Source organism: Domibacillus sp. A3M-37, from assembly GCF_024213455.1.
Lineage (GTDB): Bacteria > Bacillota > Bacilli > Bacillales > Domibacillaceae > Domibacillus > Domibacillus tundrae.
Genome location: NZ_JANAVL010000002.1, coordinates 227,217 through 342,559, shown reverse-complemented (window position 1 = coordinate 342,559; position 115,343 = coordinate 227,217). Strand labels below are relative to the sequence as shown.

The following is a 115,343-nucleotide window of genomic DNA, read 5'->3' as shown; positions in this document are numbered from 1 at the left end:
TGCAACGACCAAGTCACAAGCCGCCAGTACGTCCGGCATATTGTGAATAAACGGTTCAACTGCGACATTATTAGGCTTTCCTGCCGTTTTTAACATATTGGCTACATGCTCATAATGAACATCACCTGTTACATACAGCACCTGGTACTGACGGTTTGCTAAATCCTTCAGCGCACCCGTTACCGCATCATTAATTGGACGGGCACCGCGGCTCCCACCGAAAATTAACACGGTTTTTCGATTGGATTGAAATCCATACTTCTCCAGTATTCCGGTTCCGTTCGCTTTCATCACTTCAGATGCACGTGGATTGCCGGTAAGTATGGTTTTTTCAGCAGGAAAATAAGCTTTTGCCTCCTCGAAACAAACCGCGATTTTGTCAACGTACCTGCTTAAAAATTTGTTTGTCAGCCCTGGTACACTGTTTTGTTCGTGAACAATCGCCGGGATACCCATTTTTGCAGCGGCGTATACGACTGGTCCGCACACATAGCCTCCTGTTCCAATCACGACATCCGGCTGAAATTCTTTCAGCATTTTTTTGCATTCATTAACGCCTTTTAAAAAGCGCATGATCGTTTTCACATTTTCAAATGAAACCGCCCGTCGAAACCCAGTAATATCAATTGACTTAAAAGGGATGCCTTCACGTACAACAAGCTTTGATTCAAGCCCCTTCTCTGTTCCGATATATAAGAAAGATGTGTCCGGATGTTTCATTTTAATCATTCGAATAAGTGCGAGTGCCGGATAAATATGTCCGCCCGTTCCCCCGCCGCTGACCACTATTTTCAATTCTGTCACCTCAATACGTCTATTGGCAGCTTTATATTGCTTAAATCAGCAGTCCAATGCATTTTCATCTTAAATCAATGCGTCGCGAGAATCAAATATTATCTTGAAAAAGCAGCAAAATTCCTTCTAAATTACCGCATATGCCGGCTTGCACTTAACACGATACCCGCAAGAGCAAGCGTCATCGTCAACGAAGATCCGCCATAGCTTAAAAATGGCAGTGTAACACCGGTTACCGGAAGAAGGCCTGTTACCACACCTAAATTAATGAAAGATTGTAAACAGATCATGCCTGTCAGGCCGAACACGAGCAGCATGCCAAACGGATCGTCCAGCCGCATGGCGATGTACACCCCCCGCCAAATAAGCAAAAAAAACAAAAGAATAATCCACACTGCACCGATAAAACCTGTTTCTTCTGACCAAATGGCGAAAATAAAATCCGTTTGCGGCTCTGGCAGATAATAATACTTTTGACGGCTTTCCCCGTACCCATGACCGAAAAGACCGCCGGGGCCGACTGCATAAAGGGATTGAATAATTTGGAATCCGCTTCCGAGTGGATCTGACCAAGGATCCAAATAAGCGGTAATTCGTTTCATTCGATATGGAGCCGATAAAATCAGCAAAACCAACCCGGTTATAGCCGAAGCACCGATTGTGACAAAAAAATGAATAGGTGCCCCTGCACTAAATAATAATATGAGCGCCGTTCCACCCATAACAGCTGCTGTACCAAGATCTGGCTGCAGCATGATCAATCCAAAAGCAGCGCCAATAACGACAATCGGAAGAAATAGTCCTTTCCAAAACAAATGAATCGTTTTTTTTCGTTCAGAAAGTGCAGCAGCTAAATAAAAAACGAGTGCCATTTTCATCCATTCAGACGGTTGAAACGATAAAGAACCGACACCAATCCAGCTCTGTGAACCATTTCGAATCATTCCAACTCCTGGAATAAGTACGGCAATTAGCAAGACAAAAGCAAGAATGAGCGCCTGTCTTGAATACTGTTTCCATACCCTGTAATCAAAGCGCGAGCAGATGATCATCACCACCACCCCTGCTCCGGCGAATATGGCTTGTCTTTCTACAAAATAAAATGAATTCCCATAATTAAATTGGCCCCATACTTCCCCGGCACTTGCGACCATAAAGAGACCGCTTCCCGTCAACAACAAGACAAGCAGCAAAAAGAGTTTGTCTGTCCCGTGAGTAATAACGGCAATGCCACTCCTTTCAAGCGCAATTAAAAAACCGGAGCCAAAATGGCCCCGGCTCTTTCTTATAACGTATTCACGCAGTCAATAAATATGTCTCCACGCTCTTCAAACGTTTTATATTGATCCCAGCTTGCACAAGCCGGCGATAAAAGAACGACGTCCCCTTGTTCAGACAGTGCCACTGCTTTTTTAACCGCATCGGTCATGTAATCCGCTTTTTCAACCAATTGAATTCCGGCTTTTCCCGCGGTTTCTTTCCATTTTCCCGCCGTCTCACCAAAGGTGACGACCGCTTTTACTGCCTCTAAATATGGAAGCAAATCATCAAAGCCATTGCCTCGGTCCAGTCCTCCCGCAAGTAAAATCACCGGAGAATCAAATGCCGTCAGCGCACTTTTTGTCGCGAGTGTGTTTGTCGCTTTTGAATCATTGTAAAATTTCCGGCCGTTCCATTCACGAACAAACTGCGTGCGATGTTTAACACCCGAAAACGTTTTAAGAACATGCACAATCGCTTCATTGGAAATGCCGGATAATTTCACCGCTGCAATCGCCGCCAAAATATTTTCAAGGTTATGACTGCCCGGCAAAGCAATATCCGCTACAGGCAAAATGGCTTCTCCTTGGAAATAGGCCATTCCCTCTTCAACATAAGCACCATTTTCCACTTTTTGATGAACAGAAAAAGGAATGACATTTGCCTGGCTTGCACCAGCCATGGACAGCAAAGCCTCTTGATCGGCATTAATAATTAAAAAGTCTTCATCTGTCTGGTTTTTCGTAATGTTCATTTTTGCACCGGCATACTCTTCACGCGAGCCATGGTAGTCTAGATGCGCATCATAAATATTCGTAATGATGGCAATATGCGGACGAAATTCCTGAATGCCCATCAGTTGAAAAGAAGAAAGCTCAATGACAACATGATCTTTCGGCGTGGCATGTTGAACGACCTCAGAAGCTACTTCGCCGATGTTGCCAGCAAGCACGGTCCCTTTGCCGCCTTTTTTCATCATTTCATCAATTAATGTCGTCGTTGTCGTTTTGCCGTTTGTACCGGTAATACCGATAAATGGCGCTTCAGAAATAAGACCGGCCAATTCCACTTCTGTAATCACCGGCAGTCCATCTAACACCGCTTTTGATATAATCGGGTTTGAATAAGGAATGCCTGGGTTTTTCACCACAAGCTCAAAGCCTTCATCAAGCAATGTCACTGGATGGCTTCCGCAGATGACTTTCATTCCTTCCGATAAAAGCGAACGAGCTGCTTTGTTTTCTTCAAGAGGCTTACCGTCATTGACGGTCACATCCGCGCCAAGCTTTTTCAATAATAATGCTGCTGCCAAACCGCTTTTTGCAAGGCCTAGCACAAGCACTTTTTTTCCATTAAATTGATCAATCTGTTTCATGTATTCCATACTCCAATCCATACACCAATCGCTGCAGCAACAACACCGACTGACCAAAATGTCACAACGACGCGCCATTCAGACCAGCCGCCCAGTTCAAAATGGTGATGCAGCGGGCTCATTCTAAAAATTCGTTTTCCTCTCGTTTTAAACGACCAAACTTGTAAAATAACCGACATCGTTTCTGCCACAAACACAATGCCGATCAGCAGCAGCAAAAATTCAAATTTCGTTAAAATGGATAAAACAGCAATTGCCCCTCCAAGCGCCAGCGAACCTGTATCTCCCATAAACACGTGGGCTGGATACGCGTTAAACACGAGGAAGCCAATAATCGCCCCAACAACAGAAAATGCAAAGATAGCTGTTTCATCGAGCCCCTGGCTCCAGGCAATCACCGCGTAAGCACCAAACGCAACGGAGGCTGTCCCGGATACAAGTCCATCGAGACCGTCCGTTAAATTGACGGCATTAGAAAAGCCGACGAGCCAGAACAGGACAAATAAGGCATATAGGATGCCTAAATCAAGCGAAAAAAATCCAAACGACAGCTCTGTTGATAAGCCGTGCTGTGCATAAATAACATAAAAAATAATCGAAATAATAATTTGCCCAATTAATTTTTGCAAAGATGTCAGACCGAGGTTTCGTTTCATCACAACTTTAATAAAATCATCTAAAAAACCAAGGAGCCCAAACCCGATCGTTACTAACAAAAGCAGTGTCGTTTCTGTACCAATCGAACCGAGTAACTGTACAAAAAACAGTGTTGTAACCACAATGGACAGCAAAAAGACGAGCCCCCCCATCGTCGGCGTACCTGATTTTTGCTGATGGGACTGTGGACCTTCCTCTCGAATACTTTGCCCAAATTTCAACCGCCGTAAAAATGGAATAAATAACGGGGCGATGATGAGGGTGATGAAAAAAGAAACAGCAATAACTAATGCGATTTGCCATTCATTCATATCTGTCCACCTTCCTTTTGAAGAAGTGCTTCTTTTGCCATTTCCCGGTCATCAAAATGAAAAACATCTTTACCAATGATTTGATATGTTTCGTGACCTTTTCCTGCAATAACCACAGCATCACCAGGTTCAGCAGCTTCAATCGCCTTAAAAATTGCCTCTTTCCGATCTTCAATCACCGTATACTGCTCGTCTGGCACTCCTGCTCCCATATCAGCTAAAATCACTTTTGGATCTTCGCTGCGCGGATTATCCGACGTGAAAATTGCTTCATCCGCATAACGACATGCAGCTTGCGCCATGAGCGGACGTTTCGTTTTATCCCGATCACCGCCACAGCCGGCAATTGCAATGACACGTCCTTTCGTCAACGGACGAACTGTTTGGAGTACGTTTATGAGACTGTCAGGTGTGTGTGCATAGTCAACAATAACAGAAATATCCTGGTTATTTGGAACAATCTCAAACCGGCCGGCGACGCCTGTCACGCTTTCAAGCGCTTTTTGAATTGTTTCCGGCCGGACCTTTGATACAAACCCGGCCGCAAAAGCAGCCAGCATATTGTAAACATTAAAACGGCCTGCTAATTTTGATTGTACCTCAACTGTACCGCCTGGATAGTCAATTGTAAAAGCAGTCCCTTCAGATGTAAGTCGAATATTCTTCGCTTTAATATCCGCTTTATTATCAATACCGTACGTAACAATATGTGCCGCTGTCATCGACTTGTACACAGTCGATGCCCTATCGTCTGCATTTAAAACAGCAAACGCCAGGCTGTCGGAATGAACGACGTTGCCGAGACGCGCAAATAAAAGTCCTTTTGCTGTTCGATACTCTTCCATCGTTTTATGAAAATCAAGATGATCTTGTGTTAAATTGGTGAAAACCGCCACTTTAAAAGCTGTGCCGTTTGTTCTTCCCTCCTGCAATGCATGAGATGACACTTCCATTACCGCCGACGTGACATTGGCCCGCTTCATTTTTGAAAATGTTTTTTGAAGCGTTAAGCTTTCCGGTGTTGTATTTTTCGTCTCAATTGTTTCATCACCAATTTTCATGTACATCGTTCCGATCAAACCGGTGGTTTCCCCGTTAGCACGCAATATCTGTTCAATTAAGTGGCTCGTTGTTGTTTTTCCGTTCGTTCCTGTAATCCCGATCAAATGAAACGATTCGGTCGGGTAATCATAGAAATGCGCCGCCAAATGTGCCATTGCCCGCTTTGTCTCGGACACATAAATGACCGGCACAGACACGGTAATAGGGCGTTCCGCTACAATAGCTACGGCTCCTTTTCGAACAGCTTCTTCCGCCGCCTCATGACCATCAAACGTAAAGCCTTTTATACAGATAAATATTGATCCCTCTTGAATAAGACGGTGATCGTTTTCAATCGAAGTAATCGCCGGGTTTCCAGCTTTATCTTGCTGATAAAATGGAAGCGCTGCGAGCACAGTTGATAAATCCACGTTTTTCAATCCTTTCTCTTCTTAAAACACTATGTACAATTCCTGCGATTTCTATTGTAACGAAAAAAAGCCGCCGATGCGAATGCTTTTCAGCCTGTTTCGACCATTTTTGGCGGCATTGAGTTATTTTATTTTAAGAAAACACGCACTTTGCTCCCTCTTTCCACTTTAACGCCTTGTTTTGGGGACTGGGAAGCGACGGTATTACCCGTCCCTTCAATGACAATATCGATATTGATCAGCTGCTCCTTTAATTTTTCTTTCGATAATCCGATCAAATTCGGCACACTGACGAGATCCGGATCGTTCCATGTTTTTTCTTTTTCGAGCTGATTCATTTGTTTTGGCACATGAAGCAGCGGCAAAATGTCCTCCATCATCTTCCCAACAATCGGTGCCGCCACGGTGCCGCCAAACTGAACAGTGCCTTTCGGATTATCAATCGCCGTATAAATAACGACTTTGGGATCATTAGCAGGCGCAGTACCAATAAATGAAACGATATGGTTGTTTTCCAAATAGCGCCCATCCTTTGCTTTTTGTGCGGTTCCCGTTTTTCCGCCAACGCGGTATCCGTCCACAAACGCATTTCGTCCTGTTCCTTTTGCCACAACACTTTCAAGCGCACGCCGCACTTCCTTTGATGTTTCTTCAGATATGACTTGGCGCACTTTTTTCGGTTTATGAACGGCTTCTGTTTTCCCTGTTACAGGGTTTGTCCAGCTTTTCGCCACAAATGGCTCATATAAAATGCCGCCATTTACCGCTGCTGAGACAGCTGCTACTTGCTGAATGGGTGTGACGGCAACTCCTTGTCCAAAAGCTGCAGTCGCTGCTTCTACCGGTCCTGCTGATTGTTCAGTAAATAAAATACCACTCCCTTCACCATATAAATCAATGCCTGTTTTCTCTCCAAATCCGAACTTGCGAATGTAAGTAAAGAGTTTTTTTTCACCTAAGCGGGAACCGAGTTCAACAAAGCCCGGGTTGCACGAATTCTCGACTACTTCAAGAAACGTTTGATGGCCATGTCCTTCCCGTTTCCAGCAGCGCAGCCGCGTCCCATTTACTTCCACATGACCCGGATCAAAAAAATGATCCTGATCAAGATCAACCTCTTTTTCTTCCAGCGCAGCTGCCAGTGTAATGATCTTAAAGGTAGATCCTGGTTCAAATGTGCTCCATACCGGCAAATTCCGATTGTATATGTCCGGATCATATTCATTGAATCGGGCCGGGTCATATGACGGGCGGGATGACATCGCGAGAATAGCACCTGTATTTGGATCCATCGCAATGCTCATCGCTGCATCAGGCTTGTACGTTTTTTCCGCTTGATCAAGCTCTCTTTCCATCACCGCTTGAATGTCTGCATCAATGGTCAACTTCAAATCCATTCCATTAACTGGTGCTTTGTAATCATTTGCAAGTCCAGGCATCTGGTTTCCTTTTGCATCGGTATACATTTGAATAGAACCCAGTGTTCCAGATAGTTTCTTATCATAATATGCTTCAATGCCGGCGAGCCCTTGATTATCCGCGCCCGTAAATCCGATAATGTGGGCGAGCCGGTCTTTTAGTACGTAATTTCGGATCGAGTCCTCCCCAACCCAAACTCCTTTCAACTGAAGATCTGTTACAGCTCGTGCTGTTTCAGCCGATAAATGCCTCCCTTTTGAGGAAAGACGTTCGATGGATGAACGTTTTGTCATCCGTTCATATAAAACGGACTCTTTCTCACCAAGAACAGCTGCAAGCTTCTCAGCAGCCTGTTTTGGGTCATCAATTTGAGCAGGAATGACATAAACCGTTGGTGCATTTTTATTGCCAACAAGAATATCTCCCTTGCGATCCAGGATGAGGCCACGCTCCGGTTCTGCAGGAATGCTTCTTCCCCAAAGTTCTTCTGCTTTGTCCGTCAATTCACCTCCATTTACCAATTGGATATAACCCGTGCGGACAATTAAAGCCGAAAAGGCCACAAAAGACAAAACGAGTATCCAAAACATTCGAACCCGCATCATACACACTCCTTTTCTTCATGATCATATGCAGCATGAAAAAAAAGTTGACAAAAAAAAGGCTGTCTCAAATTCAAAGTGCCTGGCACTCTTGAGACAACCCTTTTTATTCTTTACCCGGATTGATCTGACTCTTCATTCGCTTTTTTGTTTGCTTCTTCAGCACTTCCTGGCTTTTCAAGCTTAATGATCAGCTTTTGACCTTCTTTTATTGCGTCGTCTGCTTGAATGTTTTGCGAAATAACATAACCAGAACCTGAATAGCTTACTTTGAGCCCGACACTTTGAGCTACTTTCATTACATCGCGGATCGCCCAGCCGGTCATATTCGGCATCGTCCATTTATCAGATGTCAGCAACACTGCTTTTTCACCTTGAAGCAGCTTTTCACCGGCCGCCGGCACTTGCTTGACAATTTCATTGCCAGTGCCAATAATAACCGGATCCACACCGGATGCCGCATACGCTTCACGCGCTTCAAATGTTTTCTGGCCAGTAAAATCTTTCAGTTTAACCGTTTGAGACGTGATCGTTTCATCCGGCTGTATATTTAAATACTGCAGGCTGTTACGCATCACTGGATTAAAAATTTTTGAGACAGGCGCCGAGCCGGATTCATTGTCTAATTTCGGCTGCGCAACAGCTGCATACACGATCAGTTCTGGATCATCTTTCGGCGCCATGCCAATAAACGAGAATAAATAATTGTTTGTTCCTGTTAAATACCGCCCGTCTTCCCCTACTAACTGTGCAGTTCCTGTTTTCCCGGCTATATCGTACCCTTCAATATGATACGGTTTCCCGGTGCCATGTTCAGCTGTGATGACCGTTTCAAGGATGTCTAGTGTTTCAGCAGCTGTTTCTTTAGAAATCGGCTCACCGACAACCTCTGGTTCTGTGTTCACCATTGTTTTACCGGTCGTATTATCAATAATTTTGTCAATAATATACGGCTTCATCATTTTCCCGCCGTTTGCGATGGCTGTTGCCGCTTGGAGCATTTGCATCGCATTGACGGTCGATCCTTGACCAAATGCAGTCGTTACTTGTTCAAGCGGATAATTGAACAAAATGCTTCCCGACGCTTCACTTGGCAGTTCAATGTCTGTTTTTTGGCCGAAATGGAAATCCTCAAGATATTGCCTGAATACACTAGGGGTCATTTCTTCGAGCATATTGGCGATGGCGACGTTTGAAGACCGCTGAATCCCTTCTTCATACGTAATTTCACCCCAGCCGGCACCTCCATTATGATCTCGAATACGATTTGGTCCAACGCTGTATGTTCCAGATTTATAAGTGGCCTCCGGATTAAACACGCCTTCTTCAATTGCCGCCGCCAACGTAAAAATTTTCATCGTTGAACCCGGCTCATACGAATACTCGACAAGATCATTCATCCAGTTTATGTCAAGCCCTTCACGTGTGCCTGGATGAAACGTCGGCCGCTGGCTCATCGCCAAAATTTTGCCCGTTTTTGCTTCTGCTACAACGGCAAAAGCTTTTGCAGGATTGTATTGGGCTTCTACTTCATTCAAAGCATCCTCCATAAACGTCTGAATTTTAGAATCAATGGTCAAATACATATGATCGCCATCTTCCGGCTCAGCGACCATTTCCTGCTTTTCTGGAAGTAAATAGCCCCACAAATCACTTGTATAGCGAATTTTCCCATCTGTTCCCTGCAAATACTTCTCATATGATTTTTCGATGCCCATTTGACCTTCCGTTTCAAATGTGATATTCGCATTTTTGTCTTCTTTTTCAATTTGCTGTGTAAAGCCAATTAAGTGCGACGCAAATGTCCCATTCGGATAAAACCGTTTCGCCTGACGAATAAATGTAATGCCAGGCAGGTTCTCTTCTTCAATTTGCAGCTTAACACTATTCGACAAACCACGTCCGGCCTTTCCAAATTCCACCTGAAACGGATCTCCATCTTTTTTTAGCCGCGCCAATATATCCGCTTCATCCATATCAATGTATTTCGCTAATACTTTGGCCGTTTTTTCCGGATCTGTTACGTGATTTGGAGACTCCGGATTTGTCGTAACGGAATCATCCAAAATTGCGGCAATTGTAAAGGAAGTTGCATCCTCTGCAATGATTTCACCATTTGTGTCATAAATCGTCCCTCTCCTCGCTTCAAGGACATCGGTGCGCATATATTTTTCGAGCGCTTCGTTTTTTAGTTCATGTCCATCTGCTTTTCCCGTTGCCTGAATATAGAGGACTCGTGAAAATAAGATAAAAAAGAGGAGGGCGAACCCAATGTACAGGATCGCAGCTCCTATTTTTCGATTGTTTCTATTTTCCATCATTTCGGTTCAACAACCTTAATATTTTGATCACTTAAATCCAGTCCCATTGCTTTCGCACGTTCCCAAATTTTTTCGTATGTGCTTTCTTCACTAATTTGAACTTCAAGGTCATGGTTAACTTTTTCCTGTTCCTGGATCTTTACATCCATGTCTTGAATTTGTTTGTTCGTTTCATAAATGGCCGCCTGTGTCGAAATGAGCTTGGCACACATAAAGCAAACGGTTAACACAACAACAAGAAACAAGACTTTTTCTCCCGGTGTAAAAAACTGCCTGCTTACCTTCCGCTGCTTGACGGGAGCCGTTTTTGGCTGGTTAACAACTGGCTGTTTCGCTGTATTGTTCATTTAGATTCCCCCCCCTAAACGGTTCCTTTTCTTTTTTCTGCAATACGCAGCTTGGCAGACCGTGCACGGTTATTTTCTTCTAGTTCTTCTTCTGTCGGCACAATTGGTTTTCTGGTGACTAATTTTAAAACGGGTTCATATTCTTCAGGAATAATCGGCAACCCGGGCGGCAGTTCCGGACCTGTAGATGCTTCTCTAAAAACCGTTTTGCAAATGCGGTCCTCAAGCGAGTGAAATGTAATAACACTGATCCGGCCGTTAATACTTAATAAGTCAATCGCATCATGAAGCGAGCGTTCAAATACGCCAAGCTCGTCGTTTACGGCAATCCGAATGGCTTGAAACACTCGCTTAGACGGATGTCCGCCTTTTCTTCTTGCCGGCGCCGGAATGGCATCTTTTATTAGTTCCGTCAGCTGACCCGTCGTTTCAATTGGCCTAATCTCTCGTGCGGCTTCAATTTTGCGGACAATCTGCTTAGAAAATTTTTCTTCCCCGTACTTAAAAAAAATGCGGACAAGCTGTTCAAATGACCATTCATTCACAACGTGGTACGCCGACAATGGAGCACTTTTATCCATTCGCATATCAAGCGGCGCGTCATGGTGATAGCTGAATCCTCGTTCTGGTGTATCGAGCTGCGGCGATGAAACACCCAAGTCATACAAAATGCCATCAACTTCCGTAACGCCTCGTTCATGAAGCTCTTCTTTCACATGCTCAAAGTTGCTTTTTATAAATTCAACACGATCAGCAAACGGCTCAAGCCGTTTTTTTGCATGTTTGATCGCGGTTTCATCCTGATCAAATGCGAACAATTTCCCGTCAGGTCCGAGTTGCGAAAGCAAATACTCACTATGGCCTGCTCCGCCAAGCGTACAATCTACATAAATTCCATCAGGGCGAATATTCAGCCCGTCGACCGTTTCACGAAGCAATACGGTCGTATGATTAAATTCCATTTTCTTATCAGTCCAATCAACGTTATAAATCAAAATCAGTTAAATTTTCAGCAATGTCTGCGAATGAGTCCGCTGACGCTTCCAAGTACTCGTCCCACTTTGATGCGTTCCAAATTTCCATCCGATTTGAAACACCAACAATGACACATTCTTTCTGAAGCAATGCGTAGTGCAAAAGCGGATCAGGAATATTTATTCTCCCCTGCCGGTCAAGTTTACAGTCATTTGCGCCCGAGAAAAAAAAGCGGGTAAACGCACGCGCATCTTTTTTTGTCAGGGGCAAAGTGGAAAGCTTTTCCTCCAGCACTTCCCATTCATCAAGCGGGTAAACAAATAAACACTCGTCCAGGCCACGCGTCACAATAAATGTTTTGCCGGCATCACCACGAAATTTCGCTGGAATAATCAACCTGCCTTTTTCATCGATTGAATGACGGTATTCTCCCATGAACATGACGCGTCCCCACTTTCTACACTAACTTTACCACATCCCCCCACTTTGCACCACCCATTTCATAATGAGCTCTCTTCCTTTTTTGCGCGTAAAAAAAGCCTGCCCAAAAGGCAGACTTTTCATTTACATGTATAAGATGTAATGACTTCCATCATGCTGATATGACTGATCCATTAATTCGTCGATAAATGAAGGACCGTATTCATTTAAGAAAGGATATAAATTCCACACTCTTTCCTGCAGCCCGTCTGGCCGCAGGAAAGTTTCCACACGATTGAAACGGCGGAGCGCCGCTTCATGTGTCTGCTCTAGAACAGCGTCACTCTTCTGAAGAAGAATGTTAATTTGCCGCTCGTGGTACGATTTGTTTTTTTGAACGATCGGCATAAGCCCATTGTGAAGCGCCGCTGCACGCGCTTCAATTTTTTCATAGTTCGCCAGCAGCTCCTGCTTCATCTGTGCGACAAGTTCATGTAAGTGATGATCACGAACCGATTCGATATACGCAGCTTTCTCTTGTTGAACACCCCGCTGTACAGCCCTTTCAATTGGCATCTCCATCTCTGAAAGGATACCCGCAACGTTTCGATCGACAATGGTTATATTTAAACGAGGGACAACCAACGGCATGTTCATTTTAAAATGCTCGAACGCGCCTTTTAATTCCGCCCAATACGCAATTTCTCCCGGTCCGGCGATAAATGCGAGCGTCGGAAACAGCCACTCCTGCATAAGCGGCCGCGTGACAACATTATTGCTAAATGACTCAGGCGAAACTTCAAGAAGCTGCAATAAGTCTGCTTCGGTATACGTGCACCCGCTTTTACTGACGAACAGCCCGTTTTCTTTTTGGAGTAAATGGCGTTCGCCTTTTTCAATTAAAAATAAATTGGCTGGCTGTTCGCCTGTCTCAATGGCAGGAGCAAAACCCACATCCTTTATTTGCTGCTGCGTTTTTTTTACCGCTTCCGCCAGCTGGTCATTTTCTAAAATCAGCTGCTTGAAAAATGGCGTTTCGAGCTTTCGCAGCACAGGATCTGCCGCATCAATCAACAGCAAGCCGTACTTTGCAAAAAAAGATCCAGTTAAAAACGTAAAAAATTCTGTAAACGTGCCGCTTTCCTCCACCGCTCTTTTTACGTCCCTGAGTAATTGATTTGTATAATGTGTTTCTTTTAGACAGGCAAAAACGGATGTCACCCATTCAGACATCATTTTTTTATCAAAAACAGTATTTGACGCTGCCTGTTTTTTCACAAACCGTTCCGGATAGCCTATTTTCTGCATGCGTTCATTTTTTTCAATAAATACATGATTAACTTCCATTAAATCATGGTCTTCCCCAGCAATCCAAAAAATTGGCACGACTGGAATGCCGAGTTTTCCTTCCTGCTCCTTCGCTAAATGCAAAATAGAAATGATTTTATGTATAGAATATAAAGGCCCTGTTAAAAGTCCCGCCTGCTGGCCGCCGACGACCGCAACAGATGAAGGGTTCATTAACTTTTGCAGTGATTGCTCCACTTCGTTGGTGAGATGATGCGGTGTCATGTAGTTCCGGATAATGCCAGCTACTTCATCTCGTTTAAAACCCCTTGTCCGCACTTCTTCCGCACGTTGCTGAAAAGACTGCTGTGAAAATGGCTTATAATCAAAAAAGCCGCTGGCATGGGATGATCCGCTTATGTACTCTTTTACGAACGGGTTTAAAGCGGGAACAGAAATGCGTTCTTGTTCCATACATTTACTTCCTTTCTTTCGGACAAATTTTCTTGTTAGAGTATACCACCTGAAGGATTGAAAGGGAAAATAATGTGCCTGTACGCAAACTATTATGTTAAAAAAATGTTGATCTGAGAATGATTATCATTATAATTTAGGTGACAGCATTGCTGATCTTACATAAACAAAAGGGGCGTTATCAATGGCAACAATGAAAACGAAATTTTTATCAGGACTGCTCGGCATGTCTCTCCTGATGACTGCATGCGGAAACGAAAGTGAACCTGCAACAACAGCACCGGCAGAAAATGAAGAAGCGCAAGAAGCTGGCGAAGTAAACCTTTATACAAGCCGTCATTATGAAACGGACGATGCACTTTTCGATCAATTCACTGAAGAAACAGGGATTGAAGTCAATGTCGTTAAAGGTGAAGCAGATGAGCTTGGAGAACGTCTTTCACGTGAAGGAGAAGCAACAGAAGCTGACCTTTATTACACAGCGGATGCCGGCCGTCTGCATTGGGCAAAAGAAAAAGGACTCCTGCAACCTGTTGAAAATGACTCTTTAAATGAAAATATACCGGAAAATTACCGTGACGTAGACAATGAATGGTTCGGTTTAACAAAACGGGCACGTGTTATTGTTTATGCAAAAGATCGCGTAACGCCGGAAGATTTATCCACATATGAAGCATTAACAGAAGATAAATGGAATAAAAAAGTGCTGATTCGTTCATCAGACAACGTGTATAACCAGTCACTTGTTGCTTCGTTTATTTCATTAAATGGTGCGGATGCTGCAAAAGAGTGGTCGCAAGGAATTGCGAATAACCTTGCCCGTGACCCTGAAGGCGGCGACCGCGACCAGGCAAAAGCAGTTGTGGCCGGCATCGGTGATGTTGCGGTGATGAACACGTACTACTTCGGCCAGCTTTTAAATTCTGAAGATCCAGAAGAAGTAAAAGTAGCGGAACAATTAGGTGTATTCTTCCCTAATCAGGAAACAAACGGAACACATGTTAATGTAAGTGGCGCTGGCGTGACAAAACATGCGAAAAATAAAGAAAATGCCATTGCACTTTTAGAATTCCTGTCAAGTGAAGATGCACAAGGCCAATTTTCTGAAGCAAACTTTGAATATCCAGTGAATGCAAACGTGGAGCCTGCAGAACTTCTTGCTTCTTGGGGCGAATTCAAAGAGCAGGACTTAAACTTGTCCGAGCTTGGAAAGTATAATGCAGACGCAGTTAAACTAATGAATGAAGTTGGCTGGAAATAAGAAACGAAAAAGCGGCAGGCTTGATTAAAGTCTGCCGTTTTTTTGCAATATGCGACATACTCTTGTTTTTTGCAAGCAGTTTTCATACTATTAAAGGAGCGAGCATTTTACGAGCAAATAACATAACCAAATGAACATTTTGTTCGCTGCGCTCATTCTGTTCAAGCTCGGAGGTCACTATGAACGTTATTCGCTTTATCCGTCTTCATACAAACAGCTGGTCGATAATGAGTATTATTTTCACATTACTCATCCTATCCCCTGCTCTATCTATTTTTCTTCAAATTTTTGAAAAGCCAAATGAAAATTGGGCGCATATACAGGAATTCCTGCTAAAAAATTATATTCAAAATACGCTGATCATCGTTTTTTTCACAGGTCTTTTTTCCATTTTAATCGGGGTGAGTCTTGCATGGTTTGTCACAGCTTACCGGTTTCCGCTCCGCCGCTTTTTTAAATGGGGACTTATTTTGCCGCTGGCCATTCCGCCTTATATCGGCGCTTATACATATCATGGCATCGTGAACTATACGGGAGTGCTGCAGTCCACGCTCCGAAATGAATTTAACATAACCGCGAATCCGGCTTATTTCGATATAATGAACATTCCTGGTGCGATTTTTATTTTCACGATTTTTTTGTATCCGTATGTGTACATTACTACGCGCGCTTACTTGGAACAGCAGTCCGCTTCTCTAATCGAAAATGCACGGCTTCTCGGCAGCGGCCCGCTGGAATTATTTTTTCGCGTCATTATGCCCATTTCAAGGCCAGCTATCATTGGCGGGGCAAGTCTTGTTATTTTAGAAGTTTTAAACGATTACGGTGTTGTATCTTATTTTGGTATTCAAGTATTTACGACCGCTATCTTTCAGGCATGGTTTGGCATGAGTGACGTAGCGTCCGCTATTAAGCTCGCAGCTATGTTAATGGCAATTGTTTTTCTTATTTTATTTTTGGAAAAAGTACTTCGGGGCCGAAAACAATATAGTTATTCGAATGCAAAAGTCCGGCCGCTTGAACCGATTTCATTGTCTCGCGAGAACACAATATTGCTGTTCGTTTATGTCCTGTTTATTTTTACCATCGGATTCCTTATTCCGTTTGTTCAGCTTTTTCAATGGATGATGCTGACATACGAAAAAGTCATTAGTCCGGACTTTTTGCAGCTTATTTTTAATTCCGTGTACGTCTCGCTTATCTCCTCTTTTGTCATTATGATCATCGCCCTTGTAATCGGTAATTTCACCCGGCTGGCGGACAGCCCTTGGAGCAAAGCTGTCTCCCGTGTAACTGTACTTGGCTACTCGATTCCCGGTGCCGTTATTGCTATTGGTGTTTTAACTTTTTTCCTCTGGCTTGACCGGCACTTAAACATGGCATACGCAGCACTCGGCATTGACGCACCTATTATTTTAAGCTTGAGTCTTGTAATGCTTATTTTTGCTTACGTAAGCCGGTTTCTTACGATCGGATTTAATCCAGTTGATGCCGGATTTGATAAAATAGGCCGCAGCTTTACAGAAGCTTCCCGTCTGCTTGGCGCTTCCCTTATGCGAACTTTTTTTAAAGTAGACTTGCCGATGATTCGCGGCGCTGTATTTGGCGGATTTACGTTGGTTTTTATTGAGGTGATGAAAGAGCTGCCGCTTACTCTTTTGCTACAGCCGTTCAATTTTTATACATTATCAACAAAGGCTTTTCAATACGCAAATGATGAAGCTGTTCATGAAGCAGCACTCGCTTCCATGCTTATTATTTTGATCAGTGGCTTGTCCATCTTTGTGTTTCATGCTGTTTTGGAAAAGGAGAAAAAATAAATGGTTATGCAGCTTCAGAACGTAACGTTTTCCTATCGGAATGCAAAAGAAAAAACCATTCAACATGTGTCAATGGAAATGGAAAAAGGCGAAATTTTGACTATCCTCGGTCAAAGTGGCAGCGGAAAAAGCACCGTTCTTCGTCTGATTGCCGGTCTTGAAGTACCTGAAGAGGGGATGATGACAATCAATGGCAGCACCATGTTTGACCAGGAAACATTTGTCCAGCCGGAAAAACGCGGCGTCGGCATGGTGTTTCAAGATTATGCGCTGTTTCCACATATGACCGTAGCCGGCAACATTAAATTTGGTTTAAAAAAAATGAAACGGACGGAGCGTGATGAACGTCTCGCGTCAGTCATCGAACTCGTCGGGCTTAAAGGCTTTGAGAAGCGCTATCCACACGAGCTCAGCGGCGGACAGCAGCAGCGTGTCGCATTGGCTCGGGCAATGGCACCCAATCCATCGATTATTTTATTTGACGAACCCTTCAGCAATTTAGATGCTGATCTGCAAATTAAAATTCGTGATGAGCTGCGCACGATTTTAAAAAAAGCAGGCATCACAGCCATTTTTGTCACACACGATCAAGCCGATGCACGCGCCATCGCCGATCGGGTTATTTTAATGGAAAAAGGACATATTGTGAAAATAGGAACGCCGGACCTTATTTTGTGTTAAAGTCCGGCGTTTTTCCTTTAACAAGATTGTATAAAATCGAAAAAGCCGGGACTTGTATATTGTTCCGTGCAGCTTCATTTAACAGGACACCTACAATGGCGTTCAGTTCAGTCATTCGTCCCGCTTTCATATCGCTTAACATCGAAGATTCATTGAGTGCTGTCTTGCGGCAAACAGCAAAAACCGACTGTGTAACAGCTTCTTTTGTTTTATAAGGAAAAACAGCCGCAAACTCTGCGCAAAGTGTTTCTACTGCCGCACAATACTCACTGTTTTCCACCAGCTCTCCATTTTTCACATTCAGAAGTGCAGTCAGCGGGTTGATAACAGTGTTGGCTGCCATTTTTTCGACTAGCATTTCATAGACATCCGGTTCCCATTGAAAGGAAAAACCAGGTGTCCCCAACACGCAGCTAATCTCTTTATGTCCCCCTTTTACACTGGCCATTTTTGTTGTATCACGCCCATTTACTCTAATTGTCCGCTCGTCTATTTTGGCAATTCCGTGTGTTACTGATGCGGCGTAAATATTCCGATTGGATAGAGGCTGAATCTGCTTAAGGTGACTCAAGCCATTTTGAATAAATAACAGTGACCGGACGTCGGGCAGTTCTTTCAGCATGTCGTTTAAATGATATTGTTTCACAGCTACAACGACTAAGTTCGTTTCGACCGGAGCAGATTTAGCCGTCTTGACGATATGAACCGACTCCTGATTGTTTTCAATGACACGGATGCCATCCGTTTCAAGCCGTTTTGCCTGTTCCTTTGTCCTTGCTTGAACGGTCACTTGATGATAGCTGCTCCATTGCGATGCAAAAAACAAGCCAATTGCCCCGCCTCCTATAATATGAATATTCATTTCTCCCCCTGTTTTGTGAGCAATAACAATGATCGCTGCTTTTTATTTGTTTTATTATATAATAAAAGAGAAGGAAGATTCCCAGAAAATAAGCTGATCTCCGCTTAGGGACCAGCTTATTTTCTTATGTATTTTTCGATAAAAAAGCAGCGACCGCTTGATGGTGCGCTTCTTTCCCCCATAGCACCGAACACGCACGAATTTCTTTTTCTATCCGGCTTTTCAGATCGCCCGCCTGCCATTTCCCAATTATCATTTGTTTATACGCACGAAGAACTTCACTGTCTATCGATTGCTCATTAGCGAAAAACGCCCGTGCTTCTTCAATGTCGACTTTGTCGTGAAGCCGGTCGATAAAGCCAAAATCATCTAGCTGCTCCGCCCGGAAAACGGCCGCTTCTGACAGCATTTTAAAAGCGAGCCTGCTCTCGATTCGTTCAAACAGCATCGTTCCCCCGCCCCAGCCGGTTGTAATGGCAAGACCGCCTTGAATAAATCCTATTTTCGCACCGGTCCTGGCAACCCGATAATCACAAGCCGTCGCCAGTTCACAGCCGCCGCCAACTGCCGTTCCATTGATAAGCGCAGCAGTCGGTTTTGGAAACACTGCCAGCTCATATAAAAGCTCACCCATTTTTGACAACATCGCATACGCTTCCTGCTCCGTTTGCAAAGACTGAAAAGCGGATAAATCACCACCTGAACAAAATGCTTTATCTCCTTTTCCTGTAATAGCCAAGACCCGTACGTCCTCTTTTAAAGCCCGATCCAGTGCTTCACGCAGCCCATCCATCACGTTATAATTAATCGCATTTCTTTGCTTTTCTCGTGTGATTGTAAACAGCAAAATGCCACTTTCTTTGTCCAATTCAATCGTATAATCCATTTTATCCCCTCCCACCCCATTGTAGCGCTTTCAATTTCCAAAAAACAAGCACAAAAAAAGCGGAGAGCCATGGTCTCTCCGCTTTTTTGAAAGATTTAAAAAGTCTTATTTGCTAACGCTAACGACTTCTTTGCCTTTATATGTTCCGCACTCTTTGCACACGCGGTGCGCAAGTTTCATTTCACCACAGTTCGGGCAAGAAACCATACCGGGCACTTGTAATTTGAAATGCGTACGGCGTTTGTTTTTGCGTGTAGTGGATGTTCTTCTAGCAGGTACTGCCATGTGATATACACCTCCTTAAAGAAATAAAAACTATATGAAGCCAGAATAGCTGTACTTCTCAATTACTCATCATCAGACGAAAAGAAGTTTTGAAGTTCTGCCAATCGTGGATCGACAGCCGGCTTCTCTTTTTTGGGAAGCTCTTCTTCATCTTCATAAAACGCCCAATTGTTTCCTGACTGAACAACATACTTGTCAGCTTCTTCACTAAAAATTTGCATCGGCACCTCTAAGATGATGGCTTCTTCTAAAATCGGACGGAGATCAATAACATTTCCTTCCGGCAGATGAACATCTTCTGTTTCGTAAAATTCGCCTTCTTCCGGTTTTAATAAAAACCGTTCAGTAAGCGGAATCTCAAACGGGTAAGGCACATCAACAAGCGTTCGTGAACAAGGGACAATCATTTCGCCCATTGCTTTCACTTGAAAAACAATTTGATCATGACGGATATCGGCACGTCCTGTTACGTGTACAGGAGAAATACGGCGAATATCATTGTCGAGCGTTGTTAGTTCGGTTAAATCAACTTTTTCGTCGATTTCAAGACCGCGGTCGCGGTGTTTTTGCAGTTGAATTATTGACCATTTCATTTAATCACCTCAAGGCAACAAAAGTAATTATAGCCCTCTCCTGATATATTGTCAATATATTTTCTTTACAGTGAAATGCTTGTTTGACTTTTTATTCATCATCTTTGAAAATGAAGATACATTCTGATCAAGAAAGGAATATTCCAATGAACGCAGCGGGTATTATCGTTGAATATAATCCGTTTCATAACGGACATCTCTACCATATAAATGAAACAAAACGTTTGTCAAATGCAGACGCAATCGTCGCTGTCATGAGCGGCTCATTTTTACAGCGCGGCGAACCTGCTATAACCGATAAATGGACCCGGACGAAAATGGCACTGCAGCATGGCGCTGATGTCGTCGTCGAACTTCCATATGCATTTTCGACTCAAAAAGCAGAAATATTTGCTATAGGCGCAATTGAAATTCTGCATCACTTAAAGTGCCAATCATTTTGCTTTGGGAGCGAAAATGGACAAATTGAACCATTTTTCCAAAGCGTGGACCAGCTGAGTAAAAAAAAGGAACAGCTGGCCGCACTTGTCCGCCTATTTATGAAAGAAGGAATAAGCTACCCGTCTGCTCAAACGAAAGCAAGAAATTCCATTTTTCAAAAAGACCCGCTGCCGCTTGATTTGTCAAAGCCAAATAATATTTTGGGTTTTCATTACATGCAAGCAAATGATACACTTGGCTCCCCGTTAAATCCACTCACTGTGCTGAGAAAAGGAGCAGGCTTTCATGATGCAGAAGCGTCTGGATCGATTGCAAGTGCAACAGCGATTCGGCAGCGTTTGCTTGAAACAAGCATCTCAATTGATGATGTGATGCCGCCTTTAAGTGCTGCCGGGCTAAAAAAGCGGCCCTTGCATTCGTGGGAATCGTATTGGCCGCTGCTTCGCTATCGGCTTTTATCCCTTCAGCCTGAACAGCTTGCTTCTATTTATGAAGTGGAAGAAGGGATTGGGCCAAGGTTAATACAAGCAGCGCTGAAATGTGATTCGTTCGCTGCGTTCATGCAGCGTGTAAAAACGAAACGATATACTTGGACCCGCCTGCAGCGAATGATGACACATATTTTAACGGATACTGATAAAGAAAGCATGCGACAGGCTGAACGCGTTTCATTTATTCGCTTACTCGGTATGACAGAAAACGGGCGGGCTTATATTCGATCGATAAAAAAAGAAATGCTCGTGCCGCTGGTTTCACGAACGGCATCGGCCAGCGATCTTCTGGCACTTGATATAAAGGCAGCACGTGTTTTTGCTTCTGCTCCCAATTTGCCGAAAGACTATGCCGATTCCCTCCTTGAACAAGAATATTCAACACCCCCGCTCTTACTTTGATGCGGTAATGTTATTTAAATAATCGACCGCATCTGAAAATACTTTAACAGGCACAATGATCATGTCTGTTCCGATGTTTTCTGCCGCTTTTTTTGCTTCTTCATAATTGGTCTTTAGATTCGAACGGTCCGCTGGCAGCTCGTCGTCCGGCGCAAAAAAGAACTGTGCTCCTGCCCGATCGGCTGCAACAACTTTTTGCGCGATGCCGCCGATCCGGCCGACCGTTCCATCTGACGCGATGGTACCAGTCCCGGCAACCTTTAAACCCGCCGCAATATCTTCTTCTACCAGCTGATCATAAATTTCAAGACTGAACATAAGACCGGCGGAAGGTCCGCCGATTTCATCCGCTTCAAGTTTTACCTTTGGTTCGCTTTTTAGCGTCCTGTCATCAGCCAGACTGATGCCGAGACCGGACTTGCCATCAAGTTCCGCGAAGGCCCTGAGCTGAATCGTTTTTTCATATTTTTTTTTGTTGCGTGTAAACGCGATGGTCACTGCTTCGCCCGGATTTTTTGACTGCACATAGTCAGTCATTTCTTTTGATGATTTTATATCCCGGCCATCGATGGATGTAATCCGATCACCCGCCTCCAGCACTTTCTCAGCGGGCATACCAGGGAATACACCAAGTACGTAAATGCCGTTGTATGTCCAATCATACGGCTTCTCTGCTTCATCAAACGCAACAGTGACCGCATTTTGCTGCGACGTATCCATCAAATGAAACTGTCTTACGTTGTATTCGTCGTCTGATTCGTGCGGATAACGGACATCTTCTTTCGGCAATATTTCTTCGTAATCACGCACAGAAGCCCATGCGTATGAGTAGACATTGGCCGGCCCCATTCGAATAGTCGTCAGCATTAAGGTACTTGTGTCATTCACATCTCCCCCATCCACGTGGACAATCGGGTCAAGCTCGTGTGCCCCTCCCGGTTTTGTTACGTAATACGGAAGCGGAATGAACGCGGCTGCGATTATTGTGAGCAGCACAGCGTACAGGAACACAGTTTGTTTATTATTCACATTTGTTCTTCCTTCCATGCAGATGCCCATTCAGGCTTCCTCCGGTGTCATCTGTTTCGTTAGTCTATTTTTTCAAGCGGAACATATCCTTTTGTACAGGCTCTTTTATTGTACAAAATTTTGAGCAAGTACGCTTTATATTACACTTGGGAGGCTTTTTATGTGGAAAACCTATGCTGCTGCTTGCGCAGTTACGCTTTTTGCCGCTGCCCTTCTTCTTTCACCCCAAACTGGCTTGCGGGCAGCTATATACGGGATGGATATTTGGTGGAAAACAGTTTTCCCATCACTTCTTCCTTTTTTTATCTTAACAGAATTAATGGCTGGTCTTGGTGTCATTGCATTTTTTGGTTCTTTGTTAAGTGGATTTATGCAGTTTTTCTTTCGCATTCCCGGCCCTGCCGGTGTTACGTGGATGCTGTCACTTGCTTCCGGGTTTCCATCAGGGGCAAGGATGGCTGCACGTCTTCGCGCTGAACATTCGATTACACGAATTGAAGCAGAACGACTCGTTGCAATGGCACATTCCTCTAATCCTTTATTTATTTTAAGTGCTGTAGCCAGCGGCTTTTTGAAAAACCCGGAAGCAGGGTTTCTGCTCGCAGCGGCTCATTATAGCGGGGCATTTCTCATTGGGCTCACAATGCGCTTTTATGGAGGAAATAAAGAAGGACAAGCGAAAACGGTGGCTGAAGGACCGTTGACTGCTTTCAAGGAGGCGCGAAAAAAGGATGGACGAGTGTTTGGCACGATGTTTGCGGATGCAGTCTTGTCCTCTGTGCAAACACTTATGCTGATCGGTGGTTTTATTCTCTTTTTTTCGGTATTAACTGCTTTGTTAAATGAATATGGTGCAGTAGCCTTTTTCTTTTCTCTTTTTGCTTCACAAGAAACGAGCATGCCGATCGTCCGCGCTTTATTTGCCGGCTTTTTTGAACTGACGTCCGGTGTTCAGCTGTCGTCTTCCACTTCTATTTCTCCTAACGTAAGCCTCCTCTTAATAAGTGCTATTCTTGGGTTTAGCGGCTTAAGTGTCCATGCCCAGGTAGCGGCCATTATTAGCAGCACAGATATTCGTTATGGACCGTTTTTAGCCGCTCGCGTATTGCACAGCTTTTATGCAGTTATTATTATGCTATGGCTCATGTCCCACCCTTTTTCTTTTCCAGCTGTCGGTCTTTCTTTTATACCGGAGCGCGGAATGCTGATCACTGTTTTATTTCTTGGGACTGCTTCCATCCTGCTTGCTTTTCGCTATTCAAAAAGCCGGGAAAAACGAGTATAGTTTTTCCCGGCTTTTTATTTATGTAGACAAATCAGCAAGCCGCTTTTCTGTTAACGCGGCTTCGACTTCTTTTGGCACAAGTTCCGAAATATCCGCTCCGTATTTTGCTACTTCCTTTACGATGCTTGAGCTGAGAAAAGAGTACTGGCTGTTTGTCATCATAAAAAATGTTTCGAGCTCATCATTCAGCACACGGTTCATAGACGTAATTTGCATTTCATATTCAAAGTCAGAGACAGCACGAAGCCCCCGCAAAATCGCTTTTGCGCCTACCGCCTTCGCATAGTCAACAAGCAGGCCTTGATAATGGTCCACTTCTACATTTGGAATATGCGCAGTAACTTTCCGTATTAATTCCGCCCTCTCTTCCACAGAAAATAGCGGTTTTTTAGACGAATTGCTTAAAATAACGACATATACCTTGTCAAACACTTTAGCCCCACGCTGAATAATATCAAGATGCCCATTTGTAATCGGATCGAAACTGCCCGGACATACTGCAATACTTGCCATTACCTTTCCTCCCCATCGTCTGCCTCTTTGTAAATCGAAACGGAAATCATTCCGTATGTTTCAGCACGTATACAGCGAAACGGTCCAATCTGTTCCGGAAGACGAACATCAGACCCATGTTCACACATAATAAATCCTTCCGGCGCAAGCAGGTTGTGTTTAGCTATATATAAAAGCATGGATTCAAGCTTCTGCTTTTTGTATGGAGGATCAAGAAAAATACCAGCAAACGCCAGCTCTCTTTTGACAATCGCATTTAATGCCCGGTCCGCTTCATTTCGATACACTTCTGACTGCTCTGTAAATTGCGCACTGCGTATATTTTCTTTCACTGTTTGAATCGCTTTCATATCGCGGTCGACAAAAATCATTCGATCAAATCCCCGGCTAAGCGCTTCAATGCCCAGTCCACCAGACCCTGCGAATAAATCCAGTCCGATGCCGCCTTCAAAATAAGGACCGATCATATTAAAAATAGATTCTTTTACTTTATCAGTTGTCGGGCGCGTGTCTTTACCCGACACAGCTTTTAAGGGCAGCCCTTTTTTTTCACCTGAAATAATTCTCATGTTTTCAACCTGCCATTCGTTTTCTTCGTTTATGGTATCACAAACGTACAAATGAAATCTATAGCATAAAAAAAGAAACCTCGCTTCCAAAAAGAGGTTCCTACAATCCGTATGACTTTAAGTGAATGGCTTCATCCGTTTCCTGTACTTCAACGAGGAAGATTTTTTGAAACCAAATCTTATCAATATATATGATGCCATCCATTTTCTGAAGAGCAGTTTCGTATAAAGCATATTGATGTTCATTTAAAAGCACGCGGTTTTCATTTAAATAAAAATGGTACGTTTCAAATTCTTTTTTCATCAGCCACTCTTGAGAAGACACTTCCTGAACAGAAAATCCGAGCGCTGCCGCAGCTTCTTTCAGCGGGACATAAAGCAGGCTGTCTTTTTTCTTCATATGAAAAGGCACACGCGCCTCTTCGACCATAACGGACCGACCGTCAAAAAAGATGAGAGGCACAGTTGGCAACTTGCTGCTTTTATTTTTTTCAAAGAAATCCGTTTGCTCACTTTTTACAGCCGACAGTGCCCTGTCGAGTTTTTCAGCGTTCACTTCTTTTCCTTTAAATTGCATGAGCGCCGTTTCCCATTCTTTTTGTTCTGCTTCAGCTAACACCGCCGCAATTTGCTCATTCATATCTGCCGCTTTCATGTTCATAGGCTGTGTGCTGTAGAGAGATACAGCCAGAAACGATGTCATCCATTGCTCTTCTTCCGGAAAAATAAAGTGTTTTTTTACATAGTCATAAATCATCCTTGAACGAATCGTTCTCAAATCGCTTTCCTGCCTAATAAATGTCAATCCATCAAGCTGTTGTGGTTTTAAATCCTTCGAAATTACGACGGTTTGAGCAATGATTTCTTCTTTAGAAAATGGAGCAGACATCGATTCCTCAGACAGATTGACCGGTTCTTTTGCGAAAACGGTAATGTCCGCAAAATCGCTTTGCTTCAACCCATTTTTTTGCCAAAATAAAGGCGGGCGGTCTGCTTTTCCTTTAAAAGAGTAAAAGTCGATCATTGACAGTTGTTTAGCGGCCGTTTGTTGAATGGAAGAAATCCATTGTCCGCCTCTTTTCGTATGATCCGTCAAAAGAAGATCCGTATGAGAAACATCTATATTTTCAAATGAAGCCTGCCAGTTATTCAATAAAAATGATTGTGAAGAGAGCGTAGCTGGAATCTGATACTGTATAGTTATAATGCCGCCATTGGCGGTAACTGTACCGGATTGGCCACCTGTAACACATTTGTCTCCTTTAGAACAGGATACCTCTTTTGCATCTGCAGGCAGTTTCATATTCAGTTTCGAATTTTCTGGTAATGATTGAAGCGCCTGTTTAATTAAGAATCCGTCACTCTGCACCTCTATTTCGATCGTTTGATCCGCCATAATATTTTCAGAAGCACTAGATAATTTTTCGTAGCCGATCCATTGAATAGTTAATAAAATCCCGGAGATAATGAGTAATAATACAGAAAATAAAAGGACCTTTTTCACATATTCTCCGCCTTTCTTAGGAAATATTACTTATATATATCATATCAAAAAAAAATAAAATTGACGATAAATTTTGTCAAAATTACCTGAACAATTGCGTATAATAGGAATGAAAGAAATGGAGGGTATACATATGATTCAACGATTTATTGAACTGGGAGAAGGATATTCGGACTTATATGAACTCATTGATATTGCCGAACGTTCAAATGAGAGAATTGCGCACTTTATTGCGCTGCACTCAAATGAAGCCACCTCGTGTGCCATCATACTTCATCCGACGTCGACAGGCAGTTTTCAGCCGATTTATGTGTGCCGCGAAGGAATTCCTAATCCACATAAAAAAGAAAATGAGCGGTTCCGATTATTCGAACAGACTGCTGCATCCATTGGCAAACCTGTCATTGAAATGGATGTGAAACCTTCTGTCTTATTTGCAGAAAAGACGCTTTATTACCAATATTTAATCGGTATTTTGCGCATTAATCATTACCTCCCGCCGCTTTCGTAAAAAGCATTAAAAAAGGCCTTGTCATCAGACAGGCCTTTTTCTTATACCCCAATTTTATAATCGTATTCTTTTGCTTTATCCGGACGGGAATTTTCATAATCAACTTTTAAAAATGGCTTTTCGGAAAAATCGATTTTTTTGACGAAAGAAAAAGCCGCCAGTTTTTCTGCCAAGCCAGGTGCTTCCACGTGATTACAATAAAGCACGGCATATTTCATTTTTTTGGATACGTAATGAACGTTTCCATATTTACGCAATGACTTGGCAGGCTTCAATGAATGAAGCCACACAATTAATGCTTGTCGTTCCGTTAGCATAATCCATCCCCCGGTTCTTTCATTTTTATGCGGAACAACCGCATGAACCCCCGCTTCCACAGCTGCCGCAGCCACTTGTAAAAACAGAACCCGCTCCCGGCACTTTTACTTGCACTGATACCGAATGGGCAATAAGCAGGCTAATATCATCTAAAAGCTGCTGCAGTTCCGTTTCTGCCCGTCTAAATGCCGCGACGTGTTCATCCATATCCATTTCACGCTTCGCTGTGCGCGTCTCCATCATGATTCGTTTATAATCCGGATGATAGCGACCAAAACGCTGTACATCTTCATATTGTTCTTTCAGTCGGCTAAAAGCAAAAATTTTATATTTAACGGATTCAACCGTATAAAGCTTATCGTAACAGTCCCGGTATTGCTTTGCTTGTTCTGAGTGAAGAATCATATCTCCAAGTTCATCTACTGCATCCGTGACATTAATGAGTTCTATCGTTGTTGCAATCATTTGAGTCACCTCCATCCGCTTATTCTACCATATATCGTTACATTCCGGTAAAAATTTGTGTGAAATGAGTGCGATAAGCGCCTGTTCCAAATGATGTGAAGGATTCATCTAAAAGAATGGCCCGATCCTCCTGTGAATTCAGCCATGCTTCCATCGCTGCGGGTGCATCCATATAATTGGCGCTGATCATTTCATTCGAGGTGTTAAATGAAAGACCCGCTTCCGTTAAACGCTGCTTTACATTTCCAAATCTCGGTGATTCACGACCAAAATAACCGGCTTCAAACATGTCCTTGCTATGTGATTTGGCTGACGCTTTTATTTCTGGTGTCCATAGAAGCACCGGCATGCCAGCTTGCTGTCGAACAAAATTACTCATATCTGCGAGCTGCGCCTCACTTCCACGCTCAATATGCACCCATGCAGACATACCCGGATATGGGACTTCAGGCAATGTCCCTTCATAAACAAGCTCATATGGCTTTATTTTAAGCAGAACGCCAGCGGTCATAAACCGGATGCCGGACAACGTACCGGTCTGCTGGTCAATATAAAGCTGCGCATAAAAATCACCGATTGGAATAAGTGGTCTTATATTTAACTCTTCTTCCGACAGTTCAAAACGGTAATAGCTATCTTTCGCGTGCACAACAATTTCCATTTCCGGATACCGGGAACTAAAAATTTCATTAGCAGAGCGTCCAATTGAAAAAGGTACCGTATTTATATCGCCTTTTGCAAAAATCGTCACGACTCGGCTATTTTCAACACCTGCGAGCATGTACCGGCCGGCGGATTTATAGACCCACCATTCGTATCCGTATGCTGATGGTTCTTTTCGGACAGGTTCCCCATATTCCTTTACAAGCACATCTACTGACTTTCCTATTAACGCCCCAGCTCCTTCATCCGGAACCGGATCTACCTTCTTCGGCAGCGCAGGGTCAACCTCCCCGCTGTTGACAGGGGGCGGTGCAGGCGGTTCATTGCTTTTTTCATCTATCGCTTTATCGGTATAAATGCCGACCAGTATTAAAATTAAAAAAATGACTAAGATTTTAAAAACAGCTCGCAGACGATCATCTCCTTACATACCCCATCTTTCATCAGTATATCATTCCACATCACCGATTGAAAAAAACTTGTCGTTACACCGTTAAAAATTTGTCACGTTCAATCATTTCAAGCACATTGCATGAAAGCGCAATTTCGACTATTATGGAAGATGAAGCAAAAAAAGACAAACAGGCAGGAAGGAGTACGTTTATGAAATTTGAAAATACGGGTCTTGAAGGCACACAGATTGATTTAAACCAGCTTACACATATTATGGAAGAACACGGCATGGTACTTGCCGGCCAATGGGATTATGAACGTGTTACATACGATCGTAAATTTGAATTAAAAGAAGGTGTTTATTATTTGCGTGTCTTCGGTTTCGCTGTTAAAGGAGACGTGGGTGCTGAAGATGCCCTCATTGAATTAATGACACCGCTTCTTGGCAAACATTATTATCCGCATGGCATCGAATACGGGGTGGATGAATATTTTCCTGAATCACTCGTGAAAACGTGTGAAAAGCTGCTTGCAGATATTAAAGCAGAAACCGTTCATTACGTATAAGAAAAAAGCTTTCCTCCGTCAAAGAGGAAAGCTTTTTTTATTCTCCGCCAAGAATGGCCTTGAAAACCGATGTCGTCGGACCGCCTGAGTAAAATACATATAGGAGCAAATAAACAGCCACACCGGTAATCGCCGTAAAAAACCAGATGATGCTCGTATATGGCCCGATTTTACGGTGAAGTTTTAAATTATTTTTCAATCCGCTTATAATGGATACAATTCCAAACACAGCACCTGTTGTCGCTAAACAAATATGAAAAATCAAAAAGACAGTATAATAAATCTTTATATCATCCGGTCCGCCAAAAGCGGTATTGCCAATAAATAAAGTCCGGCTGACATATATAGTGAAAAAGGTTAAAGCAAAAACGCCTGCCAGCAACATTGTTTTTTTATGTTTTTCAACTTTACGCTGCTTAATCTGTGCCCAGCCGATCGCAACAAATATCGCACTTAAAGCGATGAAAAAGGTGCTGATCGTTGGTAAAATAGGTAACGACATGAAAATTCCTCACTTCCGTTATGTAAACCTAAGGAAACGGACAACCGTTTCCTTTTTTTGTGAATACATTGATTTATTTATTGTGACGTGCCAAAGCCGCTTCTGTTATTTTATCCGCGTCTTCTTCCTCTTTGCGGAACCAATCAAAGAAAACTTGTGCAAGAACAACGCCATATACAATTTCCTGAATGATCTTCATGACAATACCGCCTGTTTTCTGATCTTCAACAACGGCCATATTAGAAAATAATTCAGGTCCACTTAAATTCAAGCCCGACAGTGTAGATGATGGGACACACAGCTCCATCGCCTTCAACCACGCAGTTCCATCCGAGTACGTTGCATAAAGTGGACTTGATGCAAAAATAATTAAGGCACATGCAGGTGTTAATAAAATGCCATTCGCAAAAATATAGCCGATCTTCTTTAAGCCATCAAGTCCTTTGCTTTCCGGCTGCTCATTGACAAGCGGCCACCACATGCAGATCGCCAGGAAAAATAAAATGACCGTGTACAAGCTGTGCAGCGTCTCGCTCATTTTAATAAAATCAAAAATAAGCGGAATGTGATAAAACGAAAACATTCCATTAAATAAAATAAGCGCAATAAGCGGACGCGCTGCAAATGCAAAAACATGTTTTACAACAGGCAGCTGAGTTACCGGCTTCCATACCCACCATGGAATGGCTTTAATGAGAATTGGAGGTATAACAAGATAAAGCACAGCCATTTGAACCATATGGTACGTCATCATAATATGCCCCATTAAATCGAGCGGTGAGCCTTTTACAGCATACAAAATTAACATGGCGCTTAAAAAAAGCAGTGACTGACGTTTTGTGAGCGGTTCACTGTCTTTAAAGTCTCCCCGCCATTTGACCGTAACGAAAAAGTACAATACTGTCATAAACAGCAGCACAACAATAAAATACGGACTCCAAAGAGCTGGAAATCCGAAAATGCTGATCGGCATCCTATTCACCTCATTTTTTTAGCGCTCCCTTTATTATACCGTGGTAAAAACCGGGTGACAACGCCATGTATTGACAAGTTAATGACAGAAAAAAAGTGTTCCCCGTATGCGGGAAACACTTTTACTTCTTACCACCAGATAATTGTCACAAACGTAAGAATGGTCAAAAATCCAACAAGGACACCTGAATACATAAATAACTGCGCTTCCGCATGTCCTTTATGGCTCATATGCATAAAGTAATAAAGCTGGAAAATAACCTGTACAATGGCAAGGAGCAAAACAAATGGAACAATAAACCATTTAGAAAATCCAGCGCCCACCGCTGCAAACGCAATGACCGTAAAGAAAATCATCATCGTAAATGTCACGACTTGCATTCTCATCTCTTCTGCATGCTTCTTACGGCGATATTCGTACGTAACTTTAGGATCACCTGAATTTGGGTGTAAATTCGCCATTCTTTATCCCACCATTCCCATTAAGTATACGACCGTAAAGATGAATACCCATACGACGTCAATGAAATGCCAGTATAAGCTCGCTAAGTAAAATTTCGGTGCGTTGTAAAGATCAAGTCCGCGTTTTGCGTTGCGGACCATTAATGCAATGATCCAGGAAAGACCAAATACAACGTGACCGCCATGGAAGCCGACCAATGTGTAAAAAGCTGATCCAAATGCGCTGCTCGTAAACTTATGCTCATACTCATGGTAATAATGATTGAACTCATAAATTTCACAGCCAAGGAACGCCAAGCCAAGTGCCACGGTGATAAAAAGCCACTGCTGCATTTTCTTGAAATTGTAGTTTTTCATATGATACATCGCAAAAACAGACGTTAATGAACTTGTTAAAAGAAGCATCGTCATTAAGAAAACGAGCGGCAGTTCAAATAAATCCGCTGCTTTTGCATGTGTATCACTCGGCACACTGTCTTTCAGTGCTAGGTACGTTGCAAACAAAGAAGCGAATAAAACCGTCTCGCCTCCCAGGAAAAACCAGAAGCCTAAAAACTTGTTTTTACCTTCAAGCGTTGCCTGCTCAGGTGATTCGGGCCACGTTCGCGGCGTGAATTTTTGTTCAGCTGCCATTAATGTGTCCCTCCTTTTCCTGTATCATCCAAAAGATCTTCTTTATGGATGTGGTAGCCATGATCATCTTTAATAGAACGATAAAGCATCGCCCCAAACGTCACCAGCATCCCTATAATGAGAACCGGAATTGCCCAGCCTTTCCCTTCATCCGCATGATACATAGCACCAAATGCGGCAATGAAAAGACCTAATGAGATAACAAACGGCACGAAAGAATTGTTCGGCATGTGAATATCGCCAATCGGCTCAGCCGGTGTCATTTCTGTTTTGCCTTCCATTTTCTCGATCCAGAAAGGATCAAGTCCGCGAACGAGTGGAAGCTGCTTAAAGTTATAGAAAGGTGTTGGAGATGGAAGTGACCACTCAAGTGTACGACCATCTTTCCAAGGATCTCTTCCTACTTGAATATTCTTTTTCTGTGTAATCACAACGTTCACAAGCATGATAATGATACCTACAGCCATGAAGGCGGCTCCTATTGAACTAATCAGGTTACCGGCTTCAAGCCCTTGTCCAGGCAAGAATGTCCATACACGGCGCGGCATCCCCATTAAACCAAGGAAATGCTGAATAAAGAATGTTAAATGGAAACCAGTCAAGAACAAGACAAAGGTAATTTTACCCAGTTTTTCACTGAGCATTGTTCCAAACATAAGCGGCCAGTAAAAGTGAGCACCGCCGAGAAGTCCGAGCACAATCCCACCAACAATAACGTAATGGAAGTGAGCAACGATAAAGTATGTGTCATGGAACTGATAATCAGCCGGCGCAGCAGCCTGCATAACCCCCGTTACACCACCCATAACGAATGATGGGATGAAGGCAACAGCATACAGCATCGGAACAGTGAACTGAATACTTCCGCCCCAAATGGTCATAATCCAGTTAAAGATTTTAATCCCTGTTGGAACCGCAATGGCCATAGTCGCAACAGCGAAAATAGCATTCGCAATTGGGCCAAGACCTGTTGTAAACATGTGGTGAGCCCATACCATGAAACCAAGGAATCCAATTAAGACGGTTGCGAATACCATGGACGAATATCCAAATAAACGCTTTCTTGCAAACGTCGGGAAAATCTCTGAGAAAATACCGAACGCCGGCAACACAAGAATATACACTTCCGGGTGACCGAAGATCCAGAAGAAGTGCTCCCAGATGATCGTATTTCCGCCCATAGCTACATCGAAGAAACCTGAGCCAAACATACGGTCAAAAATAAGCATGAATAAACCGACCGTAAGTGGAGGAAATGCGAACAAGATAAGTGCTGACGCAACAAAAGTTGTCCATGTAAAAAGCGGCATTCTCATGTAAGTCATACCCGGTGCACGCATATTGATAATGGTAACGAGAAAGTTAATTCCCCCCATCAGTGTACCAAAACCGGATATCTGAAGCCCTAATGCATAAAAATCAATTCCGTGTCCCTCAGATGCGAGTGACAATGACGCGTACGATGTCCAGCCTGCATCTGGAGCACCGCCTAAAAACCATGAAAGGTTTAAGAACAGCCCACCGAAAAAGAACAACCAAAATCCAAGTGCATTAATGAATGGGAATGCAACGTCACGCGCGCCAATTTGAAGTGGCATGACTGCGTTCATAAATGCGAATAATAATGGCATTGCTGCCAGGAAAATCATTGTTGTACCGTGCATTGTAATAATCTCATTAAATAAACCGGCACTGACAAAGTCATTGTTCGGCACAGCCAGCTGAATCCGAATCATCATTGCTTCAATACCGCCGACAATAAAGAAAAAGCCGCCAGCGAGTAAATAAAGGATTGCGATTTTTTTATGGTCAACTGTTGTTAAGTAATCCCAAACTGTACCGGCAAATCCCCGTTTCTGCGTGTGTGCAATGCTACTCAACGGTTTTACCTCCTTTACTATGTTTCTGTAATTATTGTTCTACTTTAAGACTCATTAAGTAAGCAGCGAGCTGATCCAATTCTTGATCAGACAGTTCACCGTATGTACCAGTCATTTTATTACCTGGTTTGTACTGCTCTGGATTTGCAATCCATTTTTTCAACTCTTCTTCGTCATGTTCTAAAATACCAGCAACCATCTCTCGATCCCCAAAGTTCGCAAGGTTGGGTGCTGTACGTGCTGCTTCTGGACGCGCATCAGCTGTTGTAACCGCATGACAGCTCAAGCATTTTTGGTTAAATACTTCCTGTCCTGCTGCTGCAGTAGGATTAGTTGGTGCTGCTTCAGCTGCCTCTGCGTCCACTGCCTGCATAGCTGTTACCCATTGATCAAATTCACCTTGTGGAAGAGCCCGTACTTTAAAATCCATTAATGCGTGAGAAGGACCGCAAAGCTCTGCACATTTTCCGTAAAATAAATTATCAGCCTCTGCCGCTTTTTCATTGTCAAACTCAAGCCAGATTTGGTTGACATTTTCTACGTTTGTATCAATCTTTCCTCCGGCAGCCGGAATCCAGAATGAGTGTTTAACGTCAGTTGCTTTTACATTAAAATACACTTTTTGACCGGTCGGAACGACGAGATCCTGACTTGTGATAATCTTTTGGTTTGGATACTCAAATTCCCACCAGTAAAGGTTAGCACGTACGTTTACAACCATCACGTCTGTTGTTCCGTCTTCGTTTTTCTTATCCATGGCCTTTGTATCAGCCAAGTCGAATGTGGCAATAACTGTTGGAATCGTAAGGATGATAAGTAAAAGAATCGGAATAACGGTCCAAACGATCTCCAAAATGTGACTTCCTTCGACCTGTTTCGGAATGGTTGTATCGCCCTTTTTACGGCGGAACTTAATGACAGCAACAGCAAACAAAATCGATACAACGATGACTACACCGACCATGATCCATGTGCTCAGCATCATGAGATCATACGCAGTCTGACCTGCTTCACCGGCAGGAATCAACGTTGAAAGAAATGGTTCGCCACAGCCAGACAGAACAAGCGCCATCAGACCAAAAACCGTAAAAAGACGCCATTTTGTTAGCTTCTGTTTCATAGCGTATTACTACCCCTCTTTCGTATAAAATGTCTACTAAAACAGTGCATATATATGGATTTCCTCAAAAGAAAGAATTCCCTTTGTTTAAATAACGGTCACGATGACCATCGCAACGAAAATAATGGTTAAATACTGCAATGAATAGATAAACATATATTTAGCCCATTTCAAATCGTCTTTTGCTTTAAAGCCTGTTGCAGCAAGTGCTACCCAGCCTGCATTTAGCAATGTAGCTAAAATGATAAACGCCGTACCCAGTTCAGTCATGAAAAAAGGCAATGGCAAAAGAAAAAGTGTCCAAACAAACATATGTCGTTTTGTGACAGCAAACCCTTTCACGGTCGGCAGCATCGGAATGCCCGCTCTCCCGTATTCATCTGCCCGCTTCATTGCCAGCGCGTAAAAATGCGGCGGCTGCCAAATAAACATGATTAAAAATAACATCCAGGCTAATACATCAAGCGTCGGGTCGACCGCAGCCCAGCCAATAAGAGGCGGAACGGCGCCGGAAATACTGCCGACAATTGTATTGCTTACATGACGCCGCTTTGACCACATCGTATAAATGACGACGTAGCTGATAATACCAATTACGCCGATCACGCCTGCTGTGAACGTTGTCATAAATAAAAGCGCTGAGCCGGCAATGACGAGCGCAAGTCCTATTACTAATACTTTTGAATAGCTGATTTTCCCCGTAACAGTCGGCCTTGTTTTCGTCCGCTCCATTAATGGGTCAATGTCCCGGTCTATGTAATTATTTAAACTTGCAGAACCCGCAATAATAAGTGCGGAACCAATCAGTGTCAAAGCGATCGTATCAAGGTTGGCCAAAAAGCGAATATCATTCAAAATAAAGGCCAGCCACATACCTGTAAATACCGTTATTAAATTGGAATTAACGATGCCGATCTTAATCAGCGCCATAAAATCTTTCATCGCTGTTGTTTCCGGCACGTTTGTTTTATCCATTGTTGTTGCAGCACGCGACACCTTTTTCCCCCCTTTCTTTAAACACACTTTCTTTTCTTACTATAAAGGATACAGCCGCGCTTTTCTACACTATTTGAAAACATTTCAAAACAATGGGCGCTCTCTTCCATATTAAATCATATCCATTCTTTTTTATGTGAACGGATGATGAACTATTTTTGTCAAATTTGTGACTCGTGAAAGCGTTCTGTTTCCAGACGTTCTTTTTTATAAGATAATATAAAAGGTATACAATGGGGTGTTGCGAAATCAATACGACGACTGTATGATCATGTACGAATGATGCGTATATAGATAGAAAGAAAGAAGGTGAACATTTTGCATGGTTGGCTTAAATGGCTTGGTGTTGTAACAACACTTGTAATGCTTGTCGTCTTAATCGGCGGCGCGCTCGTTACAAAAACAGATTCCGGTCTTGGCTGTGGAAATGAATGGCCGCTTTGCCACGGGCAAATCATTCCGGAAGATATTAAAATAGAAACCATTATTGAACTCTCCCATCGAGCTGTTTCAGGTGTAGCTGGATTTCTCGTCCTTGCGCTTTCCATTGCCTCCTGGCGTTTTATCGGCCACAAGCGCGAAACGAAATTTCTGGCGATTCTGGCATTCTTCTTTTTGCTTGCTCAGGCATTAATTGGTGCGGCGGCTGTTCTTTGGGGACAAAATGACTTTGTCTTAGCTCTTCACTTCGGTATCTCTCTTATTTCTTTTGCAGCGGTATTATTACTGACACTGCTTATTTTCGAAGTGGATCAGCGCTTCGATGCATCTGCCATTGTGATTGACAGCCGGATGAAATGGCATACGATCGGGGTTACGCTATACAGTTACATCGTCGTCTATACTGGTGCACTTGTGCGCCATACAAAATCAAGCATGGTATGTAATTCATGGCCGATGTGCGGCAATAATGAATTTTTGCCGTCAAATTTGTATCAATGGATTCAAATGAGCCATCGTGCAGCTGCCGGTCTTATTTTCATTTGGATCGCTTATATTACATATATTACCATAAAGTACTATAAGCATCAACGCGTTTTATATTACGGATGGATTATTGCATTTACACTTGTTCTATTACAGGTCATTGCTGGTGCCTTCATTATTTGGACTAATTTAAATTTATATGTTGCACTAGCCCACGCTCTTTTTATTTCCTGCTTATTTGGCCTGTTATGTTATTTTATCTTACTGATCTCTCGCAGCAAAATAAATACGCTGAAATGATAAAAGCACTGCCTCAGTTAAGAGGCAGTGCTTTTATTTTGTTTATTTTTCAAGTTCTACAAGCAAATCGCCTGTTGCAATTGCTTCACCATTTTGAACGTGAACTGCTTTTACAGTACCATCAAACGGCGCTTGGACGGTCGTTTCCATCTTCATTGCTTCTGTAATCATTAAATGATCACCGCGTTTTACTTTGTCACCTTTTTCAAGAATTACTTTAATAACTGTTCCCGGCATTGTTGCTGCAATGTGGCCTTCGTTTTTCGGATCGGCTTTCACTTTTGCATTTACCGCAGATTTAACACTTTCATCCTTAATCACAACATCACGCGGCTGGCCATTTAGCTCAAAGCTTAAAATGCGTGTACCGTCCGCCTGTGGATGGCCAATCGAGATCAGTTTCACGATAAGTGTTTTACCTGTTTCAATTTCAATTTCTTTTTCTTCACCAAGACGCATACCATATAGGAATGTTGGTGTGTCAAGAACAGAAATGTCACCGAACTGTGCTTTTACTTTTGCATAGTCAGCAAACACTTTCGGATAAAGGGCATATGCAATTACATCCTGCTCGGTCGGTTCTTCACCAATCTCCTGCTCGAGTTCTTTGCGAAGCGCATCAAAATCAACGTCTTCGAGCAGCTCACCCGGACGAACTGTAATAGGTGATTTTCCTTTTAAAATAACCTTTTGCAATTCTTCTGGGAATCCGCCGACCGGCTGGCCCAAATATCCTTCGAACAATTCAATAACAGAATCTGGGAAGTCAATGTTATTGCCGCGAAGCAGTACTTCTTCTTCTGTTAAATCATTTTGCACCATAAACAGTGCCATGTCGCCGACTACTTTTGAAGATGGTGTTACTTTGACAATATCACCAAACATTAAATTCACACGGCGGTACATGTCTTTTACTTCATCCCAGCGATCGCCAAGGCCGACGCCTTTTGCCTGCTGCTGAAGGTTTGAATATTGTCCACCCGGCATTTCATGCTCATAGATTTCCGTATGAGGCGCAAGCATCCCGCTTTCAAACGGCGCATAGAATTTGCGGACATCTTCCCAGTAGTATGATACTTTTTCAAGCGCATCAATGCTGACCGATGGCGCACGATCTGTGCCTTCCAATGCATAACGAAGCGTGTTCGCACTTGGCTGCGACGTAAGACCCGCCATTGTGCTAAGTGCCGTATCCACGATATCTACACCTGCTTCGATTGCTTTCGTGTACATGAAGATACCATTGCCGCTCGTATCATGCGTGTGCAAATGCACAGGAATCTCGATCGCTTCTTTTAATTCAGAAATAAGACGGTATGCTGCCTGAGGCTTCAGAAGTCCAGCCATATCTTTAATGGCAAGAATATGAGCACCTTGAGCTTCTAATTCTTTGGCCATCTGCTTATAATACTCTACGTTGTATTTAGCACGAGATGGATCATCAATATCCCCTGTATAGCAAATCGCCGCTTCCGCAACTTTGCCTGACTGGCGTACTTCATCAATCGCCACTTCCATGCCTTTCACCCAGTTCAAGCTGTCAAAAATACGGAAAACGTCAACACCCGATTGGGCCGACTGCTGAACAAATTCTTTGATTACATTATCAGGGTAGTTTTTGTAGCCGACTGCGTTTGACGCCCGAAGCAGCATTTGGAACAAGACGTTTGGTACTTGCTTGCGGAGCGTCTCAAGCCGGTTCCACGGATCTTCTTTTAAGAAGCGGTATGCTACGTCAAACGTCGCGCCTCCCCACATTTCCATCGAGAACAAGTCAGGAAGAAGGCGTGCTGTTGCCGGTGCAATATGTGTCAAGTCTGTTGTCCGAATACGCGTTGCCAGGAGCGACTGGTGCGCATCACGCATCGTCGTATCGGTTAAGAGCACTTCTTTTTGGTCTTTCACCCAGCTGACGAGGCCATCTGCGCCCTGCTCATCAAGAATCTGTTTCGTGCCACGTGCCGGTTTTTCAGAAAGTTTTACTTTTGGAATGCGCGGTGTATCAAATACCGGTTTTTTCTTTTGTTCGACACCTGGAAATCCGTTTACTGTCACGGTTCCGATATAATTAAGCATTTTTGTGCCGCGGTCTTTCTTTTTCGGAAAAATAAATAATTCCGGCGTCGTATCGATAAATGAAGTATTGTAATTCCCAGCGATAAAGTCTTCATGACGCATCACGTTCTCCAGGAATGGAATATTCGTTTTAATCCCGCGAATCCGGAATTCCTGTAAGTTTCGCACCATTTTTGATGCCGCCTGCTCAAATGTCATCGCAAACGTAGACACTTTTACGAGCAGTGAATCATAATATGGTGTAATAACAGCACCCTGGAAACTGTTCCCAGCATCTAAACGAACGCCATAACCGCCGCCTGAACGATAAGCCATGATCCGCCCTGTATCCGGCATAAATCCATTTTCAGGATCTTCTGTAGTCACACGCGATTGAATGGCATAGCCCATCGTACGAATATCTTTTTGCTGCGGAATGGCTACTTTATCACTGTGCAAGCCGTGGCCTTCCGCTACTAAAATTTGTGTCTGCACGATATCGATGCCTGTAATGATTTCAGTAATCGTGTGCTCAACCTGAACGCGCGGATTTACCTCGATAAAGTAAAATTCATCGCCGGCTGTGAGAAATTCAACGGTACCCGCATTTAAGTAATCCACATTCTTCATTATTTTGACTGCCGCCTCACAAATACGGTCGCGCAAGTCTTCCGAAATCGAAACAGCCGGGGCAACTTCCACTACTTTTTGATGGCGACGCTGAACAGAACAGTCACGCTCATACAAATGAACAATATTTCCTTCATGATCACCGATAATCTGCACTTCAATGTGCTTCGGATTTTGAACGAACTTTTCAACATACACCTCGTCGTTTCCAAAAGCGGCTTTTGCTTCGGACTTAGCACGATCATATGACTCACGCACTTCACCTAAATTTTGGACGATTCGCATGCCGCGTCCGCCGCCGCCAAGAGAAGCTTTAATTATGATTGGAAACCCATTCTTCTTCCCGAAATCAATGACTTCATCCAAGCTGCTAACCGGACCGTCTGTTCCTGGAATCACGGGAATACCTGCGTTAATTGCTTGTGTACGTGCTTTTACTTTATCGCCAAACATATCAAGATGGGCAGATTTAGGCCCAATAAAAATAATACCTTCTTCTTCACAACGTTTCGCGAATTCAATGTTTTCAGATAAAAAACCATAGCCAGGGTGAATTGCGTCAACATCCGCTTGTTTGGCAATTTCAATAATGCCCTCAATGTCCAAGTAGGCATCGATTGGTTTTTTGCCTTCACCGACAAGATATGCTTCATCGGCTTTATAACGATGATAAGAGCCTGAATCTTCCTTCGAGTAGACAGCTACTGTCCGGATATGTAGTTCTGTGCAGGCACGGAACACGCGGATGGCAATCTCTCCCCTATTCGCCACCAGCACTTTGCTGATTTTTTTCATCTTCATCTCTCCCCTGATCTGTTGATAAAATATATATAAAAAGGCTCAAATGATTGAACCTTTTTATTTTTAAGATTTATAGTTTTTTTCATATTTCGACTGCATGGAAACATTAGCCAAAATGCCCATTGAAATAGAAAGCAGCAATAAGGATGAGCCCCCGTAGCTGATAAATGGAAGCGGGACACCTGTAATCGGAATAATGCCTGACACACCGCCAAGATTTATAAATGCCTGAATGCCAATCATGGAGGAAATCCCGACTGCAAGCATAGAACCAAATGAATCAGTACTTCTAATTGCAATACGGAGACCATGCAAAACAATAAACGAAATTCCCCCAATGACAATGATTATACCAAAAACGCCAAGTTCTTCGGCGATAATGGACATAATAAAATCAGTGTGCGGCTCCGGCAAATAACCAAGCTTTTGAACACTTTGCCCAAGCCCCCGACCCGTCAGTCCGCCGGATCCGATCGCAAGGTAGGAATTTACCAGATGATAACCCGCATCTTCCTCATACTTAAACGGATCCATATAACTCGTCAACCGGCTCATTCGTTCTTCAGACAAAATATTATCCTTCTGCCATATTAAAAGCGGCGATAAGAAAAGAGCGAAAATACCAATGAGAAGGGCAAACTTTGCAAGCTTTTTCATTTTTATACCGGATGACAAGACAATTGTCAACCCGATTGCAAAAATGATTGCTGCTGTTCCAAAATCCGGTTCGAGCGCGACTAGAAAACAAACCGCAAATAAAACAATGACCGGCGGCGCAATACTGTTATTTAACGAATTAATATTCTTTTGTTTTTTAGAGAAAACAGCTGCCATATAAATAATAATAACCAGCTTTGAAAATTCGGAAGGCTGAATCGAACGTGCGCCGATCTGAAACCAGCTTTGCGCATTATTAGAAACGCTGCCGAATAAAAACAGCAAAAACAGCGTAAAAAACATGCCAGATGTAATGATAACTAAAAACCGATTTGCTCTTAAGCGCCGATAAGGAAATATGGACATGATTCCAAAAGCGATAAAAGCCACGATCATATGGAGCTTTTGCTTATCATAAAAAAATTCGCTTTCAAGTCCCCAGCGCTGCACTGCCATTACTGAGCTCGCACTAAAAATCATCATTAGTCCAAAAAAGCATAAAATAAGAAAAGCGGCTGCCAGCGGATAATCATATGATTTTAACTTTCTTTTCCACATAAATACCTTCCATTCATGCGCTTACCGATAAGCGATACTCTTTAAGTTAAAAAAACTCAAACAGCTGTTTGAGTTTTCTGTCTGTTTACCGGTCGAAGGACGCTTCATGCAAAGCCGATAATTCCTGTTCCAGCGAATCAACCAGCTTTTTGCCGTCCGCTTCATCCACCAGCCCGAGACGTATGGCGAAATCTATTTCACGGGATAAGCCGAACATTTGAGTGTCAAGCACTTCCTCGTATAAAGGACATTGCGGCATCGTTAAGTTGTCCATTTGAACTTTGATGAGACGCAAAATTTTTTCCGCATCCGCCTGCAACAGAGAGTAGGCTTTTTCCCGATGGTCTATTTTCATTTCAGATGCCATTGTTTCTCCCCCTGTTCCAAGAATGGAATCACTGTATACTAAAAGATTTTATCGTTAATACAAGGAATTTGCAAGGAATTTTAACACGTGCACTGACAAGGTGAATTTTTCAAGGTATACTTATTTTATACATAGCCACCTACACAAAGGAGATTTTGCCTCATGGAACAAATCATTCCAATCAAAGGGAAAGTATCATTTCCTGTCACACTTGATCCAGGCGTTTGGATTTTTGATGACCGCCGTATAGATCTAGATGATTTTTTTTCCTCACCTGATCAACCAGAACGTGACGAGGAAGAAGAATACATAAAGAGCACATCTAAGTTCTGGGAAAAAGAAATTCGGGAAGGTGCTGTCTTTCCTCCAACGATCAAATCAGAAAAAAAATACGAAAAAGAGAAAGTGCTTACAAGTACATTCGGCATCCCATTATCACCATTTTTGAAAAATGCCGAGCCGCTGGACGACGCTTCTGAGATTTCGTTCCAAACGAAAAATGGAACTTTTTCATTTCCACTAACAAAAGCTGATTCGTTGATTATGCAATTTTCGCTAAAAGGAAAACCGTTACGCGATGATGGCCCCGTTCACATTTTATTTAAAAACGGATCTAACCGCCAAAACCCTGTTACCCATGTAACGGCCATTCATATTCAATAAAAAACCCTTCCACTGCGGTGGGAGGGGTTTTTATATAGCAGATAATGTCGTGTCTGTTTCTGTAATAAAGAGTGTAGTTTCGACTGCCATATTCACTTTATAAGGTACATCTAAATTGGACCCTTCCTCCTCTAAAATGAGCAGAATGGGACGATCGCTCACATACTCATTCTGTCCAGACACAATCCCTTTTCGCCCATCATTCAGCCATACAGTTAAACCGGTTGGATACATGACGATGGCTTTTCTAAACATTTCAATATAAGCAGTTTCGAATTCAGTTCCTGACCCTGCGTATAAAATTTCCATCCCTTCATGTGGCAGCATAGCTTTGCGATAAACTCGGTTAGACGTGACAGCATCGTATACATCTGCAATGCCAAGTATTTTTCCGAAAACATGAATTTCATTTCCTTTAAGGCCGCGCGGATAACCCGAACCATTTAATCGTTCATGATGCTGAAGTGCGCAATGCGCTGTTGTTAATGGAAGACCGTGTTCTTTGCGAAGTAATTCAAAGCCTAATTCTGTATGTTTTTTTATAAGATCGAACTCATCATTTGTAAGTCTAGATGGCTTTTTCAAGATAGACGCGGGTATCATCATTTTACCGATATCATGCAACATGGCACCGAGGCCGATTTCTTCTGTTTGTTTCGCAGTTAAATTTTTCAGTCTCATACTAAGTGCCAGCGTGTAGATTGTCACGTTTAACGAGTGTGTGAAAATATAATCATCATGTGCATACAGATGAGTCAATAGATCGATTGCTTCTTTCCGTTCTTTAATTTGGCTAATGATATCCCGGACGACCGCCGCAAACTTCTTTTCCATTTTATGTAAATTTAATTTCGTTGACCCCGCTGACAGATCCTTTTTCACTTGGTTAAAAGCTTCAGACATGACAGAAATCGCCTCTCTTCGTGTTCCTTCTGCTAAGACAGGACGAATGTAAATGTCATCCGTACGCCCATCCTCAATGTATACATATGTAATACCGAGCGATTGCAGACGCTGCAAAATGGGCGATGTAAGTTTGGCTCCGGACTTCAATAACACTTGCCCCTTGCTGTTTAACACATTTTCAGCAAGAAAGACATTTTCTTGAATGGATGACACAGCGACTAATCTCAATATTTTCGAACTCCTTATATAGTAAAAATGACATCATTGAATTCTTTTCTGCTTGAGGGCGTTCATAATTTGCCGGTCTAGTTTCTCTGCTGCCTGCAAATCGTATGTTTTCTCGTAAGCCGGCTCCACCACTATTTTCGATCCGTAAAACATAACATCCCGGACTTCATTTATCGCAACTTCTATAACAGATGCTTTTAATGGCACATCTTCTAAACGATTTGATACAACTTTTGCATTGCCGCTAATCGTATACGTTGATTCCGAGGCAAAAACAGCCAAGGAAACAAGAGCGTTTCTATGAATATTATCAATGATTTTTGAACGGCTGTCCACCGCAATCCGCAAAGTTTGATCATTCGAGGCGTACACCCAGGATACTGCATTCATAAAAGGAGCTCCTGTTTCTGCATCCACTGTTGAAAAAAAAGATAGGCGCTCTGTTTGAAGCGCTTCAAACAAGTCTGGTATTAAATACGATTCATTTCGATTTGCCAACATTACCGCTCCCTTTATTTTTTACCTCATTATACCGATAATCTGTTTGCATTTCTATATGCACCCCCTCTGCCGTGTTATACTAATTATATAAACGGAGGTGCCACCATGAGAGTAAAATGCGTAATCTGTGACAAAATTGAATCAATCGATGATCATTTGCCTTCTGCAAAAAAATTGCGGAATCGGCCCATCCATACATATATGTGTGACAAATGCCGGACCCGCATAACAGAAAAAACGGAAAAACGGGTCAATACAGGACAATTTTTCGTTTATAGATCCGGAAAACAAAAAGAATGGCTTTAATAAAGCCTGTTTTGCAGACCGGTGCTGTCACCGGCCTGTTCCTCGGCTTTTTTCTGAAAGGGATCGAGCTATTTACTGGTAAAGGTGTTTATACACTTCTGCTGAATGTTGACTTTATTCCGATCATTAATCAGGTGTTATGGCCCGAATGGATCGAATTCTTTTTTCATTTACTCGTTTCCTTATTGATTGCTGCTGGGTTTTTCTTATTGCTCCCGAAAACAAAGCGCCCATATTCGACAGCTTTTTTATTGACGCTTCCGGCCATCTTTCTTTATTTCCCCTTATCCGCACTTGCCTGTAAGTCCGTCCCGGAAATGGACGACATGCGGGCGTTTTTCTGGTGGACAGCAGGGCATATTTTATATGCACTTATACTCGGTTTATATGGACAAAAATTTAAGCGGGAGGCCTAGGCCTCCCGCTTAAATTATGAAGATATATTTTCTTCTTTTTGATGCTTTTTCAGCCTGAATTTATATGTGCCGAGCACTAATGCCGCTACAAGCAAGCTTTCGACAACCGGCAGCTGGTACGACAAAATTAAAAGAAGCAGTGATCCGATCGCAAGTGAAAAATAAATGATGACATTCTGCCACATTTTCAACTTTTTCGCAAACCCGAGATTGTAAACGAGAATGGAAAGGGCAATTAAAATTGCCCAATAAATGTAGACAGCTGCCTTAACGCCGAACGCTTCGATGATGGCACCGAGAAGCGGACTGACGTGCTCCAGTCCTTCCACATCCATCCCTCCAGTTTTCTATACTTATACTTGTTTCTTTTTCGCTGAGCGTTCGCGCTCATTTTTATCGAGAATTTTTTTACGAAGACGGATTGATTCCGGCGTTAATTCGCAATACTCATCGTCATTCAAGTACTCAAGCGCTTCTTCAAGCGACATAATACGTGGTTTTTTCATTGTTGCTGTTTGATCTTTATTCGCAGAACGAACATTTGTCGCCTGCTTTGTTTTCGCAATATTAACTGTCAAGTCGTTATCACGTGTATGTTCGCCGACAATCATACCAGCATAAATTTCTGTTCCTGCTTCAACAAAAATAATCCCACGGTCTTCTACACCCATAATGCCGTATGTGGATGCTTTTCCTGTTTCCTGAGAAACGAGAACACCTTGGCGGCGGCCGCCGATGCGTCCTTTTTGCATAGGCTGGTAGCTGTCAAATGTATGGTTAATGATTCCATACCCGCGCGTCATTGTTAAAAATTCTGTTGTATAACCGATTAATCCGCGTGCCGGCACCATGAAAATTAATCGAACTTGTCCGTTTCCATTGTTGACCATATCAAGCATTTCGCCTTTACGCTCGCCCATCGATTCAATAATTGATCCTGTATATTCTTCCGGCACATCAATTTGAACACGTTCAACCGGCTCACATTTTACACCGTCAATTTCACGAACGATAACTTGCGGCTTTGATACTTGCAATTCGAAGCCTTCGCGGCGAAGGTTTTCAATCAAGATAGACAAATGAAGCTCACCGCGTCCTGATACAATCCATTCATCCGGAGATGCTGTATTTTCAACGCGAAGACTAACGTCTGTTTCCAATTGCGCGTGAAGACGTTCTTCAATTTTTCTTGACGTAACAAATTTCCCCTCGCGTCCTGCAAACGGGCTGTTATTCACTAAGAAGTTCATTTGAAGAGTCGGTTCATCAATACGAAGAACAGGAAGTGCTTCCTGATGCTCCATCGGCGTGACCGTTTCCCCCACGTTAATGTCTTCCATTCCAGAAACGGCTACAAGATCGCCAGCTTTTGCTGTTTCAATTTCAACTCGTTTTAAACCGAGGAAACCGAACATTTTCGTTACACGGAACTGCTTTACTTTGCCGTCAAGTTTCATAAGCGCGACTGATTGGCCAACCGACATTTCCCCACGGAAAATACGGCCAATCCCGATCCGTCCTAAATAATCGTTGTAGTCTAAAAGTGCGACCTGGAATTGAAGCGGTTCATCGCTGTTATCTACCGGAGCTGGAATGTGCTCGATAATTGCTTCATAAAGTGCTTCCATGGTTTCGTCTTGTTTTTCTATATCCGTGCTGGCTGTTCCATTCATACCTGAAGCGTAAATAACCGGGAACTCAAGCTGTTCATCATTAGCATCAAGCTCAATAAACAACTCAAGTACTTCATCCACTACTTCAGTTGGGCGCGCAAAATCACGGTCAATTTTGTTTACTACAACAATTGGGCGCAAATTTTGCTCAAGTGCTTTTTTCAATACAAAACGTGTCTGAGGCATACAGCCTTCGTATGCATCAACAACAAGAAGAACACCATCAACCATTTTCATGATCCGTTCTACTTCACCACCGAAATCGGCATGTCCAGGTGTATCCAGAATGTTGATTTTTTTGTCTTTATATTGAATCGCAGTATTTTTAGCAAGGATGGTAATACCACGCTCACGTTCTAGATCATTCGAATCCATCGCGCGCTCTTCTACATGCTCATTTGAACGAAAAATACCTGATTGTTTTAATAGCTGATCGACGAGCGTCGTTTTCCCATGGTCAACGTGGGCGATAATCGCGATGTTACGTAAATCGTTTCTTGTTTTCAAACTATTTCCTCCTGCCTTTTCTTGGAACTCCATCTGGTTCGGTTTCCATTAACTGAACTATTATATCACACACTTTGCACGATGCCTATTTGAAAAAAGCGGACATTGCCAGAAAACCCGACATTGTACTACAATAGAAAAAAAGGGGGGACTGTACATTGCCTGCTATTCAATGGCCGTTTTTAGGATTTGCTGTTTTAGCCGCCGTATGCATGATTGGTATCGGCATTGCCATCGGCGAACAAAGTATTTTGGGTGCTATTTTATCAATCGTCCTGCTGCTTGCCGTCATGGGATTCGGTTTTTCGTATAAAGCGAAAATGCGCCGCGCAGGTAAATTATAAAAAAAAGGGAATGGCTTTTTTCAGCCGTCCCCTTTTTTATTTAAATATTTTTTTAAGATGTCTTCATGAAGACCTGGCGCAGCGGCAAAAACCGGATTGACTGAAAGCATATTAAGGTCTTCCCCACCAATTGTGCTGACGATCCCCCCTGCTTCTTCGACAATTATTTTCCCTCCTGCAAAATCCCAAGGCGCATTCCGCATCGTAATATAGGCACTCAGCCGTCCTGACGCAACATACGCGAGTTCAAGCGCCGCCGAACCGTACGATCTAGTTCCCCGTACATCTTTCGCCAGCCCAATGAGCCTGTTTTGATCAAAATGGCGGTTATTCACAAGCCAAGTGGCACTGATTCCAATAATAGCCGTTTCGACAGGGACTTTTTCCAGCTTCTCAAGAAGCACGTCGTTCATCCAAGCACCCTGTCCTTTTTTTGCATGATAAAGTTCGTCATGAACAATATCATATATGTAGCCAAGCTGGCCAACGCCGTCTTCATAAATACCGATAGAAATCGCAAAATTGCGCTGTTGATGGACAAAATTCATCGTACCGTCAATCGGATCAATTATCCAGATGACCCCATCAAGCGACTGCACATCGTCCCCTTGTCCTTCTTCCCCTAAAATACGATGATCAGGAAATGCAGTTCGGATTTGCTCAATAAAAAAGCGTTCTGTTTCCTCATCAACGTTTGTGACTAAATCATTCGGATTTGACTTTGCTTGAATACTGATCGAATGCGTAAAAGATGCCCGTATGTTCTCTCCAGCCTCCTGAATCCACTTCTTCACTGTTTCATCTATTTTCGTCCAATTCGCCATTATGCAGCCCCCGTCCCGCTTAAAGACCATTTTCTTTCACATTACACGAATCGAAAAAGGTTATCAAGTTTTTCCAACGCCTTGCTTTATGTTATAATAATGATTATAAAGAAGAGATGGTTTGTGGGAAAGGAATAATAAATAATGATATTTACCGGATTTACGAAACAAGATTTTAGCACATTTCAATTAAATGAACTGGATGAGCGGATGACTGCGATTCAAGAGCGAATCCAGCCTAAATTTAAGCAACTGGGTGACGAACTGACGGATGATTTATCAGTGCTGCTTGGCCAGGAGATGTTTTTGCATATTGCACGCCATGCACGCCGCAAAGTGAACCCGCCAAATGATACGTGGCTCGCAATCGCAAATAATAAACGCGGTTATAAACAGCACCCGCACTTTCAAGTTGGCTTATTTGATGATCACGTTTTTATTTGGCTGGCCTTTATTTATGAACTTCCCGGAAAACAAGCGATTGCTAAAACATTTTTAGAAAATCAGAAGTTGCTCAAAGAAACTGTTCCTTCTGATTATGTTTTATCACTTGACCATTTGAAAAAAGATGCAGAACCTTGGGAAGAAGCAGATCTTAAACAGTCTCTTCAACGGTTCCACGATGTGAAAAAAGCCGAATTCCTAATCGGACGCCATATTCCGTCTGACGATCCAATTTTAAAGGACGGCGACGCTTTTTATGCGGTTGCTAAAGAAACATTCGAAACACTTCTTCCGCTCTATAAGCTTGCTTATCAATAATAAACAGTCCGTTCCATTTTTTCGGAACGGACTGTTTTCACATACGGATTTCCGTCTGTGCAGGTGCCTGTTTCATTTTTTGGACAGCTCGGTAAGACGAATAGCCGCTTACTTCTTCAAATTCGCCGCAAATGCGCTTTTCATCCGCTTTTCCCGGGACAATTTCTTTAAAGCGCTTATAGCGTTCCATTAATACTTCTTTTCCAATTCCTTTTTCATGCGCCTGTTCAATTGCTTCAAAAAAAGCGACAACATCTATTACTTCTTCCGTTGACCAGTCCATTGAAAACGGATACGAATATTCCATTATCTTCACCTCACTTTACCTATTCTATTCTCTCCTGTTCAACTCCTTGTTAAATAAGAAAAATTTCTATGCAATGTTAGGGCAAAATGCTATAATTCTTTTGTTTTAGCGAATGATTAGAAAAGAGGTGGAAATGGCGTTGTTACAACATGAAACTCCATTATTTGACGGGCTTCTTCGCCACGCCAAACAGAACCCAGTCCAGTTTCACATTCCCGGCCATAAAAAAGGAAAGGGAATGGATCCGGTATTCAGAGAATTCATTGGAGAAAATGCACTCTCAATCGATTTAATTAACATTGAGCCGCTCGATGATTTGCATCAGCCGCACGGCATTATAAAAGAAGCCCAGCAGCTGGCTGCCGAAGCATTTGGCGCTGATCATACATTTTTTTCTGTTCAAGGAACAAGCGGCGCGATCATGACGATGATTATGGCTGTATGTGGTCCCGGCGAAAAAATTATTGTACCGAGAAATGTTCATAAATCTATTATGACAGCGATTGTCTTTTCAGGAGCCGTTCCGATCTTTATTCACCCTGAAATCGATAAAGACCTCGGCATCTCGCACGGAATGACGACAGAATCTGTAAAACGGGCGCTTACAGAGCATCCGGATGCAAAAGGTGTACTTGTTATTAACCCGACGTATTTCGGCATTGCTGGCGATCTGAAACAGATTGTCGCTACAGCCCACTCTTTTAACGTTCCAGTGCTTGTTGATGAAGCACATGGTGTGCATATTCATTTTCATGATGGCCTGCCGGTATCCGCCATGCAGGCTGGTGCAGACATGGCAGCAACAAGCGTGCATAAATTGGGTGGTTCTATGACCCAGAGTTCCATTTTAAATGTTCGCAACGGTCTTGTATCGGTTAACCGGGTACAATCGATTTTAAGTATGCTGACGACGACATCTACGTCTTATATACTGCTTGCTTCACTTGATACAGCCCGCAGGCACCTTGCGATTAATGGCCCTCAAATTATTGGGGAAGCGATTGAGCTTGCGCAAGAAACCCGTAGCAAAATCAATAAAATCAATCACCTGTATTGTGCAGGCTCAGAAATTCTCGGCTCAAAAGCTACGTATGATTACGACCCGACTAAATTGATTATTTCTGTTAAAAACCTTGGCATGACAGGACATGATGCAGAAAAATGGCTGCGTGACCAGTACAATATTGAAGTTGAACTTAGCGATTTATACAACATTCTTTGTATCATTACACCCGGAGATTCTAAAGAAAATTGTGATTTGCTCGTGAAGGCGTTAACTGAAATGGCGGCTGCTTTTAACGGCACTGTTCAATCCAAATATGCCCATGTTATGCTGCCGGATATTCCGCTGCTTGCTTTGTCACCGCGTGAGGCATTTTATGCCGATACAGAAACAGTTTCAATCGGTGAATCCGCAGGCAGAATTATGGCGGAGTTTATGATGGTGTATCCGCCAGGGATCCCTATTTTTATCCCCGGGGAAATTATTACAGAAGAAAATTTGCGTTATGTCAAAGAAAATGTAGCAGCCGGTCTGCCTGTTCAAGGACCGGAAGATGAAGAATTAAAAACATTGCGTGTCATTAAAGAGCGCAAGCCAATTTATTAAAAAAAAGGGCTGCTCCCATTTTCGGAGCAGCCCTTTATGTATAAAGATTAGTCATCAATTTCTGTATCGTGATCGCAGCCGCAGTGAGAGTATAAAACTGTCACCTTTTCTTCTTCAAAGTGCTCGATTGTGGATTCGCAAGATTTGCAGACGATTGTTCCCATGTTTCATAACCTCCTGTTTTGTTTTTTTGAAAGCGATTTATGTTCTGTAAATTCATAATAATATAACATATTAGTAATTGCAAGCCTTAATTGTATAACACATTTAAAAACGGGACAAAAAACCCCCGATTTCCTATAATAAGGAAATCGGGGGTTCTGTTTAATTAGTTCTTTTATTTCATAATGTGAATCGGTGTACCAAGTGCTACTTCCGCTGCTTCCATTGTCATTTCAGCAAGCGTTGGATGCGCATGAATGGTCATAGCAATATCTTCAAGCGTCATGCCTGCTTCAATCGCAAGACCCAATTCTGCTATCATATCCGAAGCACCTGAACCAGCGATTTGCGCGCCGATGATCAGGCCGTCTTCTTTACGAGATACAATTTTCACAAAGCCGTCTGTACTATTAAGCGCAAGGGCGCGTCCATTTGCGGCAAATGGGAATTTTGCCGATACGACTTCGATTTTTTCTTCTTTTGCCTGCGACTCTGTGTAGCCAACAGTTGCCAGCTCAGGCTCTGTAAAGCAAACTGCTGGAATCGCAAGGTAATCGACTTCAGACTTTTCGCCGCTAATCGCTTCAGCCGCAATTTTACCTTCATAAGAGGCTTTGTGGGCTAATGGTGGTCCCGAAACGATATCACCAATCGCATAAATGTTTTCCACGTTTGTACGGCATTGTTTATCGATTTCGATAACGCCACGATCTGACATTTTTACGCCAGCACCTTCAAGACCCATTTCGTCGGTGTTTGGACGACGGCCTACTGTAACCAGTACGTAATCTGCTTCAACTGTTGCTTCTTTTCCAGCTGCTTCGTATGTTACTTTCACACCGTTTTCTGTTTCTTGGGCTGATTTAGCCATTGCTTTCGTCACAATTGTAACGCCTTTTTTCTTCATGCCGCGTTTTACAAGTGCAGACATCTGCTTTTCAAAACCGCCAAGAATTTCAGGAGCACCTTCAAGGATAGTTACTTCTGTTCCAAAGTTTGCAAAGGCTGTAGATAGTTCTGACCCGATATAACCGCCGCCTACTACAACTAATTTTTTCGGAATTTCTTTTAGAGCTAATGCACCTGTTGAATCAATAACGCGAGTTGAAAATTTGAAGTTTGGAATTTCAATTGGGCGTGAGCCTGTTGCAATAATTGCGTTTTTAAATGTATATGTTTGAGCAGAATCTTCACCCATTACACGCAATGTGTTTGCATCGTTGAAATATGCTTCCCCACGAACGATTTCGACTTTGTTTCCTTTAAGCAGTCCTTCAACGCCGCCCGTTAATTTTTTCACGACGCTGCCTTTCCATTCTTGCACCTTTTCGAAGTTTACTGAGACGTTTTCAGCGATAATGCCGATATCATCAGAATGCTTCGCTTGCTCGTAACGGTGGCCTGCTGTTAAAAGTGCTTTCGAAGGGATACAGCCTACATTTAAGCAGACGCCTCCAATATTTTCTTTTTCAACGATGGTCACTTTTTGTCCAAGCTGTGCTGCACGGATCGCAGCGACGTAACCCCCAGGGCCTGAACCAATCACTATAGTGTCTGTTTCAATCGGGAAATCTCCTACTACCATTTCTTACGCCTCCATTAGTAAAAGTTCTGGGTCGTTTAACAACCGCTTAATGTGATTCAATGCATTTTGTGCTGTCGCTCCATCAATCATACGATGATCGAAGCTCAATGATAATGCTAACACAGGTGCGGCTACAATTTCACCATTTTTTACAATCGCTTTTTCAGAAATACGCCCAATCCCTAAAATGGCTACTTCAGGATGGTTAATAACTGGAGTAAACCACTGGCCGCCAGCAGAACCGATATTTGTAATTGTGCAAGATGCACCTTTCATTTCAGCCGGAGCCAGTTTACCGTCACGCGCTTTTACAGCAAGCTCATTAATTTCATTTGAAATCGTGAACATCGATTTGCGATCAGCATTTTTCACAACCGGAACCATCAAGCCTTTTTCTGTATCAGCAGCAATTCCGATGTTGTAGTAATGTTTGTGAACAATTTCATTCGTTGAATCATCAATCGATGTGTTGAATGCTGGGTATTCTTTAAGCGCACTTGTAAGAGCTTTTACGACGTAAGGAAGGAATGTCAGCTTAACACCTTTTTCCGCTGCAATGTCTTTGAACTTTTTGCGATGTGCCCAAAGCTTTGTTACTTCGACTTCATCCATTAACGTAACGTGTGGTGCAGTATGTTTAGAATTCACCATTGCTTTCGCAATTGCTTTACGAATACCGCTCATTTTTTCGCGTGTTTCCGGGAATTCACCTTCTGGAATTGCCGCCGCTGCAGCTGGTTTTGATTCTGCTTGCGCTGCCGGCGCTTCTTGTTGTGCCGGTTTCGCATCTTGTCCAGGAGTTTCAGATTGCGTACCGCCGCTTAAGAATGAATCAATGTCGTCTTTTACAATACGGCCATTTTTGCCACTGCCGGCAACAAGAGCAATATTCACGTCTTTTTCACGAGCATATTTGCGTACAGATGGCATTGCAATAATACGACGGTTCGGATCTACATCTGCCTGAGGCTGGCTGCCTGCACCAGTCGAAGCTGCAGGAGCGTCTTCTTTCGGTGCTTCTGCAGGTGCTTTGTCGACTTCTTGGCCTGCTTCAGCTGTTGCTTGAACTTGCTCTTCTGTTTTCGCTTCGCCTTCTTCGTCACCGTGATCGCCTTTGAATTTCAAATCTTCATAGCCGGGTGCATCAAATTTGATGAGTGTGTCCCCTACAATTGCTGTTGCACCTTCGTCAACAAGAATTTCTTCTACTGTACCCGCAACTGGTGATGGAATTTCAACGACTGCTTTGTCATTTTGCACTTCACAAAGCACGTCATCTTCTGCTATTTTATCGCCTGGTTTAACGAACCACTTGACGATTTCACCTTCATGAATACCTTCACCGATATCCGGTAATTTAAATTCAAATGCCAATGTATTCATCCTCCTGTAATGTGAATTTCGAAAAGGAAGTTACACTTCCTTTTCGACTGTCATTTATTATTAAAATTCAAGAACTTTTTTCGCAGTTTCCACAATGTCTTTATGATTTGGAAGCCATACACCTTCAGCTTGGGAGAATGGGAAAACAGTATCCGGAGCTGCAACACGGAGTACGGGTGCTTCAAGGCTCAAGATGGCGCGGTCGTTAATTTCAGCCACAACGTTCGCAGCGATACCCGCCTGCTTTTGTGCTTCCTGAACGACGATTGCGCGTCCTGTTTTTTCAACAGAAGTCATGATTGTTTCAATATCAAGCGGCTGAATAGTGCGAAGGTCAATCACTTCAACAGAATATCCTTCTTTTTCAAGTGCTTCTGCTGCTTTTAATGATTCATGAACCATTGCACCATACGTGATGATAGAAAGGTTAGTACCTTCACGCTTCACTGCTGCTTTGCCAAGCGGAATTGTGTATTCTTCTTCCGGCACTTCTTCACGGAATGAACGATATAATTTCATGTGCTCAAGGAAAATTACCGGATCATTATCGCGAATGGCAGAAATCAATAGTCCTTTTGCCTCGTAAGGAGTGGAAGGAATAACTACTTTCAAGCCAGGCTGCTGCGCCATCAAGCCTTCTAAGCTGTCCGCATGAAGCTCAGGTGTGTGAACGCCGCCGCCAAATGGCGAACGGATTGTTACAGGAGCTGAGTAAACGCCGCCTGAACGGTAACGCATACGCGCAAGCTGCCCGCTGACAGAGTCCATGACTTCGAAAACAAAACCAAAGAATTGAATTTCCGGTACTGGACGGAATCCTTCAAGTGCAAGACCGACAGCAAGACCGCCGATTCCAGATTCCGCAAGCGGCGTATCAAATACGCGCTCTTCTCCAAATTCTTTTTGAAGACCTTCTGTTGCACGGAACACTCCGCCGTTAGCGCCGACATCTTCACCGAAGACGAGGACGTTTTCGTCGTTTTTAAGCTCCACGCGCAAGGCATCCGTAATCGCTTGAATCATTGTCATTTGTGCCATGGCTTACTTCGACTCCTTTGCAGTGTAAATTTCATATTGTTCTTTTAAGTTTGCTGGCATTTCGTCGTACATATTTGCCATCAGATCTGTTACTTTTTGTTTTGGTGTGTCATCGGCTTTTTTGATCGCGTCTTTAATTTCTTCTTTTGCGCGTTCAATTACTTCTGTTTCTTTTTCTTCGCTCCAAAGCCCTTTGTTTTCAAGGTACTTACGGAAACGAACGAGTGGATCTTTTTTCTCCCACTCTGTATCAAGATCAGATGTACGGTAGCGTGTCGGGTCATCCCCTGCCATTGTATGAGGACCGTAACGGTAGCACATTGTTTCGATTAATGTTGGACCTCCGCCATTGATTGCACGTTCACGCGCTTCCTTCACCACAGCGTAAACAGCAAGTGGATCCATGCCGTCTACAAGAACAGATGGGATTCCGGCTGCAATTCCTTTTTGAGCAATTGTTTTTGCCGCCGTTTGTTTTTCACGCGGTGTTGAGATGGCGAACTGATTATTTTGAACAATGAAGATCGCCGGCGCATTAAATGCACCTGCAAAGTTGATTCCTTCGTAGAAATCCCCTTGTGATGAACCGCCGTCACCTGTATATGTAACAGCTACCGCTTTTTTGCCGCGTTTTTTAAGGCCTAATGCAACGCCGGCATTTTGCACATATTGTGCACCAATAATGATTTGTGGCGACAACACATTGACTCCTTCAGGTGCCTGGTTGCCTACATAATGGCCGCGTGAGAATAAGAATGCCTGCCATAATGGAAGACCATGCCACACGATTTGCGGAACATCGCGGTAGCCTGGCAAAATCCAGTCTGCTTTTTCAAGGGCATAGTGAGAAGCGATTTGCGATGCTTCCTGTCCAGCGGTTGGCGCATAAAAGCCAAGGCGTCCTTGACGGTTTAATGAAATCGAGCGCTGGTCAAGTACACGTGTATAGACCATGCGTGTCATTAATTCTTGAAGCTCTTCATCTGAAAGCTTTGGTGCTGCACTTTCGTTTACAATTTTTCCTTCTTCATTTAAAACTTGAACCATTTCAAATTGCGTTTCAATCGATTCAAGCGTTTTTTGCGGATCGAACTGAGTTTTCTTTGCACTCATTGTTGTCACCTTTCCTTTCTGTATTGGTTATGCCTCGCCATGCGGCTGTTTTTCCATTTATAAATGACTGTACCAGTAATTTTCAAGAAATCACTAATACAAGATAAAGCTACGGTTAATAGTGTATAATAACCGTGTTAATCCGTCAATTTAAAAAGGTTTTTTATAAAAATCACTCTTTTTAATTTTAAAAACCAATACTGTACCAATGAAATGAGTTGCTCTGTACTACAAAAAGAAAGCGCTTTTTACTCTGTTATACATTACATAATTTTCTCCATCTTCCTATTCCCTTTTCATGCGGAGTAAAACAAAAGGCTCGCTCCGTTAACATTTTGCTCACTTTTTGATAAGATAAATACACTAAACGCGAAAAAAGGAAGGGAACTATATGATTAAGATGAATGATATCGTTCGGGAAGGGGACCCGGTTCTTCGTAAAAAAGCGAGTGACGTGACCCTGCCGGCATCAATTGAAGACAAAGAAACGCTTGCTTCCTTAATGGAATACGTTCAACACAGCCAAGATCCGGAGCTATCGGAAAAATACGGCCTGCGTCCTGGCATCGGTCTTGCCGCTCCTCAAATCGGCATTTCCAAACGAATGATTGCAGTCCATGTAAAAGATGAAAAAGGCAATCAATTGAGCTATGCACTTTTCAACCCAAAAATTGTCAGTCATTCTGTTGAAAAAGCATTTTTAACAAGTGGCGAAGGATGCTTGTCTGTTGACCGTAATGTTCCTGGTTACGTCCATCGTTATGCAAGAGTCACAATCAAGGCGATAACATTGGAGGAAGAAGAAGTTAAATTCCGCTTAAAAGGACTCCCTGCTATTTGTATTCAGCATGAAATTGACCACTTAAACGGCATCCTGTTTTATGACTATATTAACGAAAAAGATCCATTTCATGTGGAAGAAAATGCGCAGGCAATTGAACGATAAGCCATATGGTCAGTCCCCAGCCACTGCACAATAGAATTGCCCATTTCCTTTTCATTCAAGCAACCATATGATAAAATGGCAATAAGGAGTGATCCACAATGTTGAAGAAGCTGAAAAAAAAGCTCGTTAAACAGTGGAAAGATCTGCTCAGAAGAAAATCAATCGCATAATTTCGAATGGTTAAGCCCTTCTATTATGAAGGGCTGTCTTTATGCAAGAGACAAAAGATGTTCTTTCGTGTCAAAACATCTTTCTTTCTATATAATAAAAATCAAGACCACAGGCTGTTTTCAACAAGCCTTTGTGATAAAAACTGAGAAGAACCGCTTTTATGCGGTTTGTATATATTAAACGAGAAAAAGGAGAGAAAGTTATGATTTACAAAGTGTACTACCAAGAAAATCGTTCTGAAGTGCCTGTTCGTGAAAAAACAAAATCATTATATGCTGAAGCGCAAACAGAACGGGAAGTTCGCCACGCATTAAAAAGCCGCCCATACAACATTGAGTTTGTCCAAAAGGTAAATGACAGTCACCTTGAATACGAGAAAAAGTCACCTGACTTTAAAGTGGAGCAGCTGTAACACATGAAATTTGTAAAAAATGATCAAACAGCAGTTTTTGCCCTCGGCGGTTTGGGTGAAATCGGCAAAAACACGTATGCCGTCCAATTTCAGGACGAAATTATTTTGATTGATGCAGGAATTAAATTTCCGGAAGATGAGCTGCTTGGAATCGACTATGTGATTCCAGATTATTCTTATCTCCAAAAAAATGCCGATAAAATTAAAGGACTGTTTGTTACACATGGTCATGAAGACCATATTGGCGGCATCCCTTATTTATTGCGGGTTGTGAATGTACCTGTATATGGCGGAAAGCTCGCCCTGGGCCTCTTGCGCAATAAATTAGATGAGCATGGATTGCTTCGCCGCACACGCCTTCACGAAATCGGCGAAGATGATGTGATTAAATTCCGGAAAACATCTGTATCTTTTTTCCGGACGACGCACAGTATTCCTGATTCTTATGGAGTTGTTGTCAAAACACCTCAAGGCAGTATCGTTCATACAGGTGACTTTAAATTTGACTTCACACCCGTGGGTGAGCCGGCTAATTTAACGAAAATGGCTGAGATCGGCAAAGAAGGTGTTCTTTGCTTATTATCAGACAGTACAAACAGTGAAGTACCAAACTTTACGATGTCTGAACGCAAAGTCGGCGAAAGTATTCATAATGTATTTCGTAAAGTAAAAGGCCGGATCATTTTCGCAACATTCGCGTCAAACATTCACCGCCTTCAACAAGTTGTCGAAGCAGCAGTAGAGGATGGCCGCAAAGTTGGTGTTTTTGGCCGAAGCATGGAAAATGCAATTAATATCGGGCAGCAGCTCGGCTACATTCACTGCCCGAAAGACACGTTTGTTGATACTCATCAATTAAACAAGCTTCCTGCCAATAAAGTCACGATTTTATGTACCGGCAGCCAAGGTGAACCGATGGCCGCACTTTCACGTATCGCTAATGGATCTCACCGGCAAATTCAAATTCAGCCGCACGACACAGTTGTCTTTTCATCATCGCCGATTCCAGGCAACACTGTAAGCGTGAATCGTATTATTGATTCGTTGTCCCGTGCCGGAGCGGATGTTATTCATGGTCCATTAAATGATATTCACACATCCGGACACGGCAGCCAGGAAGAACAAAAATTGATGCTGCGTCTTATTAAGCCTAAATTTTTCATGCCAATTCACGGTGAGTACCGGATGCAGAAAACACATTGCCAGCATGCCATTGACTGCGGCGTTCCAGCGGAAAACTGCTTTATTATGGACAATGGCGATGTACTAGCCTTGTCGAAAGATGAAGCTTATGTAGCTGGACGTATTCAATCAGGATCTGTTTATATTGACGGAAGCGGTATTGGCGATATTGGCAACATTGTTCTTCGCGACCGCCGCATTTTATCAGAAGAAGGCCTTGTGATTGTGGTCGTCAGCATTAATAAAGAAAAAAATAAAATCGAGGCCGGTCCTGACATTATTTCACGTGGATTTGTTTATATGCGCGAGTCCGGCGATTTAATTTACGAAGCGCAATCCATGCTGAACCGACATGTAAAGCAGCTTTTAAACAACAACTCAACTCAATGGTCTGACATTAAAAATGAAATTACTGATACACTTTCTCCATTTCTTTATGAGCGGACAAAACGCCGCCCGATGATTTTACCGATTATTATGGAAGTGTAACAAAATAAAAGAGCGTTCCTTACTGATAAGGAGCGCTCTTCTTTTCATGGAGGCGTCTATTCATGACCATAGTAAAAGGCCAGTCGCAATATGAAGAAAAGATCAAAAAGCACTACCGCCCTTCTGCTTGCGGACCCGTTACGGTTTCAGTTATTTTACAGTATTGGAATGTGTCTTACTCAGTAAATCAGCTGTATAAACAGCTGGGCGCAACGAGGATCGGATTGTTCCGTTTTATCATGGTCCGTAAGTTAAAAAAACTGCTGGGCAGCAACTGGATGGTTAAACCGTCAAATCGAATTGATGAGGTGATCAATGAGCTTGACCTCGGTCATCCTGTTGCGGCAAAGTTTGATAAATATTGTACTCTCCGTTTTTTTTCAAAGCCGATGTATGCGTATCATTGGGTCGTACTAACGGGATATGAAATCAAGGACAGGAAGATTTTTTTATATTTTCATGACAATGGTGCACCGGGGCGAAAAAGCAAAATCCGCCGTATATCATTTGAAGATCAGTCAAGCGTACTTCGCTTCGTTCTTTTGTCTCCAAAAAATCCCCCGCTATAACACGGGGGATTTAATCAGTCATTCATTTTTTTCTCAAAACGGTCAATGTCATTATCCGCACCAATAATGATTAAAATATCATTCAGATGAATCGCTTCGTCTGCTTGCGGCGACACGATAATTTCTTTGCCCCGTTTAATCGCGACAATATTAATGCCATAACGCGCACGAATATCAAGATCGATTAATGTATTCTCCGCAAGTGTTTCATTTGCGATGATTTCCATGATAGAATGTTCATCAGAAAGCTCCAGATAATCTAATACGTTATTCGACACGATGTTATTGGCAATCCGGCGGCCCATGTCGCGCTCCGGATGAACAACCTGATCTGCCCCAATTTTCAGCAGCACTTTTTCATGGTAATCGTTTTGTGCTTTTGCCGTTACTTTTTTCACACCGACTTCTTTCAGCATAAGTGTAGTTAAAATGCTGGATTGAATATCATCCCCAATAGCAACAATGACATGGTCAAAGTTTCGGATGCCCAAGCTTTTTAATACAGATTCATCTGTTGTATCCGCAACTACGGCATGTGAGGCGATCGAGGCAAACTCATTGACTCGGTCTTCATCCTTGTCAATGGCCATTACTTCCATTCCTTGTTCACTCAGCTCTCGGCAAATGCTGCTGCCGAAGCGCCCAAGCCCGATGACGACAAATTCTTTTTTCATGTTCATTCCCCCGCTGTCAACGCTAAAATGGTTCCGCTCTGACAGTTTACCATGAACATGCCACAATTGCCTTTATTTCTTTTCCCCCTTCACGTAATCTGCATCAAACAAGAATAGGCGCATTAATAAGAATAACGATGGAATGAGCAGCAGCAGACCAAGTATAAACACAATGATGAGCGCGGTGGCCATCGCTTCATTCGTCGCGTTTTCGTGAAGTGTAATGTACGGGTACAAAATGTATGGTAAATGTGATGCACCATACCCAAAAAACGCGAAGAAAAATTGCAGCATCACCATAATAAACGCAGTGCCGTATCGCTTTTGACTGTAAATAAACCATGAGGCGATACTGAAACAAAGAAGAGACAACCCAAACATCCACCAGTATTCGGTGACCGCTTTATCGTAATGCTCTGAATTGTGCATTTGCAACGACATAAAAACGAGCAAGCTGGCCACAATTGTTGGCATGCTCCAAAAAAGCGCAAACTGGCGAAGCGTCTTTCGCGCCTGCTGATCATCCGCACGGTCCGCATAATACGTTAAAAACGTGGCACTTATAAATAAAACAGAGACAATTGATAAAAAGACGACGCTCCAGGAAAAGGGACTCGTAAACAATTCTTTCGCAAGAAATTCGACATTCCCGTCCACTTCATCTAAAAATCCGCCTTCCGAAATCGTTAATGCCGTGGACAAAGAAGCGGGAATTAACAAACCGGTTGCACCATACAAAAACAAGTAAAAGGTGCTGTCACGTGATCCGTAATTATTAAATGCATAAAAAGATCCGCGAATCGCAATTAAAATGAGAGCGACACTGCCCGGAATGAGGAGCGCCGTCCCATAGTAATAAGCCGTTGCTGGAAAAAAACCAACGATTCCGACGAAGAAAAATACGAAAAACACATTTGTTACTTCCCATACCGGTGATAAGTATCGAGAAATGAGATCATTGATAATATGGTCTTTTTTCTTCATTCTTGCATAATACGCAAAGAATCCAGCGCCGAAATCGATGGATGCGACAATTAAGTAGCCGTACAAAAATGTCCAAAGAACTGTAATGCCAATCAGTTCATAGTTCATGATTCATCCCCCTCCCTATTTCCGGTTCGGAAACCGTTTTTCAAGTTCCGCTTCTGCTGGTGAATTTTTAAACATTTTAATTAACACAACAATCGCCATTATACCCAGCACAAGGTAAAGCAATGCAAACAGCACAAAAGTCAGGCCCACACTGTTGCTTGTTGTCGCTGCTTCCGCCACCTTCATATAACCACGCATAATCCACGGCTGACGCCCGACTTCAGCTAATATCCACCCGGCTTCAATGGCCACCATCGATAGTGGCCCCGCTGCCAAAATCGCTAAAAGAAGCGGTTTATTCAATGCATTCCACTTTTTTACCCGGTCCATCAAGACGAAGATCGCAGTCGTTGCCATGAGAAACATGCCGATACTGACCATTGTGTCGAACATATAGTGAATCCAAAGCGGCGGTCGTTCATCTTCCGGTGTTTCATTAAGACCAATGACTTCTGTCTCAAAAGAATTTCCCGCTAGAAAGCTGAGCACCTTCGGAACACGGATTTCGTTTTCTATTTCGCCGTTTTCATTTAATGTACCGAAGAAAATTAAATCCGCGCCTTTTTCTGTTTCAAAATGCCATTCTGCAGCAGCCAGTTTTTCAGGCTGCACATCCGCTAAAAACTTTGCGGATATATCACCGGTAATTGATATTAACAGTGAGAAAACAAATGTACAAGCAACTGTCAAGCGCAGCGCTTTTTGTTCATATTGCCCACGGCGCCCCTTGAGAATAGCAAAAGCGGCGATCGCTGCTAATATTGCTGCTGCTGTTACGTACGATGTCGCTACGACATGAAGAACTTTAGAAGGCATTGCCGGGTTTAGCATGGCGGCGATTGGATCAATGTTAATCATTTCACCGTCTTTTAAATCAAATCCTTGCGGCGTGTTCATAAACGCATTGACCGTTGTAATAAACAAAGCTGACGCGGATGAACCGATCATAACCGGAATCGTCAGCAGCCAGTGTGTCCATTTGCCTTTAAAGCGATCCCACGTATACAAATAAATACCGAGGAAAATGGCTTCGAAGAAAAAAGCGAATGTCTCCATAAAAAGGGGCAGTGCAATAACTTGACCGGCTACTTCCATAAAGCTTGGCCATAGCAAAGAAAGTTGAAGCCCAATTATCGTCCCGGTTACGACCCCCACCGCTACTGTGATGGTATATCCGCGTGCCCATCGTCTGGCCATAAGCGAATAGTAAGGATCATTTCGTTTGATGCCTATAAATTCTGCAATTGCAATCATTACCGGTATACCAACACCGATTGTGGCGAAAATAATATGAAACATTAACGTCATTGTCATCAGCATTCTGCTGAGCATGACACCATCAAGTTCCATTAAGTTGACCTCCCTTTTTTCTTCTGACTATTTATATGTTACCCGTATTGTAAACCTTATATAAAAACAATTCCATATAAGGTGTATGACGATTTTGTGACTATTTTCACAAACTTGTATAAAGAAAAACCGGCAAATGCCGGCTGCTCTTCTTTACAAAGATAAGAAAGTATACATTTTAGAAGCTGCCCAGTTTTAGGTGCCATCGGCTCGATGGCTCACAGTATGTGAGTTACAAAGGCATTGTTGCGACGATCCAGATGATTGACTTAGATCGGGCGAATGCCACAGGACGTGGCAGCTTTGAAGCGCGGCGGGAAGATGCCGTGTTCTTAGCTTTTGTTCCATTTACCCAGACAAGCCTATCTGGAGGCAAAAATCGTTTCCATCAGTGCTCACCTTATGCTGTTACCAAAAGACGTGCGCTCTGCGCTTTTCTTATTCTGCTTTTGCTGTTTCATCCAAGACGCGATTTACACGTTTTTCGAGCATTTTCATACCGCTTCCGCCTGCTTGGAAATGGCGAAGCTGGCCTTCTTTATCAAATACATAGTAAGCAGGAACGTATTGATTTTCAAATGCTTCTGTCAGCTTATGTTCGCTGTCCACAAAAATCGGTTGTGTAATTTCATGCTCGGCCGCAACCGATTTAATTTGATCTAAGTTCAAATCATCTTCTGAACGAGGCATATGCACAGCAATGACATTTAACTTATCTTTGTAGTCGTCACGAAATTTATTTACGCTTGGCATTGCTTCTTTGCAAAGATGGCAGCTTACAGACCAAAAATGAATCAATGTCGGTTTTTCTCCAACTACATCACTTTTTGATAATTCTCCGTTCAGCCATTCTGTTGCACCATTAAGTTCTGGCATTTGTTCTCTTAATTTCATGAATCCATTCGCTCCTTTTTCTATATATATAGACACATCAGGACCTAACGCAATGTTAGGCCCCGATGAAAAAATCATGTATTAAAGAGTTGTTTGGCCTGGTTTCCAGTTCGCAGGGCAAAGACCGCCTGTTTGAAGAGCTTGAAGCACACGAAGTGTTTCCTCAACATCACGGCCAATGTTGTTATGGTTGACAACCTGATATTGAAGTTCTCCTTCTGGGTTGATGATGAACAAGCCGCGGAGTGCAACACCTTCTTCTTCGATTAGAACACCGTAGTCACGTGATACAATATGGTTTGTATCTGCCGCAAGCGGGTATTTTAAATCACCAAGACCATTATCTTTACGGTCTGTTTTAATCCACGCAAGGTGAGTATGGATTGTATCAGTAGATACACCAATTACTTCCGCATCAAGATCTTCGAATTCATCGTAGCGGTCAGAAAGAGCTGTAATTTCTGTCGGGCATACGAAAGTAAAGTCCATTGGGTAGAAGAAAAGAACCGTCCATTTGTCGTTTTTCATGTTTTCTTCAAGACTTACTTTACCGAATTCTTTATTCGCAAGTACTGCTTCCATTTCAAAGCGCGGTGCTTGTTTTCCTACCATACGTTCTGCCATGAATAAAAAACCTCCAAATTAATTGTTTTTTTAAATGAGAAAGCCAGTCTATATTCTCAAAAGCTTTCATTTCACAAAGATTATTGTAATTCTTTCACAGTAACATGTCAACTTCTTATTGGAATCATTTTAAATAAGAAGTTATTATTTAAAACGATCAATACTTATTCAAGTACTGCTTTAGTTTACCATGTTTCGCTGCAATGACAAAATGATAAGTGCTGCAAAGCAAAATTAGCGGCTGCCCAAGTGCGTAAAGTAGCGAACGATAAACGAAATGGCTGTCTCGATTGCCGCTTCATCCGGGTTTAGCTTCGCATGGTGAAGACCATATTCAGATCCGACACCAAGCCAAAACATAAGACCGGGAATTTCTTTTAACATAAAACCGAAATCTTCCCCTGTCATCGCCTCGCGCGACTGAACAAACTGGACATCCGGCTGCTGCGCAGCAAATTGTACAAACCGGCCGGTAACTTCGGGATCGTTAAACACTTGATAATAACCACTGCCACAGTCAATTTCCGTTTCACAATCAAACGCGGTTTCGATGCCTTTTAAAAGCGACTGAACGCGCGCTTTTGCTTTGTCCATTGCTTCGGGCGACAGCGTACGAATTGTTCCTTCGAGCCTTGCGTGATCTGCAATAACATTTTGCACTGTACCTGCTGTCATCTTTCCGATAGTCACAACAGCGCTGTCAAGTGGATCGACATTTCGCGAAACGATAGACTGAAGCTGCGTCACAAAATAAGAAGCAGCAACAACCATATCTTTCGTTTCATGCGGATACGCCGCGTGACCTCCTTTGCCACGAATATCGATAAACAGCTCAGACGTATTCGCGAATAAAAGCCCCGGCTTTGTCGCAATGGTCCCAGCCGGATGCTCTGGCGCAATGTGAAGCGCATAAATTTCGTCCGGCATCCATTCACGGAATTCCGGCGATGCCATCATCGGTGCTGCACCGCCCGGCCCTTCTTCAGCCGGCTGAAAAACAAAAACGAGGTCGTCATCGATCGGATTCGAAGCAAAGTGAGTGACAGCACCTAACGCAATGCTCATATGAAGATCATGTCCGCATGCATGCATCCGCCCTTCATGTGTGGATGAAAACGGAAGATCTGTTTTTTCCACGATCGGTAATCCATCAATGTCCGTGCGCCAACCGATTGTTTTAGACGGATTTAATCCGTTAATCTTGACAAGAATCCCGGTACGCCATGTTTTTATATCGAGCCGTTCTGCCGGAAGCGACTGTAAATAGTGTACTAAATATGCCTGCGTTTTAAACTCTTGAAAGCCCAGTTCTGGAATCTGGTGTAAATCACGGCGGATCGCTGTAAATCGACTCATCTTTTGTCCCCCTCTTTTAGAAAAAGAACGCGTGAGCAACTGCCCACGCGTTCTGATTTTACCGCTTTTACAGTTTGCGGAGTTCCTGCATAATTTCAGTTTTTGATTTTGTTTTGTCATCAATTTGTTTAATAACGCGTGCTGGCGCACCAACTGCTACAGAGTAAGGCGGGATGTCTTCTGTCACAATCGCGCCGGCAGCGACAACAGAACCTTCCCCGATCCGGCAGCCTTCTAATACAACCGCATTTGCGCCGATTAAAACGTTATCTTCCAAAATAACCGGTGAGGCTGAAGGAGGCTCGATAACGCCTGCAAGGACAGCACCCGCTCCAACATGGCAGTTCTTTCCTGTTGTCGCACGGCCGCCAAGAACAGCGTTCATGTCAATCATTGTGCCTTCGCCAATCACAGCACCAATATTGATCGAAGCGCCCATCATGATGACCGCATTATCGCCGATTTCAACCTGGTCGCGAATGACAGCTCCCGGCTCAATACGTGCTTTAATGTTTTTCAAATCAAGAAGTGGAATTGCTGAGTTGCGGCGGTCATTTTCCACTACATAATCCGTAATTTTATCTTTATTTTGCTCAAGAGCTTCTGATACTTCAGCCCACTCGCCAAATACAACGACTGATTTTCCTTCTCCAAATACTTTTGCGGAAGAGCCAAAGTTTATACCAGCCACTTCTCCATTTACATATACTTTCACTGGTGTTGATTTTGTGCTGTTGCCGATAAAAGCAATAATTTCATGTGCGTCCATCATTTTCATAATTATGTATTCCTCCTGAAAAATCTCTTTTTTCTGCTCTTACTTTATCAAAGCGCCGTCCTTTTCACAAGCAATTTTCTTTCTTCTCTGTCATAAAAAGCTCAACTGTTTCAACAAATGCCTGTACTTGCCGCAGTTCAAAAGCGGTATCATAGCCAAGAAGCCACGTATCACGGCGGATCGGCTCTCCTTCACGGTCAAGAAGGGGAATTTTAAATAAGTCACGATCTTGATTAGAAAGCGTAATGGCCGGCAATATCGCATACCCAAGCCCGTTAAAAGCCATTTGCCGGCACGTCTCGATTTGATCCACAACAATAGAACGTTTCGGCGCCATTTGAAAGCGGTTATGCCACCACTCCTGTATTTCCTGGTCATAATTTGAATCACTTTTAAATTGAATGAATGGCTTGTCGGTCGACAACACATCTTCTATATTTTGAATTTCTTTATCCACTAAATAAAGCGGGTCTTCAAACAAATGAATTTTCCGCCCTTTCCATTCAGGTGTCCCTCGGATAATACCGATATGAACAGCTCCTTCATAAAGCGCTTTGACGATCTCACTGCTCCACCCAGTGATCAGCTGAATTTTCGCATGTGGATATCGCTCGACAAACAATTTCAATACCTTCGGCAGCCAGTTTTGCCCTACAATTGTCGCACAAGCAATTTTCAGCGTTCCATGCACTTGTGGCTCAAGCGATTGAAGTTCTTCTAGCAGCTGTTCTTTTTTCTCAAGTGTTTCTTTTGCGTATTCAACGATCAGTTCACCGGATGGTGTTAAGGATAATCCTTTTGTGGACCGGTTAAAAATTTTAACGGCCCATTCTTTTTCAATCGTTTGGAGCCGCTGAGAAAGGGCCGGCTGGGAAACAAAAAGCCGTTCGGCCGCTTTGCGCATATTCATTTCTTCCGCAAGAACCGTCAATAGACGAAATTCCGAAAACGACACAATATTATTCTCCTTTCTTCAAAAACAAAAGCAGCGCAAATGAAACAGCCGCAAAGAAAAAGACAACCAAGTAAACGGCGTGCAAGGAAGAAATCAGTCCCTCGCTTAATATAAGACGCGTGGATTCACTCATATCAGTTTGTTCACCAAGTAATTCGTTCACAGAGTTGATTGTCAGCCCTTCTGCACCTTCTCTTTCTGCCAAATAAGCAGCCAGCCTGCTGTTTAACACACCGCCCAACAGTGCTGCACCAATTGTATTGCCGATATTACGCATAAACATATTGGAAGCTGTAGCAGCACCTCGTTCATGCCAGCCGACAGAATTTTGAATCGAAACAATAAATGCCGTAGAAGTAAGACCCATGCCAACCCCTGTGACAAAAGAAGACGCCGCCGCCCACCATGGACCAAAGTCCGGATTCATCACCGTAAACATCAGACCGCCCGCCAGTAAAGCGCCGCCGCCGATCAGCGTCGTTGTCCGGTAACCAATTGAATTGAGCAAACGCCCTGATAATGAAGACGCAATCGGCCAGCCAATAGACATAGCAGTCAGTGTAAACCCAGCGACTGTTGCATTTTCGCCCATTACCCCTTGTACATATGTCGGCAAAAAGGTTGAAATGCCGATCAACATAATCCCAGTCGTTAACGAAACAAGATTCGCAATTAAAATCGGCCGGACTTTCCATAAATGAAAAGGTACCATTGGAGATTGGGTACGACGTTCATGAATTGTGAAAAAAACGACCGATAGAACGCCGACTATCAAAAGTAGCACTGTATACGTTGTCTCCACCTGCTCAACCAACAGGTACATTAACGAAGAAATACCTGCTAAAAATAGAAATGTACCAATATAATCGATATCGGGTTTTTTCTTTTCGATTTTTTCATGTAAAAAGAAAAGAAGCATAAAAATCGAGATAATTCCGATCGGCACGTTGATCCAAAACACCCAGCGCCAAGAAACATATTCAACGAGCAGCCCTCCAAGCGCCGGACCCGACACAGCGGAAATACCCCATACACTAGCGAGATATCCTTGAACCTTAGCACGCTCTTCTTTCTTGTAAATATCACCTACAATCGTCGTTGCAACGGGCATAACTGCTCCTGCACCGATTCCTTGAATAAAACGAAAAATAATCATTTGTTCCATCGAACCAGCCAATCCGCACAGAACAGAACCGATTAAAAAAACGATTATACCCGTAAACAGAACCGGACGACGGCCGAAAATATCAGACAGCTTTCCATAAATCAAAACGGTAGCAGCGTTCATTAACAAGTAGGCGGAGAACACCCAGCTGTATAACGAAAAACCGCCAAGATCCGCTACGATATCCGGCATTGCTGTCGCGACAATGGTTGCTTCAATGGCTCCCATAAACATTGCCAGCATAACAGCGGCCAGCACAAGTGGCCGCTTTGTCTGTCTTTGTTTCAATTATTCCACCTCAAATTCAAGAAAAAAAGACCCGCCGCGTGGCAGATCTTGATTAATTTAGCCCATCGACATAATAATTCAGCTGTTTTAAAATAACCCGTCTCGTTAAAATTCCCTCAAAGTGGCCTTCTTCATCCGTTACGCATAAAAAAGGATGATTAATAAGCAGGCCGAGCGCTTTTCGAAAATGATCATGGATGGTCAATCTCGGCTTATCAACAGCCATGACTTGTTCCACTGTTAATTCTTCTAACCGCTCAAATTCCACACGTTCAAGACCAAGAAGTGCTTCAGTGATCATTGGAATGCTGATCAGTCCTTCAAGCCGGTATTTCGTGTCAAGAACTGGAATCGCCGTGTAGCCGCTTTTTGTTAAGACCAGCAGCGCATGTTCCAAGCTGTTTCCACGCTGAACAAAAGCGACTTTTTCTCCCGGAATAATATAATCCATTATATTGGTTTGCAGCACATCTTTGTTTTCAAAGGAAATCATTGCTAGTCTCCCTCTTCTTTTTGTAAGCGCTTTATTCATCTTCCATTATAGCAAAATATTCTTAGTCTGCGCCAGAGAAACGAGCCGTTCTTAAAAAAGATCCGGCCCTGGCAAGTCGTTTTGTTATCCTTGCGCTTCTTGTTTAGCTTCCTGAAGAAGTTCAAAGATTTCAATCGCTGTCATATCAATATCGTCAAAAGGATATTTGCTTCCTTTTCCATCTTTATCATATACTTCAAGCTCAAATGTATCTTTATTCGGGAAATATTTCACTTGGCAAAGTGTTTTGCCGTTCAATTCAAATAGGCGCTGCTGGACTTCTCCCTGCTCGCCGCCCTCCTGCAGTGATTTTAAACGCTGTACAATTCCAACTAACTGTGACATATATTGTCGACCCCTTTCATAATCGTTATCCATTTAGTAAGCACAAGAAATATACCATAGATCCCTTGTTTAATCCAATATTTTTACCCTCTTTTTTCAATTCAATAAAAATAAAAAAGACGCTTAAATCAGCGTCCTTTCATCCAAACAACGATGATGATCCCTGAAAAAACGACAAATGCCGCTATATACAGCCAAATGATCGGATTCAGCCCGTAAGGATGTTGCTGGACCGCCTCTGGATTGTCAGTATCCTTTCGTCCAAAGGCGCCCGAGCGCTTCATAATGGCCGCTGTCCATAGGCCGCCGCCGATCAAAACGGCAGCCGATAAAATGATCCAGATCATGGTTAGAGCATCCCCTTTACATCTCAGGATGCTTCCATTGTTTCCAGGTCCAGCATGTTTCATACGTTAATACAATAATCCATCCTGGTCGTACAAATACTCATATGGAATATCAAAAAACAAGTATTCGTGTTCGTTGACAGGATAAGAGAAGGTCCGGATTGTTTCACCCGTCTCAATGTCATTGTATAAGTCGGAAATTAAGCCGCCGCCATTTTTATTCATCCGAACAATATTTTCGAGAAAATACGGACGCCAGCTCCAGTTTTTGTCCAAATATTCCCGTTGAAAAATCCACTGTCCTTCTTTTTTAAAATAGTTCGGCGTTAATTCAAATCCATTTTCATCACAAATATAAAGCCGAAAGCACATTTCATTAAACTCCTGTGCAATGTCTTCAAGAAGCTTTTCTTTCGGCATCGATTTTGACTTAGCGATCATTGCACCAAGACCAATTTCTAATTGTTCAGCGAATGCATAAACGCTGCTGAGGGCTTTTTTCTCATATGAAATAAACCGGCTGCACTTTTCTCGCAACATCTCTTTCAATCCGTCGGGTTCCGCAAAGTCCGATGACGGCTCCGCCAAATAAAAGCCTTGATAATAACGTCCGCCATTTTTCCATGCATACTGCAGCTGATATTCTGCTTCCACTGTTTCAAAAAGAAGAGATGCACCAATTTTGCGTGCAAACATAGAGAGCGAATAAACAATGTTTTTGTAGGACTGGTCACTGGCGTCTTTTCGTAATGCGCGTAAACTTATTTTTAAAATATCTGGTGACGACCCGGCAAAATGGCGAATATCGCCGTCTACTTCTCCGATATGATCAACCGCAAGCCGGATGCCGAGCGTTTTATAGTAGCGCAGCACATTATCAAGCGACTTGCTATAGTCAGCTTCTGATATTTCAAGAACAATTTGTCCATACTTTAATCCTTTTTCAGCATACTCATCTAAAATGGCCAAAAAAGATTCACCATAATCTTCGAGAAGACCTGCTGCCCTGCGGTTTATGAACAGCATTTCTGTTCTGCCTGTTTCCGTAAATGCATCAAGCGCTTTTCTAACAATAACGTCTTCCACTTCACGACGGTAGTCATCCGGTGTATCTTCATCATGAAAAAAATGCCCGAGGCTTTGGGCGGTTTCATTTTCTATGTAACGTCCTAACACTTCATATCCAATAATTTTATGTTCATCGGCGCTGAAAATCGGCTGGTAATACGGCACGACACGATCAAGATTGCTCATAATTTCAAGTGCATCCATAAATAAGCCTCCTATTCCGTCAAATCGTTTATTATTATACATGACTTTTAACAATTATGCTGTTAATTAGAAAGAACCCGGCACAAGACTGCGCCGGGCTACTTCATATGACGACGGGCAAAATCGACGAACCGGAATTTATCCGGCCGGTGCCTTGATTCCGTATATTGGAAAAGGCTTGCATCGTCCAAATACACGTAGTTGCGAACGACGACGACGTGAGAAAAACCATTTGTATCAAGGAAAACCACGTCTTCATCCGTACATGGCTCTACTGTTATTTCTTTTTTCGCAAAACTGATCGTTAACCCAAGCTCCTGCTCAATATAAGCATAGATTGATTGTCCGCATATGTCTTTTGTCAACTCTGGAATATACTTTTTCAATAAAAAATCTTTATCCAAAATAACACATTCCCCGTCAAATGTACGCGTGCGGATGACTTTCCATACCTCTTCTTTTACGCTGCATTGAAGCTGATGCTGCAAATATGGCTCGGGACGAATCAAGCTGAATTCTGCTACATTCGTTTGGATGACGCCATTCATTTGATCCGCCAATTCTTTAAAGCTGACAAGTCCTGAAATTGGGAAACTCGCGCGGCTTGTGTCAAGGACGACTGAACCTTTGCCGCGCAGCTTTTGAATGTATCCATTTTGAGAAAGGAGGGTCAACGCTTTACGAATCGTTTCCCTTGATGTTTCATAACGGGCTGCAAGTTCGTGCTCTGAGGGAATCAGTTCACCCGGCTGAAATGTACCACTTTTCATTTTGTCAGCGAGTTCTTCATAAATGTGCTTATATTTGTTTTTTTTCATTTCTGTTCACCTGCATGCTGTCATTCTTTCCACTATAACATAAAAAGGATTAGTTAAACAGCCGGTACACCGTACTTTCATAAGGGGTCAGTACCCAGTCTGACAGCTGCGCTGGTGCTTGTTCTTCATTTGACAGAACGAGTTCTGATTTTTTTCCTTTTACCTCTTCAGGCACAGAAAATGACACAGATTGTCCGTAAAAATTGTTGATGATAAGCCATAGTTCTCCATCATGCTCCCTTACATAAACAAACAACTGTGGGTGATCCGCAAGCAGCTGGCGGTAGCTTCCTTCACGGAGAAGTTCTTCATTTTTCCGCAGTCCAATCAATTTTTGATAATGATAAAAAAGAGATTCAGGCTCCTTTTGAGCTGTTTCTGCATTGATTTCTTCGTAATTCTCAGCTATCTCAATCCATGGTATTCCGCTTGTAAATCCGGCATTTTCTTTATCATTCCATTGAACAGGCGTCCGGCTGTTATCCCGCGACTTTTGCTTTAAAATGGTGATCACTTCTTGTTCAGCAAATCCTTTTTCGCGCAATTCTTTGTACATATTCAATGATTCTACATCTCGATATTGTTCAATTCGATCAAAATGAGGATTTGTCATGCCGATTTCTTCCCCTTGATAAATGTACGGTGTTCCTTTCATCAAATGAATTACATTCGCCAGCATTTTTGCCGATTTCACGCGATATTCCTGATCATTTCCATATCGGCTGACAATTCGCGGCTGGTCATGGTTACACCAAAACAAGGCATTCCAGCCGCCTCCTTTGTCCATTTCAACCTGCCAGGTGGACATGACGTCTTTTAGCCATAAAAAATCAAACGGAGCCGCTGTCCATTTTTCGCCATCCGGGTAATCGGCTTTTAAGTGGTGAAAGTTGAACGTCATCGCCAGTTCTTTTGATTCCGGATGCGAGTAACGGATGCAATGCTCGATCGTAGTGGAAGACATTTCACCAACCGTCAGCAATTCATAATGGGAAAAAACTTCATCATTCATTTCACGCAAAAATTCATGAACGCGGGGGCCATCTGTATAAAAACGCCGCCCGTCTCCTTCAAAATCATCTGGAAATGACTGATTTTTGGATATTAAATTGATCACATCGAGCCGAAAGCCATCAATTCCTTTTTGGAGCCAAAAGTGCATCATCTTATAAACATCAAGACGGACCTGCTCATTTTCCCAGTTTAAATCTGCTTGCGTGCGGTCAAATAAATGCAAATAGTATTGGCCGCTTTCTTCATCGTAAGCCCATGCTGACCCGCCAAATTTTGATTTCCAATTGTTTGGCGGACCCCCATTGACTCCATCTTTCCAAATGTAATAATTTCGATAAGGGGAATCCGGATTTCTTGACTGCTTGAACCAGTCATGTTCGGTAGAAGTATGGTTAACGACAAGATCCATCACAATCTTCATGTTTCGGTCATGCGCTTCTGCCAGCAGCTTTTCCACGTCGTCCATCGTGCCATAATCCGGATTCACCCGGTAATAATCACTAATATCGTACCCGTTGTCTTTTTGCGGCGATTCATAAATCGGCGTCATCCATAGGACGTCTACGCCGAGATCGTGTAAATAATCAAGCTTTTTGATAATCCCTTGAATATCACCTATTCCATTTCCGGTCGTATCATTAAAGCTTTTCGGATAAATTTGATAGACAACGCTTTTTTTCCACCATTGTTCATTCATTATGAAGTCCTCCTAATAGAAAAAAAGGGCAAAGTCCGCCCTTTATTTTTGTTTCGCAAATTTTGAAAACGTAAAAGTTAAAATGACCGGCAAGACGAGTACGATGACCATGCCAATTAAAAACGCAGTCATGCCATTGCTGATCACAAGGAAACCTGGAATGCCGCCGACACCAATTGTACTTGCCAGCACACCATTAACCGAAATAAACATGCCGGCGATCGCTGAACTAATCATCGCTGCGATAAACGCATAACGGTAGCGCAAGTTGACCCCGAACATGGCCGGCTCAGTAATTCCGAGAAATGCCGATAGTGCCGACGTATAAGAAAGTCCTTTCAGCCGTTCTTCTTTTGCCAAAAAGCCAATTGTCAACGCAGCGGCACCTTGTGCAATGTTAGAGAGTGCAAGCATTGGCCATAAGAACGTACCACCAAGCGATGAGCCAACTAATTGCAGATCAACCGCTAGGAATGTGTGGTGCATACCTGTAATAACAAGCAAGCTGTAAAAGCCGCCGTAAATCAATCCGCCAAGAATCGGTACTGTATCAAAAATAAAGATAACCGCATCTGTAATCACATTTCCGACCGCAAACATAACCGGACCGATTAAAATAAAGGCGGCAAATCCAGTAACAAGAAGCGCAACCGGTGCTACAACCAGCAGCTGAATGCCTTCTGGAACTCGTTTCGTCAAAAAGACTTCAATTTTCGCCAATAAATAAGAGGCAAACAATACTGGCAGTACTTGCCCTTGATAGCCGATTTTCTCAACCGTTATACCTAGGATATTCCAGGTTGGAATTTCTCCCGCTTCTTCAGCTGCACCATATGACCATGCGTTTAATAAATCCGGGTGAACAAGAATAAGCCCAAGCACAATCCCGAGCAGCGGACTGCCCCCGAACCGTTTCACAGCTGACCAGCCGATTAAAGCAGGCAGAAAGGTAAATGCTGTATTTGCAATTAAGTTGATAACGCTGGCAATGTCCGCCCATTGTGGATACCTTTCGATCAAAGATTCTTCGAAAAAGATCCCTTGTCCCGTTAAAATATTATTAAGTCCGAGCAGTAAACCAGCTGTTACAATCGCTGGCAAAATGGGTATAAAAATATCAGCCAATGTTTTAATGGCACGCTGCAGCGGACTTAAATTCGATTCCGATGCTTTTTTCACATCTTCTTTTGACGCTTCACCAATACCAGTCTCTTCAACAAGATCTTGATACACTTTGTTGACAGTCCCTTGTCCGATGACAACTTGATACTGTCCATTCGCTGAAAAAGAACCTTTTACGACATCAATTTGTTCCAGCTTTGACTCATCCACTTTGCTTTCGTCTTTTAGTGCAAAGCGGAGCCGCGTGACACAGTGTGTCGCCGCTTCAATATTTTCTTTTCCGCCGACAGCGTCTACAATTTGTCCAGCTTGCTTTGAGTACGCTCCCATTTCAACTTCCCTCCTAAACTTGTATATACATCTTAACAAGACTTTATCACTTGTATATACAGGATGTCAATAAAAAAGAAAGCGATCCCAAAAAAAAAAAAAAACAGCGGAAGCCGCTGTTTTTTAAAAAGGGAACCGGTTGAGCCATTGGCCACCGTCCATCGTGATACATTCACCATTTATATAACCTGCTTCATCAGAAGACAAGTAATAGGCAAGTCCAGCAATTTCCTCCGGTGTTCCAAGTCGATGCAGCGGCACGCTGTCAATGGTCCGTTTTGCTGCTTCGTCTGATTCCCATAGTTTATCCGCACCGCCTGTCCGTTCAATCGGACCCGGTGCAATGGCATTAACACGAATGCCATATTGATGCCCCCATTCTACAGCAAGAGTACGGGTTAACGAAAGCACACCGGCTTTTGCAGCTGCCGAGTGCGCAACGCCTGCTCCTGCATTCCACGCATAGGTAGCGACCATGTTAATAATCGAGCCTTTTATTCCGCGCTGAATCCAATAATTCCCGATTGCGTGAGAACAATAAAAGGTACCGTTTAACACAATATCGATAACAGAATTCCATCCGTTTGGTGTCAGCTTTTCTGCCGGACAAATGAAGTTTCCAGCCGCATTATTAATAAGCACGTCAATAGAGCCAAAAGCCTGGTCAGCTCTTTCGACCAGTTTCTCCGCTTCATCAGTCTTGCGTACATCCATGACAACCGTTAAAAAACGACTGCTGTCCCCTGCAATCTCTTTTTTTGCTCCGGCCAGTTTTTCTTCATTTCGGCCGCAAATGACGACATTCGCTCCTTCATCGAAAAAGCGCTTAGCCATATATTTCCCCATACCGCTTGATCCACCTGTAATGATAACCGTTTTCCCTTTCAAATATATTCATCCCCTTCGTAATATGAATGATCATTCACTCATTATTGTATCACTAAAAAGAAGACCCGCAAAGTTTCGTCTACGGGCCTTCTTTTTATTCTTCGTCTTCACGCACACGGTACGCTGCGTGTAAAGACTCGAGCTGGCTGTCAATGTACACATCTTTTTTGCCACGTTTAACGTAATGATAATTTCCTTCGTTATCTTGGTAACGCGCTTTCGCATTGTCGGACATTTGCAATTGAAGAAAATCGGCAAGACGGTCTTTTAATGATTCGTCTACAATTGGAAACAAAATTTCGACCCGCTTAATCATATTACGTGTCATCATATCCGCCGATGATAAATAAATGTTTCGTTCACCATTATGATGAAAATAATAAATTCGGCTATGCTCTAAAAACCGGCCAACAATGCTGGTCACTCGGATATTTTCACTCACGTTCGGAATACCCGGCCGCATACAGCAAATTCCGCGGATAATGCAGTCAATTTGCACACCAGCATTTGATGCTTCATACAATTTCATAATAAGCCGCTTATCTGTTAAAGAATTCATTTTCGCAATAATCCGGCCGCTTCCATGCTTTTTATGAATCTCGATTTCTTTGTCGATCAGCTTAATGAAAGCATCTTGAATATCAAACGGCGCCACAACAAGATGATTATACTTCGGCTTATCCATGTAGCCGCTCAAATAATTAAAGAAATTTGTCGCATCCACGCCAAATTCTTTTTTTGATGTGACCAGTCCATGATCTGTATACAGCTTCGCTGTTGCGTCGTTATAGTTGCCTGTTCCGAGATGAACAAATCGTTCGATCTTGCCTGCTTGTTTTCGGACCACGAGCGTAATTTTACTATGTGTTTTTAAATTGTGCATTCCATAAATAACATGACAGCCGGCTTTCTCCAGCTCTTTTGCCCATTGGACATTATTTTCCTCATCAAATCGGGCTTTTAATTCTACGAGTACGGTTACTTGCTTCCCTTTTTCAGCCGCACGCTTAAGCGATTCAATAATAGGCGAGTCGCCGCTCACCCGGTAAAGCGTCATTTTAATCGCCAGCGCAATCGGATCGTTTGCCGCTTGTGAAATAAAATCGACGACCGGTTCAAAGGATTCATATGGGTGATAAAAAAGCACATCCTGCTGCAACGCTTTTTCAAAGATATCTTCCCGGGAAGATAAATCTTCTGGCAGCTGTGGAATAAACGTTTCATACGTCAACCCTTCACGAAGTATACTTAACTTTTTCGTAAATGGAAATAAAAATGTCAAATCAATCGGCCCGTCGATTTCATATACATCTTTATAGTGAATTTCAAGCTCTTCCAGCAAGTAATCAAGCACATGTTGATCCATGTCCTGCGATTTCATCTCCAGCCGGACGGCGGCTCCCCACTTTCGCTTCTTTAACTCTTTTTCAATTTCAAGCAGTAAATCCCGGGCCCCTTCTTCGTGAATTTCCATATCAGCATTACGCGTAATCCGGAACGTGTTAACATTTTTCACGATATAGCCTTGGAAAACGCGGTCAATGAAATATTCCAGCACGTCTTCCAGCAGGACAAATGTACCGCCCTCTTCTTCTGATGGAACTTCAATGGCCCGGTCCAGCACACCAGGTACTTGCACGATTGCGACGCGGTCCATCTCTGCTTCCGGCTCATCATTTTCAAGCATGACGACCAGATTGAGCGATTTGTTCAACAGCATCGGGAATGGCCGGTATGCATCAATCGCCATGGGTGTCAGTACTGGGAATACTTCATTATCAAAGTAATCGAGCAAGAACTGTTGCTGTTCTTTCATCAAATCTGCTGGCTTTTTCAAATAAAAACCTTCTTCTTCAAGAGAAGGCAATATTTCTTCTGTCAGCACCCGATTTTGAATTTGCACCAACTCATGTGCTTTGATGCTAATTCGATTCAGCTGCTGCTTCGGTGTCAAACCAGCTTTGTTTTCAGGCTTGTTAAAACCGGCTTTCACCTGATCTTTCAGACCGGCTACCCGCACCATAAAAAACTCATCCAGATTCGAGCTGAAAATGGCTAAAAATTTCATTCGCTCCAATAGAGGGTTATTTAAATCTGATGATTCTTCCAATACACGTTTATTAAAGTTAAGCCAGCTTAATTCCCGGTTGTTATAATACATCGGATTCGCCAAATCAATTGTTGCCTGTCCGCTCATCGGAATCCCCCGTTTCAATTTACTTCATTTCGTTTAAATTCCATTTCAATTGTTGTTTGCAAAGCTTTTTCCAAATGGCGCTTTTGCTTATCGCTTTGATAATGTTCAGCCAGTTCACTGCCTTCACAATAAACAGTAATGACAATACAATCATTTTTCCGCTTCACGTTCAAGTCACTTACAATGCTTCGTTTTGAACTGTTCAAGCTAAAGCAAAGTTTTAGCAGCGAACCGTATTCCCGCATTTTCTGAATTTCGTCTTTTGAAAACCAGCCATTAAATCCTTCCAAATATTGTTTCAATGTTGAATTGTTTGTGAAAGAAGCGGTTAAGGAAATATACGCTTTCTCCCAATGGGTAAATCCATCAAACAATGAGTTAATGAGCAAATAAAACGTATGACGGCTTTTCGAACTGGAGGAAATGTATTCACCAAGATAAAATAAAGCCGCCGACTGCTCAATGATAAAGCGATCTTTATCCGTCACTTCAATGATGCCTTCTTGTTCAAAGCCCCTCAGCATTTTTTCAGTCAGTTTCATCATTTGATAATGATGTTTCGTATCATGACCATAAACGGTTAAAAGCCGTTTTATACCATTTCTTTTCACATCAGCGGCAGTTTCCCCCGTACCGTTTTTTATTCGCTCAAGTACAATACCATCACGAAGTCCTCGTGAGCTGACGAGCAGCCCTTTTGCTTTTGTATGTATGGCCAGCTGATAAAACACTTCAATAGCAGGTAATATTAAATCAGCTCGCTCATTGGAAAGGCCATCCACTTTTTCGAATTCCGAATACGAAAGTGGTGAGAGCTCCGTGCGCAGCTGATCAAGTGCCTCTACTGTCAGTTCATAACCATGAACACCCAGCGGTGGATAGTTTTCTTTTAACTGCTGGACGTTTGCCAAGTTTCGAGCGCTTCCTCCAATTGCTGCAATCACACCATCCGGTGCTTTTTCCAGCCAGGTAAACTTTTTCAATTCAGTTTGAATATACTCAGCCATTTTCTTTTGTTCTTTCGGCTTCATTCGATCTTCTGCAATAAATTGTTCTTTCAGCGAAACGACACCAAACGGGAAGCTGAATGAATGTTTTAATTTTCTGTTTTCAAATAACGTAATTTCTGTACTGCCACCGCCGATGTCAATCGTTAATCCATTATCAGCCGGCATTGTTTTTAAAACAGCCGATAATCCGTAGGACGCTTCTTCTTCTCCCGACAAAAGACGAATATGAAAGCCCGTTTCTTTTTTCACTTTTTCAATAATGACATCTCTGTTTGCTGCCTGCCGAACTGCTGCAGTCGCTGTACATTCAACTTTCGTTACATCGTAATAATCGAGCACTTCTCTGAAATTTTTTAATGCTTCCAGCAGCATCTGAACCCCTTCGTCACTCATTTCACTTTCTGCATCTAGAAAGCGGCGCAGCCTGAGTGGTGCTTTCACATTCCGAAATTCTTCTATTGCTGACCCCTGTTCTTTATATATAACAAGACGGACTGTATTTGATCCGATGTCGATAATGGCTGTTTTGCTTTGCTTCATAGTCGTTCCCGCTTTCTTTTTTATTCATTTTGCCCTTTAAATATACCATGCAAACCACGATGAATGCTTCCAAAGGGGGCATAAACAGTATATAATGAGAGAAAATGAGGATGAAAGGAGCCACTATCTTGAGCAAAAAATCCGAACCCTTCACCGAACCTTCATCTGACGAGAACCTCGCCAAAGCGATCTTTACGGTTAACCGTCATGCAAAGACGGCCACAAACCCAAAATATTTATACGCGCTAAAAAAATGCGCCCTCTTAAAAATGATCAAAGAAGGCAAAGCAGAGAAAAAAGGCCTTCACTTTTCCCGAAATCCAAAAAACAGCCGGCAGCAGTCCGATGTACTTGTTTCATGTGGTGACTACACCTTCCACATGCCGCCATGCAAAGAAGATTTCGATTCTCTTCCCCATCTCGGCCGATTAAGTGAGCAAATACGCAATCCGCGCTGTTCAATGGGGCTGTCAAAAGCAAAAAGCATTCTTGAATCGTATACAGGTATGAAAGAAGATCGTCCAAAGCATAAGCCGCCCGGACAAAAAAAATATACAAAGCCTGTTTTTAAGCCGCTTGGTCAATCATATTAAGAAGAAAAGGACGCAGCCGCCAAGCAAGCGTCCTTTCTTTATTTATAGGGCAAGCTCATCAATATATTGGACAAGACGGGCAATTTCCGGCTTACTTACTTGCGCATCTGCACCGACACCCGTTCCTTTATGGCGAAGGTCATCCGTAATTAAAGAAGAAAAAATGATGACTGGGAGTTGTTTCAGCACTGGGTGATCTTTTATCCGTCTCGTTAAATGATGGCCGTCCATTTTCGGCATTTCGATATCAGTAACAAGAATCTGCACTTTTTCAAATGTATTTTCTTGCTCAAGTGTCGATTCTAAAAAGTCATAAGCAAGCTGGCCATTTTCAAAAAATTCGACCCTGTCATACCCTGCTTCATGCAGTGTATCGTGAAGAAGCTTACGCAGCAGCGGTGAATCTTCCGCTATAACAATCTGCTTTTCGGAACGCTCGCGCTCGCCCATGGCTTTTATTTGATCAATGTGAATACCTGAATGCGGATTGATATCGACAACAATTTTTTCAAAATCGATCAGCAAAATCATATTGCCATTAATTTTAATGACCCCGATAATTTGATTATTGCCGCCTTGATACATTTCAGATGGCTTTTCAATGTCATTCCAAGAAATGCGGTGAATGCGCGTAACATTTTGTACATGAAAAACAACTTTTTGCTGATTAAATTCGGTCACAATGTACTTGTCCGTTGATTGATTTTCAGAGGGCTGCATTCCAAGCACTTTCGCCATATCAATGACCGGCAGCACTTCGCCACGCAGCTGAATAATCCCTTCAATGTGGGCATGTGCGTGTGGGATATACGTGATCGGCATCGGCTGGATAATTTCTTTCACTTTCATGACATTAATGCCGTATTTGTTCCCTTGCACTTCAAATTCCACAACTTCAAGTTCATTCGTTCCAGATTCAAGTAAAATTCCATAATCATTTGTCATAAGTCATTAGTCCCCTTGCTTTTTTATTTTACTATATCACGAATAAAAAGATTGTCGATGCTTGAAAAGTTTATAAATATTTAATATTTAATTGAAAAATTTACATTATAATAACAACAGATTAGAGAAAGGTGGTTTACAAATGGAACATCGATTAAATACCCGTGTAAAAGAAATTGAAATCTCCGGTATCCGTAAATTTTTTAATTTGGTTGGCACGCAAAAAGATATGATTTCTTTAACCATTGGCCAGCCGGATTTTCATACACCGGAACATGTAAAAAAAGCAGGTATCCAAGCAATCAATCAAAATGAGACCGTTTATACACCAAATGCAGGACTGCCTGAATTAAAAAAAGCAGCTGCACACTTTTATAACAAAAAATATCATGCAGCTTATGAACCTGACCATGAAGTCATTGTGACAGTCGGCGCAAGTGAAGCAATCGATATTGCATTGCGAACGATATTGGAGCCTGGCGATGAAGTAATTTTGCCCGGTCCTGTCTATCCTGGCTATGAGCCGATTATTCACTTATGTGATGCATTGCCGGTCATGGTTGATACGACCGCAAAGGAGTTTCGCATGACTGCCGGCCTCATTGAACAGCATATCACTGAAAAAACGAAGCTTATTGTGCTTCCATATCCATCCAACCCAACTGGCGTCAGCTTAACTGAACAAGAATTAAAAGATATCGCGGCACTTGCGAAAAGGCGGGAATTATTTATTTTAGCCGACGAAATTTACAGTGAAATTGTATATGAACAGCCTCACGTATCAATCGCTTCCTTTTTAAAAGAGCAAACGATTGTCATAAACGGCTTATCGAAATCCCATGCGATGACCGGCTGGCGGATCGGTCTTCTTTTTGCGCCTAAAGCGATTGCGCAGCACATGCTCAAAGTCCATCAATATAATGTGTCATGTGCCACCTCCATCTCGCAAAAAGCAGCGATTGCGGCGCTGACGGATGGAATAGATGATGCGGTGCCGATGAGGGATGAATACAAAAAACGCCGGGATGTGACATTTGAAACATTACAGAACCTTGGCTTGCAAACGGTAAAGCCGGATGGCGCGTTTTACTTTTTTGTAAAAGTACCAGACGCATATTCTGGTTCTTCCTTTGACTTTTGCCTGACGCTCGCGAAAGAATATAAAGTGGCGGTTGTACCGGGCAGTGCATTTTCACAGGCGGGGGAAGGCTGGTTCCGCTTGTCCTATGCATGCAGTGTTGAAGAGATTAAAGAAGGATTATCACGCATTGAGCAATTTTTAAAGACCTTATAACCATACAAAAAGCGGCTGCTCCCAAGCGTGGAGACAGCCGTTATTTTTTCATAAAAAAAAACCCGGACAGCGTTCGTCCGGGCAAAAGTGAGAGAAATGGAGAATGAAAAAACTGGTTACGCTAGTATTATTCCCGCTTTTTCTTTTTTTACACCTTTTTTATTATTTTTTTTCAATGGAATTTACAAGTTCGACAACTTCTTCAGCTGTTGACATTTCAACTGCTTTTGCTGCCAATGATTCCATATCGGCTTTTGACAAGTTTTTCAGCTGCGCACGCGCTTTTAAAATTGATGTTGCGCTCATCGAGAACTCATCAAGACCTAAACCGAGCAACAGTGGAATCGCTGTTTCGTCCCCAGCCATTTCACCGCACATCCCTGCCCATTTGCCTTCTTTATGTGCCGCTTCAATCACCATTTTTACAAGGCGCAAAATAGAAGGATTGTATGGCTGGTACAAATAAGATACCCGCTCATTCATCCGGTCAGCTGCCATTGTATACTGAATTAAGTCGTTTGTTCCAATTGAGAAGAAATCCACTTCTTTCGCAAACAGATCCGCAATTACAGCCGTCGATGGAATTTCCACCATGATGCCAAGTTCGATTTTCTGCGCTACTGTTGTGCCTTCCGCTTCAAGTTTTGCACGTTCTTCTAAAAGAACTGCTTTTGCCTGACGGAATTCATTTATCGTTGCAATCATTGGGAACATAATTTTTAAATTGCCGTGTACACTTGCCCGAAGCAATGCGCGAAGCTGTGTACGGAAAATATCCTGTTCTTCAAGGCAAAGGCGGATCGCCCGGAAGCCAAGGAATGGATTCATTTCATGCGGCAAGTTCAAGTATGGAAGCTCTTTATCGCCGCCGATGTCCAATGTACGAACAACAACCGGTTTCCCTTCCATTCCTTCTAAAACCGCTTTGTATGACTCAAACTGCTCTTCTTCTGTCGGCAGATTATCGCGGCCCATGTACAAAAATTCTGTACGGTACAAGCCAACTCCTTCACCGCCATTGGATTTTACGCCTTCAAGATCGGCTGGTGTACCAATATTTGCTGCAAGCTCAACGTGATGGCCGTCCCCTGTCACAGTCTCTTCATTGACAAGCTTTGCCCATTCCGCTTTTTGCTTCGCGAAAGCATCAGCTCGTTTTTGATACTCCGCAGCAATTTCCTCTGTTGGGTTAATGTGTACTTCCCCTTGAAGGCCGTCGATGATAATGAAATCGCCATTTTGAATATCTGACGTTGCGTTTTTCGTACCCACAACGGCCGGAATTTCTAATGAACGAGCCATAATAGCAGAATGAGATGTCCGGCCGCCGATATCCGTCGTGAATCCTTTCACGAATTCACGGTTCAATTGTGCTGTCATAGATGGTGTTAAGTCTTCTGCAACAACTACGACTTCTTCGGCAATCAGTGCCGGTGCTGGAAGGTCGACTCCAAGAAGTGCTGCCAATACACGCTTTGTTACGTCTTTAATATCCGCTGCCCGCTCTTTCATATATTCATTGTCCATTGCTTCAAACATGCCGATAAACATATTGGCTGTTTCTTCAAGGGCAAACTCTGCATTAACAGAATCTGACTTAATTTTTTCTTCAATTGGGCCTGTTAATTCAGGATCGTTTAAAACGAGCAAATGCGCTTCAAAAATAGCGGCTTTGTCATCACCTAAGTCTTTACGGGCTTTTTCTTTAATGACCTCAAGCTCTGCTTCTGATTTTTTCAGCGCTGCGCGAAAGCGGTCTGCCTCAGCTTTGGCATCTGTTACCTCGCGCTTTTCGACAGTTAAATCCGGTTCCATTAAGCGGTATGCTTTCGCAAAGGCAATTCCGTCAGATGCGCCGATTCCTTTTAATATCGCCGCCATCAGTTTGCAAGACCTTCGCTTTTCAACAATGTTTCAAGGGCTTCAAGCGCCGTTGTTTCGTCATTGCCTTCTGCTGAAATTGCAATGTCAGCACCCTTTCCAATACCAAGTGACATAACACCCATAATGGATTTCAAATTTACTTTTTTACCGTTGAATTCAAGATTCACATCACTTGAATATTTGCTCGCTGTTTGCACAAGAAGTGTAGCAGGACGTGCATGAATTCCTGTATCTGCTGTTACTGTAAAAGTTTTTCTCGACATTGATTTTGTCTCTCCTTCATACGTTTTATTCATAGAGAATAGCATTAAATTCATTTTCCCTCAACGATCAAGCTTTCTCGTATTGCTCTTCCTGTCCTTATCTTTTAATATAGACAAATATAGACAAAAACAAGGAGATTTCATCATGTATTATAAAAGACAGGAAGCTTTCCGTTATGTTTTCCCTGAATCCATTCCCGCCATTTGCGAGGTGTACCAGTATTCAGCTGGAGTAAAAGAAAAAACCCAGACGTTCGACGCTTATATTCTTGATATTAGCCCGAATGGGATAAAAGCCGCTTCAAAGACGGACATTGAGTTAAAAAGCGATCTTATTCTCATCTTTTCTTTTCAGCTCGCGGGCACATTGATTCACTTTACCGGACAGATCATTCGCAAACGGAATGCCGGCAGTGTATTTGAATATGGTATCCAAAGCGATGGAAGCGATGCTTTGAAAGACCAGATTATTTCATCATTGAAAATTTACACGAAAGAGCAGCTTAAAAAACAAAAAGGTTAAGGGAAATAAATCATTTTACGTGTCATACCACCGTCTATAACCAGGTTTTCTCCAGTCATAAAGGTGTTTTCCGGGTCTGCAAGGTACAAACAAGCTTTTGCCACGTCTTCCGGCTTGCCGACCCGTCCAGCTGGGTGCTGCGCGTGATCTTCTGGACGAAGCTGGGCATAGTCTCCTGTCTCAATCCATCCGGGACTAATGCTGTTCACCCGTATGCCTTTCTCGCTAAGTGTAACAGCAAGCGCATGCGTTAACGAATAAATGGCTCCTTTCGACGCTGCATACAGCTCCGTATTGGATTCTGACATACTTTGTCGTGTCGAGCACATATTGACGATGGCGCTGCCTTTTTTCATGTATTTGGCTGCTTCCCGAGAACAAAATAGGACACTTGCGGCGTTAGCGGTCATTATTTTGTCCCAGTCAGTTTTATTTATGTCCCAGATAGAGCCGAATGAAGAAACACCAGCGTTGTTAATAAGGACATCTATGCCTTCACGCTCTTGATCAACGCGTGCAAAAACACTTGCCATTTCATCCACATTTCCTGCATCTGCACAATAAAATGCCGCTTCAAAACCTGACTTCTTCCACTCTTGAACCGCTGCTCTGCCGTCTTCTTCCTTTGTATCCACAATCACGGTAAAAGCACCTTTTGCAGCAAAAGCGTGCGCTGTTGCTTTTCCGATGCCGTTTGCACCGCCCGTTACAACGACTGTTTTGTCCTTGAACATGTTCCCACTCCTTTAGCTTCGAGGTGTTTTCATATATTCATATTCAGCATGACCTCCGTGCTTGGCAATCCCCCGAAAGTGCTTAAAATCCGGCTGTTTAATAAGCTCTTGTCGAAATTGAAGAAAATCATTCTGTTGAATACGCACGAGAGCAGTTTTTCCATTGCGAAGGTTTTCAATACATTCTACAGCTTCTTCTGCAGTCAAGCAATCACCCCCTATTAAAATAGTCAAAAAATTGACACAATGCAGTTTAAAATCCTTTACTATTTTCAAAAAATAAGGCAAAATTTACTTTAATACCTCTTGCTAACGCTCTTATTATAAAAGAAAGCGAGTGAAAATGGTATCGTCAATGGTCGAAAAGGAGCGAAATAGATGACAAAAGCAGAAGTCGGCAACATTATCGAATTTAAAGACGGTCTGCGCGGGATCGTCGAAAAAGTAAATGAAAACTCCGTTATTGTTGATTTAACAATTATGGAGGATTTCGATGAGCGCGAATTAGAAGAAAAAACAGTAGTTAACCATAAAAATTATATCATCCTCCATGCATGAAAAAAAGAGCGGATTCTATCATCCGCTCTTTTGTTTATTTACAACGCTTTAATCTTAATTTCTCCTTTTTCCAGTACAGCTTTTAAATGTGCTGCCTCTGGATGATCCAAAATAAAGTCGGCAATTCCATCTTCTATTTGTTCTTGAATAACCCGGCGAAGCGGGCGCGCCCCGAATTGCGGGCTGTAGCCAAGCTCTGCCAGTTTTTCTTTGACCGCTTTTTCCACTTCAATTTTCATTCCTTGTTCAGCAAGCATTTCATTTAACTCCATGATCATTAACACTACAATTTCCGTCAAGTGTTCTTTACCGAGCGATGCGAATTCAATAATTGCATCAAACCGGTTTAAAAACTCTGGCTTAAAGAAATCCGCCAACGATTCAAGTACAGACACTTCAGACTGCTCCGCTTGTTTATCGAAACCGACCGTTACGTTCTTTTTGCCGATGCCAGCATTGCTCGTCATAATGATCACGCACTCCTTAAAGCTTACCGTGCGGCCCTGGCTGTCAGTTAAGCGCCCATCTTCCATAATTTGCAGGAACATGTGCTGAACATCCGGGTGCGCTTTTTCAATTTCGTCCAGCAAAATAATGCTATATGGGTTGCGCCGTACTTTTTCCGTCAGCTGGCCGGCTTCTTCAAATCCGACATAGCCCGGAGGCGATCCGATTAATTTTGACACACTATGTTTTTCCATAAATTCACTCATATCTAAACGAATGAACGCTTCTTTTGAACCGAATAACTCTTCTGCCAGTGTCTTTGTCAATTCTGTTTTCCCGACACCCGTAGGTCCAACAAAAAGGAAAGAACCGATTGGACGGCTTTTCGCTTTTAATCCGGCCCGGCTGCGGCGGATGGCTTTTGCAACTTTTTGAACAGCCACTCCCTGCCCGATTACTTTGCCAGCAAGATTTTTTTCAATATGTTTCATTTTTCGCTGTTCATCCTGCTGAAGTTTTCCAACCGGAATCCCGGTTTTGCTTTCGATTAACGATTGTATATCCTCGACTTTCACTTCGAGTAACGCAGATTCCGGATCACGTTGTTCGAGCTTTTGTTCCAGCATTGCTTCTTCATCACGAAACTTTGCGGCTTCCTCATATTGCTCTTTTTGAAGAGCTGCTTCTTTTCGTTTCGCAATCAATAACAGCTGCTCTTGAATAGAAGCCGCATCGGTTTGATCAATTGTTAAATTCAACTTTGAACCAGCTTCATCAAGCAAATCGATCGCTTTATCCGGCAAAAAACGGTCTTGAATGTAACGGTGTGATAAAAAGGCGCACGCCTGAATCGCTTCCTCTGAATACGTCACCTGATGAAAGTCTTCATAATGCTTTTGCAGGCCTTTTAAAATATGGATCGTTTCTTCCACGCTGGGCTCAGCTACTTGCACTGGCTGAAAACGGCGTTCGAGTGCCGCATCTTTTTCAATTTGACGATATTCTTTTAAAGTTGTTGCACCGATCAGCTGCATTTCGCCACGGGCAAGCGCTGGTTTTAAAATGTTGCCAGCGTCCATCGATCCTTCTGCTGACCCCGCACCAACCAATTGATGAATTTCATCAATAAACAGCAGCACATTTTTCCGCACCTTTACTTCTGCAATTACTTGCTTCATTCGTTCTTCGAATTGACCACGTACCCCTGTTCCCGCAACAAGGGATGCTACATCTAAGACATATACCTCTTTGCCGGCCAATTTCGCTGGTACGCGCCCTTCCGCAATATATAAAGCAAGTCCTTCTGCAATCGCTGTTTTCCCGACACCGGGTTCACCGATTAGGACCGGATTGTTTTTGTTTCGTCTATTTAAAATTTCAATGACACGCGCCACTTCTTTATCACGGCCAATGACCGGGTCAATTAAACCGGCCTTAGCCAGTCCCGATACGTTGCGTCCGAAATTGTCTAGGATTCCTTCGCCGCCGCGACCCGTTTTTGCCTGTGGATCAATCTGTTTCATTGGCTGCTGTGGCTGTTGGACATTTTTCATAAATTCATCAAATGGAAAACCGAATGATTGAAAATTCATCTTCATTCCCCCGATTGTTTGTTTTTCTTTTTGATAACAAGCATCACATAAATAGTATTGCGCAGACTGTCCATTGACACGGACACTCATTTGCACGCTTGCTTCATGTTGCTGGCATTTTTGACATTTCATCCACGTCATCCCCTTTAATTTTGGTTTCGATTTTGACTTTGACTATCTTTGACTATAACTATAGTATACTTTGACCTTTTTTGACTTTCAACTATTTTGCTCAAAAAAAGAAGTGTCTTTAAAGACACTTCAGCCGAACGGAAAAAAGACGATAAACAGCAAATCAAAGATTAAATGGGAAATGATCAGCAGTGGTATGCTTTTTCGCCAAATATACAAACTGCCCCAAAAGATACCTCCACAAAATGCTGCCAGCATCCACAACCATTCTCCAGAATAAGCGAAAACAGATGCGTAAAAAAGTGCAGCAATGACCATAGCTCCCCACTCGTTCATATAATGGCCAAGCCTTTTTTGGATAAACCCCCGAAAAAAGAGTTCCTCACCCGGGATGATAATAAGTACGAGGACAATATAATGCCAAATAAACACAGGACTAAACAGCGCATATATAGAAGATACATGCTCTTCAGCTGATAAAGGCATGACTTTTAATAAAGAATAACCGACTGCAAATAATCCATATAAAATAATACCTGATACGATTCCGTAGAGCATAAACCTGTTTGTATTTTGCTGATCATCAATTGGCTCGCTTATAATTGAAATACTAATAAAGAATAAAGCAGCTGCTGTATAAATGTACCAAAAAATATCTCGATCAAAAAATGCTACATACAAAAGGATATATGCAGCAATAACCCCGATAATAAAACGCCAGTCTTTCAATAATGCCATTGCGTAAAGCCCCTTTCATCAATCCGAGTCATTTTACCACAAATAACGCGGGTTGATCAAAACGGATTATGACAAATTTTTGATCGATAAGCCTAGTTTTTTCAAAATGGCTGTTGCCTGTTCCATTTCTTCTTCTGATAAAACGCTGAGCAGCTCATGAATATTTTGTTCGTGCTCCGGAAAAATGCGTTCGATTAGTTGTATTCCATTTTCTGTAATCGTCGCATGGGTAATACGGCGATCCTGCGAGCAGGCGATCCGCTTGAGCAGCTGCTTTTTTTCTAGTTTATCTACGACGTACGTTATACTTCCACTTGCCAGCAGGATTTTCCCGCCAATCTGCTGAAGCGGCTGCGGTCCTTTATGATACAAAAGTTCAAGCACCGCAAATTCTGTCGGGTTCAGCCCGGATGTTTGAATATATTCGTTCACTTGTTCATTAACGACTTTATATGCGCGTGATAGTACGATAAATAACTTTAATGACGCTTTGCTGTCTTTCATGGCTACTCCCCTGCCTGTCTATTTCATCTTATTCTTTATACGTTACACATTTTTGCTTTATATTAAAAGTATTAAACCGATTATTTCATATTTTTCAACTATTGTTTTTTGTCGATTTCTTTTCTCGGTCGTGTATAATAGCGTCATGTGTTTATCTTATTATACAGGTGATTTCATTGAAAAAACGTGATGACTACTTTGATAATGTACGATTTTTTCTTGTTTTTTTAGTCGTATTCGGCCATTTGTTGCGCCCGTATGTATATGACAGTCCGCTCATTTACGCGTTTTATATGATGATCTATTCGTTTCATATGCCGGCATTTATTTTTATATCCGGTTTTTTTGCTAAAGGCATTATGCGTCCTGGTTATCTTAAAAAGGTTGCGGGAAAACTGCTTATTCCACTCGTCTTTTTTCAAATTGTCTATTCGATATTTTACTTTTGGATTGAGCATGAAGAAGCGCTGTCTGTCAGCCTGCTTATTCCAGAATGGTCGCTTTGGTTTTTAATCAGCTTGTTTTTTTGGCACGTCCTGCTTCTTGCAACAGTAAAATGGGCAAAGCCACTGCCGGCTCTTGTTATTTCAATTGGGGCAGGATTGTTAATCGGACTGGTGACTGAATCCTCAACTGTGCTTAGTATCGGACGAACATTTGTATTTTTTCCGTTCTTTTTAGCCGGTTACTACATAAAAAAAGAATGGTTTCAGCCATTGTTTCGACTTTCTGTGCGAATTCCGCTAATGCTTTTCGCCGCCATGCTGTTTGTTTTTTTCTTTTTCAATATACACATTCAAATTGAATGGCTGTTTGGTTCCACATCGTATACGACACTTGAAGCAGAACCGTTAACCGGAATGATTTTCCGTATTCTGGTTTATATGATCAATCTGGTGATGATTGCATTTTTTCTATCGATTGTTACCAAAAAAACCTTTTTCTTTACATCGTGGGGACGCAACACATTATACGTTTATCTGCTGCACGGATTTTTCGTCCAATCATCACGGCGTGTCGATACGCTTGAACTGCCACCGTCAATGCTCGTTTTGTTCATGACAGCTGTCGTATTGACATTGGCTCTGTCTTCCCCATTAACCGCTGCTTTATTCCGGCCGTTCCTTGAACAAAAACGGCCTGGGTTTTTAACAAAAAAGGAGAAAAAAACGTGAATATTACTGTTTGCACATTAAATGCAAAGTACATCCATACAAACCTTGCGATCCGTTATTTGAAATCATATTGTGAAGATGCTTATAACATTCGGATTGCGGAGTATACGATTAAAGATCCGGCGATGAATATTGTGTCGGATTTATACAGCCAGAAACCAGATGTCATTGGCTTCAGCTGCTACATTTGGAACATTGAAGAAACGATCCGAATTGCCGGCATGATTAAAAAAGTGCTGCCGGACTGCACCATTGTATTTGGCGGACCGGAAGTGACATATGATGTCCCGTATTGGCTCGACCGGCTTAACGATATTGATTTTATTGTCATTGGCGAAGGAGAAAAAACCTTCCGGATGCTGCTGGATCAATTATCCGGCGCCCGGGATTTTTCGAATATAGCCGGGATTGCATATAAACAAGACGGAACACATCACATTCACCCGCAAACGAATAAACTCGATCTGCGGGAGCTGCCTTCTCCATTTCGATTTGAAGAAGACCAAGACTCCTTATCGAAGCGAATTACGTACATTGAGACGAGCCGAGGATGCCCGTTCCGCTGCCAATTTTGCCTGTCATCCATTGAAACAGGCGTCCGCTACTTTGACCGTGAAAAAGTAAAAGACGATATCCGTTTTTTAATGAACAATGGTGCAAAAACGATTAAATTCGTTGATCGTACGTTTAATATAAGCCGCAGCTACGCGATGGAAATGTTTCAATTTTTAATAGACGAACATATACCAGGCACAGTTTTCCAATTTGAAATTACCGGCGACATCATGCGGCCGGAAGTGATTCAGTTTTTAAATGAACACGCGCCAGCCGGCTTGTTTCGTTTTGAAATTGGCGTGCAGTCGACAAACGACGGCGTCAATGAACTTGTTCAGCGCAAACAAAACTGGGAGAAGCTTGTCCGCACGGTCACGATGGTGAAAGACGGCGGCAAAATTGATCAGCATCTTGATTTAATTGCCGGTCTCCCTGAAGAAAACTATGACTCATTCCGGCGTACATTTAATGATGTATTTACGCTTCGCCCTGAAGAATTGCAGCTGGGATTTTTAAAGCTTCTCCGCGGCACTGGGCTTCGCCTGAGCGCCCCGCAGTACGGCTATGAATACATGGACCAGGCACCGTATGAAATGCTGTCGAACCGTGTGCTTCCGTTTGAAGATGTCATTCGCATTAAGCAAACGGAAGATGTACTTGAAAAGTATTGGAATGACCACCGGACCGATGAAACGATTGAGTACATTACCCGGCATCTCGCTTTGACGCCTTTTGACTTTTTTCAGGATTTCGGTGCGTTTTGGGAAGCGGAGGGCTGGGGGCGCATTGGCCACCAGCTTGAAGATTTATTTAAGCGTCTCTCTTCCTTTTTACAGGCAGCACATCCCGATGCAGCCACCCAGGTCGAAAGTATCATGAAGTATGATTATTTGAGAAATCAGCGTTTTAAGCCGCGCAAGCCATGGTGGCGCTCAGAAGAAGCGGATGACCGGTCTGCGGTGTACAAGCAGCTTGCTGATCACCCGCTTATTGTGGGAGAGTCGTTCGCATCCCTTCAGCTTCGTGAAAAGGATCTGCATAAGCATACTATTTTGGAACCTGTGACGATGCGGAAACAGGAGGATGGATGGGCACAGGAGGATGGATGGCTGCTTGCTTATTTTAGTCCAACTGGCGCCGGATCATCACTGTATTTCTTCTCAAGCAGTTTAACCAAAACCATTTAGTAAAAAAACAGTGAATCCATCCAGGATTCACTGTTTTTTTACTATCACTCAGGCTCATATACTCGTTCCTTTGAATAAAATGAAAAAGCGGGATCTTTTTTGCCCATTATGTGCCGCGCGACGAGTTTTGACAAAAACAAACTGTAGACGATGCCATTTCCACCGTACCCAAGCAAAAAATAACTGTTCGGAACGCGACCATATTGACCTATCATCGGCTGCCCATCATGTGTATGAGCGAAGGACCCGCTCCAATTGTATTCCGCTTGTATAGCGCCCTGCAATTGCGGAAACCAGCTTTCGACTTCTTTAATCAGCTCGTCCCGCTTAGCAATCATTTTTTGATCCCGCATGTCCGGATTAGATGTCCGCTCATCCAGGCCGCCTATGACAATACGATAATCTGCCGTTGTCCGCGCATAAAAATATGGACGGGCAGACTCCCAAATCATCACATTGTCTTTCCAAAAAGATAAATCATCAATTGAATTCGTCACGATGGCATAACTGCTTTCAATCACTGTATTTTTCTCTTTGACCGTCTCCTGTGTCTCATAGCCCTGGGCAAAAATAGCTTTTTTCGCTTTAATAAGATAACCGCCTGCGGCCCGAATTAACACGCCATCCTCGTCTGCTTTTTTCAGAAAGACTTCCGTTTGTTCAAAAATACGGACGCCTGCGTCAGACGCCGCTTTAACCAGCCCGTGTGTTAGTTTATACGGGTTTACTTCTGCGTCCCCTTTTGTGATGATCGCTGCCCGCCGGCTGAACGGGACCCACTTTTTCATTTCATCTTTTTCGACATATTCCACATCGAATCCTGCCTCTTTTAACGCCTTATATTCTTCTTGAACCGTTTCAATTTCGTCTTCATTACTGGCAAAAAATAAGCTTTCACGCATGATCAGTTCAGGGTCAATTGAAAGAGACGGAACGATTTCATCACGCAGACGGCTGATTGCGTTGAAGCAGCGCCAATAATGATCGACAGCGGCTGTTTTGCCAAATGCTCGAATCGCTTCATGCAGAAGCTGATCGTTGGAAAATTGCAGTAACCCTGTATTCGCACTGGAACTCCCGGCAGCAACTGTTCGTTTATCAATAAGGATGATATCAAGACCGGAATCTTTTAATTCATAGGCTGTACAGGCGCCTGATACACCTGCACCAATAATCACAACATCACATTCCATATTTTCTTCTACAATCGGGTACGAAGGTTTTTCTTTCAATGTATCCGGCCAGTACAAATTTCCTGATTTCAAATCCATGACGGTATCCTCTTTTCACTCGTTCATACCTTTCTATACGCCTAAACTTTCTTTTTTAAACCAAAAAACGCCTCGAACTGTGATGTTCGAAGCGTTTCTTTTTATGCGCCTAGATCTTCAATATCTTTTTCCGGGCCTTTTGCTCGGGCGACAAGATATGCGCCCACCGCAATGCCAACGAGGACTATCCAGAATGTGAGCTTCCACAGTTTTGATTCAGGGAAATGCTGATCGAGAATGGCAAGTGACGGATGGGATAATGTAAAGACAGCCAATTTCACACCTACCCAGCCGACAATTAAAAAGGCAGCTGTTTCAAGCGTCGGATACTTTTGCAGCAAACGAACGAACCACGTTGCCGCAAAACGCATAATGATGACACCAGTAAAACCACCGAGGAACATAACAAGGAACTGGCCGGAGTCAATTCCACCGATTTGTCCCCAGCCGGTTTCTGGAAGAGTCACTGCAAGCGCCACAGCTGCAAGCATCGAGTCAACCGCAAAGGCAATGTCCGCTATTTCAATTTTCAGCACCGTCATCCAGAAAGAAGAACCCTTCAATTCTTTCTCTACACCATGCCCCTCCAGATCCTCATCTCGTTCTTTCCACTTTTTATACAGATGGCTGAAACAGATGAAAAACAAGTAAAGTGCTCCGATTGCCTGCACCTGCCAAACCTGCACAAGAAACGAAATAAGAAACAGTGCAGCAATTCGGAAGACAAACGCCCCTACTAGTCCGTAAAACAACGCTTTTTTCTGTTCTTCTTTCGGTAAATGTTTTACCATGACAGCCATTACGACTGCGTTATCTGCCGCTAAAATCCCTTCAAGAATGATGAGAACGCCGAGTACCCAGGCATACTCAAGTAATAATGCTGTATCCATTGATTATTCCCCTTTCCACTTCTTCTATTTATTTTTCACAAACCGACATAAATAAAGAAACAAAAAAAAGCGAGACCTTTGCCTATGATTCAGGCAAAGGTCTCGCTGAGCATGTCTCGTCTTCATGCCAACAGCGCCGATGGATACAATATCCACGAAATGACGACGCTGCTTTAGGTTTACACCTAACGCTACTCCCCTTCGACTATTCGTCAAAAGAAATTTCAGTTTGTTCTACAATATTGATTATACTTACTTATCGTCGCCCTGTAAACTTTTTTTTCTTCGCGTCTGCCGGTCAAACAAGCTGAAGACGACGGGAATGACGAACAATGTCAAAAACGTACTGGAAATTAATCCGCCAATGACGGTAATGCCCATCGGCTGATTGATTTCCGTGCCATCGCCAATTCCTGATGCGAGCGGGATCAACCCCAGAATGGTCGTTAATGCCGTCATTAAAATTGGCCGGACCCGGTCCTTTACAGATTGAACAATCGCTTCCGTTCCAGCATATCCTTCACGTTTTCGCTGCAAAATATAATCGACAATTACAATCGCATTATTGACAACAATGCCAACAAGAATCAGGATACCAATAATGGCTGGTATGCTGAGCGGCAATTTTGTTATAATAAGCGACAATGCCACCCCGATGATCATAAGAGGCACAGTAAACATAATAACGAATGGATATTTAAACGATTCATACTGCGCGGCCATCACAATGTATATAAGCACCACGGCCAAAACTATAGCCATGATCATATCGTCTTTTGAATTATCGAGAAGTTCCTGATCACCGCTATAGGATAAGACGGTTTCATCGGATAAATTGAGGTCTTCCACCTGCTTGTCTACAGCTTCTGAAATATTACCGAGGTTTTCATCCGCTGCATACGTAACGGTAAATTGAACCGCATCTTGTCCTTCAATATGACGGATGTTGACTGGTCCGTCTGTAACAGCAATATCCGCCAGCGATTCAAGCGGAACAAAATTGCCCGATGGCGTCTTCACAAGCATCTTCTTTAATTTTTCCAAATTCGCCGTAACATTTTGATCATAACGAACGTACACTGCTTTAACTTCTGCTGATTCGTCCTCAATAATTTGAGCAGCGAACACACCACGAGTAGCATTGTTAACAATTTGTGCGATTTGCGCTGGTGCAAATCCTGCAGACTGTGCATCTTCGCGATTAACGGTCATTTGAATTTCTTGAACCGTTTCATCGCGGTCTGTCTGCACGTCCGTTACTCCGTTTATGGTTTCAACTTCTGACTGAATCTTTTCGATTGCTTCATCAAGCCGATTTGAATCTGTATCACGCACGCTAAAGGTTAATGTCTGCGGCGCCGTCCCTGAAGCGGACTGAAGACTAAAAGTCACTTCGGCTGTTTCATTAACCGCTTGTGCCACTTTTTCGGCTGCCGGTTTAACATCATCAACAAATTCAAAAATGGACCGGCTTCGCTCTTCTGTCATTTTCACATACATTTCTGCTTCATTTGCTTCACCAGTACCTCGGGACGCTTCCTCCTGCGTGGAGCCAATCAAGCTGACATACACTTGTGTGTCTTCCTCTTCAGAAAGCACCTGTTCCACGGCTTCGATAACCTTATTTGTTTCTTCAAGAGAAGTACCGCTTTCTGTTTCTACTCGGACGGTCACAAACCCTTCATCCGTTGGCGGTAAAAATTGCGTGCCCACCTTTGTTAAGCCAAAGACGCCTCCTGCAAGCAATACAACTGCCGTAACAAGGACAATGGCCTGGTGAGCGAGTGACCAGCGGACCGCTTTTTCAAACGCAACAAGACGCCGTGATTTTTGACGTTTAAATTCAAGATCAGCTGGAACTGCCGTTAAAAATCGGCTCGCCATCATGGGAATGACAGTTAGCGCAACAACAAGGGATGCCAAAAGACTAAAAGAAATAGTTAACGCGAATTCTTTGAATATCTGCCCAAGAATGCCAGAGATGAAAATGACCGGCAAGAACACAGCGACCGTTGTCAGCGTAGAAGCTGTAATGGCCCCTCCTACTTCTTTTGCCCCGTCATAAGCAGCCGTTTTCGAATCTTTTCCCATTGATAAATGACGGTATATATTTTCGATGACAACAATGGCGTTATCAACAAGCATTCCGATGCCAAGTGCTAATGCACCAAGTGTCATAATATTTAAATTAAATCCGGCAAAATACATAAGCACAAACGTCACAATAACAGAATACGGAATGGCTACACCGATAATAAGCGGGCTTTTGATATTGCGCAGGAAAAAAAACAGCACAGCCATCGCCAGCGCCCCGCCGACAATAAGAGAATTAGCAATGTTTCCAATCGCCAGCCGGATGTAATCTCCCTGGTCAAATAAAATATCCGCCTGCACAGACTCATATTGCTCTCTTGAGAGCAGTTCATCCAGTTTTTCCTGGAATCCTTCTGATACATCTGCTGTATTCGCATTGGATTCCTGTAAAATACTTAACAGGACCGCCGGTTTTTCATTCGCACGCGTGACCGTATTTTCGTTTAACGGTTTCATTTCAACTGATGCGACATCCGCAACGGTTACTTCTTCTCCATTAAGTGGATTTACGGACACCGTCAAATTTCGAATATCAGCCAAAGAAGTCAACTGGCTCACCACACGCGTAGTTAATGTTTTGCCTTCTGACTCCACAGTGCTGCCTGGTAATGAGATATTGTTTGCTTGAATAAGCTGGACAATGTCCGCCTGTCCAATTCCGTAATCTTCCATTTTAATTTCATCAAGCTCGACAATCACTTCATCCGCCGTAATGCCCGTGACGTTTACATTCGCCACCCCTTCAACAGATGAAAGATCCGTTTGGAGCGTTTCTGCCAGCCGTTCAAGATTCGCTTCCCCGTCTGACTGCAGGGAAAGCTGAATAATTGGGAACTGTGATGGATCAAACTTTAAAAATTGCGGTTCCCCGGCTCCTTCCGGCATCGGCGTTTGACCGATTCGCTGCAGCACATCATTTTGAACATCGTCAATATTGGTGCTCCAGGAAAATTCAAGCAAAATAAAATTGGAGCCTTCCTGCGATGTTGATGAAATATTTTCAATCCCCGGCAGCGTCGATAAATTTGTCTCCAGGGGCTTGGTTACCTTTTCAGAAACCTCTGTCGGTCCCGCTCCGTCGTACGTGGTGACCACAACAGCAATTGGTGGATTTAAATCTGGAATTAATTTCAGTGGAATACGCATAAGCGATACAATTCCGAGAATTATGACTAAAAACATGATGACCGTCGTAAATACAGGCCGGTCAATCGAAAACTTGCTTAACTTCAATCTATTTCCTCCTCTTTTTCCCAAATATCTATTCTTTTACTATACCGAATGAGAAGCTGTCTGACCAAATTGAACGCTTTTTATCACAAAAAAAGAAGCCTCCTGAAGAGACTTCCTAAAATATTACCCCATTAAGTTATAAAGGCGGATATTTTCATGCTTGTCTTGGAACCAGCGGAGCGCAAAATCATTTTCGAATAAGAAAACAAGCTTCCCGTGGCGATCGCGAACAAGTGTGCTTCGCGAAGAAGACATCGCATCGGTAATATCCTCTTCATTTTCAATCCAGCGGGCAATCTTTTGCCCGATCGGCTCCATACGCACATCTGAATTGTATTCGCCGATCATCCGGTGCTCAAACACTTCAAATTGAAGCTGTCCAACCGCGCCGAGAATGTATTCTTCTGTGCGGACCGTTTTATACATCTGGATCGCACCTTCCTGCACAAGCTGATCAATTCCTTTATGGAAACTTTTTTGCTTCATGACGTTTTTGGCCGCCACTTTCACGAACAGTTCTGGTGTAAACTGCGGCAGTTTTTCGTATTGGAAGATCGGCTTGCCGCCTGTAAGGGTGTCGCCAATTTGATACGTCCCGGTATCGTATAAGCCAATAATGTCCCCACTGACGGCTTCATTGACAGTGCTCCGGTCATCCGCAAGAAATTGCGTTGACTGTGATACTTTTGTCGATTTCCCGGTCCGGGCAAGCGTCACAGCCATGCCCCGTTCGAATTTACCCGAGCAAATACGCAAAAATGCAATGCGGTCACGGTGAGCCGGATTCATGTTCGCTTGAATTTTAAAAATAAACCCAGAAAACTGTTCATTTAGCGGGTCAATTTCGCCAGCGTCAGCAACGCGCGGCTGCGGTGCCGGTGCGAACTGCAAATATGTTTCTAAAAACGTCTGTACACCGAAGTTCGTCAATGCACTGCCAAAAAAGACCGGTGACAATTCACCTGAGTTAATTTTTTCACGTGAGAAGTCATTGCCCGCTTCATTGAGCAGCATAATATCATCCATCGCTTCTGTGTAAAGTGACGATTCTTTAATCGGGTGGTCGACGGCAATATGACCCTCTTCATCAATCGGCAAAAAACGGTCCGCTTCTTCTGTCCGGAATTGTTCAACACGTTTGTTGTACCGATCGTAAATACCAAAAAATTCTTTCCCCATGCCAATCGGCCAGTTCATCGGATATGATTGAATGCCAAGCACTTCTTCTAATTCTTCAAGCAGTTCAAGCGGCATTTTTCCTTGACGGTCTAATTTATTGATAAATGTAAAAATGGGAATACCGCGCATCCGGCATACTTTAAAGAGCTTGAGCGTCTGCGCTTCAATTCCTTTTGCGGCATCGACAATCATTACCGCGCTGTCAACCGCCATTAATGTCCGGTACGTATCTTCCGAGAAGTCCTGGTGACCCGGTGTATCAAGGATGTTTACGTTATAGCCGCTATAGGCAAACTGCATCACAGAGGAAGTGACAGAAATCCCCCGCTGCTTTTCAATTTCCATCCAGTCTGATGTGGCAAATTTGCCGGATTTTTTTCCTTTTACCGTCCCAGCATCGCGGATCGCGCCTCCAAATAGAAGCAATTTTTCTGTCATGGTTGTTTTCCCGGCATCCGGGTGGGAGATAATCGCAAATGTTCGTCTTGATAATACATCTTCTTTAAATGATGTCATGCTATTCTTCCTTTCTTTCCTTACGCGTTTATATTCTGTTGATTCAAATAACATATATTAGGTAAGTATTAGTTTAATTTTACGTCTTTTTTCAAACAGTTAAAGAACCGACGGTGTTAATTATAAACTAGTCAGATGTGGATGTGTAATGAAAGTTAAAGGAGTGGGTTAAATTGCCGGAAACTTTCTCGGTCAAAAGTTAGTCATTTAATTTGTTTGATGCAAAGATATCAAGGGAAATAGAGAAGAGAGTAAACTTGACCTGATAAGGAGTGATTAAGAATGGAACCTGTTTACAGTGTAACCGTTAACGCAAAAGGCGGGCGGGAAGGAAACATTTATACAGAAGAAGGCCCGCTGAATCTTGATATAACAACACCAGCTATTTTAGGCGGCAAAGGACAGCTGCGGACGAACTACCTTGAGTTATTCGGAGCCTCAATCGCTGCATGCTACCAAAATGCGGTACAACAGGCGGCAGGTATCGACGATCACGCAGAAGAAGCATTCGCCGATGTTGCTGCACAAGTTGATGTTTTAAAAGATCCTGAACGGGGCGGCCATCGTCTTAGCATCATGCTCCATGTAAAGTTTTATGGCGGCCGGTTTAATGAACTTCTTGACCAGCGTGTCATTGATGAAGCAAGTGGATTATGCCCGCTTATTAAAGCACTTGAAGGTGAATGCGATTTTTCAATCCGGAAATATTAAGAAAGGGCCTCGCTCTTTCTTTTTTTATGTATAAAATTATCAAAATATTTCGAATTAATTTTTATTGGCTTTTTTGGTTTTATATTTTAGATATCGGGAATATATAAACCATCAAGGCATTACAAATTATTTTATTAGGAGGAAACACATCATGGAATTCATTATTTTCTTGATTGTCGGTGGGATCATCGGCTGGTTAGCAGGACTTATTTTAGGTAAGGATATTCCAGGCGGAATCATTGGCAACATTATTGCCGGTATTATTGGTGCATGGGTCGGCGGTGCTCTTCTAGGCGACATGGGACCAGATATTGGCGGCATGGCGATTATTCCAGCATTAATCGGTGCGGTAATTCTCGTTGCCATTGTCAGCTTTATCCTTAAAAAAATGCGTCACGCATAATGTCCAGCAAAAAACGTCATCCCTGTCCGGGATGACGTTTTTTTATTATTGGTCAAACGCTTGTTCAAAATCGCGAATTAAATCGTTGGGCGACTCCAGCCCAACGGACAAGCGCAATAAACCATCTGTAATGCCTCGTTTATTCCGTTCTTCATCCGGCATTGCCGCATGCGACATTTTCGGCGGATAAGACAAAATAGATTCGACTGCCCCTAGACTCACAGCAAACACCGGGATTTTTACTTGGGCACTGAATTGGCGTACTGCATCTTCGTTTTCAAGTTCAAATGATAATACAGCGCCTGCTCCTGCAGCCTGCCGGAAATGAACAGCGTGTCCAGGATGAGAGACAAGCCCCGGATAATAAACATTTTTCACTTTCGGGTGAGAAGCTAAGTAATGAGCAATTTCAGCCGCACCTTTTTGCGACTGTTCCATTCGCACCGCCAATGTTTTTAAGCCACGAAGCACAAGCCAGCAATCCTGCACGCCGAGCACAGCCCCGAACGAATTTTGAAGTGTATATAGCTTAGACGCTAATTCTTCATCCTTCGCAACAGCAAGACCTGCCAGCACATCACTATGTCCGGATAAAAATTTCGTTGCGCTATGTAAAACAAGATCTACGCCAAGCTCAATTGGACGCTGCAAATATGGAGTTAAAAACGTATTGTCTAAAAACGTCAGACAGCCGTTCGCTTTCGCTAATTTTACAATACCATCAACGTCCGTCACTTTTAGCAAAGGGTTTGATGGAGTTTCCATGTAGATGACTTTCGTGTTCGGCTGAATCGCTTTTGCTACCGCATCAAGATTTGTCATATCAACAAATGTATGATCAATGCCAAAACGCGTTAATACGGATGTAACCATGCGGAACGTGCCGCCATATACATCCTCTGTAACGACAACGTGATCACCTTTTGACAATAATAGAAAAGCTGTAGAGATGGCCGCCATTCCGGAAGCAAACGCAAATCCGCGAACACCTCCTTCTAATTCTGCAATTGCCGCCTCAAGCGTCTCGCGTGTTGGATTCCCAGACCGGCTGTAATCGTACTGGCCAAATGAATCAAAATCTGGCTGATGAAACGTGGAAGCATGCTGAATTGGTACACTGACAGCTCCCGTATTCGGATCAAATTTATGGTCGTTGTGCAATAATTTTGTTTGAAATGTATAATCGCTCAATTTATTCACCCTTTCATTTTTTCAAATGCCTGCGCAAGATCGGCAATTAAATCATCCGCATGCTCAATGCCAATCGAGAAACGCAGCAGCCGGTTACAGACACCATTTGCGATACGGATCTCTTCCGGAATGTCCATATGTGTCTGTGTTGCGGGATATGTAATAAAGCTTTCCACTCCGCCGAGGCTTTCCGCAAAAGAAACAAGCTGCATATTTTGCAGAAAACCGTTTACCCATTCTTCCGACTTTAAACGAAACGAAAGCATTCCACCCTGCCCAGGGTATAACACATCTAAAATGTCATCATGTGATTTCAGGAACGAAGCAATTTTTTGGCCATTCTCGCTATGCTGTTTCATGCGAAGGCTTAATGTTTTCATGCCACGGGCGAGCAGCCACGAATCAAACGGTGACAAAACAGCGCCAATCGCATTTTGGAATTCAAACACTTTTGCTGACAGTTCTTCCCCTTTTACAGCGATTAAGCCTGCCAATACATCATTGTGTCCGCCGAGATATTTTGTTGCGCTATGAAGGACAATATCCGCGCCTTGCTCAATCGGACGCTGCAGCACGGGTGTATAAAACGTATTGTCCACAACTAAAATGAGATTGAGCTCTTTTGCAAATTTAGCTACAGCTGCAATGTCTGTTTCTTTCATGAGCGGATTTGTCGGCGTCTCTAGAAAAATCACTTTTGTTTTATCTGTTACACGCTTTTTCGTTTCTGTTAAATCTTCGAAGCTTTCGTATGTAAAATCCAGCCCAAACTTTTTCCAGCCTTTTTCAAACAAGCGGTATGTTCCGCCGTACAAGTCAGCTGATACTAAAAAATGGTCACCCGGTTCAAACAACGACAGCAATGTATGAATCGCGGCCATGCCGGATGAAAATGCAAAACCTGCGTCTGCTCCTTCAAGGTCTGCAATTGCTTTTTCAACGACTTCCCGGGTCGGATTGCCGGTCCGGACGTAATCGTAGCCTGTTGACATGCCAATTCCTTCATGACGATACGCTGTAGAAAAATAAACAGGCGGATTAACCGTTCCAGTCGGATTATTCGTCCGGTTTCCAATTTGTGCAAGCTTTGTTTCAATATTTGTCATCAAAATCGCTCCTTTTTATAAAGTGAAACTTCCATCGGTGGGGGCATGCCCCACTGATGGTTAGGTGAACCAATCGGGCTTTTACGGGCAGTTGAATCTCTCACCTATCTTATTCTGAGAATCTTGAAAGGGAGTCTTACTGCCCGCTAATGCGGGATAAAAAAAACAAGCCTCCCTGGAAGAAGGCTTGTTTTTACACTTCTTCTCATCTTCCGGACGGTGTCGGTCCGCTGGATTTAGCACCTTTGCCACTCGGGCCGGTTGCTGAAGCATCGTCGGGCCAGTCCCTCCGCTTCTCTTGATAAGGTTTGTTTAGTTAGTCTTATTTTTTATAATGTACAGGAAAAAGAGAAAGCTGACAACCTTTTTATTTCTGGGACGTTTTTTGCCCAATTCTATTTACAATCATTTAAAAAGACGATACAATACAAAAATAAATTTTCAGAAAATTTTGTTGATATTGTTGATTCTGTTTTATAAAATAAATCTCAATATCAAAACTGTACTATAACAGAGAGAAGAGGGAATTCATTGAAAAATTTTCGACAGGACGCACTTGATCTTCACCGTCATTACCAGGGAAAGCTGGAAACAACCGCAAAAATGTCAGTTGCGAGTTTAAAAGATCTGAGCCTTGTCTATTCACCCGGTGTGGCTGAGCCTTGCCTTGACATTCATGCAAGCGCGGAAAAAATTTATGATTATACGATGAAAGCAAATACAGTTGCGGTCGTATCAGACGGTTCCGCTGTTCTTGGACTTGGAGATATCGGAGCTGATGCCTCGCTGCCCGTCATGGAAGGAAAAGCTATTTTATTTAAAAATTTCGGTGGGGTTGATGCCTTTCCAATCTGCATTAACACTAATGATATTGAAGATATTATTAAAACGGTCAAATTGACCGCTTCTTCTTTCGGAGGAATTAATTTAGAAGATATTAAAGCACCAAACTGCTTTATTATTGAGGAGCGCTTGAAACGAGAAATGGACATCCCTGTTTTTCACGATGATCAGCATGGAACTGCTATTGTCACTGTTGCGGGTTTAATAAACGCATTGAAAATTGTGAATAAGTCTTTTCACGAATTAAAGATCGTCATAAATGGCGCCGGCTCAGCCGGTATCGCTATCGCAAAACTCCTTCATCAATTTGAGGTGAAGAACATCATTATGTGCGACACGAAAGGCTCTATTTATGAAGGACGGGCTGTCGGTATGAATCCAGTAAAAGAAGAAATCGCTTCGTTTACAAACCCAGATAAAGTGAACGGACCGCTTGAAGAAGCAGTCAAAAACAGCGATGTGTTTATTGGTGTATCTGTAGCGGGAGCACTGACACCTGCCATGATACAAACAATGAACAGTGATGCGATCGTGTTTGCAATGGCTAATCCAAATCCGGAAATACTGCCGGCAGAAGCAAAAGAAGCAGGTGTCCGCATTATCGGCACTGGGCGGTCTGATTTTCCGAATCAGGTAAACAATGTTCTCGCCTTCCCAGGCATTTTCCGCGGAGCGCTTGATACACGTTCTTCTGATATTAATGAAGAAATGAAAATAGCTGCCGCATATGCTATTGCTTCTCTTGTAGACGACCATGAGCGTTCGGAAGATTACATTATTCCTTCTGCATTCGACCCGCGTGTCGCACCGGAAGTAGCTGCTGCTGTTGCACAATCAGCAATGGATTCTGGGGTGGCAAGAAAACATGTATCAGTTGAAGCAATCCGCCATAAAACGTACCAGCTTTCTTCTCTTCAAGTTCGCCCAACTGCTTTAACAATATCTTGAACATAAAAAACCCTGACATTCAGGGTTTTTTTATGTATAAAAAGATGTTTTCAACATATAAATAAAAGGAATTGTAAATAAATATCATCCAAGTATTAAAGTTTTGTAAATTTTATGTTAAGATATAAGAGTAAGTATTGACAAATAGGAAACGGAGGAAGGAGTGAATGAGCTATGACAGTAGCTGAATTTTACGGTGGAGTCGAGTATTCTGTCACGCAATTTGCTGTACAGCTTACAAACGAAATTGAGGAGAAAATCACTAAGCGCGACTTGTTTTACAAAGATCAAATTATCCACTATATTGAACGCCGCGCAACACTTTTCATCCAATCTTTGACCCTCTCGCCGGCCGTTTCAGCCGTTATGAAAAAAGAAGTGATGAGCCACGTTCTTTTTAAGCTGAAACCGGTCATGAACCGTCATATCGTATTCCAACTAGTAAAATAAAAAGCACCCCGCCGGGTGCTTTTTATTTTTGTTTATTCTTGATGTTCTCTTAACACTAGGCGTCGTTCTGATTTTCGGATGCCGTCCTCAATTTTTGCAGAGACAAAACCTAGCAATACCCCTAATAGGGCGCCTGCTCCCACTTCCACCGGCTGATGGCCAAGAAGCTCTTTCAGTTCTTTTTCGCGTTGTACATATTCAAAACTTGGAAACTCGCCGGAAAATTTAACAAGGTTGTCTTCAAGGTCATTCACAAGCTGCGCAATTTCACCCGTATGGCGGCGGATGCCTTGTGCATCATACATAACAATGACACCAAATACGGTGGCGAGTGACGTTTCCGTATGGCGCCAGCCTTTATTTGCTGCTACGTAAGAAGCTAATGCCGCTACACCTGCTGAGTGGGAGCTTGGCATGCCGCCCGTTGTGAATGCCTGCTTCCAGTCCCACTCCCCACTCAATTTTTTATGAGTAATAATTTTTAATCCTTGTGCAATACCAATTGCTGATACTGCCGTTAAAATGCCACGATTCATTTTTTCCATTCATACCCCTCCACTCCACGGACTATTTTGTAAAAGCCCATGAATCCACCTTCTTTTCTTTTGATACCCAAAAAAAGATTTTTATATGCAGGTAAAGATAATTTATTGCGTGGTCATAATCATTTTAATCGCTTTTTCATGAATCGAAACGGCTGCAGGTGTCATGCCGATTGCTTCACCATCAATCATCACTGGGACAGGACGGTTCGTTTGAATGGTCATGTTCTTCCCTTTTTTATATGTGACCCCTGTTCGCAAAACAGGCTCCCCTTTTATCAGAAGGGGAAACAACCGAAAAAGCAGACTGCTTCGTTTGACGGAATGAACGATTGTCACATCCACAACCCCATCAATCGGGTGTGCATATGGACAGATGACAAGCCCGCCGCCATACAATGATGTATTTCCACAGGCAATCATCCATGTGCGATCAGATACATACTTTTCTTTATCGATGGTCACCGTACTTTTAAACGGCTTATAGCGAAGAATAGTCTCAAGTGCGCTCAGTTTGTACGAAAGTCCTCCAGCGCCCACTTTGTTTAGCGGTTTTTTATAAAACGCCTTGGCTGCCCGTCCTGCGATATAGGCATCGAGTCCAATACCAGAAACCGTTAAGCCAAAGCTATTGTTTACTTTTAGCACGTCAAGCGTTTTCGGCTTCTCCGCTAAAAGCTTTTCCACAAAAAGACGGGGATTTCTCGTCAATCTGAACATACGGGCGATATCATTTCCAGAGCCTGCCGGAAGCAAGGCGATTGCCGTGTTGGAATGCACAAGATCCTGGAGGGCAGCATTGAGGGTCCCATCGCCTCCAATGACGGCAACAGCTTTCACATTTCCTGCTTTCATTTGGTTCCAGATAAAATCGCGGGCTGATGCTTCGGATCCGCCGATGAGTACAGCATATTGAACTTTTTTCTTTTTCACAATCGCTTCAACTTTTTTCCACAATGAACCCGCCTGTCCGTTTCCGGCAGACGGGTTGACAATAAATAGGTACATTGCTTCACCCGGCCTTATCCAAAATAAGATTTTCTACATCATAGCATGAAAAAAGGCCTGTTTCTTTTTCTTTCCTAAAAAATATTTCTTCTTCTGCGAAGACATTTTTTCTTTACTGCGCTTCTTTTTTTAAGAAAGCGGCGGCGGCGGCGGGATCATCTGCCATGCTGATGGCTGTAATAATTGATACCCCGTCCGCTCCCGCTTTTATAACGGCACCGGCGTTTTCCAGTGTAATGCCGCCAATTCCGACAACTGGAAATTCAGGGTAACGCTCTTTCATGCGACAGATTAAAGATATGCCTGCAACGGGACGCGTATCAGTTTTCGTTGCTGTCGCATAGATGGGACCTGTGCCAACATAATCGGCACCGTCTTTAATCGCTCCTTCAAACTCTTCCATTGTATGAACGGATACGCCGACAATGCCGCCTTTTAGTTTGTCCCGAACGATTGATGCCGCTTCATCTTCCTGTCCGATATGTACACCATCCGCACCGATTTCGACTGCAAGCTCGATATCATCATTCACAATAAATGGAATGCCTGCTTGCCGGCATGTCAATTGAAGTCGAAGAGCTGTCGCTTTTTTCGCTTCTCCCGTTAGCGCGCCTTCCCCTTTTTCACGAAACTGAAACATCGTGATGCCGCCTTTAATTGCTTCTTCCAGCGTTTGTTCAATTGATTTAGGACAATTCGGGGTTCCGGCAATAAAATAGACCGCCAACTGTTCATTTTTCATCAATTTCCACCCCGCTGACGATACGCCCAATGATTTGTCGGCCCGTGCCCCTCACCGATGTGAAGACCGTCTTCAATAGCCGCCTGGATAAATTGCTTGGCGGTTTCCGCTGCTGCACGGACGGAAGCGCCCTTGGCGATTGCGGCTGTCATGGCTGCAGAAAACGTACACCCGGTTCCATGCGTGTCTTTTGTGTTGATTCGTTTGCCGATAAACGTGTGAAAGCTTTCTCCATCGTATAATAAATCAATCGTTTTAGCTCCTTCGTCATGGCCGCCTTTAATCAACACGTTTTTGACGCCAAGTGACGCAATGATCTTCGCCGCTTCTTTTTTATCTGCTTCTGACGTAATCTTCATGCCGGCGATTACTTCCGCTTCCGGAATATTTGGTGTTACGACAAGTGCGCAAGGAAGCAGGACTTTTTTCAATGCTTCGGTTGCTTCTTCCTGCAAAAGAGAAGCACCGCCTTTAGCAATCATGACCGGATCGACAATAACATTTTGATATTTATACTCTCGTAATTTTCGAGCAGCCGCTTCAATAATCTCAGCTGAAAAAAGCATACCCGTTTTCAGAGCATCCACGCCGATATCCGACATGACTGCATCGATTTGTTTTTCCACTGCTTCAGCGGTCATTGGATACACTCCATGGACACCGAGCGTATTTTGAGCCGTTACAGCCGTCAAAGCGGACATGCCAAACACACCAAGCTCTTGAAATGTTTTTAAATCAGCTTGAATGCCGGCACCACCGCCACTGTCCGATCCCGCAATGGTTAGCGCTTTACGAATGCTCATGTTATAGCACCTCCACTTTGCCGTTTTGGCTAATTTCTTCCCGGCCGGTTTTATGCAATTCATTTAAAAACTGGACCGCAAATGTACCAGGCTGGTCTGCCCCGGACACCTCAGCTGCCCGTTCGGCTGCAACGCCATAAAACGATAATGCTGCGGCTGCGGCTCTCACATAATTTCTTTCAACAGCACAAAAAGAAGCAATGACGGACCCAAGCAAGCAGCCCGTACCCGTTACGCGCGTTAAAATTGGGTCGCCGTTTTGAATGGCGTACGCTTCCTGGCCGAAAACGATATCCTCTTTGCCCGTAATGACGCACGTGGTACTAAGCATATCTGCCGCTTCTTTTGCGAGTTTCCGCACATCTTCATTTCCGCCGCCATCGACACCTTTCACCTGAATCGCCCGGCCGCACAACACCGCAATTTCACCTGCATTTCCTCTTAAAATATCGACATTCACTTCAGATAATATACGCTTGGCGCTTTCTGTCCGGTATGGTGTGGCACCCGCGCCGACCGGATCAAACAAAACCGGAATTCCTTTTTCATTGGCTGCTTTCCCCGCCAAAATCATTGCCTCTACTTTGTCTGCGGTGAGTGTGCCAATATTTAAAACGACTGCTCCAGCAATACGTGCCATATCTGCCGCTTCTTCGACCGCATCCGCCATAACGGGAGACGCTCCGAGCGCAAGCAGACCGTTTGCAGTAAAGTTGGTGACAACTGTATTCGTTAAATTATGAACAAGCGGTTTTTCGTTTCTTACTTTTTCAAGAAGCTGTGCTGTATGTTCGTTATTCATTTGAATCCGTCCTTTCTATTAAACATCCTTGTTTTTTTAAGCGGACCGCAAGCAACAGCCCTAAAATGGACCCGGTCACACTGCTGATCAGAAATGTCGGCATAAACGCAAAAGCCGCTGCTTCCATACCAAGAAATAGATTTGCGATTGGTACTGACATGAGCAATGCAATAACACCATAAATGTCACGCCAAGTGCAGCCATTAAAGACATAACTTCCATCTTTTCAGGTGTAAACAAATGAAATAATAGGTCCTTAACGTAAAAAACCGGCTCAGCAATGCGCTGAGCCGGTTTTTCGTCAGTGATTGCTACTTCCCTCCGCCGGCATGATCCGGATCAGGTCGTTGGGGTTAAGGAACGAATCCTCTCTCAGCCCGAAGGCACCCCCAGTAGGCTTTTATTGATTTGTCTGTTTTATTTTTGCACAGTCCCATCAGGCTCGTCAACTATGCATAATAAGAATAAATACGGTCTTCTTGCAGTAAAAAAGGCCGACTCATCGTCGGCCGCGATACATTATGCATCAAATACTTCAACTTTTTCCATGACGTCGCCATTTTTCATTGATTTTACCGCTTCAATGCCTGATGTCACTTGACCGAAAACAGTATGAACACCATTTAAGTGAGGCTGTGGCTCATGAACGAGAAAAAATTGGCTGCCGCCCGTATCTTTGCCTGCATGCGCCATTGACAGAGATCCTTCTTGATGTGTATGTGGATTTCCTTCTGTTTCACATTTAATTGTGTAGCCAGGTCCACCCATTCCAGTTCCTGTCGGGTCGCCTCCTTGACTAACAAATCCAGGAATAACACGGTGGAATACTACACCGTTATAAAAACCTTCATTTGCAAGTTTTTCGAAGTTTTCAACTGTACCCGGTGCAGCTTCCGGAAACAGGTCAAATTCAATTTTTGCGCCGTCTTTTAATTGGATATATCCTTTTTTTGTCAAAATAATCGCTCCTTTAATTTTAATCTTCCCTATCATACCACGCAGTATCGGATTTTAAAACAAGAGTGCCTTGTAGAAATGTTTTCCGCTTTCATATATTCTCGTTTTCTTCTATAATAGAGAAAGACTAGTAAAGGGAGTGTGATGTTTATGTTGACACGTCCCGGAGTGTGGTGGAAAGCGGCTATTCTCTTTTTGCTGCTGGCAGCTGGCGTTTTCTGGTACGTACAGGACGCTAATAAAACGACCGTCATTCCGTTTTCATCAGTTGAAACAATTATTCAAGAAGAAAATGGCCAGGTGGTCGGACTTGAGGAACACCCTGACGGCACGCTTCATATTTCCACACAAAATGGCGAATTCACTTCTTATATTTCCCCGGGAAGCAATGCGGTTGACCGTTTAAATGAAACATACAATATCCGCTATGAATATGTAAAAGCGGAAGCGTATGAAAACTGGATTTTAATTGGGATTCTTTTGGCGGCGGCTGGAATTGGTTTTTATTTTTATCGAAAAAAAGGCGGCATTGGGGTGGCCCACTCCATGAAAAACAGTCTTTCACAGGCACGTCCGCTTCCGGATATTACGCTTGAAGATGTCGGAGGCTTGTCTGATGAAATGAAAGAAGACATTTTACAGACATTGTCGATTTTAAAAGAAAAAGATCTTTCTACCCGCCTTGGTATCGAACCGCCGCGTGGCATCCTGTTATACGGTCCGCCCGGGACAGGTAAAACATTGCTCGCCCAAGCGATTGCCCGTGAAATTGGCGCATCTTTTTTCTCCTCAAGCGGTTCCGCTTTTACCGAATTGTTTGTAGGTGTCGGTGCGTCACGTGTACGCAGCTTGTTTACTGAAGCACGCAAACAAAAACCGGCAGTTATTTTTATTGACGAAGTAGATGCTTTGGCCGGACGCCGAAAAGCGTATGGCGGTGAAGAAGGGGAAAAAACGCTGACCGAGCTGCTTGTGCAGCTTGATGGCGGCCACGATAATAACGGCCTTTTGTTTATCGCTGCCACAAACCGGCGCGATATGCTCGACGAAGCATTTCTTCGTCCCGGCCGCATTGATTTCTCGTTTCATGTCACCTTGCCAGATGCAAAAGGGCGCAAAGAAATTATCGATATTCACGCCAAAGGAAGGAATTTAACCGATAATGCGGCAGCCATGCTTCCTGACTTGGCTGAATCGACAGTCGGTTTCTCCGGCGCTGAATTGTCCGCTTTATTTGAAACAGCGAGCCGCAGTGCGATTCGGAGCGGCCGCGATACGATTGAGAAAAAAGATTTTGATTACGCACTTGACCGGACGATTCTTGGTACAACAACACGCCCGCTGGCAGACCCTGCCACAAAACGGCGTGTGGCGATTCATGAAGCCGGCCATGCACTTGTGGCCGCCCTGACAAAGCCAGGATCAGTCCGAAAAGCAACGATTATTCCCCGTGGGCAGGCACTCGGTTACGTGGCCCCGGTTCCGAAAGAGCTCCATTTATCGACAGCGAGTGAACTGATCGATCAGGTTGCCATGATTTTGTCCGGGGGTGTCGCAGAACGTCTTTACCTCGGTGAGCATTCCATTGGGGTAAGCGGTGACGTGCAGCAGGCAAAACAAATTTTGGAGCGCATGGTCGACACCGGTATTTTTCAAGACCGTTTCTCCCTTACGTTCCGCCAGTCAGACAAAGAAACGAAAATGAATGAGTTATTTGAAGTCGCGCTTGAACGGTCGGAAACATTAATTGAAGAACACCGCGATGCGTTTGACCGTCTCGTTGAAGACTTAATGATAAAAGAAACACTCGACGGCGAAGAAATTGAAATGCTCATTCACCAGCAATAAAAAGGATGTCTCCATTTTTGGAGACATCCTTTTTTTATAATACTTTACTTAAAAATGCTTTCGTTCGTTCATGCTGCGGGGCGTCAAACAATGCTTTCGGTTCGTTTTGTTCCACAATATAGCCGTTATCCATAAAGATAACCCGATCGCCGACTTCACGCGCGAAGCCCATCTCATGCGTTACTACAATCATCGTCATGCCGTCTCTCGCCAGCTGCTTCATGACTTCAAGTACTTCGCCGACCATTTCTGGATCAAGTGCGGACGTTGGTTCATCAAACAGCATGATTTTCGGCTCCATCGCAAGCGCGCGTGCAATCGCTACACGCTGCTTTTGCCCGCCTGATAATGACTCCGGATAAGCGGACGCTTTTTCGGCTAAACCAACTTTTGCGAGCAGCACGCTTGCTTTTTCTTCCGCTTCTGCTTTTTTCATGCCGCGTACGTTGATCGGCGCAAGCGTAATATTTTCTAAAATGGTTTTATGCGGAAATAAATTAAAATGCTGAAACACCATGCCGACATCGGTACGGACTTCATTAATATTCGTCTTTTTGTCTGTTAAATCTCTACCGTCGATCATAACATGACCGCCATTAATCGATTCAAGCATATTTATGCAACGAATTAAGGTTGATTTTCCTGATCCAGACGGACCGATCACAACAACCACTTCCTGTGGAGCAACATCAACCGAAATATCTTTGAGCACTTCATTATCGCCAAAGGATTTTTTTAAATTTTTAACGTTGATCATCGGTACTCAATCTCCTTTCAACATAATTCATCAAATAAGTCAATGACAGCGTCAGAATTAAATAAATGAACGCTACCGCAATGTACGGTTCCCAAACACGGATATATTCTCCTGCAGCAGCTTGTCCCCAATACATAAGCTCTGGCGCAGCTACTACTGAGCCAAGTGACGATTCTTTTAATAAAACAATAAATTCATTGCCAAGCGGCGGAATGACCCGTTTAACCGCTTGCGGCAAAATAACAAGCTTCATTGCCTGTACACGTGTCATGCCAAGCGATCTCGCTGCTTCCATCTGTCCTTTATCAATCGACTGTATACCTGCCCGGAAAATTTCCGCAATATATGCAGCAGAATTTAGCGAAAGGCCAATGACAAGCGATACGAGGGGATTGGATGGCGACATAAACATCGGCACAATTCCAAAGTGTATAATTAATAATTGCACGAGCAGAGGCGTACCTCTAAAAATGTTGATATAAATGTTAAACGGAAGACGAATCCATTTATTAGACGACATTTTACCAAGAGCTATTATAAGACCTAGAATAAGGCCCATCAAAACACCGGCAAGAGAAACGCCAACGGTAATACCCATCCCCCTTAAGAAGAAAGGCATATAATCAGTTACAATGTCAAAACGAAAATCCATTTTTTTCTCTCCTTTCTTTCATAAAAAACGGCTGCCCGGCAAAAAGTGGACAGCCATTTTCCCTTTATTGTGCTGCTTGTTTTAATGTTTCCATATCTGGCGCTTCTTCAAACCATTTTTCATAAATTTCAGCATATGTTCCATTTTCATATAGCGTATTTAATGCCTTATCAAATTCCGCTTTATATTCGCTGCCTTTCGGGAAGGCGATGCCGTAATATTCCGGCACAAACTGCTCATCCGTAATTGTTTCAACACCGGCATCCGGATTTGATTTTGCATATTCAACCGCTACAGCGATATCTGTTACAACGGCTTCAACATCTCCGCTTTGAAGTGCCTGGAACATTAAAGCCGCTGATTTGTATTTTGAAATCGAGCTGTCATTTTTCCCAATAATTGACTCAGCCGCAAACTGGCCGGTCGTCGCGTTTTGAACACCTACTTTTTTGCCTTTCAAATCTTCAGCCGATGCAATGCTTGCCCCTTCCTTATAAGCAATCATTGTGACGGATTCAAAATATGGTACTGAAAAGTCATATGTTTCTTTCCGCTCGTCTGTAATGGTAATACCGGACATGCCAATATCAAGCTGGCCGCTTTGAAGACCTGCTAGCATCGCATCCCATCCTGTGTTTTTAATGTCGACTTCATAGCCTGCTTCTTCAGCTGCAGCGTTGAGAAGATCAACGTCAAAACCTGATAATTCTCCTTTATCCATAAATTCAAACGGTGCAAAGGTTGCTTCCGTTCCGACATTCAATACTTTTTTGTC

Annotated in this window: 115 protein-coding genes and 2 riboswitches (2 of these 117 cut by a window edge); of the genes, 29 read left to right on the top strand and 86 right to left on the bottom strand. The window is 43.0% G+C overall.

What is annotated here, in order from left to right; translation table 11 throughout:
• The 11 genes from murG to bshC form a co-directional block, all read right to left on the bottom strand.
• Window positions 1-795: the 5' portion of an undecaprenyldiphospho-muramoylpentapeptide beta-N-acetylglucosaminyltransferase gene (murG, locus tag NLX67_RS05865; protein ID WP_254310825.1), read on the bottom strand. Its footprint begins 315 nt before the window's first position; 795 of the gene's 1,110 nt are visible here — the first part of the coding sequence; its start codon is at window positions 793-795; the stop codon falls past the left edge of the window.
• A gap of 131 nt (window positions 796-926) precedes the next feature.
• Window positions 927-2,015, bottom strand: a complete 1,089-nt coding sequence (gene ftsW / locus NLX67_RS05860; protein WP_046179647.1) for a putative lipid II flippase FtsW — start codon at window positions 2,013-2,015, stop codon at window positions 927-929.
• A gap of 65 nt (window positions 2,016-2,080) precedes the next feature.
• A complete protein-coding gene (gene murD, locus NLX67_RS05855) occupies window positions 2,081-3,430 on the bottom strand; it encodes a UDP-N-acetylmuramoyl-L-alanine--D-glutamate ligase (RefSeq protein WP_254310707.1) in 1,350 nt (449 codons plus the stop codon).
• Window positions 3,427-4,398 (bottom strand): phospho-N-acetylmuramoyl-pentapeptide-transferase, encoded by a 972-nt coding sequence (gene mraY / locus NLX67_RS05850; protein WP_046179649.1) that lies wholly within the window; start codon window positions 4,396-4,398, stop codon window positions 3,427-3,429. The genes murD and mraY overlap by 4 nt, the downstream gene beginning before the upstream one ends.
• The gene (locus tag NLX67_RS05845; RefSeq protein ID WP_254310824.1) at window positions 4,395-5,870 is read right to left on the bottom strand and encodes a UDP-N-acetylmuramoyl-L-alanyl-D-glutamate--2,6-diaminopimelate ligase; all 1,476 of its coding nucleotides are present in this window, start codon (window positions 5,868-5,870) and stop codon (window positions 4,395-4,397) included. The genes mraY and NLX67_RS05845 overlap by 4 nt, the downstream gene beginning before the upstream one ends.
• A 128-nt stretch (window positions 5,871-5,998) precedes the next feature.
• The gene (locus NLX67_RS05840) at window positions 5,999-7,894 is read right to left on the bottom strand and encodes a stage V sporulation protein D (RefSeq protein ID WP_483863872.1); all 1,896 of its coding nucleotides are present in this window, start codon (window positions 7,892-7,894) and stop codon (window positions 5,999-6,001) included.
• Window positions 7,895-8,004: 110 nt separating this feature from the next.
• Window positions 8,005-10,212, bottom strand: a complete 2,208-nt coding sequence (locus tag NLX67_RS05835; RefSeq protein ID WP_305882021.1) for a penicillin-binding protein — start codon at window positions 10,210-10,212, stop codon at window positions 8,005-8,007.
• Window positions 10,209-10,559: a cell division protein FtsL gene (gene ftsL, locus NLX67_RS05830; protein WP_046179652.1), complete on the bottom strand. Its 351-nt coding sequence runs from the start codon at window positions 10,557-10,559 to the stop codon at window positions 10,209-10,211. The genes NLX67_RS05835 and ftsL overlap by 4 nt, the downstream gene beginning before the upstream one ends.
• 14 nt (window positions 10,560-10,573) lie before the next feature.
• Window positions 10,574-11,521 (bottom strand): 16S rRNA (cytosine(1402)-N(4))-methyltransferase RsmH, encoded by a 948-nt coding sequence (gene rsmH, locus NLX67_RS05825; protein WP_046179653.1) that lies wholly within the window; start codon window positions 11,519-11,521, stop codon window positions 10,574-10,576.
• Window positions 11,522-11,543: 22 nt separating this feature from the next.
• Window positions 11,544-11,975, bottom strand: a complete 432-nt coding sequence (gene mraZ, locus NLX67_RS05820) for a division/cell wall cluster transcriptional repressor MraZ (RefSeq protein ID WP_254310706.1) — start codon at window positions 11,973-11,975, stop codon at window positions 11,544-11,546.
• 123 nt (window positions 11,976-12,098) lie between these two features.
• Window positions 12,099-13,715, bottom strand: a complete 1,617-nt coding sequence (gene bshC / locus NLX67_RS05815) for a bacillithiol biosynthesis cysteine-adding enzyme BshC (protein WP_254310705.1) — start codon at window positions 13,713-13,715, stop codon at window positions 12,099-12,101.
• 193 nt (window positions 13,716-13,908) lie between these two features.
• Between bshC and NLX67_RS05810 the strand changes: the two genes are divergently transcribed.
• From NLX67_RS05810 to NLX67_RS05800, 3 genes are all read left to right on the top strand, one after another.
• Window positions 13,909-14,976: a Fe(3+) ABC transporter substrate-binding protein gene (locus NLX67_RS05810; protein ID WP_254310819.1), complete on the top strand. Its 1,068-nt coding sequence runs from the start codon at window positions 13,909-13,911 to the stop codon at window positions 14,974-14,976.
• A gap of 179 nt (window positions 14,977-15,155) precedes the next feature.
• Window positions 15,156-16,796, top strand: coding sequence for an ABC transporter permease (locus tag NLX67_RS05805; RefSeq protein WP_254310704.1), 1,641 nt, complete (start codon window positions 15,156-15,158; stop codon window positions 16,794-16,796).
• Complete coding sequence (locus NLX67_RS05800; RefSeq protein WP_254310703.1) at window positions 16,797-17,477, top strand: ABC transporter ATP-binding protein; 681 nt, start codon at window positions 16,797-16,799, stop codon at window positions 17,475-17,477.
• Here the strand turns inward: NLX67_RS05800 and NLX67_RS05795 are convergent.
• From NLX67_RS05795 to NLX67_RS05780, 4 genes are all read right to left on the bottom strand, one after another.
• A complete protein-coding gene (locus tag NLX67_RS05795) occupies window positions 17,464-18,339 on the bottom strand; it encodes a 2-dehydropantoate 2-reductase (protein ID WP_254310702.1) in 876 nt (291 codons plus the stop codon). The two genes, NLX67_RS05800 and NLX67_RS05795, sit on opposite strands and share 14 nt — an antisense overlap.
• Before the next feature lie 124 nt (window positions 18,340-18,463).
• Window positions 18,464-19,225: an enoyl-CoA hydratase/isomerase family protein gene (locus NLX67_RS05790; protein WP_254310701.1), complete on the bottom strand. Its 762-nt coding sequence runs from the start codon at window positions 19,223-19,225 to the stop codon at window positions 18,464-18,466.
• Window positions 19,226-19,330: 105 nt separating this feature from the next.
• Window positions 19,331-19,510 carry a 50S ribosomal protein L32 gene (gene rpmF / locus NLX67_RS05785; RefSeq protein ID WP_046179661.1) on the bottom strand — a complete coding sequence of 60 codons (180 nt, stop codon included), beginning with the start codon at window positions 19,508-19,510 and terminating at the stop codon, window positions 19,331-19,333.
• Window positions 19,511-19,572: 62 nt separating this feature from the next.
• Complete coding sequence (locus NLX67_RS05780; protein WP_046179662.1) at window positions 19,573-20,103, bottom strand: YceD family protein; 531 nt, start codon at window positions 20,101-20,103, stop codon at window positions 19,573-19,575.
• A 146-nt stretch (window positions 20,104-20,249) separates the two neighbouring features.
• On the opposite strand from NLX67_RS05780, the gene NLX67_RS05775 reads away from it, so the two are divergent.
• Entirely contained in the window at window positions 20,250-21,437 is a 1,188-nt protein-coding gene (locus NLX67_RS05775; RefSeq protein ID WP_254310700.1) for a nucleotidyltransferase, read from the top strand.
• Here the strand turns inward: NLX67_RS05775 and NLX67_RS05770 are convergent.
• The gene (locus NLX67_RS05770; protein WP_254310699.1) at window positions 21,429-22,496 is read right to left on the bottom strand and encodes a SepM family pheromone-processing serine protease; all 1,068 of its coding nucleotides are present in this window, start codon (window positions 22,494-22,496) and stop codon (window positions 21,429-21,431) included. The genes NLX67_RS05775 and NLX67_RS05770 overlap by 9 nt on opposite strands.
• Before the next feature lie 130 nt (window positions 22,497-22,626).
• On the opposite strand from NLX67_RS05770, the gene ylbJ reads away from it, so the two are divergent.
• A complete protein-coding gene (gene ylbJ / locus NLX67_RS05765) occupies window positions 22,627-23,751 on the top strand; it encodes a sporulation integral membrane protein YlbJ (protein ID WP_254310698.1) in 1,125 nt (374 codons plus the stop codon).
• Window positions 23,752-23,769: 18 nt separating this feature from the next.
• Here the strand turns inward: ylbJ and coaD are convergent, their stop codons facing one another.
• From coaD to NLX67_RS05750, 3 genes are all read right to left on the bottom strand, one after another.
• Entirely contained in the window at window positions 23,770-24,264 is a 495-nt protein-coding gene (coaD, locus tag NLX67_RS05760) for a pantetheine-phosphate adenylyltransferase (RefSeq protein WP_046179665.1), read from the bottom strand.
• A complete protein-coding gene (rsmD, locus tag NLX67_RS05755) occupies window positions 24,264-24,833 on the bottom strand; it encodes a 16S rRNA (guanine(966)-N(2))-methyltransferase RsmD (RefSeq protein WP_046179666.1) in 570 nt (189 codons plus the stop codon). Before rsmD ends, coaD begins: the two co-directional genes overlap by 1 nt.
• Before the next feature lie 100 nt (window positions 24,834-24,933).
• Window positions 24,934-26,337, bottom strand: a complete 1,404-nt coding sequence (locus NLX67_RS05750) for a hypothetical protein (protein ID WP_254310697.1) — start codon at window positions 26,335-26,337, stop codon at window positions 24,934-24,936.
• Between the two features lie 133 nt (window positions 26,338-26,470).
• Here NLX67_RS05750 and NLX67_RS05745 point away from each other — a divergent pair, with 133 nt between their 5' ends.
• Entirely contained in the window at window positions 26,471-26,848 is a 378-nt protein-coding gene (locus NLX67_RS05745; protein WP_046179668.1) for a DUF7147 family protein, read from the top strand.
• Window positions 26,849-26,889: 41 nt separating this feature from the next.
• On the opposite strand, the gene NLX67_RS05740 is transcribed toward NLX67_RS05745, so the two are convergent.
• Genes NLX67_RS05740 through NLX67_RS05730 form a run of 3 tightly spaced genes read right to left on the bottom strand, consistent with a single transcriptional unit; the run spans window position 26,890 to window position 28,520 of the window.
• Window positions 26,890-27,165 (bottom strand): YlbG family protein, encoded by a 276-nt coding sequence (locus NLX67_RS05740; protein WP_046179669.1) that lies wholly within the window; start codon window positions 27,163-27,165, stop codon window positions 26,890-26,892.
• A gap of 25 nt (window positions 27,166-27,190) precedes the next feature.
• Complete coding sequence (locus NLX67_RS05735; protein WP_046179670.1) at window positions 27,191-27,631, bottom strand: YlbF/YmcA family competence regulator; 441 nt, start codon at window positions 27,629-27,631, stop codon at window positions 27,191-27,193.
• A 37-nt stretch (window positions 27,632-27,668) separates the two neighbouring features.
• Entirely contained in the window at window positions 27,669-28,520 is an 852-nt protein-coding gene (locus NLX67_RS05730; RefSeq protein WP_309143112.1) for a CAP domain-containing protein, read from the bottom strand.
• Between the two features lie 377 nt (window positions 28,521-28,897).
• On the opposite strand from NLX67_RS05730, the gene NLX67_RS05725 reads away from it, so the two are divergent.
• A complete protein-coding gene (locus tag NLX67_RS05725; protein WP_254310695.1) occupies window positions 28,898-29,254 on the top strand; it encodes a YugN family protein in 357 nt (118 codons plus the stop codon).
• 37 nt (window positions 29,255-29,291) lie between these two features.
• On the opposite strand, the gene NLX67_RS05720 is transcribed toward NLX67_RS05725, so the two are convergent.
• From NLX67_RS05720 to cyoE, 7 genes are all read right to left on the bottom strand, one after another.
• Window positions 29,292-29,756: a DUF420 domain-containing protein gene (locus tag NLX67_RS05720; protein WP_254310694.1), complete on the bottom strand. Its 465-nt coding sequence runs from the start codon at window positions 29,754-29,756 to the stop codon at window positions 29,292-29,294.
• Between the two features lie 73 nt (window positions 29,757-29,829).
• On the bottom strand, window positions 29,830-30,729 hold the full coding sequence (ctaG, locus tag NLX67_RS05715) for a cytochrome c oxidase assembly factor CtaG (RefSeq protein ID WP_046179673.1): 900 nt from the start codon (window positions 30,727-30,729) through the stop codon (window positions 29,830-29,832).
• A gap of 128 nt (window positions 30,730-30,857) precedes the next feature.
• Window positions 30,858-31,190: a cytochrome c oxidase subunit IVB gene (ctaF, locus tag NLX67_RS05710; RefSeq protein WP_254310693.1), complete on the bottom strand. Its 333-nt coding sequence runs from the start codon at window positions 31,188-31,190 to the stop codon at window positions 30,858-30,860.
• A gap of 3 nt (window positions 31,191-31,193) precedes the next feature.
• Window positions 31,194-31,823 (bottom strand): cytochrome (ubi)quinol oxidase subunit III, encoded by a 630-nt coding sequence (locus NLX67_RS05705; RefSeq protein ID WP_254310692.1) that lies wholly within the window; start codon window positions 31,821-31,823, stop codon window positions 31,194-31,196.
• Window positions 31,823-33,703 (bottom strand): cytochrome c oxidase subunit I, encoded by a 1,881-nt coding sequence (gene ctaD / locus NLX67_RS05700; RefSeq protein WP_254310691.1) that lies wholly within the window; start codon window positions 33,701-33,703, stop codon window positions 31,823-31,825. Before ctaD ends, NLX67_RS05705 begins: the two co-directional genes overlap by 1 nt.
• A 31-nt stretch (window positions 33,704-33,734) precedes the next feature.
• Window positions 33,735-34,823 carry a cytochrome c oxidase subunit II gene (coxB, locus tag NLX67_RS05695; protein WP_046179677.1) on the bottom strand — a complete coding sequence of 363 codons (1,089 nt, stop codon included), beginning with the start codon at window positions 34,821-34,823 and terminating at the stop codon, window positions 33,735-33,737.
• Between the two features lie 87 nt (window positions 34,824-34,910).
• Window positions 34,911-35,798 (bottom strand): heme o synthase, encoded by an 888-nt coding sequence (gene cyoE, locus NLX67_RS05690; protein ID WP_254310817.1) that lies wholly within the window; start codon window positions 35,796-35,798, stop codon window positions 34,911-34,913.
• Window positions 35,799-36,137: 339 nt separating this feature from the next.
• Here cyoE and NLX67_RS05685 point away from each other — a divergent pair, with 339 nt between their 5' ends.
• Window positions 36,138-37,046 (top strand): COX15/CtaA family protein, encoded by a 909-nt coding sequence (locus tag NLX67_RS05685; protein ID WP_082091512.1) that lies wholly within the window; start codon window positions 36,138-36,140, stop codon window positions 37,044-37,046.
• 42 nt (window positions 37,047-37,088) lie between these two features.
• Here the strand turns inward: NLX67_RS05685 and pyc are convergent, their stop codons facing one another.
• The 3 genes from pyc to NLX67_RS05670 form a co-directional block, all read right to left on the bottom strand.
• Entirely contained in the window at window positions 37,089-40,526 is a 3,438-nt protein-coding gene (gene pyc, locus NLX67_RS05680; protein WP_254310690.1) for a pyruvate carboxylase, read from the bottom strand.
• A gap of 69 nt (window positions 40,527-40,595) precedes the next feature.
• Window positions 40,596-41,747, bottom strand: coding sequence for an FtsW/RodA/SpoVE family cell cycle protein (locus tag NLX67_RS05675; RefSeq protein ID WP_046179679.1), 1,152 nt, complete (start codon window positions 41,745-41,747; stop codon window positions 40,596-40,598).
• Between the two features lie 85 nt (window positions 41,748-41,832).
• Complete coding sequence (locus tag NLX67_RS05670; RefSeq protein WP_046179680.1) at window positions 41,833-42,114, bottom strand: Fpa/YlaN family protein; 282 nt, start codon at window positions 42,112-42,114, stop codon at window positions 41,833-41,835.
• A 162-nt stretch (window positions 42,115-42,276) separates the two neighbouring features.
• Here NLX67_RS05670 and NLX67_RS05665 point away from each other — a divergent pair, with 162 nt between their 5' ends.
• Window positions 42,277-42,777 (top strand): hypothetical protein, encoded by a 501-nt coding sequence (locus NLX67_RS05665; protein WP_046179681.1) that lies wholly within the window; start codon window positions 42,277-42,279, stop codon window positions 42,775-42,777.
• Window positions 42,778-42,807: 30 nt separating this feature from the next.
• On the opposite strand, the gene NLX67_RS05660 is transcribed toward NLX67_RS05665, so the two are convergent.
• Window positions 42,808-43,911: a cyclic di-GMP phosphodiesterase gene (locus tag NLX67_RS05660; protein WP_046179682.1), complete on the bottom strand. Its 1,104-nt coding sequence runs from the start codon at window positions 43,909-43,911 to the stop codon at window positions 42,808-42,810.
• A 33-nt stretch (window positions 43,912-43,944) separates the two neighbouring features.
• Window positions 43,945-44,409, bottom strand: coding sequence for a pyridoxamine 5'-phosphate oxidase family protein (locus NLX67_RS05655; protein ID WP_353914058.1), 465 nt, complete (start codon window positions 44,407-44,409; stop codon window positions 43,945-43,947).
• Between the two features lie 108 nt (window positions 44,410-44,517).
• Between NLX67_RS05655 and NLX67_RS05650 the strand changes: the two genes are divergently transcribed.
• Window positions 44,518-44,718 (top strand): YlaI family protein, encoded by a 201-nt coding sequence (locus NLX67_RS05650; protein ID WP_046179684.1) that lies wholly within the window; start codon window positions 44,518-44,520, stop codon window positions 44,716-44,718.
• The gene (locus NLX67_RS05645) at window positions 44,709-45,134 is read left to right on the top strand and encodes a hypothetical protein (protein ID WP_046179685.1); all 426 of its coding nucleotides are present in this window, start codon (window positions 44,709-44,711) and stop codon (window positions 45,132-45,134) included. Before NLX67_RS05650 ends, NLX67_RS05645 begins: the two co-directional genes overlap by 10 nt.
• Before the next feature lie 14 nt (window positions 45,135-45,148).
• Here the strand turns inward: NLX67_RS05645 and NLX67_RS05640 are convergent, their stop codons facing one another.
• On the bottom strand, window positions 45,149-45,463 hold the full coding sequence (locus tag NLX67_RS05640) for a YlaH-like family protein (protein WP_046179686.1): 315 nt from the start codon (window positions 45,461-45,463) through the stop codon (window positions 45,149-45,151).
• Window positions 45,464-45,487: 24 nt separating this feature from the next.
• Entirely contained in the window at window positions 45,488-47,314 is a 1,827-nt protein-coding gene (gene typA / locus NLX67_RS05635; protein WP_156154021.1) for a translational GTPase TypA, read from the bottom strand.
• 158 nt (window positions 47,315-47,472) lie between these two features.
• Between typA and NLX67_RS05630 the strand changes: the two genes are divergently transcribed.
• Window positions 47,473-47,658 carry a YlaF family protein gene (locus tag NLX67_RS05630; protein ID WP_046179688.1) on the top strand — a complete coding sequence of 62 codons (186 nt, stop codon included), beginning with the start codon at window positions 47,473-47,475 and terminating at the stop codon, window positions 47,656-47,658.
• Window positions 47,659-47,678: 20 nt separating this feature from the next.
• On the opposite strand, the gene NLX67_RS05625 is transcribed toward NLX67_RS05630, so the two are convergent.
• Window positions 47,679-48,482 (bottom strand): inositol monophosphatase family protein, encoded by an 804-nt coding sequence (locus NLX67_RS05625; RefSeq protein ID WP_254310689.1) that lies wholly within the window; start codon window positions 48,480-48,482, stop codon window positions 47,679-47,681.
• Between the two features lie 144 nt (window positions 48,483-48,626).
• Here NLX67_RS05625 and NLX67_RS05620 point away from each other — a divergent pair, with 144 nt between their 5' ends.
• Window positions 48,627-49,244 carry a YktB family protein gene (locus NLX67_RS05620; RefSeq protein ID WP_254310688.1) on the top strand — a complete coding sequence of 206 codons (618 nt, stop codon included), beginning with the start codon at window positions 48,627-48,629 and terminating at the stop codon, window positions 49,242-49,244.
• Window positions 49,245-49,281: 37 nt separating this feature from the next.
• On the opposite strand, the gene NLX67_RS05615 is transcribed toward NLX67_RS05620, so the two are convergent.
• Window positions 49,282-49,551: a UPF0223 family protein gene (locus NLX67_RS05615; protein ID WP_046179691.1), complete on the bottom strand. Its 270-nt coding sequence runs from the start codon at window positions 49,549-49,551 to the stop codon at window positions 49,282-49,284.
• Window positions 49,552-49,690: 139 nt separating this feature from the next.
• Between NLX67_RS05615 and NLX67_RS05610 the strand changes: the two genes are divergently transcribed.
• Complete coding sequence (locus tag NLX67_RS05610; protein ID WP_254310687.1) at window positions 49,691-51,160, top strand: aminotransferase class I/II-fold pyridoxal phosphate-dependent enzyme; 1,470 nt, start codon at window positions 49,691-49,693, stop codon at window positions 51,158-51,160.
• A 47-nt stretch (window positions 51,161-51,207) separates the two neighbouring features.
• Here NLX67_RS05610 and NLX67_RS05605 read toward each other — a convergent pair whose 3' ends face one another.
• The 5 genes from NLX67_RS05605 to pdhA form a co-directional block, all read right to left on the bottom strand.
• Window positions 51,208-51,324 carry a GapA-binding peptide SR1P gene (locus NLX67_RS05605; RefSeq protein ID WP_046179692.1) on the bottom strand — a complete coding sequence of 39 codons (117 nt, stop codon included), beginning with the start codon at window positions 51,322-51,324 and terminating at the stop codon, window positions 51,208-51,210.
• 173 nt (window positions 51,325-51,497) lie between these two features.
• Window positions 51,498-52,907 (bottom strand): dihydrolipoyl dehydrogenase, encoded by a 1,410-nt coding sequence (gene lpdA, locus NLX67_RS05600; protein ID WP_046179693.1) that lies wholly within the window; start codon window positions 52,905-52,907, stop codon window positions 51,498-51,500.
• Between the two features lie 3 nt (window positions 52,908-52,910).
• Entirely contained in the window at window positions 52,911-54,281 is a 1,371-nt protein-coding gene (locus tag NLX67_RS05595; protein WP_046179694.1) for a dihydrolipoamide acetyltransferase family protein, read from the bottom strand.
• Between the two features lie 69 nt (window positions 54,282-54,350).
• Window positions 54,351-55,328: an alpha-ketoacid dehydrogenase subunit beta gene (locus NLX67_RS05590; RefSeq protein ID WP_046179695.1), complete on the bottom strand. Its 978-nt coding sequence runs from the start codon at window positions 55,326-55,328 to the stop codon at window positions 54,351-54,353.
• Between the two features lie 3 nt (window positions 55,329-55,331).
• Entirely contained in the window at window positions 55,332-56,441 is a 1,110-nt protein-coding gene (pdhA, locus tag NLX67_RS05585) for a pyruvate dehydrogenase (acetyl-transferring) E1 component subunit alpha (RefSeq protein WP_046179696.1), read from the bottom strand.
• 391 nt (window positions 56,442-56,832) lie between these two features.
• Here pdhA and def point away from each other — a divergent pair, with 391 nt between their 5' ends.
• The 4 genes from def (at window position 56,833) to NLX67_RS05565 (ending at window position 60,210) form a co-directional block, all read left to right on the top strand.
• Window positions 56,833-57,387 carry a peptide deformylase gene (gene def, locus NLX67_RS05580; protein WP_046179697.1) on the top strand — a complete coding sequence of 185 codons (555 nt, stop codon included), beginning with the start codon at window positions 56,833-56,835 and terminating at the stop codon, window positions 57,385-57,387.
• Between the two features lie 373 nt (window positions 57,388-57,760).
• Entirely contained in the window at window positions 57,761-57,970 is a 210-nt protein-coding gene (locus NLX67_RS05575) for a DNA-dependent RNA polymerase subunit epsilon (RefSeq protein WP_046179931.1), read from the top strand.
• A 3-nt stretch (window positions 57,971-57,973) separates the two neighbouring features.
• Window positions 57,974-59,641 carry a ribonuclease J1 gene (gene rnjA / locus NLX67_RS05570; RefSeq protein WP_046179698.1) on the top strand — a complete coding sequence of 556 codons (1,668 nt, stop codon included), beginning with the start codon at window positions 57,974-57,976 and terminating at the stop codon, window positions 59,639-59,641.
• Between the two features lie 62 nt (window positions 59,642-59,703).
• A complete protein-coding gene (locus NLX67_RS05565; protein ID WP_046179699.1) occupies window positions 59,704-60,210 on the top strand; it encodes a C39 family peptidase in 507 nt (168 codons plus the stop codon).
• 14 nt (window positions 60,211-60,224) lie between these two features.
• Here NLX67_RS05565 and NLX67_RS05560 read toward each other — a convergent pair whose 3' ends face one another.
• The 19 genes from NLX67_RS05560 to NLX67_RS05470 all read right to left on the bottom strand — a co-directional run bounded on the left by NLX67_RS05560 (window position 60,225) and on the right by NLX67_RS05470 (window position 80,498).
• Entirely contained in the window at window positions 60,225-60,884 is a 660-nt protein-coding gene (locus NLX67_RS05560; protein ID WP_046179700.1) for a potassium channel family protein, read from the bottom strand.
• 72 nt (window positions 60,885-60,956) lie between these two features.
• Window positions 60,957-61,976, bottom strand: a complete 1,020-nt coding sequence (locus NLX67_RS05555) for a cytochrome d ubiquinol oxidase subunit II (RefSeq protein WP_046179701.1) — start codon at window positions 61,974-61,976, stop codon at window positions 60,957-60,959.
• Window positions 61,977-61,991: 15 nt separating this feature from the next.
• Window positions 61,992-63,326, bottom strand: coding sequence for a cytochrome ubiquinol oxidase subunit I (locus NLX67_RS05550; protein ID WP_254310686.1), 1,335 nt, complete (start codon window positions 63,324-63,326; stop codon window positions 61,992-61,994).
• Between the two features lie 438 nt (window positions 63,327-63,764).
• Complete coding sequence (locus NLX67_RS05545) at window positions 63,765-64,220, bottom strand: TlpA family protein disulfide reductase (RefSeq protein ID WP_046179703.1); 456 nt, start codon at window positions 64,218-64,220, stop codon at window positions 63,765-63,767.
• 81 nt (window positions 64,221-64,301) lie between these two features.
• Complete coding sequence (locus NLX67_RS05540) at window positions 64,302-64,844, bottom strand: peroxiredoxin (RefSeq protein WP_046179704.1); 543 nt, start codon at window positions 64,842-64,844, stop codon at window positions 64,302-64,304.
• Between the two features lie 234 nt (window positions 64,845-65,078).
• Window positions 65,079-66,200 (bottom strand): N-acetyldiaminopimelate deacetylase, encoded by a 1,122-nt coding sequence (locus tag NLX67_RS05535; protein WP_254310685.1) that lies wholly within the window; start codon window positions 66,198-66,200, stop codon window positions 65,079-65,081.
• Between the two features lie 67 nt (window positions 66,201-66,267).
• Window positions 66,268-66,978, bottom strand: a complete 711-nt coding sequence (dapD, locus tag NLX67_RS05530; protein ID WP_254310684.1) for a 2,3,4,5-tetrahydropyridine-2,6-dicarboxylate N-acetyltransferase — start codon at window positions 66,976-66,978, stop codon at window positions 66,268-66,270.
• Window positions 66,979-67,042: 64 nt separating this feature from the next.
• Window positions 67,043-67,933 (bottom strand): transcriptional regulator CcpC, encoded by an 891-nt coding sequence (locus tag NLX67_RS05525; protein ID WP_309143110.1) that lies wholly within the window; start codon window positions 67,931-67,933, stop codon window positions 67,043-67,045.
• A 4-nt stretch (window positions 67,934-67,937) separates the two neighbouring features.
• A complete protein-coding gene (locus NLX67_RS05520; RefSeq protein WP_254310683.1) occupies window positions 67,938-69,386 on the bottom strand; it encodes an MDR family MFS transporter in 1,449 nt (482 codons plus the stop codon).
• Window positions 69,387-69,438: 52 nt separating this feature from the next.
• Entirely contained in the window at window positions 69,439-69,879 is a 441-nt protein-coding gene (gene cbpB, locus NLX67_RS05515) for a cyclic-di-AMP-binding protein CbpB (protein ID WP_046179709.1), read from the bottom strand.
• A gap of 123 nt (window positions 69,880-70,002) precedes the next feature.
• Window positions 70,003-70,263 (bottom strand): YkuJ family protein, encoded by a 261-nt coding sequence (locus NLX67_RS05510; RefSeq protein WP_046179710.1) that lies wholly within the window; start codon window positions 70,261-70,263, stop codon window positions 70,003-70,005.
• Window positions 70,264-70,391: 128 nt separating this feature from the next.
• Window positions 70,392-70,610: a hypothetical protein gene (locus tag NLX67_RS05505; protein WP_046179711.1), complete on the bottom strand. Its 219-nt coding sequence runs from the start codon at window positions 70,608-70,610 to the stop codon at window positions 70,392-70,394.
• 66 nt (window positions 70,611-70,676) lie between these two features.
• Entirely contained in the window at window positions 70,677-71,882 is a 1,206-nt protein-coding gene (locus NLX67_RS05500) for an EAL domain-containing protein (protein WP_046179712.1), read from the bottom strand.
• A gap of 98 nt (window positions 71,883-71,980) precedes the next feature.
• On the bottom strand, window positions 71,981-72,700 hold the full coding sequence (treR, locus tag NLX67_RS05495) for a trehalose operon repressor (RefSeq protein WP_046179713.1): 720 nt from the start codon (window positions 72,698-72,700) through the stop codon (window positions 71,981-71,983).
• A 49-nt stretch (window positions 72,701-72,749) separates the two neighbouring features.
• A complete protein-coding gene (treC, locus tag NLX67_RS05490) occupies window positions 72,750-74,411 on the bottom strand; it encodes an alpha,alpha-phosphotrehalase (RefSeq protein ID WP_254310682.1) in 1,662 nt (553 codons plus the stop codon).
• Between the two features lie 42 nt (window positions 74,412-74,453).
• Entirely contained in the window at window positions 74,454-75,863 is a 1,410-nt protein-coding gene (treP, locus tag NLX67_RS05485; RefSeq protein WP_254310681.1) for a PTS system trehalose-specific EIIBC component, read from the bottom strand.
• Between the two features lie 123 nt (window positions 75,864-75,986).
• Window positions 75,987-76,757, bottom strand: a complete 771-nt coding sequence (fadH, locus tag NLX67_RS05480; RefSeq protein ID WP_254310813.1) for a 2,4-dienoyl-CoA reductase — start codon at window positions 76,755-76,757, stop codon at window positions 75,987-75,989.
• Between the two features lie 88 nt (window positions 76,758-76,845).
• The gene (locus NLX67_RS05475; protein ID WP_046179717.1) at window positions 76,846-78,948 is read right to left on the bottom strand and encodes an RNA degradosome polyphosphate kinase; all 2,103 of its coding nucleotides are present in this window, start codon (window positions 78,946-78,948) and stop codon (window positions 76,846-76,848) included.
• A 14-nt stretch (window positions 78,949-78,962) separates the two neighbouring features.
• Window positions 78,963-80,498 carry a Ppx/GppA family phosphatase gene (locus NLX67_RS05470; protein WP_254310680.1) on the bottom strand — a complete coding sequence of 512 codons (1,536 nt, stop codon included), beginning with the start codon at window positions 80,496-80,498 and terminating at the stop codon, window positions 78,963-78,965.
• Between the two features lie 110 nt (window positions 80,499-80,608).
• Here NLX67_RS05470 and NLX67_RS05465 point away from each other — a divergent pair, with 110 nt between their 5' ends.
• Window positions 80,609-81,091 carry a YkyB family protein gene (locus NLX67_RS05465; protein ID WP_353914379.1) on the top strand — a complete coding sequence of 161 codons (483 nt, stop codon included), beginning with the start codon at window positions 80,609-80,611 and terminating at the stop codon, window positions 81,089-81,091.
• A gap of 42 nt (window positions 81,092-81,133) precedes the next feature.
• Here NLX67_RS05465 and NLX67_RS05460 read toward each other — a convergent pair whose 3' ends face one another.
• Complete coding sequence (locus NLX67_RS05460) at window positions 81,134-82,036, bottom strand: chemotaxis protein (RefSeq protein WP_254310678.1); 903 nt, start codon at window positions 82,034-82,036, stop codon at window positions 81,134-81,136.
• 142 nt (window positions 82,037-82,178) lie between these two features.
• Between NLX67_RS05460 and NLX67_RS05455 the strand changes: the two genes are divergently transcribed.
• Window positions 82,179-83,330: an aminotransferase A gene (locus tag NLX67_RS05455; protein WP_254310677.1), complete on the top strand. Its 1,152-nt coding sequence runs from the start codon at window positions 82,179-82,181 to the stop codon at window positions 83,328-83,330.
• A 162-nt stretch (window positions 83,331-83,492) separates the two neighbouring features.
• Here the strand turns inward: NLX67_RS05455 and ptsP are convergent, their stop codons facing one another.
• Both ptsP and NLX67_RS05445 read right to left on the bottom strand, forming a co-directional pair.
• Window positions 83,493-85,211, bottom strand: coding sequence for a phosphoenolpyruvate--protein phosphotransferase (gene ptsP / locus NLX67_RS05450; protein ID WP_254310676.1), 1,719 nt, complete (start codon window positions 85,209-85,211; stop codon window positions 83,493-83,495).
• On the bottom strand, window positions 85,211-85,477 hold the full coding sequence (locus tag NLX67_RS05445; RefSeq protein WP_046179723.1) for a phosphocarrier protein HPr: 267 nt from the start codon (window positions 85,475-85,477) through the stop codon (window positions 85,211-85,213). Before NLX67_RS05445 ends, ptsP begins: the two co-directional genes overlap by 1 nt.
• Before the next feature lie 145 nt (window positions 85,478-85,622).
• Between NLX67_RS05445 and NLX67_RS05440 the strand changes: the two genes are divergently transcribed.
• Entirely contained in the window at window positions 85,623-86,000 is a 378-nt protein-coding gene (locus NLX67_RS05440; RefSeq protein ID WP_254310675.1) for a PilZ domain-containing protein, read from the top strand.
• Here NLX67_RS05440 and NLX67_RS05435 read toward each other — a convergent pair.
• The gene (locus tag NLX67_RS05435) at window positions 85,997-86,734 is read right to left on the bottom strand and encodes an SDR family oxidoreductase (RefSeq protein ID WP_046179725.1); all 738 of its coding nucleotides are present in this window, start codon (window positions 86,732-86,734) and stop codon (window positions 85,997-85,999) included. The two genes, NLX67_RS05440 and NLX67_RS05435, sit on opposite strands and share 4 nt — an antisense overlap.
• 12 nt (window positions 86,735-86,746) lie before the next feature.
• Window positions 86,747-86,941, bottom strand: a complete 195-nt coding sequence (locus NLX67_RS05430; RefSeq protein ID WP_254310674.1) for a hypothetical protein — start codon at window positions 86,939-86,941, stop codon at window positions 86,747-86,749.
• Between the two features lie 171 nt (window positions 86,942-87,112).
• On the opposite strand from NLX67_RS05430, the gene NLX67_RS05425 reads away from it, so the two are divergent.
• Entirely contained in the window at window positions 87,113-87,292 is a 180-nt protein-coding gene (locus NLX67_RS05425) for a YkvS family protein (protein WP_046179727.1), read from the top strand.
• A 38-nt stretch (window positions 87,293-87,330) separates the two neighbouring features.
• Here NLX67_RS05425 and NLX67_RS05420 read toward each other — a convergent pair whose 3' ends face one another.
• From NLX67_RS05420 to NLX67_RS05410, 3 genes are all read right to left on the bottom strand, one after another.
• Window positions 87,331-89,463 carry an ATP-dependent Clp protease ATP-binding subunit gene (locus NLX67_RS05420; protein ID WP_254310673.1) on the bottom strand — a complete coding sequence of 711 codons (2,133 nt, stop codon included), beginning with the start codon at window positions 89,461-89,463 and terminating at the stop codon, window positions 87,331-87,333.
• Window positions 89,464-89,592: 129 nt separating this feature from the next.
• Window positions 89,593-90,201 carry a CPBP family intramembrane glutamic endopeptidase gene (locus NLX67_RS05415; RefSeq protein WP_254310672.1) on the bottom strand — a complete coding sequence of 203 codons (609 nt, stop codon included), beginning with the start codon at window positions 90,199-90,201 and terminating at the stop codon, window positions 89,593-89,595.
• Window positions 90,202-90,267: 66 nt separating this feature from the next.
• Window positions 90,268-90,705 carry a MarR family winged helix-turn-helix transcriptional regulator gene (locus NLX67_RS05410; RefSeq protein ID WP_046179730.1) on the bottom strand — a complete coding sequence of 146 codons (438 nt, stop codon included), beginning with the start codon at window positions 90,703-90,705 and terminating at the stop codon, window positions 90,268-90,270.
• A 176-nt stretch (window positions 90,706-90,881) separates the two neighbouring features.
• On the opposite strand from NLX67_RS05410, the gene NLX67_RS05405 reads away from it, so the two are divergent.
• Together NLX67_RS05405 and NLX67_RS05400 are read left to right on the top strand one after the other, a co-directional pair.
• Complete coding sequence (locus NLX67_RS05405; protein WP_254310671.1) at window positions 90,882-91,880, top strand: acyltransferase family protein; 999 nt, start codon at window positions 90,882-90,884, stop codon at window positions 91,878-91,880.
• Window positions 91,877-93,622: a B12-binding domain-containing radical SAM protein gene (locus tag NLX67_RS05400; RefSeq protein ID WP_254310670.1), complete on the top strand. Its 1,746-nt coding sequence runs from the start codon at window positions 91,877-91,879 to the stop codon at window positions 93,620-93,622. The genes NLX67_RS05405 and NLX67_RS05400 overlap by 4 nt, the downstream gene beginning before the upstream one ends.
• Window positions 93,623-93,666: 44 nt before the next feature.
• On the opposite strand, the gene NLX67_RS05395 is transcribed toward NLX67_RS05400, so the two are convergent.
• The 4 genes from NLX67_RS05395 to NLX67_RS05380 all read right to left on the bottom strand — a co-directional run bounded on the left by NLX67_RS05395 (window position 93,667) and on the right by NLX67_RS05380 (window position 100,805).
• Window positions 93,667-94,893 (bottom strand): NAD(P)/FAD-dependent oxidoreductase, encoded by a 1,227-nt coding sequence (locus tag NLX67_RS05395; RefSeq protein WP_254310669.1) that lies wholly within the window; start codon window positions 94,891-94,893, stop codon window positions 93,667-93,669.
• A gap of 101 nt (window positions 94,894-94,994) precedes the next feature.
• A complete protein-coding gene (locus tag NLX67_RS05390) occupies window positions 94,995-95,783 on the bottom strand; it encodes a TerC family protein (RefSeq protein WP_254310668.1) in 789 nt (262 codons plus the stop codon).
• A gap of 252 nt (window positions 95,784-96,035) precedes the next feature.
• Window positions 96,036-99,110, bottom strand: coding sequence for an efflux RND transporter permease subunit (locus NLX67_RS05385; RefSeq protein ID WP_254310667.1), 3,075 nt, complete (start codon window positions 99,108-99,110; stop codon window positions 96,036-96,038).
• A gap of 123 nt (window positions 99,111-99,233) precedes the next feature.
• Window positions 99,234-100,805 (bottom strand): peptide chain release factor 3, encoded by a 1,572-nt coding sequence (locus NLX67_RS05380; RefSeq protein ID WP_254310666.1) that lies wholly within the window; start codon window positions 100,803-100,805, stop codon window positions 99,234-99,236.
• Window positions 100,806-101,087: 282 nt separating this feature from the next.
• Between NLX67_RS05380 and NLX67_RS05375 the strand changes: the two genes are divergently transcribed.
• Window positions 101,088-101,516 carry an OsmC family protein gene (locus tag NLX67_RS05375; protein ID WP_046179737.1) on the top strand — a complete coding sequence of 143 codons (429 nt, stop codon included), beginning with the start codon at window positions 101,088-101,090 and terminating at the stop codon, window positions 101,514-101,516.
• A 151-nt stretch (window positions 101,517-101,667) separates the two neighbouring features.
• Window positions 101,668-101,919, top strand: coding sequence for a GlsB/YeaQ/YmgE family stress response membrane protein (locus tag NLX67_RS05370; RefSeq protein ID WP_046179738.1), 252 nt, complete (start codon window positions 101,668-101,670; stop codon window positions 101,917-101,919).
• A gap of 45 nt (window positions 101,920-101,964) precedes the next feature.
• On the opposite strand, the gene metC is transcribed toward NLX67_RS05370, so the two are convergent.
• On the bottom strand, window positions 101,965-103,110 hold the full coding sequence (gene metC / locus NLX67_RS05365; RefSeq protein ID WP_254310665.1) for a cystathionine beta-lyase: 1,146 nt from the start codon (window positions 103,108-103,110) through the stop codon (window positions 101,965-101,967).
• A 5-nt stretch (window positions 103,111-103,115) separates the two neighbouring features.
• Window positions 103,116-104,216 (bottom strand): methionine biosynthesis PLP-dependent protein, encoded by a 1,101-nt coding sequence (locus NLX67_RS05360; protein WP_254310664.1) that lies wholly within the window; start codon window positions 104,214-104,216, stop codon window positions 103,116-103,118.
• A 202-nt stretch (window positions 104,217-104,418) separates the two neighbouring features.
• Window positions 104,419-104,524, bottom strand: a riboswitch (SAM riboswitch).
• Between the two features lie 223 nt (window positions 104,525-104,747).
• Between NLX67_RS05360 and NLX67_RS05355 the strand changes: the two genes are divergently transcribed.
• Window positions 104,748-106,007, top strand: a complete 1,260-nt coding sequence (locus NLX67_RS05355; protein WP_254310663.1) for an NAD(P)-dependent malic enzyme — start codon at window positions 104,748-104,750, stop codon at window positions 106,005-106,007.
• A gap of 174 nt (window positions 106,008-106,181) precedes the next feature.
• Window positions 106,182-106,457: a hypothetical protein gene (locus tag NLX67_RS05350; RefSeq protein WP_254310662.1), complete on the top strand. Its 276-nt coding sequence runs from the start codon at window positions 106,182-106,184 to the stop codon at window positions 106,455-106,457.
• Between the two features lie 32 nt (window positions 106,458-106,489).
• On the opposite strand, the gene NLX67_RS05345 is transcribed toward NLX67_RS05350, so the two are convergent.
• The 7 genes from NLX67_RS05345 to NLX67_RS05315 form a co-directional block, all read right to left on the bottom strand.
• Window positions 106,490-107,002, bottom strand: a complete 513-nt coding sequence (locus tag NLX67_RS05345; protein ID WP_046179744.1) for a divergent PAP2 family protein — start codon at window positions 107,000-107,002, stop codon at window positions 106,490-106,492.
• Window positions 107,003-107,104: 102 nt separating this feature from the next.
• Window positions 107,105-108,007, bottom strand: coding sequence for a diacylglycerol/lipid kinase family protein (locus tag NLX67_RS05340; RefSeq protein WP_254310661.1), 903 nt, complete (start codon window positions 108,005-108,007; stop codon window positions 107,105-107,107).
• A 112-nt stretch (window positions 108,008-108,119) separates the two neighbouring features.
• The gene (thiE, locus tag NLX67_RS05335) at window positions 108,120-108,749 is read right to left on the bottom strand and encodes a thiamine phosphate synthase (RefSeq protein WP_046179746.1); all 630 of its coding nucleotides are present in this window, start codon (window positions 108,747-108,749) and stop codon (window positions 108,120-108,122) included.
• The gene (gene thiD / locus NLX67_RS05330; protein WP_254310660.1) at window positions 108,749-109,552 is read right to left on the bottom strand and encodes a bifunctional hydroxymethylpyrimidine kinase/phosphomethylpyrimidine kinase; all 804 of its coding nucleotides are present in this window, start codon (window positions 109,550-109,552) and stop codon (window positions 108,749-108,751) included. The genes thiE and thiD overlap by 1 nt, the downstream gene beginning before the upstream one ends.
• A 1-nt stretch (window position 109,553) precedes the next feature.
• Window positions 109,554-110,354: a hydroxyethylthiazole kinase gene (thiM, locus tag NLX67_RS05325; protein ID WP_254310659.1), complete on the bottom strand. Its 801-nt coding sequence runs from the start codon at window positions 110,352-110,354 to the stop codon at window positions 109,554-109,556.
• Window positions 110,347-110,520 (bottom strand): energy coupling factor transporter S component ThiW, encoded by a 174-nt coding sequence (locus tag NLX67_RS05320; protein ID WP_256519610.1) that lies wholly within the window; start codon window positions 110,518-110,520, stop codon window positions 110,347-110,349. Before NLX67_RS05320 ends, thiM begins: the two co-directional genes overlap by 8 nt.
• 133 nt (window positions 110,521-110,653) lie before the next feature.
• Window positions 110,654-110,755, bottom strand: a riboswitch (TPP riboswitch).
• 118 nt (window positions 110,756-110,873) lie between these two features.
• Window positions 110,874-111,311, bottom strand: a complete 438-nt coding sequence (locus NLX67_RS05315) for a peptidylprolyl isomerase (RefSeq protein ID WP_046179749.1) — start codon at window positions 111,309-111,311, stop codon at window positions 110,874-110,876.
• 150 nt (window positions 111,312-111,461) lie between these two features.
• Between NLX67_RS05315 and NLX67_RS05310 the strand changes: the two genes are divergently transcribed.
• On the top strand, window positions 111,462-113,159 hold the full coding sequence (locus NLX67_RS05310; protein WP_254310658.1) for an AAA family ATPase: 1,698 nt from the start codon (window positions 111,462-111,464) through the stop codon (window positions 113,157-113,159).
• Window positions 113,160-113,193: 34 nt separating this feature from the next.
• On the opposite strand, the gene NLX67_RS05305 is transcribed toward NLX67_RS05310, so the two are convergent.
• From NLX67_RS05305 to NLX67_RS05295, 3 genes are all read right to left on the bottom strand, one after another.
• A complete protein-coding gene (locus NLX67_RS05305) occupies window positions 113,194-113,916 on the bottom strand; it encodes an amino acid ABC transporter ATP-binding protein (RefSeq protein WP_254310657.1) in 723 nt (240 codons plus the stop codon).
• Entirely contained in the window at window positions 113,903-114,568 is a 666-nt protein-coding gene (locus tag NLX67_RS05300; protein WP_254310656.1) for an amino acid ABC transporter permease, read from the bottom strand. The genes NLX67_RS05305 and NLX67_RS05300 overlap by 14 nt, the downstream gene beginning before the upstream one ends.
• Window positions 114,569-114,632: 64 nt before the next feature.
• Window positions 114,633-115,343 carry the 3' portion of a basic amino acid ABC transporter substrate-binding protein gene (locus NLX67_RS05295; protein ID WP_046179753.1) on the bottom strand. The gene runs 108 nt beyond the window's last position, so the window shows 711 of its 819 coding nt (coding positions 109-819); the start codon falls outside the window, past its right edge — the gene reads right to left on this strand; it ends in the stop codon at window positions 114,633-114,635.

What these genes read in the sequence shown, in the direction of transcription:
- murD (WP_254310707.1), bottom strand. Translation starts at nt 3,430, where the DNA reads ATGAAACAGATTGATCAATTTAATGGAAAAAAAGTGCTTGTGCTAGGC.
- mraY (WP_046179649.1), bottom strand. Translation starts at nt 4,398, where the DNA reads ATGAATGAATGGCAAATCGCATTAGTTATTGCTGTTTCTTTTTTCATC.
- NLX67_RS05840 (WP_483863872.1), bottom strand. Translation starts at nt 7,894, where the DNA reads ATGATGCGGGTTCGAATGTTTTGGATACTCGTTTTGTCTTTTGTGGCC.
- NLX67_RS05835 (WP_305882021.1), bottom strand. Translation starts at nt 10,212, where the DNA reads ATGATGGAAAATAGAAACAATCGAAAAATAGGAGCTGCGATCCTGTAC.
- ftsL (WP_046179652.1), bottom strand. Translation starts at nt 10,559, where the DNA reads ATGAACAATACAGCGAAACAGCCAGTTGTTAACCAGCCAAAAACGGCT.
- rsmH (WP_046179653.1), bottom strand. Translation starts at nt 11,521, where the DNA reads ATGGAATTTAATCATACGACCGTATTGCTTCGTGAAACGGTCGACGGG.
- mraZ (WP_254310706.1), bottom strand. Translation starts at nt 11,975, where the DNA reads ATGTTCATGGGAGAATACCGTCATTCAATCGATGAAAAAGGCAGGTTG.
- bshC (WP_254310705.1), bottom strand. Translation starts at nt 13,715, where the DNA reads ATGGAACAAGAACGCATTTCTGTTCCCGCTTTAAACCCGTTCGTAAAA.
- NLX67_RS05810 (WP_254310819.1), top strand. Translation starts at nt 13,909, where the DNA reads ATGAAAACGAAATTTTTATCAGGACTGCTCGGCATGTCTCTCCTGATG.
- NLX67_RS05805 (WP_254310704.1), top strand. Translation starts at nt 15,156, where the DNA reads ATGAACGTTATTCGCTTTATCCGTCTTCATACAAACAGCTGGTCGATA.
- NLX67_RS05800 (WP_254310703.1), top strand. Translation starts at nt 16,797, where the DNA reads ATGGTTATGCAGCTTCAGAACGTAACGTTTTCCTATCGGAATGCAAAA.
- NLX67_RS05795 (WP_254310702.1), bottom strand. Translation starts at nt 18,339, where the DNA reads ATGAATATTCATATTATAGGAGGCGGGGCAATTGGCTTGTTTTTTGCA.
- NLX67_RS05790 (WP_254310701.1), bottom strand. Translation starts at nt 19,225, where the DNA reads ATGGATTATACGATTGAATTGGACAAAGAAAGTGGCATTTTGCTGTTT.
- rpmF (WP_046179661.1), bottom strand. Translation starts at nt 19,510, where the DNA reads ATGGCAGTACCTGCTAGAAGAACATCCACTACACGCAAAAACAAACGC.
- NLX67_RS05780 (WP_046179662.1), bottom strand. Translation starts at nt 20,103, where the DNA reads ATGAAATGGTCAATAATTCAACTGCAAAAACACCGCGACCGCGGTCTT.
- NLX67_RS05775 (WP_254310700.1), top strand. Translation starts at nt 20,250, where the DNA reads ATGAACGCAGCGGGTATTATCGTTGAATATAATCCGTTTCATAACGGA.
- NLX67_RS05770 (WP_254310699.1), bottom strand. Translation starts at nt 22,496, where the DNA reads ATGGGCATCTGCATGGAAGGAAGAACAAATGTGAATAATAAACAAACT.
- ylbJ (WP_254310698.1), top strand. Translation starts at nt 22,627, where the DNA reads ATGTGGAAAACCTATGCTGCTGCTTGCGCAGTTACGCTTTTTGCCGCT.
- coaD (WP_046179665.1), bottom strand. Translation starts at nt 24,264, where the DNA reads ATGGCAAGTATTGCAGTATGTCCGGGCAGTTTCGATCCGATTACAAAT.
- rsmD (WP_046179666.1), bottom strand. Translation starts at nt 24,833, where the DNA reads ATGAGAATTATTTCAGGTGAAAAAAAAGGGCTGCCCTTAAAAGCTGTG.
- NLX67_RS05745 (WP_046179668.1), top strand. Translation starts at nt 26,471, where the DNA reads ATGATTCAACGATTTATTGAACTGGGAGAAGGATATTCGGACTTATAT.
- NLX67_RS05740 (WP_046179669.1), bottom strand. Translation starts at nt 27,165, where the DNA reads ATGCTAACGGAACGACAAGCATTAATTGTGTGGCTTCATTCATTGAAG.
- NLX67_RS05735 (WP_046179670.1), bottom strand. Translation starts at nt 27,631, where the DNA reads ATGATTGCAACAACGATAGAACTCATTAATGTCACGGATGCAGTAGAT.
- NLX67_RS05725 (WP_254310695.1), top strand. Translation starts at nt 28,898, where the DNA reads ATGAAATTTGAAAATACGGGTCTTGAAGGCACACAGATTGATTTAAAC.
- NLX67_RS05720 (WP_254310694.1), bottom strand. Translation starts at nt 29,756, where the DNA reads ATGTCGTTACCTATTTTACCAACGATCAGCACCTTTTTCATCGCTTTA.
- ctaG (WP_046179673.1), bottom strand. Translation starts at nt 30,729, where the DNA reads ATGCCGATCAGCATTTTCGGATTTCCAGCTCTTTGGAGTCCGTATTTT.
- ctaF (WP_254310693.1), bottom strand. Translation starts at nt 31,190, where the DNA reads ATGGCGAATTTACACCCAAATTCAGGTGATCCTAAAGTTACGTACGAA.
- NLX67_RS05705 (WP_254310692.1), bottom strand. Translation starts at nt 31,823, where the DNA reads ATGGCAGCTGAACAAAAATTCACGCCGCGAACGTGGCCCGAATCACCT.
- coxB (WP_046179677.1), bottom strand. Translation starts at nt 34,823, where the DNA reads ATGAAACAGAAGCTAACAAAATGGCGTCTTTTTACGGTTTTTGGTCTG.
- cyoE (WP_254310817.1), bottom strand. Translation starts at nt 35,798, where the DNA reads ATGGATAAAACAAACGTGCCGGAAACAACAGCGATGAAAGATTTTATG.
- pyc (WP_254310690.1), bottom strand. Translation starts at nt 40,526, where the DNA reads ATGAAAAAAATCAGCAAAGTGCTGGTGGCGAATAGGGGAGAGATTGCC.
- NLX67_RS05675 (WP_046179679.1), bottom strand. Translation starts at nt 41,747, where the DNA reads ATGTGGAAAAGAAAGTTAAAATCATATGATTATCCGCTGGCAGCCGCT.
- NLX67_RS05670 (WP_046179680.1), bottom strand. Translation starts at nt 42,114, where the DNA reads ATGGCATCTGAAATGAAAATAGACCATCGGGAAAAAGCCTACTCTCTG.
- NLX67_RS05665 (WP_046179681.1), top strand. Translation starts at nt 42,277, where the DNA reads ATGGAACAAATCATTCCAATCAAAGGGAAAGTATCATTTCCTGTCACA.
- NLX67_RS05650 (WP_046179684.1), top strand. Translation starts at nt 44,518, where the DNA reads ATGAGAGTAAAATGCGTAATCTGTGACAAAATTGAATCAATCGATGAT.
- NLX67_RS05645 (WP_046179685.1), top strand. Translation starts at nt 44,709, where the DNA reads ATGGCTTTAATAAAGCCTGTTTTGCAGACCGGTGCTGTCACCGGCCTG.
- NLX67_RS05625 (WP_254310689.1), bottom strand. Translation starts at nt 48,482, where the DNA reads ATGGCGAATTGGACGAAAATAGATGAAACAGTGAAGAAGTGGATTCAG.
- NLX67_RS05620 (WP_254310688.1), top strand. Translation starts at nt 48,627, where the DNA reads ATGATATTTACCGGATTTACGAAACAAGATTTTAGCACATTTCAATTA.
- NLX67_RS05615 (WP_046179691.1), bottom strand. Translation starts at nt 49,551, where the DNA reads ATGGAATATTCGTATCCGTTTTCAATGGACTGGTCAACGGAAGAAGTA.
- NLX67_RS05605 (WP_046179692.1), bottom strand. Translation starts at nt 51,324, where the DNA reads ATGGGAACAATCGTCTGCAAATCTTGCGAATCCACAATCGAGCACTTT.
- lpdA (WP_046179693.1), bottom strand. Translation starts at nt 52,907, where the DNA reads ATGGTAGTAGGAGATTTCCCGATTGAAACAGACACTATAGTGATTGGT.
- NLX67_RS05590 (WP_046179695.1), bottom strand. Translation starts at nt 55,328, where the DNA reads ATGGCACAAATGACAATGATTCAAGCGATTACGGATGCCTTGCGCGTG.
- pdhA (WP_046179696.1), bottom strand. Translation starts at nt 56,441, where the DNA reads ATGAGTGCAAAGAAAACTCAGTTCGATCCGCAAAAAACGCTTGAATCG.
- def (WP_046179697.1), top strand. Translation starts at nt 56,833, where the DNA reads ATGATTAAGATGAATGATATCGTTCGGGAAGGGGACCCGGTTCTTCGT.
- NLX67_RS05575 (WP_046179931.1), top strand. Translation starts at nt 57,761, where the DNA reads ATGATTTACAAAGTGTACTACCAAGAAAATCGTTCTGAAGTGCCTGTT.
- rnjA (WP_046179698.1), top strand. Translation starts at nt 57,974, where the DNA reads ATGAAATTTGTAAAAAATGATCAAACAGCAGTTTTTGCCCTCGGCGGT.
- NLX67_RS05565 (WP_046179699.1), top strand. Translation starts at nt 59,704, where the DNA reads ATGACCATAGTAAAAGGCCAGTCGCAATATGAAGAAAAGATCAAAAAG.
- NLX67_RS05560 (WP_046179700.1), bottom strand. Translation starts at nt 60,884, where the DNA reads ATGAAAAAAGAATTTGTCGTCATCGGGCTTGGGCGCTTCGGCAGCAGC.
- NLX67_RS05555 (WP_046179701.1), bottom strand. Translation starts at nt 61,976, where the DNA reads ATGAACTATGAACTGATTGGCATTACAGTTCTTTGGACATTTTTGTAC.
- NLX67_RS05550 (WP_254310686.1), bottom strand. Translation starts at nt 63,326, where the DNA reads ATGGAACTTGATGGTGTCATGCTCAGCAGAATGCTGATGACAATGACG.
- NLX67_RS05545 (WP_046179703.1), bottom strand. Translation starts at nt 64,220, where the DNA reads ATGAAATTAAGAGAACAAATGCCAGAACTTAATGGTGCAACAGAATGG.
- NLX67_RS05540 (WP_046179704.1), bottom strand. Translation starts at nt 64,844, where the DNA reads ATGGCAGAACGTATGGTAGGAAAACAAGCACCGCGCTTTGAAATGGAA.
- NLX67_RS05535 (WP_254310685.1), bottom strand. Translation starts at nt 66,200, where the DNA reads ATGAGTCGATTTACAGCGATCCGCCGTGATTTACACCAGATTCCAGAA.
- dapD (WP_254310684.1), bottom strand. Translation starts at nt 66,978, where the DNA reads ATGAAAATGATGGACGCACATGAAATTATTGCTTTTATCGGCAACAGC.
- cbpB (WP_046179709.1), bottom strand. Translation starts at nt 69,879, where the DNA reads ATGATTTCCTTTGAAAACAAAGATGTGCTGCAAACCAATATAATGGAT.
- NLX67_RS05510 (WP_046179710.1), bottom strand. Translation starts at nt 70,263, where the DNA reads ATGTCACAGTTAGTTGGAATTGTACAGCGTTTAAAATCACTGCAGGAG.
- NLX67_RS05505 (WP_046179711.1), bottom strand. Translation starts at nt 70,610, where the DNA reads ATGATCTGGATCATTTTATCGGCTGCCGTTTTGATCGGCGGCGGCCTA.
- NLX67_RS05500 (WP_046179712.1), bottom strand. Translation starts at nt 71,882, where the DNA reads ATGGATGCACTTGAAATTATGAGCAATCTTGATCGTGTCGTGCCGTAT.
- treR (WP_046179713.1), bottom strand. Translation starts at nt 72,700, where the DNA reads ATGAAAAAAAACAAATATAAGCACATTTATGAAGAACTCGCTGACAAA.
- treC (WP_254310682.1), bottom strand. Translation starts at nt 74,411, where the DNA reads ATGAATGAACAATGGTGGAAAAAAAGCGTTGTCTATCAAATTTATCCG.
- treP (WP_254310681.1), bottom strand. Translation starts at nt 75,863, where the DNA reads ATGGGAGCGTACTCAAAGCAAGCTGGACAAATTGTAGACGCTGTCGGC.
- NLX67_RS05475 (WP_046179717.1), bottom strand. Translation starts at nt 78,948, where the DNA reads ATGAGCGGACAGGCAACAATTGATTTGGCGAATCCGATGTATTATAAC.
- NLX67_RS05470 (WP_254310680.1), bottom strand. Translation starts at nt 80,498, where the DNA reads ATGAAGCAAAGCAAAACAGCCATTATCGACATCGGATCAAATACAGTC.
- NLX67_RS05465 (WP_353914379.1), top strand. Translation starts at nt 80,609, where the DNA reads ATGAAAGGAGCCACTATCTTGAGCAAAAAATCCGAACCCTTCACCGAA.
- NLX67_RS05460 (WP_254310678.1), bottom strand. Translation starts at nt 82,036, where the DNA reads ATGACAAATGATTATGGAATTTTACTTGAATCTGGAACGAATGAACTT.
- NLX67_RS05455 (WP_254310677.1), top strand. Translation starts at nt 82,179, where the DNA reads ATGGAACATCGATTAAATACCCGTGTAAAAGAAATTGAAATCTCCGGT.
- ptsP (WP_254310676.1), bottom strand. Translation starts at nt 85,211, where the DNA reads ATGGCGGCGATATTAAAAGGAATCGGCGCATCTGACGGAATTGCCTTT.
- NLX67_RS05445 (WP_046179723.1), bottom strand. Translation starts at nt 85,477, where the DNA reads ATGTCGAGAAAAACTTTTACAGTAACAGCAGATACAGGAATTCATGCA.
- NLX67_RS05440 (WP_254310675.1), top strand. Translation starts at nt 85,623, where the DNA reads ATGTATTATAAAAGACAGGAAGCTTTCCGTTATGTTTTCCCTGAATCC.
- NLX67_RS05435 (WP_046179725.1), bottom strand. Translation starts at nt 86,734, where the DNA reads ATGTTCAAGGACAAAACAGTCGTTGTAACGGGCGGTGCAAACGGCATC.
- NLX67_RS05425 (WP_046179727.1), top strand. Translation starts at nt 87,113, where the DNA reads ATGACAAAAGCAGAAGTCGGCAACATTATCGAATTTAAAGACGGTCTG.
- NLX67_RS05420 (WP_254310673.1), bottom strand. Translation starts at nt 89,463, where the DNA reads ATGAAATGTCAAAAATGCCAGCAACATGAAGCAAGCGTGCAAATGAGT.
- NLX67_RS05415 (WP_254310672.1), bottom strand. Translation starts at nt 90,201, where the DNA reads ATGGCATTATTGAAAGACTGGCGTTTTATTATCGGGGTTATTGCTGCA.
- NLX67_RS05410 (WP_046179730.1), bottom strand. Translation starts at nt 90,705, where the DNA reads ATGAAAGACAGCAAAGCGTCATTAAAGTTATTTATCGTACTATCACGC.
- NLX67_RS05395 (WP_254310669.1), bottom strand. Translation starts at nt 94,893, where the DNA reads ATGGATTTGAAATCAGGAAATTTGTACTGGCCGGATACATTGAAAGAA.
- NLX67_RS05390 (WP_254310668.1), bottom strand. Translation starts at nt 95,783, where the DNA reads ATGGATACAGCATTATTACTTGAGTATGCCTGGGTACTCGGCGTTCTC.
- NLX67_RS05380 (WP_254310666.1), bottom strand. Translation starts at nt 100,805, where the DNA reads ATGACATCATTTAAAGAAGATGTATTATCAAGACGAACATTTGCGATT.
- NLX67_RS05375 (WP_046179737.1), top strand. Translation starts at nt 101,088, where the DNA reads ATGGAACCTGTTTACAGTGTAACCGTTAACGCAAAAGGCGGGCGGGAA.
- NLX67_RS05370 (WP_046179738.1), top strand. Translation starts at nt 101,668, where the DNA reads ATGGAATTCATTATTTTCTTGATTGTCGGTGGGATCATCGGCTGGTTA.
- NLX67_RS05360 (WP_254310664.1), bottom strand. Translation starts at nt 104,216, where the DNA reads ATGACAAATATTGAAACAAAGCTTGCACAAATTGGAAACCGGACGAAT.
- NLX67_RS05350 (WP_254310662.1), top strand. Translation starts at nt 106,182, where the DNA reads ATGACAGTAGCTGAATTTTACGGTGGAGTCGAGTATTCTGTCACGCAA.
- NLX67_RS05345 (WP_046179744.1), bottom strand. Translation starts at nt 107,002, where the DNA reads ATGGAAAAAATGAATCGTGGCATTTTAACGGCAGTATCAGCAATTGGT.
- NLX67_RS05340 (WP_254310661.1), bottom strand. Translation starts at nt 108,007, where the DNA reads ATGTACCTATTTATTGTCAACCCGTCTGCCGGAAACGGACAGGCGGGT.
- thiE (WP_046179746.1), bottom strand. Translation starts at nt 108,749, where the DNA reads ATGAAAAATGAACAGTTGGCGGTCTATTTTATTGCCGGAACCCCGAAT.
- thiD (WP_254310660.1), bottom strand. Translation starts at nt 109,552, where the DNA reads ATGAGCATTCGTAAAGCGCTAACCATTGCGGGATCGGACAGTGGCGGT.
- thiM (WP_254310659.1), bottom strand. Translation starts at nt 110,354, where the DNA reads ATGAATAACGAACATACAGCACAGCTTCTTGAAAAAGTAAGAAACGAA.
- NLX67_RS05310 (WP_254310658.1), top strand. Translation starts at nt 111,462, where the DNA reads ATGTTGACACGTCCCGGAGTGTGGTGGAAAGCGGCTATTCTCTTTTTG.
- NLX67_RS05305 (WP_254310657.1), bottom strand. Translation starts at nt 113,916, where the DNA reads ATGATCAACGTTAAAAATTTAAAAAAATCCTTTGGCGATAATGAAGTG.
- NLX67_RS05300 (WP_254310656.1), bottom strand. Translation starts at nt 114,568, where the DNA reads ATGGATTTTCGTTTTGACATTGTAACTGATTATATGCCTTTCTTCTTA.